This is a genomic window from Rhodococcus sp. CH91, from assembly GCF_022554085.1.
In the GTDB taxonomy this organism is placed as follows: Bacteria; Actinomycetota; Actinomycetes; order Mycobacteriales; family Mycobacteriaceae; genus Rhodococcus.
Genome location: NZ_JAKFYR010000002.1, coordinates 172,578 through 287,920, shown reverse-complemented (window position 1 = coordinate 287,920; position 115,343 = coordinate 172,578). Strand labels below are relative to the sequence as shown.

Genomic DNA, 115,343 nt, shown 5'->3' with positions numbered 1-115,343 from the left:
GACCACGATCGGCACGTCCGCCGCCTGGGCGTGGTTGATCGCCTCCACCGTCTGCGGCATCACACCGTCGTCGGCGGCGACCACGAGGATCGCGATGTCCGTCGACTTGGCACCACGCGCACGCATGGCGGTGAACGCCTCGTGACCCGGGGTGTCGATGAAGGTGATCAGGCGATCTTCACCGTTGAGGTGCGTCATCACCTGGTACGCACCGATGTGCTGGGTGATACCACCGGCCTCGCCCTCGCCGACGTTCGCCTTGCGGATCGTGTCGAGCAGGCGGGTCTTGCCGTGGTCGACGTGACCCATGACGGTGACGACCGGCGGGCGCTGCTGGAGGTCTTCCTCCGTGCCCTCGTCCTCGCCGTACTGGATGTCGAACGACTCGAGCAGCTCACGGTCCTCGTCCTCGGGCGAGACGACCTGGACGACGTAGTTCATCTCCGAGCCGAGCAGCTCGAGGATGTCGTCGTTCACCGACTGAGTGGCCGTGACCATCTCACCGAGGTTGAACAGCGCCTGGACCAGGGCCGACGGGTTGGCGTCGATCTTCTCGGCGAAGTCCGACAGCGACGCGCCGCGAGCGAGACGGATGGTCTCGCCGTTGCCACGCGGCAACCGCACGCCGCCGACCGACGGCGCCTGCATCGAATCGTATTCCTGCCGCTTCTGCCGCTTCGACTTGCGGCCACGACGGGGAGCACCACCGGGACGACCGAAGGCACCGGCCGCGCCACCGCGACCGCGGCCACCGCCGCCACCACCGGGGCGTCCCCGGAAACCACCGGGAGCGCCTGCACCTGCAGGTGCGCCGCCACCGCCACCGGCGCCGGCACCGCCGCGGTAGCCACCGCCACCGCCGCCGGGACGACCGCCGGGAGCACCGCCGGGGCGACCGGGGCGACCGGATGCGGCCGGACGCGCTGCGCGCTGCGGCATCGCGCCGGGGTTCGGACGCGGGGGCATCGAGCCCGGGGACGGGCGGGGGCCGCCCTGTCCGGGAGCGGGACGCGGACCACCGGCACCCGGAGTCGGCCGCGGACCGGCCTGTCCGGGAGCGGGACGCGGACCACCGGGACCTGCAGCGGGACGTCCCTGTCCGGGCGTGGGCCGGGGGCCGGCCTGGCCGGGAGCGGGACGCGGGCCGCCGGGGCCGGGACGCGGAGCGCCCGGACGCGGGGCAGGACGCTCGGCCGGAGCCGAGGAGTACGGGTTGTTACCGACGCGCGGGGTCTTCGGGCCCGGACGCGGCCCTGCAGGCTTGGGGCCGGGCTTGGCCGCAGGGGCCTGCGGAGCCGGGGCGGGAGCCTGAGCAGCCGGAGCCTGCGGAGCCGCCTCGGCAGCGGGAGCCTGCGGCGCCGGGGCCGCGGGCTTCTCGGGTGCCGGAGCCGGCTTGGGAGCGGCCGGCTTCGGCGCGCCCGGCTTCGGGCGTGCAGCATCGGCCGCGGGCGCCGGGCTCGCGGGGGTGGGCCGGGGACCCGGCCGGGGAGCACCGGGCTTCGGTGCGGGGGTGGGTGCAGCCTTCGCGGCTGCTCCGTCGGCCTCGGCCTTACCGAACGATTCGCGCAGGCGACGCGCGACCGGCGGCTCGACTGTCGAGGACGCGGATTTGACGAACTCGCCCTGTTCCTTCAGGCGTGCGAGTAGTTCCTTGCTGGTGACACCGAGTTCTTTCGCCAACTCGTGTACGCGGGCCTTGCCTGCCACTGCTCTCCTCACTGATGAGGTCGAGCGGCCGACTGCCCGCACGACCTCGGGTTATCTCCGATGGACGTTCATCGCTGGTGCTTCACGGTGTGCTCATGAGTGTTCGTGCCTGTTCTTCTCAGAGTGCGATGTCACTGTTGGTGTTCCTCGTCGTCGCTCCCACAAACGTGACGTCCGGTCTCGCGACCGGCCCGGTACGTCCGTGATCACTGTTCCGTGGACCCGACCAGCTGATCCAGCGCCGTGGTGTCCGGTTGCCCGGCCACTCGAAGCGCCCTGCCGAATGCTCGGCGCCGAACCGCCAGGCTCAGGCATTCCGGAGTGGGATGCAACCACGCACCTCGTCCGGGAAGCCTGCGTCGGGGATCGGGAACCACGGCGAAACCGGATGGTTCCTGTTCGCTCGCCACGACCCTCAGCAGTTCGGCAGCCAGCACTCGCTGCCGACATCCGACGCAGGTGCGTACCGCAGAGGTACGTTCCCCGCCGTTCGAAGACAGGTCATGCTGAACCATCGACCACTGTACCGCTGTTTTGCCCGGAAACCTGCATCCCACTCCTACGAGCCTGTCGAGCCGCGACGGGAGTCCCCGTCCTCGGCCTGTGCGGCATCGCTGCGGATGTCGATCCGCCATCCCGTCAGCCGGGCCGCGAGCCGGGCGTTCTGCCCTTCCTTGCCGATGGCGAGGGAGAGCTGGAAGTCCGGCACGACCACTCGTGCGGCCCGCGCGTCGGCGTCCACGACCGTGACGGACACCACCTTCGACGGCGACAGTGCGTTGCCCACGAACTTCGCAGGGTCCTCGTCGTAGTCGATGATGTCGATCTTCTCTTCGCCGAGTTCACGCATCACGTTGCGCACGCGCTGCCCCATCGGGCCGATACACGCGCCCTTCGCGTTGAGACCCGGGACGGTGGAGTGCACGGCGATCTTCGAGCGGTGTCCCGCCTCGCGTGCGACCGCGACGATCTCCACCGACTCGTCGGCGATCTCCGGCACCTCGAGTGCGAACAGCTTCCGCACCAGATTGGGATGGGTCCGCGACAGCGTGATCTGCGGTCCGCGCTGTCCGCGGGAGACTCCGACGACGTAACACTTGATGCGGTCGCCGTGTTCGTAGGTCTCCCCCGGCACCTGCTCGGCCGGCGGGATCAGACCTTCGGCGTTGTTGGTCTCGCCGCCGATCTTCACCACGACCATGCCGCGTGCGTTGGCGCGCGAGTCGCGCTGGACGACACCGCTGACGATCTCGCCCTCGTGCGTCGCGAACTCGCCGAAGCGCTGCTCGTGCTCGGCGTCGCGGATGCGCTGCATGATGACCTGGCGTGCCGTGGTCGCAGCGATGCGCCCGAAATCCTCGGGGGTGTCGTCCCACTCGGCGATCAGGTTGCCGTCTGCGTCGCGTTCCTCGGCGAGCACCTGGATCGCACCGGTCTTGGTGTCGACGACGACCCGCGCGTGCGGCTGATGGCCGTCGACGTGCCGGTATGCCGTGAGCAGGGCCGTCTCGAGCGTTGCGATGAGTTCGTCGAACGGAATGTTCTTCTCGGCCTCGAGCATGCGCAGAGCGGCGATTTCGATATTCACTTGTCCACCTTCGTTTCGTTCCTGTCGTCATCGTCGTCGCTGCCGGCCTCGTCGGGCTCGTCCGCGAGTTCCCCGGCCGCGACCCGGCCGTCCGGAACACCACCCGCGAGCTCGAGTTCCCGCGCAGGCGGCGGGGAGAACTCCACTTCCACCACCGCTCGCTGCACCTCGGCGAGCGGCACCGAGCGCACCACCGGGCCCGAGCGATCCGGCAGTACCAGCCGGATCGTGTCGCCCACGAGTTCACCGATCCGTGCGACGAGCGTCTCGTCGGCCAGTTCCACCTTCGCCTTGCGCCCCTGCGCCCGTCGCCAGTGCCGGGCCTCCGTCAGCGGACGTCCGATACCGGGGCTGGTGACCTCGAGAACGTAGGGCGCCTCCCCGAAGTCCGGAGCGGCGTCGAAGGCCTCCGAGACGATCCGGCTCAGACGAGCCGCCTCGTCGAGACCGAGACCTGCATCGCTGTCGACGAGCAAGCGCACCGTACTGTGTTTTCCGGCGGCCGTGACCGCCACGTCCTCGAGGTCGTATCCCTCTCTGACGAGCAGATCGGAGACGAGCTCGACGATCCTCTCCGGGGGCGGCACAGGCATGGCGGGAAGGCTCCTCGTTCAGTTGTGGTCGCAGCGGACAGCGGGCCGGAACGGAAACGTACCGGCAGAGAACAAGCCTAACCCGCCTTTCGGGCTGCCGTGACCAGCCCGGCGTCCTTCCCCCGACGGTGGGGCTGGCACGATGGTCCGGTGCCGATGTCACTCGAGCGTCCCGCAGTATCCCGCCGAACCCTCCTGCGATGGTCCTCGATCGCGGTAGGCGGGCTCGGACTCGCGACCACCACGGCGTGCGGAGTCTCCGACGACGACGCCGACCGACCCGACCCGCTGGAGTCGCAGATCACACGCGCGCGGACCGATGCCGCGATCGCCACCACGCTGATCGCACGTGATCCGGGACTCGCCGGCGCCCTGGGGACGATCGCCTCGGAGCGCACGGCCCATGCCGACGCGCTCGAAGCCGAGGTGGCCCGCATGCAGGGGGCGACCACGAGTTTCACACCGTCGTCGACGACCACCGTCACCCCGACGGGTGACGCTGCCGGCCTCGAACAACTCCGTGAGCGACTGACCCGGTCACAGCGCGAGGCCGCGGATCTCGCACGCACCCTCTCGGGCTACCGTGCGGGCCTCCTCGCCTCGATCAGCGCCTCCTGCGCCGTGCAGACGGAGGTGCTGCTGCCGTGAGCTCACCCGAACTCGGCTCCGAACAGCAGGCCCTCGTCGAGGCCGTGCAGGCGGAACACGCCGCGATCTTCGGCTACGGCGTGGTCGCGGCCTTCGCCGATCCCGCTCGCGCGGAGGTTGTGGCGGAAGACACCGCAGCGCATCGGGCGCGACGTGATGCCACGGCCGAGGCGTTGCGCGCCGCGAGCGTCGATCCGCCGGTCGCGGCACCCGGCTACACGATTCCGTTCCCCGTGACCGACCCCGCGTCCGCCGCGCAGCTGGCCGAACAGATCGAGAGCGACACGGCCGTCGCGTGGCGCTCGGTGGTGGAACGGGCGCGCAGCGAATCCACGCGGACCGACGCCGTCGGCGCGCTCACCGAGGCCGCGGTGCGGGCGGCGCGCTGGCGTGCGAGCCGCGGCGTCGTACCGTCGGTGGCCTTCCCCGGTCAACCCTGACCGGACACACGGTGGTCAGACCGTGACCGCTCGGGTCGCCTCCCGGGGCGCCGGCAGAGCTTCCGCCGACTCGTCGGGAAGGTTCGCCTCGCGCACCTCGCGGTACTGGCGCAGGTGGGTGTACAGCTCGTCGCGCAGCGGGTTGCGGCGCCGCTGGACGATGGTGAACACCTGGTACGCCGCGACAGCGATGTTGGCTGCGAGCGACAGGGCCGACACGACGAACAGCGCGGTCGGGTTGTGCGACGAGTCGACGGCGAACGGCGACGAGGTCACGAACGTCGGGACCGCCATCGTGAACATCATCCACAGGGCGAGAGTGTGGGCACGGTGCTGCAGCCAGGCGCCCTTCTTGATGAAGAAGGCGGGGATTGTGCAGGAGATGAGCAGGGCCGCACCGGCATAGAAGGCGTGGTCACCGACGCAGTTGTAGACGTAGGCGAAGTTCCACAGGTCGTACGCGATGATCCAGAACCACATCATGTCGGGCCAGATCATGTCCTTGGACCGGTCGCGCGAGACGATGATGCCCGCCCAGCCGCAGATGGTGACCAGGTTGAGAATCCCGGCGATGCCGTTCATGTAGTTCCACGGGCCTCCGACCATGAAGACGCCGTCGTGCATGCCCTGCATGCCCGCCACCTCGAAGTCACGAACGACCGCCTCGCCGATGTTGATCGCGAGAATCAGCGCGGGGAACATCAGCATCCAGCGGTTCCTCGCCAGACGCGGGACGTACCGGATGAGCATGAAGCCCAGGCACCCGACGAGTGCCGAGTACACCTTCACCCAGTGGAACCAGGTGCCCGTGGACGATCCGGCTCCGGCCGTCGTCGGCCACACGAACAGGGTGAGGACGAGAGGCAGTGCCACGAAGAAGGCGAGCCCGGCCCACTTCCAGCGGCGTGTCACCTCGTTGAGGGCGATGAGGGCGACGAGGACGACGCACCACATCACCCAGGCATACCAAGGGATGGATTCGAACAAGAACATCGGAACTCCTCTGTCGCGGCCCGCGGGCATGCGTGCCGTCCTGTTCTCACGGTATAAATCCCAGCTCAGAGCGTCACTGGACATTCGAAGCGAGGTGTCAAGAGGAGCTCGGGCGGTACCGTGAGGCATGGCCGGCGACAGCGCCGATGCGCAGCGGCGTACGGGTGCACGCGCCGCCCTGGCGGCCGCGCTCGAGAAGCGGTTGCGGACCCAACCGCTGGACAAGGTGACGGTGACCGAGCTGACGCGGGACTGCGGACTGACCCGCCAGGCGTTCTACTACCACTTCCCCGACGTTCGGCACCTCGCGATCTGGGTGTTCGAGACCGAGGTCGCCGAGCAGGTCCTCGCGGTCGCATCCGAGGTGAGCTGGGCCGACGGCCTGGTCCGGCTGCTGTTGTACATGCGTGACAACCGCTCGGCGACCCTCGGGGTGCTCGACGGCCTGGGCAGATCCGGGCTCGAGCGCTTCCTGTTCAGGCAGATGCGGCCCGTCACCGAGGCCGTCGTGGACCAGGACGGCGGCGGACCGGCGCGCCCGCAGGACCGCGAGCTGGTGGTCGACTTCTACACCTCGGCGGTGCTCGCCGTGGTGCTGCGGTGGGTCGCGAACGGCATGGTCGAGCACCCCTACCGCGTGGTCGGCGATCTCGAGATCATGCTGCACGGCGCCGTGCGGGAGTCCGTCCGCCGGCTCGACGCACGTGCCGCGCCGCCGCGGCGAGGTCGGCGCGGGTGACGGGCACGACTCTCCCGGAACGACGACATCCCCGCCCCGCCGCGGGGGACGGGAGCGGGGACGTCGGGAGGGGACGCGACTCGGGTGCGGCTGTCACTCGACGACGAGCGCCAATGCGAAGCCGTCCCAGCCCTTGACGCCGACGGTCTGCAACGCCGTGGCGTCGAGGCGCGGCTCGGCCGCCAGCACGGCGATCAGTTCCCTCGAGGCGCGGGCGTTCGGGTCGTCCGCGTCCGGGTCGCTGATCGCACCGGCACGAACCACGTTGTCGACGACGATCACCGTCCCCGCACGCGACAATCGCAGCGCCTCACGTACGTAGTTGCTGTTGTTCTCCTTGTCGGCGTCGATGAACACCAGGTCGAAGGGTCCTTCGAGTGCCGGCAGAGTGTCGAGTGCCGTACCCACGCGGATGTCGACGCGGTCTCCGACGCCGGCACGGTCGAGATTGGCGCGGGCCACCTCGGCGTGCCGGGGCTCGTATTCGAGGGTCGTGACGTATCCCGACTCTCCCACCGCCCGCGCCAGCCAGATGGTGGAGTATCCGCCGAGCGTCCCGATCTCGAGCACCCGGCGGGCGCCTCGGATCCGGGCCAGCAGGTGAAGGAATTTGCCCTGGACCGGTGCCACGTCGATAGGGCGGAGCCCGGCCTCCGCGTTCGCCTCGAGTGCCGCCGACAGCGCAGGGTCGTCGCCGACGAGACGATCTGCGAGGTAGTCGTCGGTCGCGTTCCAGTTCTCGGTCATGCGGCTCATTGTGTCCCGGGGCGGGTCACTCCACCACTTCGTACGCGGCGCCCACCTCACGGGCGAGCAGGCGATCGGTCATCTCCTGCTTCAGCACGGTGAGCCGTGCGTTCTCGGCGTCGGTGCGGCCGGGCTTGGCTCCGAGCGCGATGAACTCGTCGGTGACGAGCCCGTCGTCGCGGATCTGCAGGGTCACACTGCGCTCGCGCCAGGTGAACTGCCAGACGTAGCGGGCGAGGGTGGCGCCGCGTTCGGTCGCGGCCAGTTCCGGATCGACGACATACCGCCCGTCGGTGACGGCACGCAGCACCATCTCCACGGCGTCGCGTCCGCCGGGACCGGGGAAAGCGGTGCGCACCCGAACTTCCCGGCGCTCGACGTCGCCGAGGATCGAGAAGGCGTGCCGCATCACGGTGAAGCCGTGAGCCACTCCCCCGGGAAACTCGGGACCGTGATATTTCATCAGGTCGGCGAAGGTGAATTCGATCGGTTGCCCCGACTCGTAGACGGTGAGCACGCGCGTCCTATCCTCTCGTGGCCCAGTGCAGGGCCGAGTACAGCAATTGGGTGGCACCGGGCATGAAGCCCGAACCGTGGTGGTAGACCGGATCCATCGTGGTCACCAGCAGGCGGCCGCGATGGTTGGTCTCGTCGACGAACAGGATCGAACCGTCCCGTTCTCCGTCGGGGGTGTGCAGATCCGCCAGACTCACTGCGCCGGGCGGGGGCTCGAGCACCCCGTGGTAGTGCCAGATCACCGAGCGGTCGGAGAAGAACCCCCAGGCCGGATGATCCGGTGCCTGCAGTCGCACCCGGTGGTCCTCACCGGTGCGCCACCACCAGAAGATGGTCGGCCGCGGCTGTTCGGGCACTCCCAGCCAGTCCTGGACGTGGTTCTCACCGAAGACGACGACCGTCGCGCCTCGTTCCAGGGCATCCTTCACCGCCGCTGCCCATCCGGACAACAGGTCCGGCCGCAACCGGTCGGCGACGACCACGACATCGGAGCCTGCGATGTCCTCGGGTACGCCGGTGCGGGCGTGCACCGCGCGCATCCGGTAGGGCGCGAGGGCGGGGTCGGCCAGTGTCGCCAGGTGACTGTGGCTGCCGCCGTGCAGGAAGGCGACCGCCGGCGCCGGGTTCGTTCGGGTCGCTCGGCTCATCGGCCCTCCAGCCAGTCGAGGATCTGCGTACGAAGATGCGCGGTGCCCCGGTGCTCACCGGCGAACTGCAGCAGGTCGTTGCCGCCGTGCACGAGGACCCGTCCCCGGCCGAGCCGGTACTCGTAGTCGATCGGCGCGTGGGTACGTCCGAGGGTGTGCACCACCTGTGCGCCGTCGGGCATGTCGAGATAGCATCCGCGGCCGTAGAAACCGGCCACGCCGATGCGTTCGAGTTCCTCGAAGGGCACCGGCTCCCGGCGACCGCTGTTGTACAGCAAGGCCTTCGGATCGATCCCGGCCCAGACCGGATGCTCGTTCACCCGGCTCAAGGCGAGATCCGAGGGGTTGCGGAATTCGAGCTTGCGCCACCGTGTGAGGCCGGTGAGAAAGATCCGCTGGACGTGACCGTTGATCAGAACTCTGCCGCCTCGTGCGACGAACGCGTCGAGCACGTCGCGGTTGTCGAACAGATATTCCTGATCGACGTCGCCGGTGAAGTAGATTCCGGTGACCTCGGGCCCACACGCGGACGGCAGGTCGTAGACGTCGATCTCACGGAAGCCGTCGACCAGCGCACCGTCGCGCGGCGCCATCACCGCTTTCAGGACGCTCATGCAATCCCCCTTCCGAAATCCGGAACCGTCAACCGCCGGAGTGCACTCGGTGTCGCGACGTCGGCGGTGACGATCGGCACGCCGTACATCTCACTGAGCAACTCGTCGCCGAGCAGCTCCCGGGTGGCACCGACCCGCTGGTCGTCAGCGGAGACCATGAGCATCGAACGCTCGGCGATGTGCAGGGCGTGATCGGGATGATGGGTCGTCATGACCACGGCCATCCCGTCGTCGGCCAGGCCGCGCAGAACCGTGAGCACACGTGCCTGGTTCCGCAGGTCGAGGGCGGAGGCCGGCTCGTCGAGCACGATCGTGTCGCAGCCGGACACCAGGGCCCGGGCGATGAGGACGAGCTGCCGTTCGCCCCCGCTCAGACCGCCGTAATCGCGAGTGGCCAGATGCAGGATGCCGACGCGGCCGAGTGCGTCCAGAGCGGCGTCACGGTCGGCATTCGTGGGGCTGCTGTAGATGCGCACCTTGCGGGCGCGTCCCATGAGCACGATGTCGAGCACGGTGAACGAGAACGCCACCGCATGACTCTGCGGCACGTATCCGATGGTGCCCGAGGACGTGACGGTCCCGGTGACCGGTGTGAGCAGGCCGGACAGGCACTTGAGCATCGTCGTCTTGCCGCGCGCGTTCGGCCCGAGCACAGCGAGAACCTCACCGGCGCACGCGGTGACCGTGACGTCCTCGAAGATCCACGGCCCCTTGGCCGAGTACCGGAACGAGATGGATTTCGCGTCAAGCATCGCTACCCCACAGTCGGGTTCGGTTGCGGATCAGCAGGGCGACGAAGAATGGCGCACCGATGATCGCGGTGAGGATGCCGATGGGGATCTCGGCGGTGCTGAGCACCCGCGACAGGGTGTCGATGGCGGTGAGATAGGCGGCGCCGAGCAACGCGCTGACGGGCAGCACCATCCGGTTGTCGGTGCCGATCATCATGCGTACCAGGTGCGGCACGACCAGGCCCACCCATCCGATGACACCCGAGACCGCCACCGCAGCGGCGGTGATCATCGCGACGCAGCCGAGCAGCAGCAGCCGCAGGCGTTGCGGGCGCAGACCGAGAGCGACGGCGTCCTCGTCTCCCATCGACAGGATGTTCAGGCGCCAGCGCAGCGCGAGTACCACGAGGGCGGGCAGAAGGATCGGCACCGCGGCGATCGCGAGTTTCCCGTAGCTGGCGGTGGCGAGAGATCCCATGAGCCAGAAGACGATCGACGGCAGTTCACTGTAGGGATCGGCGATATAGGTGATGAACGAGACCATCGCCTGGAACATCGCGCCCACGACGGTCCCGCCGAGGATGATCATGAGCAGTGGTGCTCCCGGGACGGCCCGCGCGATCGCGAGGACCAGAAGCAGAGCGATCACCCCGCCGACGAAAGCGCCTCCGACGAGGGTGATTCCGCCGAGCCCGACGAGCAGCACCAGCACGCCTCCGAAGGAGGCACCGGAGGACACTCCCAGGATCTGCGCGCTCGCGAGGGGGTTGCGGAAGACCCCCTGCATCACGGCGCCGGTGAGCGCCAGTCCGGCACCGATCAGGATGGACAGCAGCACGCGAGGCAGACGGACGTCGAGGACGACCGTGCTCTCCTGCTGCGTCCAGGTCTCGCGGAGCGGAAGGATCTGGCCTGCGAGCAGTCGGACGATCTCGTTCGGGGGAACGAAATAGCGTCCCACCGCGAGGGCGACGAGGGCGACCACCACGAGCAGCGCGGTGAAGCCCGCGATGATCAGCGGATTACGGCCCCACTTCACCGGCCGGGGCGCCGGGATCGGCGCCCCGGGGGCAGAGGGGGCTGCCGAGTCAACGTGCGAACTGGTCATAGCTCGCGGCGTCCCGGTTCAGGTCGAAGCGCAGCACCTGGTCGATCTCGTCCTCGGAGATCTCGTAGGCGAACAGGTCGTCGAAGGCCGCGCGGATGTCGTCGCGGAACTCACCGGTCTGCTCCTGCGGGTAGAGGATGCGGAACATCCACTCCCACATCAGGGGCGACTCGGCGCTCGGGACCTGCCAGCGGTAACCGCCGAGCGGGGTCTTGTAGACGCGGCCGTTCTGCACCGCGCTCACACCGGCGAGTCGCGGGTCGGCGTAGATGTCGGCCGGGGTGCTCTGGTCGAAGCCGCTGAGCATGATGACCTCGGGGTCCCAGGCGAGGATCTGCTCGGGGCTGACCTGGCCGGAATCCGAGACGAACCCTTCGGTGACGAGATCGGCCCCGACGAGGTCGAACTGGAAACCGTCGTATCCGGTGGCGCTCGTCGTGCTGTATGCGTCGCCGTTGCGCGAGAGGATCATCGCGCGCGGTCGCGGGGCGTCCTGTCCGGCGACCTTCTCGCGCATCTCCTCGATCTCGGCGCGCTGCCAGGCGACGAGTTCCTCACCACGCTCGGGCTTGCCTGCGATCTGCGCGAACAGCGTGATCCACGCTTCCAGGTCCTCCTGCGTGCCGTATTCGAGTCCGACCACGGGGAAACCGGCGGACTCGATGGGTTCGACGACGTCGGGACCACGATCGCCCCACTGGACGACGACGTCGGGGTCGAGTTCGAGCAGCGTCTCGACGTTGGGCACGAAGTCGCTTCCGGCCACGGTGGTCGACTCGGCCGACGCCGGGAACATGGTGGCGAACATGCCGCCCTGGTTCGCGACGAGTGTGGACTGGTTGATGCCGACGATGCGGTCGTAGCTCCGGTCGACCGCCGCGAAGATCGAGGGGGCGGGCATGACAGTGAAGGCCACCTTCTCGGCCGGACCGTCGAGGGTGATCGTCTCGCCTCGCTGGTCGACGATCGTGACGGCGTCACCCGCGGTCGATGCGCCGGCCTCCTGGGTGTCGCGACTCGAGCATCCGGCCGTGAAGGCGAGAGCACCGATGAGTCCCGCGGCGACCCACCGGGACGACGACGCCACGCCCCGCTGCCGCATCTCCCGCCGCACCGTCGATCTCATATCCACCATCCGTTTCTGTCGTGACAGACCACAAGAACGGAATGAGGTTAGCATTACCTATGCGCTGCCGGTATTGCCGCCTTCGCGCAGATGCAGCGGTGCCCCCGCACAGAGAGTGCGAGGGCACCGGCAGACAGGGGTCAGCGGGAGAGGATGCGCTGGACGACCTCCCCGATCGGCACCTCGTCGGCGACACCGGAGAAGCGGTCACGGACCTCGACCGTGCCGTCGGCGAATCCACGGCCGACCACGACGACCAGCGGCATGCCCAGCAGTTCGGAATCCTTGAACTTGACGCCGGGCGACGCCTTACGGTCGTCGAGCAGGACCTCCACCCCCGCGTTGGACAGTTCCTCGGCGAGATTCTCTGCCCCCTCACGCGCCTGCTCGTCCTTGTTCGCGATCACCAGGTGCACGTCGAACGGGGCGATCTCCGCCGGCCACCGCAGGCCCTTCTCGTCGTGCTGCTGCTCGGCGATCACCGCAACGAGGCGGGAGACCCCGACCCCGTAGGAGCCCATCGTGGGGCGCACCGGCTTGCCGTTCTCCCCGAGCACGTCCACGGCGAAGGCATCGGTGTACTTACGGCCGAGCTGGAAGACGTGGCCGATCTCGATACCGCGAGCCGAGACGAGCGGACCCGCCCCGTCCGGCGACGGATCGCCGTCGCGCACCTCGGCGGCCTCGATCGTTCCGTCCGGCGTGAAGTCGCGACCCGCGACCAGACCGAAGACGTGCTTGCCCTGCTCGTCGGCACCGGTGATCCAGCTGGTGCCGTCCACCACCCGCGGATCGACGAGATAACGGACACCGTTGGCGAGCAGCGACTTCGGACCGATGTACCCCTTGACGAGGAACGGGTTCGCCGCGAAATCCGCTTCGGTGAGCAGTTCGACCTCGGCAGGTTCGAGCGACGCCTCGAGGCGCTTGTCGTCGACCTCGCGATCGCCGGGGATACCGATGCCGAGCAGCTCCCACTCACCACCGGGGCGGCGGACCTTCACCATGACGTTCTTGAGGGTCTCGGCCGCGCTCACCTCACGACCGAGGATCGTCGAGGCCGCCGCGACGAGCGTGTCGATCGTCGGGGTGTCCGGGGTGTCGTGTACGACCGCCTCGGGCAGGCCCTCGATCGGCAGCGGTTCGGGAGCGAGGGTCTTCACCGCTTCGACGTTCGCCGCATAACCGGATTCGAGGCATCGCACGTAGGTGTCCTCACCTGCCGGCGAATCGGCGAGGAACTCTTCGGAGGCACTGCCCCCCATCGCGCCGGAGGTGGCCGAGACGATCACGTACTCGACCCCGAGGCGCGTGAAGATGCGTTCGTAGGCGTCACGGTGCGCCCGGTAGGACTCGGCGAGACCTTCGTCGGTGAGGTCGAAGCTGTACGAATCCTTCATCACGAACTCGCGGCCACGCAGGATGCCGGCGCGGGGACGTTCCTCGTCGCGGTATTTCGTCTGGATCTGGTACAGCGTGACGGGGAAGTCCTTGTACGAGTTGTATTCACCCTTGACGGTGAGCGCGAACATCTCCTCGTGGGTGGGCCCGAGAAGGTAATCGCCGCCCTTGCGGTCCTGCAGCCGGAACAGACTGTCGCCGTATTCCGTCCAGCGGTTGGTGGTCTCGTAGGCGTCGCGAGGCAGCAGCGCCGGCAGGACGATCTCCTGCGCACCGATGGAATTCATCTCCTCGCGCACGACCCGCTCGATCTGCCGCAGCACCCGCAGCCCCAGAGGCAACCACGAGTAGACGCCCGGCGCGATGCGTCGCACGTATCCGGCTCGGACGAGCAACTTGTGGCTGGCGACCTCGGCGTCGGCCGGGTCGTCGCGGAGGGTACGGAGGAACAGGTGCGACATGCGGGTGATCACGACCTTGCAGCCTACCGTGGCCGTCACCGGCGGTGACGGCGGCGCCCGGTGACCGGGTCGGTACGGTTACCGGTTGTGCTGGTACTTCTCCCCCCTTCCGAGACCAAGTCCGACGGCGGCGAGGGTGGTCCGCTGGATCTCGCCGACCTGTCGATGCCGCAACTGACGGAGACCCGGGAGATGCTCGTGCAGGCCCTCGTCGACCTCGCCGCCGATCCCGAGGAGTCGAGCCGCGCTCTCGGGCTCGGCGCGAAGGGCGCCGACGAGATCGAGCGCAACGCGAAGCTGTGGGTCTCCCCCACCCGCCCGGCGCTCGAACGGTATACCGGCGTCTTGTACGACGCTCTCGACGCCGCGGCCTTCACGAAGGCCCAGCGGGAGAAGGCGACTCGGCGACTCGGGGTCGGCTCGGCGTTGTTCGGCGCGGTCAGGGCGGGCGATCCGATTCCCGCCTATCGCCTGTCCGGCGGCTCGAAGCTGCCCGGCCTCGGCACGCTGAAGTCCGTGTGGCGAGCCGAGCTCACGGAGGCTCTCGTCACGGAAGCCGGCGGGGATCTCGTGGTGGACCTCCGCTCGGGGGTCTATCAGCAACTCGGTCCCGTGCCCGGAGCGATCACTGCCACCGTGCTCACCGAGCAGGCGGACGGCACCCGTAAGGTCGTCAGCCATTTCAACAAGCATCACAAGGGACTGCTCGCCCGGGCACTGGTGCTCACGCGGGCGGATCCGAGCGACATCGATTCCGTCGCCCGGGTCGCCTCGAAGGCGGGATTGCGGGTGGAGGTCACGTCCCCGACCGAGCTTGTGGTGCTGACCTGACCCCGCTCACGCGTCCTCGACCTCCAGTCGCATCGCCGCGACGATTCGCCGGGCGGTGTGCAGGACGGCACCGAGCCGCGCCGTCAGGAGCGTGTCGCTCGACGCGGTCGCGAGCTGCGCGAGATCGGTGAGGTTTCGACGGCACAGCCCCTCGGGGTCAACCTCGTGTCCCTCGCCCACCTCCTCGATCATCCCGGCGAGCGCGTCGAGCATCGAGGCCACCGTCGCTCGCGCCCGGTGCAACTCGGTGTCCGCACCGGGCCCGCGGGGCGGTGACGTGTCGTCGTCGAGGACCGGTCCCAGCGCGTGCGCCAGTTCCTCCACCGCGCTCGACACCGACGACAGGTCGTCGAGCGTCCGGTCCCACCGGCGTGCCCGCTCCCCGGCACGGGCGGCGGCGGGGCGGGGGTTCAACCGCGCACTCTCGTGTGCCCATCGTGATTCGTCGAAGGCGCGCCGGACGAGACTGTCGATGCCGCGGGCGCGCTGCACCCAGCCGTGGTGCCCGTCCGCTGTCCCTTCACGACATCCTGCCGCCATGTCGCGAAGCAGGTCGCGCAGCTCGGCGGTGAGCTCGGCGCCTTCCTTACCGGCGGTGTACACCGGAGGGAAGACCAGCGCTGTCACCGCGACACCGACCGCGGCACCGATCATCGTCTCCACGAGCCGTTCACCCAGCAGGACGGGACTGTCGGTGGTGCCCGTCGCTATCACCAGCAGCGCGGTGATGGCCACCCAGATTCCGCTCGAGCCGAACCGCCGCCAGCGTCCGACGACACAACCCACTGCGACCGCAACTCCGATGGCCGCGGTCGTCGACTCCACCAGACGCGTCACCACCACGGCGACCAGCAGTCCCGCGACGACCGCACCGAGTTGCACGACAGCCTGCTGCATCGAGCGGAGCACCGTGGCCTCGACGAGGAAGACCGCCACGTAGGGGGCGAGGAACGCCTGCTGGAAGTGGAATATCTCGGCCACGAGCAGCCACGCGACGACTGCGGCGAGGGTGCATCGCAGCACCTGCAGCGCGACGTACCGCTCGTGTCCGGCCTCCCGGACGGCCCGTACGATCCACGACCACGCGAACCTGATCCTCTCGCTCATTCCGACCTGCATGACGGTCGGGTACCCGGGATCGCACGCGGCAGCCGTGAGCACGCTCATCCGCCACGGCGACGGCATCGAACGGTCAGGAGGTCTGCGCGGCCTTCTCTGCTTCCTGCGCCTGGGCCACCTCTTCGGGCGTGAAGCGGATGAACAGGGCGGCGACGCCGGCGATCACCGCACAGACGGCACATCCGACCAGCGCGAGCATGTACCCCTCGCCCTGCGCGACGAGCTGGGCGTCGGTCATGTCGGCAACGGCTCCCGAACTCCCGCCGAGCGACATCGTCCGGGAGGTGGCCATCGCGCCGATCACTCCGAGACCGACCGGTCCGCCGAGGGTCTGCGCGACCTGTGCGATCGCCGACAGCGGTCCGATCTCGTGCTGACCCACACCGGAGATCGCACAGAGCGGCAGCGGCACCACGGCCAGGCCGACACCGAAGCCGACGACGAGAACCAGCGCGAACAGGGTCGGGAAGTACCGGACGCTGCCGTCCATCGTCGACCCGTACATCAGGCTCACCGTCATGATCGCCGATCCCGTGACCACCAGCCATCGGGGCTCGATCCGGGCGACCAGCTTGGACGAGACCGCGGCGGCACCGCCGAGACCGAAGGCGAACGGCACGAACGCCAGACCGGCGGCCAGCGGGCTGTAGCCGAGGATGTCCTGCACGAACAGGGCGACGAAGGCCGCGAGACTGAACATCACCGCGCCGGCGAAGAAGATCGCCACGAAGGTCGCGACTCGGTTCTTGTTCCGGAACAGCACGAACGGCAGGAGCGGATTCTCGGCGCGCCGTTCGACGAGCAGGAACAACCCGAGCAGCACGAATCCGGCGACGAGCGCACCGATCACCGGGGGGCTCGCCCATCCGAGTTCCGGGCCTTCGGTGAGACCGAAGACCACACCCGTGCACCCCAGCGTCGCGAGCACCGCGCCGGGCACATCGAGGGAGAGCCGTTCGGACGTGGTCTCACGCAACGCGATCGCGGCGAGAACGACGATGAGCACACCGATCGGCACGTTGATGAGGAAGATCCAGCGCCAGGACACCTGGGTGAGCGCACCGCCGAGGATGAGTCCTGCGATGGAGCCGACTCCGGTCATCGCGGCGAAGACCGCGATGGCACGGTTACGCGCAGGACCTGCGGCGAAGGTCGTCGCGACGAGCGCGAGCGCGGTCGGCGAAGCGATCGCCGCACCGACGCCCTGGAGTGCGCGCGCCCCGATGAGCATCTCTTCGTTGGTCGCCAGCCCGCACAGCAGGGACGCGAGAGTGAACAACCCCACTCCCGCCATGAACGTGCGCTTGCGACCGTAACTGTCGCCGAGCCGGCCGCCGAGCAGCATGAGGCCGCCGAACGCGAGGGCGTACGAGGTGAGAACCCAGTTGCGGCCGGCATCCGACAATCCCAGATCGGCCTGCAGCGGTGCGAGCGCGAGATTCGCGACCGTGCCGTCGAGCACGACCATCAGCTGGAGACCGCTCAGGACGAGCATGGCCAGAGCGACCGCGCGGGTGGTCGAGGGATTCGAGGTAGTTGCCACGTGACTCAACGTTACCCACCGTCCGGTTCGGATCCGGTCGCCGGATCGTCCCCGAAACCGGCCACCGGACCGATCACCACGATCGCGGGCGGGCGGACGTTCTCGTCCCGGACGCGCTGCGCCACGGTGGCCAGTTCGGCGCGCACCACCCGCTGGCTGCGCAGCGTGCCTTCCTGCACGACGACCACCGGCGTGCTCGCCGGGCGCCCTCCGGCGATCAGGGCGTCGGCGAATCGATCGATGCGCTCGACGGCCATGAGCAGGACAAGCGTGCCGCGGAGCTTGGCGAGCGCATCCCAGTCGGTGAGCGAGTCGGGATGGTCGGGCGCGACGTGTCCGCTGACGACGACGAATTCGTGCGTCACGCCACGGTGCGTGACCGGGATGCCGGCAGCGGAGGGCACCGAGATGGCGCTGGTGATGCCGGGAACCACCGTGACGGGGATTCCGGCCGCCGTGCACGCCTCGAGTTCCTCGTAGCCCCGCCCGAAGACGTAGGGATCACCGCCCTTGAGCCGGACGACGAACTTACCGGCCCGGGCACGGTCGACGAGGATGTCGTTGATGGCCTGCTGGGCCATGGCACGCCCGTACGGGAGCTTCGCGGCGTCGATCACCTCGACGTGATGGTCGAGTTCGGCGAGCAACTCCTGCGGAGCCAGGTGGTCGGCGACGACGACGTCCGCGCGGGCGAGGAGGCGTCGGCCCCGCACGGTGATCAGGTCGGGATCGCCCGGACCCCCACCGACGAGCGCGACGCCGACCGGCTTGGGCGCGGCGTCGTCGAATTCGGAGACCGCTGCGCCGGCGAGCGCGTCGCGGATGGAGGTGCGGACCGCGGCGGATCTGCGGTGGTCACCACCGGCGAGAACACCCACGGACAGGCCGTCGTAGCGTGCCGTCGCGGGGGTGACGGCGCTGCCGTGCCGTGCACTGTCCGCACGGACGCAGAAGATCCGGCTGCGTTCGGCCTCGGCCACGACGGCCTCGTTGGTGCCGGGCTCGTCCGTGCACGCCATCGCGTACCACGCGCCGTCGAGATCGCCCTCGCGATAGTCGCGCAGCTCGAGCGAGATGCGACCCTTCGCAGCCATGCTCTCGACCACGGGTGTCGCGGCGCGGGTGATCACGTGGACCCGTGCACCGGACGCGACGAGCAGACCGAGACGCCGCTGCGCGACGCTGCCTCCTCCGACGATCACGACCCGGCGTCCGTGGAGATCGAGTCCGACCAGATAACTGGTCTCGTCCTCTGCGGCAGCGGACACGGGCATCTCCCCATCTCTCGTGTCGAGGCGAATCCGCGTGCCGGATTCACGTTCGGGACACCTGTGGCCCGGGCAGTGCCCCGGGCCACAGGTGGGTGAACCGGATCAGACCGCAGCGGCCTCGGCAGGCACCTCGGGCGCGGTGCCTGCGACGGCATCGAGCTGGAGGGACTTCGTGCTGTGGTCCCAGACCTGGCGGAACAGGTCGGGATTGTCGGAGAGTTTCACGCCGAGCGACGGAACCATCTCGCGGAGCTTGGACTGCCAGCCTGTCCACTGCTGCGGGAAGCACCGCTCGAGGACGTCGAGCATGGCGGGCACGGCCGTCGAGGCACCCGGGGAGGCACCGAGCAGGCCGGCGATCGAGCCGTCCGCAGCATTGACCACGGCGGTACCGAATTCGAGGACACCGCCCGCACCCTTGCGGCGGATGACCTGCACGCGCTGACCGGCGACGATGAGTTCCCAATCCTCGAGGCGTGCCTCGGGAACGAACTCGGCGAGGGTGTCGATGCGATCGGCGGGCGACTGGGTGAGCTCACCGACGAGGTACTTCACCAGGCCGAGTTCGGTCACGCCCACGCCGAGCATCGACATCAGGTTGTCGGGCCGGACGGACTTCGGCAGGTCCATCACGCCGCCCTGCTTGAGGAACTTGGGGGACCATCCGGCGTACGGGCCGAACAACAGTCCCTGCTTGCCGCCGATGACGCGGGTGTCGAGGTGCGGCACCGACATGGGCGGCGCGCCGACGGCGGCCTTGCCGTAGACCTTCGCGCTGTGGCGGGCGATGACCTCGGGATTGGTACAGCGCAGGAAGGCACCGGACACCGGGAAACCACCGAAGCCCTTGATCTCCTTGATGCCCGACTTCTGCAGCAGGTGCAGGGCACCACCGCCGGCTCCGACGAAGACGAACTTCGCGTGGACCTTGCGGGACTCGCCGGTGCGGCGGTTGCGGACCTTGACGATCCAGCTGCCGTCGGACTGCTTGGACACGTCGGTGACCTCGTGTCCGAAGAAGACCGTGCCACCGGAGGCAGCGACGTGGTTGACGAGCTGCTTGGTGAGCGCACCGAAGTCCACATCGGTGCCGGTCTGCGTCCAGTTCAGCGCGACCGGATCGGAGAAGTCGCGGCCCTCGGCCATGAGCGGCAGACGCTCGGTGAACACATCCGGGTTCTCGGTGTACTCCATGCCCTCGAAGAGGGGGTGCCCGGCGAGCGCGTCGTAGCGGGCACGCAGGTACTTCACGTTCTCGGCGCCGTGCACGAAGCTGACGTGCGGGACGGGATTGATGAAGTTCCCGGGGTCGGACAGGATGCCGTTGTCGACGGCGTACGCCCAGAACTGCCGCGAGACCTGGAACTGCTCGTTGACGTTCACGGCCTTCGTGATGTCCACCGAGCCGCCCGGCTTGGCCGGCGTGTAGTTGAGCTCGCACAGCGCGGAGTGACCGGTGCCGGCGTTGTTCCACGGATCGCTGCTCTCGGCTGCGGCCGCGTCGAGTCGCTCGAATGCGGTGATCGACCAGTCGGGCTGCACCTGACGCAACAACGCACCGAGGGTCGCGCTCATGATGCCCGCGCCCACGAGCACTACGTCGGTTTTCGCTACTACGTTCTCTGACACCGTGAAATCGACTTCCTTGTCTGGTCCGCACGCGCCGCCGAAGTACCCGACGTACCGTTGCGTGAGATCCCCGCAACGCGGCGCGCGAATGCGACCGAAAGGTTACCCGCGCGTTGTCCGGCGTTTCATTTCACCTCATTGTGTACCCATGAACGGTGGTCGGCGAACACGCCTAGGGTGTGATAGTGACTACTTGGCGTCCTGACGTTCTCGGGGAGCACTACGAGCAGCTCGAACTCCCGCTGGGCACCGACCCCGACGGGGAGGGTGAGATCTCCGCGTTCCTGGTCCGATACCGGCCGGAATCCGATGAGCTTCCGGATCGCGCGGTCCTCTACGTCCACGGATTCACCGACTACTTCTTCCAGAAGCACGTCGCCGAGCACGCCGCAGCGCACGGCTACCGGTTCTACGCGCTGGACCTGCGCAAATGCGGCCGTTCGCGCGCCCCGGGACAGACCCCGCACTTCGTCACCGATCTGGCCTACTACGACACGGAACTGGAGGAAGCGCTGCGCGTGGTGCGCAGCGAGGTCGGCGGCGGCGTGCTCATGGCGGGGCACTCGACGGGCGGACTGGTGCTCCCGTTGTGGCTCTCCCGGCTCGGCCGCCGACCCGGTGGGGTCCCCGGAGCAGGGATTCTCGGTCTGGTCCTGAACAGTCCGTGGTTCGACCTGCAGGGCCCGTCCTATCTGCGGAACGTGGGCACGGCATTCGTCGACGTCGTCGGCAGGCTGCTGCCGAGGATGGTGATCCCGCTCCCGAAGGTCGGCGTCTACGGCCGCAGCCTCCAGCACGGGGGCTGGAGTTACAACCTCGACTGGAAACCGCTCGCCGGCTTTCCCGTCCGCTTCGGGTGGCTCCGCGCCATCCGGCGAGGGCATGCCGAACTGCACCGTGGACTCGACGTCGGAGTGCCGTCGCTGATCCTGCGCTCCGGCGCGTCGCGGTCCGCACCGCGATACGACCCGAGCATCGACACCGTGGACGCGGTGCTCGACGTCCGTCAGATCGCCCGGTGGGCGGGCTGTCTCGGCAACCGCACGGCTATCGTGCCGATCGACGGCGCCCGCCACGACGTCTTCCTGTCCACCCCCGGGCCGCTGACGACGGCATTCCGGGAATTGGACCTGTGGCTGGAATGGTTGGACCGAGCGGGCAGTGCGGACGAGTCCGTCACCGCTTCCGAATTCGAGCGACCCACGGGAGAACAGGCGTGACCCACTACGATCTCGCGATCATCGGCACCGGATCGGGTAACTCGATCCTCGACGAGCGTTACGACGGGATGCGCGTCGCCCTCCTGGAAGAGGGCACCTTCGGCGGCACCTGCCTCAACGTCGGCTGTATCCCCACGAAGATGTACGTCTACGCCGCGGAGGTCGCGCGCACGGTCAGGACCGCAGCGAAGTACGGCGTCGACGCGTCCGTCCAGGGTGTGCGGTGGAACGACATCGTCGACCGGGTGTTCGGCCGCATCGATCCCATCTCCGCCGGCGGCGAGCGCTACCGGCGCGAGGACTGCCCGAACGTCACGGTCTACGACGGGCACGCGCGTTTCGTCGGTGAGCGCCGCCTCGATACCGGAACCGGCGAGGTGATCACTGCCGATCAGGTCGTCGTGGCGGCCGGATCACGTCCGTCGATTCCGCAGGAGGTGATCGATTCCGGCGTGAGATATCACACGAGTGACGACGTGATGCGGTTGCCGAAGCTCCCGGAATCGATGGTGATCCTCGGCACCGGCTTCATCGCGATGGAGTTCGCCCACGTCTTCTCCGCGCTCGGAACCCGGGTCTCGGTGATCGCGCGCACCGACCGGCTGCTGCGGCACCTCGACGCCGATGTCTCCGAGCGTTTCACCGCGCTGGCGACGCAGAAGTGGGAGGTCCATCTCGCCAATCCGGCACGCGAGTTCCGTCCGGTCGGCGACGGCGTGGAGGTCGAGCTCGCCGACGGCAGCATCGTCAGTGGTGATGCCCTGCTCGTCGCGACCGGCCGCCGTCCCAACGGCGATCTGCTCGATGTGTCCGCAGCAGGCATCGAGCTCGACGCGCAGGGCCGCATCGCGGTCGACGAGTTCCAGCGGACCACCGCCCCCGGCGTGTTCGCCCTCGGCGACGTGTCCTCCCCCTACCAGCTCAAGCACGTCGCCAACCACGAAGCACGCGTCGTGCAGCACAATCTCCTGCAGGATGCGTGGAGCGGGGAGACCGCAGGGTTGCACCGCACCGACCATCGTTTCGTCCCGTCGGCCGTGTTCACCGATCCCCAGATCGCGAGTGTCGGTCTCACCGAGGCCGAGGCGCGCGCCGCGGGTCACGACATCTCGGTCAAGATCCAGGACTACGGGAACGTCGCGTACGGCTGGGCGATGGAGGACACCGAGGGCTTCTGCAAACTGATCGCCGACCGGTCCACCGGGCTGCTGCTCGGCGCGCACATCATCGGCGCGCAGGCGTCGACGGTCATCCAGCCGCTCATCCAGGCGATGTCGTTCGGCCTTCCCGCCCGGCAGATGGCCACCGGCCAGTACTGGATCCACCCCGCGCTGCCCGAACTCGTGGAGAACGCCCTCCTGGGTCTGTAGTTTCGTGCCGAGCCGCGTGGCCTGCCGTCGAGAGAAGGAACCGGCAGGCCACGCGTCTGTCACCAGCTGCCGGTACGCAGGGCGATCGCGGACGCGAAATCGGTGGCGGCCTCGACGGGAACGTTGTTCACGCCGTCGAGTTCGACCACCCGGAACTCCCCTGTCACGTACCGCATCGATGCGTCGGCTTCGGGCCGTCGCACCGAGCTGCCCACCACGATCGTCGTGGGGACCTCCGCCGGCCGGGCTTCGGCGTCCCGCACCGTGCCGGCGAGATCGGGCACCGCGGGATGGCCGCGATCGGCGACCACGAGGCTCGCGAAACGCCCGAACCTGCCCGCCGCGACAGCCCACGCGAGTTCGGCTCCCGCGCCGCTGCCCGCCAGATGGACCCAGGGCAGGGCGAGCCGGTCGAGCAAGGCGAACACGTCCTGCGTGGTCAGTCCGTCGATCTTCTCGACCACGACCGTTCTCAGGTCGGAGTTGTGCAGTCGCTCGCACACGGTGTCGTACACGTCCGCTCGCTCCCCTGCATCGGGGAGAAGAAGCACCGTGTAGCGACTCTCGGGGCCACCGATACGTACCTGCACGTCCCCGCCGGGCGTGGTCACCGTCCTCGATTCCATGCGCAAACGCTACATCGAGCAGCGGCAGAGTCCGGACCTCCCCGCAACTCCACGGCGGACCGACGTTCCGGCGGGGAGAGGCGGTCAGCGACGGATGTAGCCGAGTTCGGTGGCCGAGGCCACCGCAGCCGTGCGCGATTCCACTCCCAGCTTGGTGTAGATGCGCGCCAGATGCGATTTCACCGTGCCCTCGGTGAGGTGCAGTCGCTCTGCGATTCGGTGATTCGACAGTCCCTCCGCCACGAGCCCGAGCACCTCGACCTCGCGTCCGGTCAACGAGGTGCCGGGAGCACGGAGCCGATGGACGAGGCGATCGGCCACTGCGGGGGCGAGAGTCGTGCGGCCGGATGCCGCGGTGCGGATCGCGGCGGCCAACTCCTCCGGAGGCGCGTCCTTGAGCAGATAACCGGTGGCGCCGGCCTCGATCGCAGGGAGGGTGTCGGCGTCGGTGCCGTAGGTGGTGACGATCACGACGTGCGGAGCCCCGGGACGGGCGGTGATAGCGGCCGTCGCAGCCGCACCCGACATGCGTCCGCGCCCGAACTGCAGGTCCATCACCACCACGTCGATGTCGGATTCGGCCGCCCGGGCCACGGCGTCCTCGGCGGTCGCTGCTTCTGCGACCACCTCGATTCCTGGTTCCGTCTCGAGGACTGCGCGCAATCCCGCCCGGACCACCGGGTGGTCGTCGGCGAGCAGGACGCGGATCGGGTCGGTGCTCACGGATGCCTCCCTGCAGCCGGCTCGGAGGGAAGCGGAAGAGCCGCGGTGATCGAGGTTCCCTCACCGGCGGCGGACCGCACGGTGAACGTACCTCCCAGGTCGTGCACGCGGGCGCGCATCGCGGCCAGCCCGAAACCGCCGTTCTCGGGTTCCGGATCGGGCACCGAGTCCGGGTCGAAACCCACACCGTCGTCGACGATGTCCACCACCACACGGTCACCTCCGATGTCGAGGCAGACGTCGACGGCGGTGGCCCCGGCATGACGAGTGGTGTTCGCGAGGGCCGATTGGGCCACCCGCAACACTGCGACTTCGTACTCGGCCGGAAGGGCGACCGGGTCACCGCGCAGGTGGAAGCGGACGTCGACGTGGTGTCGGTCGGCCGTCGTCGCACACAGTCGCTCCAGCGCGCCGGCCAGTGTGGTGCCGTCCAGCGCCGGTGGCGCGAGCGCCGCCACGAATCGGCGTGCCTCTCCGAGATTGTCGACTGCGACCGAACGCGCGCGGGCGACGTAGCCGGCCGCGACCTCCACTCGCTCGGGCAGGGCCCGCTCGGCCGCGCGCAGCAGGAGCTGAATGCTCGAGAGCCCCTGCGCGAGCGTGTCGTGGATCTCGCGGGCGAGTCGTTCCCGTTCTTCGAGAACCCCGGCAGTGTGCTGGGCTTCCGCGAGGTCCGTACGGGTGGCCGTCAGTTCGTCGATGAGCATCCGGCGCTGCTCGCTCTCCCGGTACAGCGTCTGATAGCTCCACACCACCGCCACCGCCACCGCCGCACCCAGTGACGGCCCGATGGCGGTCGCGGGGGTGAAGGCGCCCTGGTGGATCGAGAAGCCGACAGCCGCCGCGACGGTCGTGAGCACGACCGCGACGAGTCCGCTGCGCCGGGGCAACAGGTGCAGCTGAACGAAATAGAGGGGGAACGCCAGCCAGACCGCCTCCGGAGAGAGCGTCAGGAGCACCAGCCAGACGATCCCCACCGCGGAGAGCCACAGGACTGCTCCGGCGTAGGACCGGCCGACTGCGGGAAGCACCGGGCCGAGACCGTATGTCGCAGCCGCCACCGCGGCAACGACGGCGATGAGGCCCGCTCGGGGTGCCGAATCTGCGAAAGCCCGGACGACGGCGATCGCGAGCAGCCCGACGACGAGTAGATGCAGGCACCACGCCAGGATCCGAACGGTGGGGGTCAACGTGTTCACTGTCGATCGAGCCTACGGGCGCGCGGCGGCCGGCACATCCACCGAAAGTTACAACCGGTCGTGTCTCCTTCGGCCTGTGAAGTGCTCTCTCCTGCCGGATGTCCGGCAGTTCCTGTCCGGGAACAGTGGAGAGCACACCGTTCCCTACGAGAAAGCAGCCCGCACCGTGTTCGTTGCCTGGAGAGACCTCAGGTTCGCCAAGGGGCGATTCGCCCTGATGGGGGCCGTCGTCGTGTTGATCACCCTGCTGGTCGGATTGTTGTCCGGTCTCACCGCCGGTCTCGGCCGCCAGAACACTTCCGCGATCACCGCCCTGCCCGCCGACCGTATCGCCTTCGAAGCGCCCGCGGACGGACAGGACCTGTCGTATGCCGAATCGGTCGTGACCGAGAGCCAGTGGCAACGAGTGGCGGCCACCGCGGGAGTGACCGCCGCAGAACCCGTGGGGATCTCCACCGCCAAGGCCACGGCCGGCGACGCGCGCCTCACGGTGTCCGCCTTCGGTGTGCGATCCGGCTCGGCCCTCGTCCCGGGCGGTGCACCGGAGAACGAGGACACCGCAGTGCTGACCGCCCCCGTCGCCGAGAGCCTCGGGGTGTCACCGGGCGACGTGATCACCCTGGCCGGGCGGGATCTCGTGGTCGGGACGGTGCACGGCGACGAATCGTTCGGTCACCTTCCCGTGATCTGGATCGACCTCGACACGTGGCAGACCACGGCGCCTCCGGCGGAGACCCACACCGAACCGGCCGCGACCTTCGTCGCGCTGCGCACCACCGCGGATTTCGACAGCACCGCCACCGACCGTCTCGCAGGGACGACGACCGTCCCGAAGGACTCGTCACTGTCCGCCATCGGCTCCTATGCCTCGGAGAACGGCTCGCTCCAGTTGATGCGCGGTTTCCTCTTCGCCATCTCCGCGCTCGTGATCGGCGCCTTCTTCACCGTGTGGACCGTGCAGCGCAGCGGCGACATCGCCGTTCTCGAAGCGCTGGGGGCCTCCACCGGCCGCTTGGTCCGCGACGCGCTCGGACAAGCCGTCGTCCTGCTCGTCGGTGGCACCGCGCTCGGCACGGCACTGGCCGCTGCTGCCGGAGCGGCCCTGGCCGGATCCGTCCCGTTCGCACTGACGCCGGCCGCTCTCGTGATACCGGCTGCAGTGATGATCACGTTGGGCTCGCTCGGCGCGGCCGTCGCCGTCCGCCGCATCACCTCCGTCGACCCCCTCACCGCCCTGGGAAGTGCCCGATGAGTCTGATCCTGACCGATGTTTCGCTCACCTATGCCGACGGCGACGACCGTGTTCTCGCCCTCGACCGGGTCACGCTCGAGGTGCCCGCGGGCACCGTCACCGCTGTGGTCGGTCCCTCCGGCTCCGGGAAGTCCAGCCTGCTCGCAGTGGCCGCCACCCTGATCACTCCCGATTCCGGGAGGGTCGTGATCGGCGGTGTCGACGCAACGAGCCTGTCCCGCGCCCGCTCTGCGGAACTGCGCCGGCGCACGATCGGGATCGTCTTCCAGCAGCCGAACCTCGTGCCCTCCCTCACCGCTGCCGAGCAGCTGCAGGCCATGGCATGGATCGACGGCCGTTCGACGCGCGAGGCGAGGTCACGTGCGATGTCCTTGCTCGACGCGGTAGGCATGGCCGGTCACGCCGACCGCCGGCCGCACGCCTTGTCCGGCGGCCAGCGACAGCGGGTCAACATCGCGCGTGCCCTGATGAACGAGCCGAACGTCCTGCTGGTCGACGAGCCGACCAGCGCCCTCGATCACGAGCGGGGCGCGGAGATCGTCGATCTGATCATGCGATTGTCCCGTGAACGGCGCACCGCCACAGTGCTCGTCACGCACGACCGCTCCTGTCTCGGCGCCGCCGACCGAGTCGCCGAGGTCCGCGACGGACGGCTCTCGATGCTGTCTCCCGAGGTCACGGAAGCGTGAGGATCTCGGCTCCGGTCTCGGTGACGACGATGGTGTGCTCGAACTGCGCCGTCCACTTGCGGTCCTTGGTCACGACGGTCCAGCCGTCGTCCCAGATCTCGTAGTCGGGGGTACCGAGATTGATCATCGGCTCGATGGTGAACACCATGCCGGGCTCGATGACGGTGTCGATGTCGGGCCGGTCGTAGTGCAGGATCACCAGGCCGTTGTGGAAGGTCTCGCCGATTCCGTGGCCCGTGAAGTCGCGCACGACGCCGTAGCCGAACCGGTTGGCGTAGGACTCGATCACCCGGCCGATGACGTTGAGCGCACGCCCCGGGCGGACGGCCTTGATGCCCCGCATCGTGGCTTCGTGGGTGCGCTCGACCAGCAGGCGGACCTCCTCGGAGACATCACCGGCGAGAAAAGTCGCGTTGGTGTCGCCGTGGACGCCGTCGATGTACGCGGTGACGTCGATGTTGACGATGTCGCCGTCCTCGATCACGGTCGAGTCCGGGATGCCGTGGCAGATGACCTCGTTGAGCGAGGTGCAGCACGACTTGGGGAATCCGCGGTAGCCCAGCGTGGAGGGATAGGCACCGTGATCGCACATGTACTCGTGCGCGATGCGATCGAGCTCGTCGGTGGTCACCCCCGGTGCGACGGCCTTACCCGCTTCCACGAGCGCCTGGGCGGCGATCTTCGAGGCGATCCGCATCTTCTCGATCGTCTCGGGTGTCTGCACCCACGGCTCGTTGCCTTCCTTCGCCGTGGGCTTCCACGCGTACTCCGGTCGTCCGATCGACGCGGGCACCTCCCGCACGGGAGTCGGAGTACCGGGGACGAGCGGAGCGCGGGTAGACATGACTTCCAGATTAGCTCCCGCGCCCCACTCCCCCTCTGTCCGCGTCCGCCGACGCGGCACGATCAGCCGACGGCACCGGCCTGACGCAACTTGAAACGCTGCACCTTGCCGCTCGGAGTCTTGGGCAGGTGGGGAACGAAGTGCACGGCACGCGGGTACGCGTGGGCCGCGTACTTCTTCTTCACGAGTTGCTGCAACTCCGCTTCGAGCGCATCGCCGCCGTCGACTCCCTCCTGCAGCACCACGAACGCCTCGAGGACCTCCCCGCGCAGCTCGTCGGGAAGCCCGACGACGGCGGCCTCCACCACGTCGGGATGCATCACGAGTACCGACTCGACATCGAACGGACCGATGCGGTAGCCGGCCATGATGATCACGTCGTCGTCGCGGGACGAGAAGAAGAAGAATCCGTTCTCGTCGACCTTCCCGGCGTCGCCCGTCAGGTACCACCGGCCGTCGTCGCTGAAGCGCTCGGCGGTCTTCTCGGGGGCGTCGACGTAGCCGGTGAACCACACCAGAGGACTCGCGTGTACGTCGATGGCGACCCGCCCGACCTCGCCGGCCTCGGCGGGTTCGTCGCTGTCGTCACGCAGCACCGCGCAGGTCCACCCGGGAAGCGGCTTGCCCATCGAGCGCGGCGGGGTGGCTTCGCGCAATTCGTCGGCCCAGGCGTCGACGACGAACATGCCGTGCTCGGTCTGCCCGTACTGGTCGCGGACGACCACCCCGAGAGTCTCCTGCGACCAGGCGAGCACATCCGGTGTGAGCGGCTCACCGGCCGAGGACGCACGGCGCAACCGGACCTGCGGGTGCGGGGCGGTGTCGGCCTTGAGGCTGCGGTAGACGGTCGGCGCGGCCGCGAAGTTGGTGACACCGAAGGTGTCGAGGACCTGCCAGGTGAGCGCGGGTGAGAACCCGGCGTGCAGGAGCAGACTGCGCCGTCCGGCGGCGAGCGGGCCGAGCAGTGCGTAGTAGAGCCCGTACGCCCATCCGGGATCGGCGGCGTTCCAGAAGACGTCGTCCTCGCGGACGTCGAGACCGAACTCGAGGTAGGCGTGGAACGATGCCAGAGCCTTGACCGGGACGGGCACGCCCTTGGGGGTGCCCGTCGTGCCGGAGGTGAACAACTGGACCAGCCGTCCCTGCGCGCCCACTGCGACCGCCTCGGCGCGCGGGTCGTCGGCGGAGTGCGCGGCGAGCAGGTCGCCGAAGTCGCGGGCCGGCCGGCCGGAGACGTCCGCCGCGCCGGCCCCCGCCACGACGACCTGCCAGGGCACGTCGGCCGGAATGTCGGCTCCTGCCGCGAGCTTGCCGGCCTGGTCGCGGTCGGCGACGACGACCTTCGCGGCGCTGGCCTCGAGCCGGAACGCGATCGCCGGGGGCGCGAAGGCGGTGAACAACGGCACGTGCACGGCGCCGCGACGCCAGATGCCGAGTACCGCGACGACCAGATCCGCGGACTTGCCCATGAGGGTCGCCACGTGATCACCGGGTTCGACCCCGAGTTCGGCCAGGGCGGCAGCGAAGCGGGACGACCGTTCCCGGAGTTCCCCGTAGGTGAGGTCGGTGGCGGTGAGATCGCCGTCCACGACCGTGAACGCCACGGCGTCCGCCGGGTGATCGTCGCACAGCAGTCGGGCCGCGCAGGCATCCGCCGTGTCGTAACGCTCGAGCAGTGTCCGCACGCGGCTCGCGGTGTCGCTCATGATCCGTCCTCTCGTCCGTACTCCTCGGGTGCAGCGGTGATCTGTGGTGCACCCGTCCGATGTCTATGATTCGAGTCACATCGTGTCCCCGATACCCCCGGAAAGGGGTGACGTTCGTGTCGTTTGCTTCCTCGGCACTCCTGCGTCCCCGTGACGGCGACGCCTTGCGCGGAGAACTCCGCCGCACCGCGGCCCATGCGCAGCTGCCGGTGGTCTTCGCCGGTGAGGTCCACGGCGGGTCCCTGCAACTGAGCGAGTTCTTCGGCAACCGCACCAACAGCCTGGTCGGTGTCGTGGTGCCCCCGCGCGCCGGACTCGGCGGCCGCGTCCTCCACGAAGCCCGAGCGGTGACGGTGTCGGATTACGGTCGCTCGTCGTCCATCACCCATCATTTCGACCGGCCCGTGCTGTACGAGGGTTTGCGCTCGATCCTCGCCGTGCCCGTGCTCGTGGCGGGGACGGCACGCGCCGTCCTCTACGGCGCCGCGCGCGAGTGCGCACCGATCGGCGACCGGGCGGTGACGGCATTCGCGCAGGCGGCATCCCGTCTCGCGCAGGAGATCGCGGTACGCGACGAAGTGGATCGCCGTCTCGCGATGCTCGCTCGGTCGTCCGACGACCGCGATCCGGTCGCGACGGCTCAGGTCCGGGAGGTGCACGCCGATCTGCGGGTGCTCGCCCAGGACGTCTCCGATCCGGCGCTGCAGGAGAAACTCCGCTCGTTGTCCGATCGGCTCGCCGGGGCGCTCGACGGGGAGCGGCCGCAGACGGAGATCGTGCTGTCCCCGAGGGAGACGGATGTCCTGTCCCACGTGGCGCTGGGATGCAGCAACGCGGAGATCGCCCAGCGCCTGTCGGTGGGCGCGGAGACGGTCAAGAGTTATCTTCGCAGCGCGATGAGCAAGCTCGACGTCCATTCCCGTCACGAGGCCGTGGTGGTCGCGAGGAAGGCCGGACTGCTTCCCTGACCAGGGATGTCAGCGGGAGCAGTCCGAGGACCGCACACGCGAGCATCGCGACGGCCATGGGAACCGCGGTGTCCTCGCCCCATGCCCCGACCAGTGGAGCGACCAGGGCCGCCAGAAGGAATTGGAGGGCGCCGAGGAGCGCGGATCCGGTGCCGGCGGCATGCCGGACCTGGCCCAGCGCGAGAGTCGCGGCGTTCGCCAGGACGAGCCCCAGGCTCGCGACACCGAACCACAGCGCCACCATCGTCACCACCCGCGTGGACCCGGTGAGTGCGTCGACGCTGAGCACGGCGGACCAGAAGACGAGCAGGCCCAGGCCGGCGACCAGGAGACGATGTGGGGTCGTGCGCGCGAGCAGTCGCTGGTTGACGACGTTGCCGAGCGTGATCCCCACAGCGTTGAAAGCGAACAGCAGGGTGAACCACCCCGTGGACAACCCGTGGATCTCTTGCAGGACGAAGGGCGACGCGGAGATGTACGCGAACAGCACACCGAAGGCGAAGGTGTGCGCGAGGAGATAGCCGAGATATTTCCGGTCGCGCACCACGCCACCGGCGTCGCGCAGCATGCCCGAAACGCCGCTGGCCGAACGTCGTTCCTCCGGCAGGCTCTCCGGTAGGAAGAAGACGATCGCTGCGAGCATGACGAGACTCAGCACGGCCAGGAACCAGAACACCGCGCGCCAGCCGACGGACAGGATGATCGCGCCACCGGCGAGCGGGGCCGCGATGGGCGCGATAGCGCTGACGAGTACCAGCAGGCCGAACAGTTTCGCGGCTGCGGGGCCCTCCGCCCGGTCGGAGACCACCGCTCGTCCCACGACGATGCCGGCCGCACCCGCGAAACCCTGAGCACACCTCGCCGCGGCGAGCAGTTCGACCGTCGGCGCCAGCGCGCAGGCGACGCTCGCTGCGGCACACACGGTCGTGCCGACGAGCATCGACGAGCGGCGACCGAACCGGTCGGACAGCGGTCCGATGACGAGGTTGCCGAGAGCCATGCCGATCAGAAAGGCCGTGAGGGTGAACTGCACCGCCGAGGCGGTCGTGCCGAATTCCGTACCGATCCCGGGGAACCCGGGCAGATACATGTCGACGGCCAAGGGAGCCAGCGCCGCGAGCAGAGCGAGCGAGACCACAGCCGTGGCCGGTAGCGCCCGTGTGGTCGTGCCGGACGGATCGTTCATCGCACCTCGATCGATACTTTCGAATTTATATATGAATCCATATATACATCATGGCCTAGCATCGATGCGTGCCCGAACCGCCGAAGATCACAGACGCCGAAGTCGACCGCCTGGCCGACAGCGTCCGCACGCTGGTGTGGAAACTGCAGCGTGTCGGCGAACGCGAATCCGGTCTCGTGGGCATACCGCAGTCCGAGATCGAGGTGCTGCGGGTGCTCTCGGATCATCCCGGCGCCACGGTGTCCGACCTCGCGCGGCTGCTCGGGCTGCAGAGCAGCAACGTCAGCGCCACCGTGCGCAGCCTCGTCCAGCGCGACCTGGTCACACGGACGACCAATCCCGCCGACGGCCGGTCGCATCACCTGCACCGCACACCACTTGCCGAACACAACGGCAACCTCATCCGCCAGATGTGGATCAGCCGCATGCGCCAGGTGCTCGCCGCGATGGAACCGTCCGACGCCGCGGAACTGACCGCGATCGCTCCCCTGCTCGAACAGTTGGCCCTTCTCGCCGAGAACCAGGAGAAGAATCCCTGATCTCCCGGCGATGACTGCCGGGAGATCTACGTACCGTCGTTGTATTCGGGTGGCAGAGCGGCGAACATGTCGCGTGTGACCGCGACGGCGTTGTCCGAGCTGCCACCACGGACGACGAGCGTCGCGAACGCGAGGTCGCCGCGATAGCCGACGAACCACGAGTGCGACCCGCCCTCGACCTCGGCTTCACCGGTCTTGCCGTACACGTCCCCCTGATCGCGGATGCGATCGGCGGTACCGCTGGTGATCACCAAGCGCATCATCTCGCGCAGACCCTCCACCATCTCCGGCGTCACCGGCGGCGGCGAGCCCTTCACCACGGTCTCGCGGCCCGCGATGAGATAGGGCACCGGCGTGCGGCCCGCGGCGACCGTCGCGGCCATCAGGGCCATCCCGAAGGGGCTGACCACGACCTTGCCCTGGCCGAAACCGTCCTCGGTGCGTTCGACGAGATCGTCCGCCGGCGGGACCGACCCGGTGAACGACGGCATCCCCACCACCTCGTAGTCGACCCCGATCCCGAACTGCGACGCGGCGACCGTGAGCGAATCCGGGGCCATCTCCGAGGCGAGCTGGGCGAACGAGGTGTTGCAGGAACGAGCGAACGCCGTGGCCAGGGGGACGGTCCCGAGTGCGAACTCGTTGTAGTTGGGCACGCTGCGCTCCCCGATCGTGATGCGTCCGGGACACGGAACCATCGTGTGCGGAGTCGCGCGCCCTTCCGCGATCGCCGCGCCCGAGGTGACGATCTTGAAGGTCGAGCCGGGCGGATACTGGCCTGCCAGCGCAACCGGCCCATCCCGGTCCGCGGCCTTGTTCTGGGCGACGGCCAGCACGGCTCCCGTGGAGGCCTCGATCACGACCGTCATCGCCTGTTCGCTCCGCGCGTCGACGGCGGCCTGCGCCGCGAGCTGGATCGGGCGGTCGAGGCTGATCGAGAACGACGGGACCGGCTGGGGCGGCGTCTCGGTGAGCACTCCGGTATCCACGCCGTACTGGTTCACCACCACGACGCTCCACCCGGCGGTCCCGTCGACCTCGTCGATGACCGTCTTCTTGACCTGACCCACCAGATCCGGTGCGAAGCTGCGGTCCGTCGCGACGAGATCGGCCTGTTCCGTCACCACCACCCCGTCGATCCCGGCGAGACGATCCGCGACGAGTTCGTAGTCGTCCTCACGCAGACGCAACACCGCTCGCGGTCCGGTCGCGGCCGTCACGGATTCGGCGATCGCCTGCGCGGTCAGCGACGAGTCGAACCGTGACAGGGTCGACGCGAGTTCGCGTGCCGCCGTGGCCACGTCGCCACCGGCCGAGGCGTCGAACGCGATGCCGTAGATCGTGCCGGGTACCAGGATGTCGCTGCCCGCGTGCTCGTTGACGCGGGCCCGCGGCGCCGGACGGCTGCGCAACTGCATCGTCTGCCGTTCGCCGAGCTGGGGGTGCAGAGCGGACTTGGCCCACCGCACGAGCCAGTCGTCACCGCTGCGTCCCATGTTCAGCTCGCCCGTGTACTGCCACACCCGGTCCTTCGGCAGGTGCCACTCGTAGCTGTACCCCACCGTCGCGGAGTCGCCGCTGATCCGCGTGGATGTCGTGAGGGCGGTGAGCGATTCGGCCTGCAGCCCGTCCACGACCTCCTGCATCGCCACTGCCGCGTCGCCGGGACGGTCCGTTCGTGCGGCGGCCGCCTCCACATCCTGCGAGGCGAACAGTTCGAGGAACGCCCGAGCGGCGGCTTCGGGCCCCGCCGGGCGCGGTGTGCACGCGACCGCCAGACCGAGAGTCACGGCGACCGCCACCAACACCGCCACGATCCGGAGGGTGCGCGTACGCACGGGCGCCGGTGTCGAACTTCGAGGTCTCATCGCCCGTCATCGTAGGCAGAATCCGGCGAATTCTCAGTCCAGGAGCACCGTCGAGAAGGTCGCGACCTGACGGAATCCCGCGCGGGCGTACGCGCCACGCGCGCGGGCGTTGAAACTGTTGACGTAGAGACTCGGCAACCTGCCCGAGCGTGCGACCGCGACCGCGACGGCGGCAGTGCCGATCGTGCCGATGCCCGACCCGCGGCGCGAGGGATCCACCCACACACCCTGGATCTGTCCCACCGTCGACGACTGCGAACCGACCTCCGCCTTGAAGACGACCTGTCCGTCCTCGAATCGGGCCCACGCACGACGGGCCGCGATCAGGCTCGCGACGCGACGCCGGTAACCCGCGCCGCCGTCACCCGTCCTCGGGTCGATCCCGACCTCTTCGATGAACATGGACACGGCAGCCGGAAGATAGATGTCGAGCTCCTCGGGCCGTACGAGGCGCACGAGCGGATCCGGTTCGACGAGCGGTTCGCGGTCGAGGACGAGCAGAGGCTGCTCCGCTCGCACCTCACGCGGAGGACCCCACGTCGACTCGAGGCGCTCCCACATCGGCAGCGCGTACTCGGCGCGACCGACGATCGACGAGCACAAGCGCGGGCCTCGACTCGCCCGTTCGGCGAATGCCTGAATGTCCTCGGAGCTTCCGAGCAACGGGATGAGGTTGGCCCCGGAGAAGCACAGCGACGTCTCCGGCCCACCCCGGCTCCACATCTCGCCACCGACGGCGCGGCCGTCGATCCCGTACTCCTCCACCCGGCCGGCCACCATGCAGGAGGCCACCGGATCCCGGGCGAGCACCCGCAGCACCGCGGCGGTGTCACGTCCACCCAACGACCGGACACCCAGAAGCTTGAGCACTAGCTCACCACCCGTCGACAAGCCGATACGAGATCAGGGTGCCATGCCGTGCGCCTGCGTGGAAACCGGGCACCGGAAAGCACCGTCCTGCGCGTCCGACCGGCCCACGATCTCAGCCGACCGAGACTACGGGACCACCGCCCGCGGCGTCACCTTCCATCTCCTCCGCGATGCGCATCGCCTCCTCGATGAGGGTCTCCACGATCTGCGCTTCGGGCACGGTCTTGATGACCTTGCCCTTGACGAAGATCTGGCCCTTACCGTTCCCGGAGGCCACACCGAGGTCCGCCTCACGTGCCTCGCCGGGACCGTTGACGACGCATCCCATCACCGCGACCCGCAGCGGCACCTCCATGCCCTCGAGCCCGGCCGTGACCTCGTTCGCGAGCGAGTAGACGTCCACCTGGGCGCGTCCGCACGACGGGCAGGAGACGATCTCGAGCTTGCGGGGCCGCAGGTTCAGCGACTGCAGGATCTGCGTGCCGACCTTGATCTCCTCCGCAGGCGGCGCCGAGAGCGAGACACGGATCGTGTCGCCGATACCTTCGCTCAGCAGGGCACCGAACGCCACGGCCGACTTGATGGTGCCCTGGAAGGCGGGACCGGCCTCGGTGACACCGAGATGCAGCGGATAGTCGCACCGGGCGGCGAGCTGCCGGTAGGCCTCCACCATGACCACCGGATCGTTGTGCTTGACCGAGATCTTGATATCGCCGAAGCCGTGTTCCTCGAACAGGCTCGCCTCCCACAGCGCCGATTCGACGAGCGCTTCCGGGGTGGCCTTGCCGTACTTGGCGAGCAGCCGGGGATCGAGCGAACCGGCGTTGACACCGATCCGGATGGGGATCCCTGCGTCGCCGGCCGCCTTGGCGACCTCCTTGACGCGACCGTCGAACTCCTTGATGTTGCCCGGGTTGACGCGCACCGCGGCACACCCGGCGTCGATCGCCGCGAAGATGTAGCGGGGCTGGAAGTGGATGTCGGCGATCACCGGGATCTTGCTCTTCTTCGCGATGATCGGAAGCGCGTCGGCGTCCTCCTGGCGGGGACATGCCACGCGGACGATGTCGCATCCGGAGGCCGTCAGCTCCGCGATCTGCTGAAGGGTCGCATTGACGTCGTGGGTCTTCGTGGTGGTCATCGACTGCACCGAGACCGGGTGATCGCTACCGACACCGACACCGCCGACCATGAGCTGGCGGGTCTTGCGGCGGGGCGCGAGGACCGCAGGAACTTCGGGCATGCCCAATCCGACGGGGCTGGTCACAGTTCGCCTTCTTTCGTAGCTATCCGGCAAGTCTACCGGCGCAGGTCAGAACAGCTGGATGGGGTTGATGATGTCCGCGGTGAGGGTGAGCACCATGAACGCGCCACCGATGACCACCGCCACGTAGGTCAGCGGCAGCAGTTTCATGTAGTCCACGGGCGGGCCCATCGGCAGCCCACGCAGGCTGCGCACCCAGTTGCGGACCCGTTCGTAGACGGCGACGGCCATGTGCCCACCGTCGAGCGGAAGCAGCGGGAGGAGATTGAACGCACCGAGGAAGAAGTTCAGCTGTGCGAGCAGCAGCACGAACGACTCCCAGATGCCGCGCTCGGCGAACTGACCACCGATGACGCTGGCCCCGACGATGCTGACCGGGGTGTCGACCGAACGCTCGCCGCCGGTGACCGCCGTCCACAGGTCGGCGACCTTGCTCGGCAGGCTCACGAGGGCCTCGGCGGTGCGCACCGCGAGATATCCGGTGAACTCGAAGGTCGCGGGAATCGCCGTCAGCGGCGTGTACTCGATGATGCCCGGCTCTCCGCCGACACCGATCGCCCCGACCGTGCGGGAGACGGGTTCGGCATCGGCCGAGTCGCTCTCGTACACCCAGCGCTGCACCTGCTCGATGGTGACGGGCAGCGTGAGGGTCGCGTCCCCGCGTTCGACGGTGAACGGCACCGTGCCCGACAGGGCTTGCGTGGTCCGCACCAGATCCGCGAAGGTCTCGACGGGTTGTCCGTCCACCGCGACGATCACGTCGCCCGGCTCGATACCGGCCTGCTCCGCAGGCCCCGGCCCCGTGCAGTCGGCGGGAGCGTAGTCGGGCGGGCCCGCTTGCGTCGGTGCCGCGCAGCCGACGGTGCCCACCACCGCGCGGTTGTCGGTGTTGGGCAGGCCGGCGCTCGCAGCGAGCCCGTAGATCAGGACGATGCCGAGCAGGAAGTTCATCGCGATGCCGCCGGACATCACGACCAGGCGCTTCCACGTCTTCTGCTTGTACATCGCGCGGTCGACCTCGTCGGGCGCGAGTTCGTCCAGGGCCGTCATACCCGCGATGTCGCAGAATCCTCCGGCCGGGATCGCCTTGAGTCCGTATTCCGTCTCGCCGCGACGGAAGGCGAACACGCGCGGGCCGAAACCGATGTAGTAGCGGCGGACCTTCATGCCCAGCTTCTGCGCCGTCCACATGTGGCCGGCCTCGTGCAAGGCGATCGAGATGGCGATGCCGAGGGCGAACACCACCACGCCCAGTGCGAACATCATGAGTGGCCGATCCTCCTATACGAGTGTGCGCGCCCGGTCGCGGGCCCAGCCGTCGGCGGCGAGCACGTCGTCCACGGTACTGGGTTCGGCGGACCACTCGTGCGCGTCGTTCAGCACCGCCTCGACGGTCTGCACGATCCGCGGGAACGAGAGGGTTCCGGCGAGGAACGCCTCCGCAGCGATCTCGTTGGCGGCGTTGTAGACCGCCGTGAGGCAGCCACCTCCGAGACCGGCCTGCCGGGCGAGCCGCACGGCCGGGAACACCTCGTCGTCGAGCGGTTCGAACTCCCAGGTCGACGCGGTGGAGAAGTCGAGTGCGGGCGCGGCATGCGGGACTCGGTGCGGCCAGCCGAGGGCAAGGGCGATCGGCAGCTTCATCGACGGGGGCGACGCCTGGGCCAGCGTCGAACCGTCGACGAAGGTCACCATCGAGTGGACGATCGACTGCGGGTGCACCGTCACGTCGATCCGCTCGTACCCGACTCCGAAGAGCAGATGTGTCTCGATGAGTTCGAGGCCCTTGTTGACGAGGGTCGCGGAATTCAGGGTGTTCATCGGCCCCATGGACCAGGTGGGATGTGCGCCGGCCTGTTCCGGGGTCACCGATTCGAGGCGGTCCGCGGTCCAGCCGCGGAACGGCCCGCCCGAGGCGGTGAGCACCAGCCGGGCCACCTCGTCACCGCTACCGCCGCGCAGGCACTGCGCGAGCGCGGAATGCTCGGAGTCGACGGGGACGATCTGCCCCGGTGCCGCCGCCGCGGTCACCAGCGATCCGCCCGCGACGAGCGATTCCTTGTTCGCCAGCGCGAGCCTGGCGCCGGTACCGAGGGCCGCCAGTGTCGGTTCGAGCCCGAGGGAACCGACGAGCGCGTTGAGCACGACGTCGGCCTCCACCTCGCGAACGAGATCGGTGACAGCCTGCGGACCGCTGCGGACCGGCAGCTCGAGACGTGCGGCGGCGGCCGGATCGGCGACCGCTACCTCGCGTACGCCGGTCGCGCGGATCTGCTCGGCCAGCAGGTCCGTCTTGCCGCCGCCCGCGGCCAGCCCGACGACCTCGAAGTCGTCCGGATTGGCGGCGATCACGTCGAGCGCCTGGGTACCGATGGAACCGGTGCTGCCGAGCAGTAACACACGGGTACGGGAGGAGGATCGTCTGTCGGCCACGGGAGCATTGTTCCTGACGGACCTGAAGAGTTCCTGAACCGCCCGGTCGCCCGGCTTCCGGAGAGGACTCACGCACGCCCCCGCTTCGTACGACAGGGGGTCGTATGTCACGATGAACACTACAAGCAGCGTCTGGTGAGCAGGAGGAAACGGTGGCCGGTACCGAGTTGCAGTCCACTCATAACGATCTGGCGGCGGAAGTGCCGTCGGCCGAGTGGGGTTGGAGCGGGGAAGCTCCCAAGTTCTTCCGAGTCATGGCCTTCGTCGCCGCGGCGTTCCTGCTGCTGATGCTCATCGGCAATCATGAGGGCCATGTCGAGAGCGTGTACCTGATCGGCTTCGCCGCGGTGCTGGTGTTCATCGTCGTGCGCGATGCCCTGCGTCGCCGCCGAGCGCGCTAGGACCACCTACGTTCGAAGCCCGTCCGGGCATGTCCGGACGGGCTTCGTCGTGTCTTCGGTGCCTGTCAGGCTTCCGCGGCGAGCTGCCCGCAGGCGGCGGCGATCTCCTGACCCCGCGTGTCGCGCACCGTGCACGACACACCCTGGGCCTGCACACGCCGGACGAATTCGCGTTCCACGTCCTTGGGGCTGGCATCCCACTCGCTGCCCGGTGTCGGGTTGAGCGGGATGAGGTTCACGTGCACGAGCGAGCCGAGCGCCTTGTGCAGCTTCTTCCCGAGCATGTCCGCGCGCCACGGCTGGTCGTTGACGTCGCGGATCAGGGCGTACTCGATGGACACGCGACGACCGGTCTTGTCGGCGTAGTACCGCGCAGCGTCGAGGACTTCCTTCACCGACCAGCGGTTGTTGACCGGTACGAGGGTGTCGCGCAGTTCGTCGTCGGGTGTGTGGAGGGACACCGCCAGGGTGACGCTCAGGCCCTCGTCGGCGAGTTTCCGGATGGCGGGCGCGAGGCCGACGGTCGAGACGGTCACCGAGCGCTGCGACAGACCCAGCCCCTCGGGAGCGGGCGAGGTGATGCGCCGCACCGCCGCGACCACACGCTTGTAGTTGGCCAGTGGCTCGCCCATGCCCATGAACACGACGTTCGACAGGCGGCCGGGCCCGCCGGCGACATCGCCGTCCCGAAGGGCCGCCGCGGCCGCACGGACCTGGTCGACGATCTCGGCGGTGGTCAGGTTACGGTCGAGACCGCCCTGGCCGGTCGCGCAGAACGGGCATGCCATACCGCAGCCGGCCTGGCTGGAGATGCACAGGGTGGCGCGGTCCGGATACCGCATGAGCACACTTTCGAGCAGGGTGCCGTCGTGGGCGCGCCACAGCGTCTTCCGGGTCTCTCCCCCGTCGCACGCGATGTGCTTGACCGCGGTGAGCAGAGGCGGGAACAGCGCCTCCCCGACCTTGTCGCGAACCGAGGCCGGCAGGTCGGTCATCTTCGCCGGATCCGCTTCGAGCCGTCCGTAGTACTGGCGGGCGAGCTGGTCGGCGCGGAAGGCGGGCAGCCCCAGCTCACGCACCGCGTCCCGACGCTGATCGGAGTCGAGGTCGGCGAGGTGCCGCGGAGGCATACCGCGCTTGGGCGCGTCGAAGACGAGGGGCAGGGAAGAAGCCATAATCACCCATTCTCCCATGACCGGGGACCGACCGGTCCGGACACCGCTGTGATGCTCACCCCCTCGCGACGGCCGGGATGCGGGAATATGGAGGGCATGGCCCGTCTCGTCGCTCCCGAAGTGGCACGGTCGTGGTTGCTGGTGCCCGGCCGCTCCCCCGACCTCTTCGACGCCGCCGCGCGGTCCCAGGCCGATGCGATCGTCCTCGATCTCGAGGACGCCGTGCCGGGCGCAGCCAAGCCCACCGCACGCGAGGACATCGTCGCGTGGCTCCGCAGCGGCGGGGAGGCGTGGGTGCGCATCAACGACGCCACGACTCCGTTCTGGTCCGACGATCTCGCCGCGCTCGCGGGGTTGCCCGGCCTGCGCGGTGTCATGCTCGCGAAGGCCGAGAGCGGTCATCAGGTCGAGGCCACCGCGAGAGGGTTACCCGAGGGCACCCGCATCCTCGTGTTGATCGAATCCGCGACGGGGCTCGAGGCCGCTCCCGAGATCGCCCGAGCGGAAGGCACCTTCCGGCTGGTCTTCGGCAGCGGCGACTTCCGGCGCGACACCGGGATGAACGACACACCGCTGGCGATGGGATACGCACGGTCGCGGCTGGTGATCACGAGCCGGGCCGCCCGCCTTCCCGGGCCGATCGACGGCCCCACCCTCAGTGACGACCCGGACGTGCTGAAGTTCGAAGCCGATCTCACCCGCTCGATGGGGATGACCGGCAAATTGTGCATGACTGCGGAACGCGCATCCTACGCGAATGTGGCGTTGAGCCCCGACAGCACGGATGTGGAGTGGGCCGAGGGTGTGATCGTCAGACTCGGCGAGGACGGCCGGAACGTCCGCGACGGCAGTGATCTGCCGAACCTCGCGAAGGCGAAGAAGATCACCGAGCTCGCGAGGATGTTCGGTATCGGACGATCGCACTAGCCCGGCCGGAATCGCCACCCCGGTTCGCCGCCGGCTCAGCCGCCCCGGTTCGCCGCCGGCTCAGCCGCCCCGGTTCGCCGCCGGCTCAGCCGCCCCGGTTCGCCGCCGGCTCAGCGGAATTCGAATCCCCTCGGCTTGCGGCGCACGTGCAGGCGGTAGCGGACCGTCAGTGTCGTGCCCGGAGTCTCCCTGATCGCTCGTGCCGCAGTCTCGGGTGCGAACTCGATCCCGAGTACACCTTCCAGTGTCCCGCGATCGGGGAACTCCCACAGCGTGTCGATCCTGCGCAGCTCGAAACCCTGTGCCTCGAAGAACGCTTCGACCGCTGCGGGATCGTAGTGCGGGAGGTCCGCCCGCATCCATCTTCCGTAGGGGTGAGCGGTGGCGTCGAGATCGACGACGGCGAGCACACCGCCGGGACGCAGCACGCGCATCGCCTCGAGGATGCCTGCTCCGCAGCCCGGTCCGAAGAAGTAGGCGGTGCGGGCATGGACGAGATCCGCGGAGGCATCGGGAATCGGCATCCCCGATGCGGAACCTCGGAGGACCGTCACCGACGGCAGATCGCGCACCCGGCTCCGCGCCGCGGCGACCAGCGGTGGGTGCGGTTCGACGCCGGTCACGGTGTGGGCGTCGACGGCGAACATCGGCAGGTGGAATCCGGCCCCGCAGCCGACGTCCACGACATCGCGCCCCGCCCAGTCCACGGTCTCCCGCAGTGCGGCGTGAACGGCGCCGTGGACGTCCTGCGCGCGGTTCTCCTGTTCGTAGATCTCCGGCCAGTGCCAGATGTTGGGGCTGGCGATCACCCCGTTCCCGGTCTCCCGGCCGACTGTTCGCCCCATCGATGACCGCACCGTCGGCGCTAGACGAAGGCGGTCAGGATGAGCCAGGTGACGAAGGCGGACGGCAGGATCGAGTCGAGCCGGTCCATGATTCCCCCGTGACCGGGCAGCAAAGTGCCCATGTCCTTGATCCCGAGGTCGCGTTTGACCTGTGATTCGATCAGGTCGCCTGCGGTCGCGGTCGTCACGAGGACCGCCCCGAGGAGAACGCCGACCCACCACGGAGCGCCGAGCAGCAGGGTGACCGTGAGCACTCCGGCGACGATGCAGGCCACGAGTGAACCGGCGAAGCCCTCCCAGGACTTCTTCGGGCTGATCGCGGGCACCATCGGATGCCGGCCGAACAGCACACCGGCCGCATAGCCGCCGATGTCCGAAGCGACCGTCACGATCATCAGGCAGAACACGCGCTGCGCGCCCTGGTCCTCGAGGACCATGAGGGTCGCGAAGGACGCGAGCAGCGGCAGCCAGCCTGCGACGAAGACTGCCACGGCGGTGTCGCGCAGGTAATTGCGTGGCTGGGCGGTGAGTCCGTGGTCGAACAGGCGCCACAGCATCGTCACCACGACCGTGCCCGCGAACGCGCCGAGCACACCGGTCGTTCCGTAGGGCCAGCCGAGCCAGATCATCGCCTGGCCACCGGCGATCAGCGGCACCCGAGGGACGAGCACGTCCGCTTCCCGGAGTCGCTTCGTGACCTCCCAGGTCGCGATGCCGATCGCAGCGGCGACCACGGCGAGCCATGCGGTCGGCGCGAACAACAGGATGCCGATGACGAGCGCACCCAGGCCGCCGCCCACCGCGATGGCGGCCGGAAGGTCCCGTCCGGCCCGCGACGGCTTCTTCACCGGCGCGGCGCCGGCTGCCGGTGTGCCGTTCGCCGGTACTGCAGATACAGCACCGGCCGTCGAGGCCGGGTCTGCAGGGGTGGCACCGGGTGCGGTTCCGGTACCGAGTGGAAGCTGCGGGCCGGAGGACCCGTCGGCTCTACCCACCGTCAGACCTCCATCAGTTCGGCTTCCTTGTGCTTGATCAGCTCGTCGATCTGACCGACGTACTTCGCGGTCGTCTTGTCGAGTTCCTTCTCGGCGCGGTTCACGTCGTCCTCGCCGGCCTCGCCGTCCTTCTGGATACGGCCGAGTTCCTCCATCGCCTTGCGACGGACGTTGCGGACCGCCACCTTGGCGTCTTCACCCTTGGCCTTGGCCTGCTTGACGAGTTCGCGGCGACGTTCCTCGGTGAGCTGCGGGACGGAGATGCGGATGATGTTGCCGTCGTTGCTCGGGTTGACACCGAGATCGGAATTGCGGATCGCGGTCTCGATCGCATTGAGCTGCGAAGCCTCGTAGGGCTTCACGATGACCATGCGGGCCTCGGGAACGTTGATGCTGGCGATCTGCGTGATCGGGGTGGGCGCGCCGTAGTAGTCGACCACGATCCGGTTGAACATACCCGGGTTCGCGCGACCCGTCCGGATACCGCCCAGATCGTCCCGGGCCACCGTGACGGCCTTCTCCATCTTCTCTTCGGCTTCGAAGAGGGCTTCATCGATCACGGCAATTCCTCCATGTTCCGTTGTCCGTTCATGACCGTACGAGTGTTCCGATCTTCTCACCGGCGATGGCACGAGCGATATTGCCCTTGGTCAGCAGATTGAAGACCATGATGGGCATGGAGTTGTCCATGCACAGGCTGAAGGCGGTCGCGTCGGCGACCTTGAGGCCCTGTTCGATGACTTCGCGATGCGTGATCTCCTCGAACAGGACGGCATCGGGATTGATCCGCGGGTCGTCGGAGTAGACACCGTCCACGGCCTTCGCCATGAGGACGACCTCCGCGCCGATCTCGAGGGCGCGCTGCGCCGCGGTGGTGTCGGTGGAGAAGTAGGGCATGCCCATGCCGGCACCGAAGATCACCACCCGCCCCTTCTCGAGATGACGACGCGCACGCAGGGGCAGATAGGGTTCGGCGACCTGCCCCATGGTGATCGCGGTCTGCACGCGGGTGTCGATTCCTTGCTTCTCCAGGAAGTCCTGCAGCGCAAGCGAGTTCATGACGGTGCCGAGCATGCCCATGTAGTCCGAGCGGGCGCGTTCGAGGCCGCGCTGCTGCAGTTCGGCGCCCCGGAAGAAGTTGCCTCCACCGATCACGACCGCGACTTCGGCGCCACCGCGCACGACCTCGGCGATCTGCTCGGCCACGGTCGTCACCACGTCCGGGTCGAGTCCGACCTTGCCTCCGCCGAACATCTCGCCGCCGAGCTTGAGCAGTACCCGGCGGAATCCGGGCCGATCGTGGGCGTGGTCGGACATGACTCTCCTCTGGTTGCGCATGAATCGGCCCTTATCATCCTGCCTCATCCGCCCGTGGGATCCGAGACCGGGCAGATCGACACGCCACGCCTGTCACCGTGCGGACACGGTCGCCTCCGGGCCGCGAGGCAGGGTGGCCCGACACACCTCGACCCCGCCGGTGGACAACCGACGGGGTCGAGGAGTGGAAGAACTAGCTGGCGCCGACCTCGAAACGCACGAAGCGGACGACGTTCGCTCCGGCCTCGTCGAGGATGGCCTTGACGGTCTTCTTCGAGTCCGTCACCGACGGCTGCTCGAGAAGGACGACGTCCTTGAAGTAACCGTTGACCCGGCCTTCGACGATCTTCGGCAGAGCCTGCTCCGGCTTGCCCTCGGCCTTGGCGGTCTCCTCGGCGATACGACGCTCGTTGGCGACGATGTCCTCGGGCACCTCGTCGCGGGTGACGTACTTGGCCTTCAGAGCAGCGATCTGCATCGCGGCAGCGCGAGCGGCCTCGGCAGCGGCGTCGCCCTCACCGGTGTACTCGACGAGCACACCGACCGACGGCGGCAGGTCGGAAGCACGCTTGTGCAGGTAGACGGCGGTCTGACCGTCGAAAGCCGCGACGCGACGCAGCTCGAGCTTCTCGCCGATCTTCGCGGACAGTTCCTGCACGAGGGCATCGACGGTCTTGCCGTCGACCTCGACGGCCTTGAGCGCGTCGACGTCGGCCGGACGAGCCTGGGCGGCAGCGGTGACGACCTTGTCGGCCAGAGCCTTGAACTCGTCGTTCTTCGCGACGAAGTCGGTCTCGGAGTTCAGCTCGACCAGCACGCCGTCCTTGGCCACGACGAGGCCCTCGGCGGTGGAGCGCTCGGCACGCTTGCCCACATCCTTGGCACCCTTGATGCGCAGCTGCTCGACAGCCTTGTCGAAGTCGCCGTCGTTGTCGGCGAGCGCGTTCTTGCAGTCCAGCATTCCGGAGCCGGTGAGCTCACGGAGACGCTTGACGTCGGCGGCGGTGTAGTTCGCCATGGAAGCGAGCCTCCTGTGTCGGTGGTGGAAAAGTCTCGGGGCGCAGCCCGGCACCCGGATGGGCTCGGGCTGCGATGCGACGGCCCCGACCATGATCTTTCGATCGAGCGGTCGGGGCCGGGCAACGAATCAGGCCTCGGGGGCTGCGTCTGCAGCGGGGGCCGCGTCCGCTGCGGGCGCCTCGGCGTCTGCGGCGGGGGTGGCCTGCGCGAGCAGTTCCTGCTCCCACTCGGCGAGCGGCTCGGCACCGGCCTCGGGCTTGGCCTCGGCGTCGCTGCTCTTGCCGGCGCGGGCCTGCAGGCCCTCGGCAACCGCGGAAGCGACGACCTTGGTCAGCAGCGCCGCGGAGCGGATCGCGTCGTCGTTACCCGGGATCGGGTAGTCGACGAGGTCCGGATCGCAGTTGGTGTCGAGGATCGCGATGACCGGGATGTTCAGCTTGCGGGCCTCACCGACGGCGATGTGCTCCTTGTTGGTGTCGACGACCCAGATCGCCGACGGAACCTTCGCCATGTCGCGGATGCCGCCGAGGGTGCGCTCCAGCTTGTTCTTCTCACGCGTGAGCATGAGGATTTCCTTCTTGGTGCGTCCCTCGAAGCCGCCGGTCTGCTCCATCGACTCGAGCTCCTTCAGGCGCTGCAGGCGCTTGTGGACGGTCGAGAAGTTGGTGAGCATGCCGCCGAGCCAGCGCTGGTTCACGTAGGGCATGCCCACGCGGGTGGCCTCTTCGGCGATGGATTCCTGAGCCTGCTTCTTGGTACCGACGAACAGCACGGTTCCACCGTGGGCGACGGTCTCCTTGACGAACTCGTACGCCTTGTCGATGTACGTCAGGGTCTGCTGCAGGTCGATGATGTAGATGCCGTTGCGGTCGGTGAAGATGAACCGCTTCATCTTCGGGTTCCAGCGACGGGTCTGGTGGCCGAAGTGGGCGCCGCTGTCGAGCAGCTGCCGCATAGTCACAACAGGCATGCCTGTTTCTCTCTTTCGTGTCGGTTTCCGCGGTAGATCTTGCGACCTCCGCCCTGGCGTCCACATGCCCGTCGAACCCTTGCGGGACCGGCGACGGTCATTTCGGCGCGACCCGGAGAAGAGGGTCGGTACCGATGCGCGGACGCGCGAAGTCGATCTGCGTATACAGACCGCCCGACAAGTGTACGCGGCCCCGGCTCGGATACCCAACCGGGAGGCACGGGGCCTGTGGAGAGAGCCGGGCTGTCCACAGATCACGAAATATCTCTGGCGTCTCCCGCCCGGAATTCGCCAGGCTGACGGCATGTTCCTCGACGCGCCCGGCCGCACGGTCCGCATCGTCGCGATCACTGCGCTCGCAGTGCTGGTCGGCCTACCGGGCACAGGCTCGGCCACCACGGGGCGGTTCGTCTGGCCGCTCGATCCCCGCCCGGTCGTGACCCGGCATTTCGATCCGCCCGAGCATGACTGGCTCCCCGGGCACCGGGGTGTCGATCTGGAAGCACGATCCGGTCGGACGGTCGCAGCGGCAGGGGACGGCATCGTCGTGTTCGCCGGCCTGGTGGCCGGGAAACCCGTGGTGTCCATCGATCACCCGGGTGGTCTGCGCACCACCTACGAGCCCGTCGACGCGACGGTCACGGCGGGTCGCCGGGTGGCGAGAGGCGAGCCGATCGGCACGGTCGTCGCCGGCCACGAGGGATGCGCCGCACCAGCCTGCCTGCACTGGGGTCTGCGCCGCGACCGCGACGATTACCTCGATCCCCTCCCGCTCGTGCAACGACCGGTGATCCGGTTGCACCCGGTGTGACGCGCCGCGTCGGTACCGCGCCTGACGCGCCGTGTCGGTACCGCGCCTGACGCGCCGCGTCAGTACACCGCGTGACGCCCCGACAGGGCGGGGAAGTCGTCGGCGACCATCGCTGCCAGGTCGACGAAGGCCGCGCGGGTCGCGGGCCGGAGCCGTTCGAGGTCGATCTCGGCACCCTCGGCGAGATGCTCGTCGAAGGGCACCACCTTCACCGCGCGACAGCGCGCGAGGAAATGCCCGATCAGGGCATCCATGTCGACGTTCGCCGAACCCGGACGCGGCGAGCTGATGACGACGACCGTGCGCTCGACGAGGTCTCCGTAGCCGTGCGCCTGCAACCAATCCAGGGTCGCGGCGGCACTGCGCGCGGCATCGACCGCCGGCGAAGCGACGAGCACCAGCGTGTTCGCCGAGGCGAGCACTCCACTCATGACCGAGTGCATGATCCCGGTCCCGCAGTCGGTGAGGATGATGTTGTAGAAGACCTGGAGGACGTCGACGATCCGCAGGTAGTCGTCCTCGCTGAACGCCTCCGAAGCCGCCGGATCCCGCTCGCTCGCCAGCACCTCGAGCCGGCTGGGAGCCTGCGAGGTGTGGATCCGGACATCCGAATAACGTTGTATGCGTGGAATATCGGCGAGCAGATCCCGCACCGTCGAATCCGTCTGCCGGGGCACACGCTGCGCGAGGGTCCCGAAATCGGGATTCGCGTCGACGGCGATCACGCAGTCGCCCCGCAACGACGCGAAGGTCGATCCCAGGCCGATCGTGGTGGTGGTCTTCCCCACCCCGCCTTTCAACGACAGCACAGCGATTCGGTAGTCGCCCGGAACCGGCTGGCGGATACGGGCGATGAGGTCCTCGTGCCGCTCGGAGCCCCCGGCGTCGAACCGACCTCCCGTGAGCCGGTGGACGCTCTCCCGCCAGCGCCCGGCCGAACGGCGGGATCGCCGGACGAGTGTTCCGGACTCGAGATCGACGCTCGACGGTCCCTGGTCGAGTCGCTGCAGCACGTGAGGAATCCCGTCGTGCAGCGCGTCCTCCGGAACGGATCCGGGATCGCGGTCGCCCGGTTCGAGCACGGGGTCCGGCTGCACCGGCTCGGGCTCGGGGCTGCTCTCGGGTTCCGGTTCCGGAGCAGAAGAGGCATCGGGTTCCTCGCCCGCGGCGGTCCGGGGAGGAAACGCCATCGTCAGCGGCACGGAGACGACGAGCGAGGCCGCGTCGTCCTCGGGCGGTAGGGAGTTCGCGGGGTTCCCGGTCTCGCGGGCTCCGCGGCGGACGCCCCGCCGGGCAGGTTCGGGCCCGGGATCCGGCCCGTCCTGCAACCAGGCGGGCAGGGCTGGGCCGGGCTCGTTGCGTCTCATCTGTTCCCCCGAAGTCGATGATGTTGCCGGCGCACGCTATCAAACCGGCATTCCGGCGACCACGCCTCGACTCGGGCCGTGATCAGGCGCGCGGATGAGCCTGTTCGTGCGCGGCACGCAGTCGGGCCACCGACACATGGGTGTAGAGCTGGGTGGTGGCCAGACTCGAATGGCCCAGCACCTCCTGGACCACCCGCAGGTCCGCTCCCCCTTCGAGCAGGTGCGTGGCAGCGCTGTGACGCAGACCGTGCGGAGCGATGTCCGGTGCACCGGGAACCGACGAGACGGCCTCGTGTACCACCGAGCGGACCTGTCGCTGGTCGATGCGACCGCCGCGCTTCCCGAGGACCAGCGCTGCTCCCGACGACGAACGCGCGAGGTGGGGACGTCCGTGACTCAGCCACGCGTCGAGCGCCTCGGCCGCAGGGCCTCCGTAGGGAACGATTCGCTCCCTGTCACCTTTGCCGAGGACCCTGAGCACGCGTCGGTCCGTATCCACGTCGTCGACGTCTGCTGCACACAGCTCCCCCACCCGGATTCCGGTCGCGTACAGCAGTTCGACGATCACACGATCGCGGAGGGCGACAGGATCGAGTTCGCGCGCACCGGATTTCGCAGCCTCCATGATCTCCAGCGCCTGGTCGTCGCGCAGTACCGCGGGTAGTGACCGGTGCGGCTGTGGAGCGACGAGCCGCGTCGCGGGATCGGCGTCGAGGCGCCCGGTACGGACGAGCCAGGCCGTGAAGACCCGAACCGACGACGTCCGCCGGGCGAGCGTCGTTCGAGCCGCGCCCGCCTGCACCATCCCGGCCAGCCATGCACGCACGAGATCGAGGTCGAGATCGGCGATACGCGCGTCGGGGCGCTGAACCGCGAGGTGCTGCAGCAGGGAGCGGATGTCGGTGGAATACGCCCGGATCGTATGTTCCGAGCGGTTGCCCTCGAGTCGCAGGTGGTCGACGAAGTCGCCGAGATGTACGGCCAGGGGCGCGGGGAGACCGTCCGATCCGTCGTGTCGCATGGTCCTACCGTGCGCTGCCGGTGCCTCGAGCGCAACGAACCCCGCCGATTAAAGTGCTTTCGTGAACAAAATGATTCCGGTGCCGATGCTCTTCGCACTGGCTCTGCTGTCGGCGACAGCGCCTCTCGCCACCGACATGTACCTACCCGGACTGCCGATCATGGCGGAGAGCCTGGGCAGCACGACCGTGGGCGTCCAGCTCACCCTCACGACCTTCATGGCCGGGCTCGGGCTCGGCCAACTCCTGGTGGGCCCGCTGTCCGACAGCTGGGGCAGGCGCAAGCTGATCCTCGCCGGCACCGTCGTGCTCGCGATCAGCAGCGCGATCTGCGCGATGGCACCCACCGTGGAGGTGCTGATCGCGGCACGCCTGATCCAGGGGTTCAGCGGCGGCACCGGGATCGTTCTCGCCCGCGCGGTCATCGCCGACAAGGCGAAGGGCAACCAGGCGGCAAAGCTGTTCAGCCTCATGATGATCATCGGTGGAGTCGCGCCCGTGGCCGCGCCGCTGCTCGGCGGCGTATTGCTCGGCCCGATCGGGTGGCGTGGGATCTTCTGGGTACTCACCGGACTGGCAATCGTGATGGCGCTCGGAGCCCTCCTGTTCGTCCCCGAGACCCTGCCGCCCGAGAAGCGACACGGGGGCGGCCTGAAGATCATGGCCGGAAATTTCGGTTACGTGCTGAGCAAGCGACGGTTCGTCGGCTACGCGGCTGCGATGGCCCTGGGCTTCGGCGGCATGTTCTCGTACATCTCGGCGTCCCCCTTCGTCACGCAGGACGTTCTCGGGCTGAGTCCCGGCCAGTTCTCGATGGTGTTCGCCGTCAACTCCGTCGGACTCGTCCTGAGCAACGCGATCAATGCCCGCCTCATCGGGCGGTTCGAGGTACGAAAACTGCTGCTCGTCGGTGTGACCACCATGTTCACCGCGGGCACCCTGCTCCTGCTCGCCATGATCGTGGTCGGCTACAACGCCGCGGTGATCCTGCCGCTGCTGTTCGTCGCGGTCAGCGCCGTCGGCATGACGATGGGCAATGCCACCGCCCTCGCCCAGGCGCAGGTCCCGAAGGCGGCCGGCACCGGATCTGCCGTGATCGGCGCGTCCCAGTTCGGCCTCGCCGCGGTGGTCTCCCCGCTGGTGGGACTCGGGGGCGAAGGCACCGGCATCCCGATGGCCGTCTCCATCGTGGTCTGCTCGGGACTCGCGCTCACCGCGATCACGGTGCTCGCGCGCGAGTCCACCAGCTGACGAGGCAGCGGCACCAGCCGATCGGTGCTGCTGCCGATCAGCTGGTCTCCGCCGCCGCCAGTTCGCTCTTCCACACGCGGAAGCCCTCTTCCGTGCGCCCACGACGCCAGTACCCCGAGATCGACGCGCGCGAGGACGGCACCGCCCGCTCCTTCCGCAGGTACGGGCGAATGTGCTTCATGACCGTCTCGGCCTCCCCGTGCACGAAGACCTCCACGTCTCCGCCCGGCCACGGCATGGCCTCGACCGCCTTCACGAGCGGGGCATTGCCTTCACTCCGATCGGCCCCGGCATCTCCGGCAGCCACCCCGCGATGGAGCCAGGTGATCGTGACGCCCTCCGGTCCCGACAGGGCGAGCTCGTCGGACGGACCGGCGACCTCCACGAACACCGCGCCCCGCGCATGCCCGGGAAGTCCTTCCAGTGCCACCGCGATCGCCGGGAGCGCCGTTTCGTCCCCCGCGAGCAGGTGGAAATCCGCGGACGGATCCGGGCTGTAGCCCCCACCCGGTCCGTGCACGACGACCTGTGTGCCCGGCTGCACCGATCGTGCCCACGGCCCCGCGACCCCTTCGTCGCCGTGGACGACGAAGTCGATCCAGATCTCCCTGGCCTCCGGATCCACACGGCGCACGGTGTAGGTGCGCAGCAGCGTCTCGTCCCCCACCGGCAGTTCGAGCTTGACGTAACTGTCGGTCTCCGGACGTGCCGGGAACTCGTCGAAGCCCTGCCCGCCCAACACCACACGGACGAAGTGCTCGCCGACGACCTCGGTGCGCAGCACCGTGAGAATGGTCGAAGTGCGGGATCTGGCTGCCACGGGACCTCCTGTAAGGGTTACCTATCTCGAGCCACGCTACCCCGTGTCCGGGGACAATGGTGTGGTCACCTTCTCCGACGATCTAGGCTCGATAGCCATGAGCACCACCGCGGCGGAGATCGCCGATTGGATGACCGACATCATCGACACCGAACGACGGGTCGCCCAGACCGACATGGTCGACGCCATCGAGGCCAAGTTCGGTTCCGACTGGATCTACGTCAACGACAACGGTCACCCGTCGATCGACCGCGCCGTCCTCCGCGAGTTCCGCAAGTCCCGCCGCGAGGAAGTCAAGTGGGACCGCGAGGCCCGCGCCTGGTACGTCGAGGCGTCCTCCCCCGAGGAGGCCGCCGACTGACCGGCCGCTGCCGGAGCAACATGCCCGGCCGGTGAGACGGACCCGAGAAACGGCCATCGCGGTTCGGAGGCGACGTGGCAGAACCCGAGGACTCCCCGGAGGAACAGACCCTCCCCCTCCGTGAGCTGACGACGATCTGCCTGCTGGCCGCCGTGGCCGGAGCCCTCATCGGGTTCGTGGGCGGGGCGTTCCGCTGGTGTCTCGAACGGGCCGACGACCTGCGCCTGCACCTGCTGGACTGGTCACACGCGCTCCCCGGCCCGGACTGGCTGGTGCCCGCCGGGGTCACTGCCGTCTGCGCCGCGGTGGCGGCGGTCGTCGTCCGGCACGTCCCCCTGGTGTCGGGCAGTGGCATCCAGCACGTCGAGGCCGTCGCCCGCAAGCAGGCCGACCCTCCCCGGTTCGTGATAGTCCCGGCCACTTTCGTCGGCGGAATACTCGCCATCGGCTCGGGACTCGTGCTGGGCCGAGAAGGGCCGATCGTGCACATGGGTGCCGCGGTCGGTGCGGAGACCGGACGCCGCGCCCGCATGGGCATCGAGGACATCCGCCTGCTCCAGTCCTCGGTCGCAGGCGCAGGACTGGCCGTGGCCTTCGGAGCGCCTCTCGGCGGAGCCCTGTTCGTCCTGGAGGAAGTGACCCACACTCTCCGCCTGCGCATCGTCGTTCCCGCGCTGCTCGCGGTGGCGACCGGGGTGGGATGCTCGCGTCTGATCGTCGGCGACCTTCCCGACTTCGCTGTCGGCGACCTCCACTCGCCTTCCCTGGCCCTGCTTCCCGTCTTCGTGGTGTTCGGGCTGCTCACCGGCCTCCTGGGCGCCGCCTACAACCGGATGATCATGTCGTCGCTGCAGGTGGTGGGTGCGATCCGATCGCTCACACCGATTGCGAAGGCCGCCGTCATCGGTGGCGTCCTGGGGCTCGCGGGCAGTGTCGCACCGTGGATCGCCGGCGGTGGTGACGACCTGGTCGAGCGCGCGGTGACAGGAGGGGCCTTCGCACTTCCCGTTGTGGCGGGGTATTTCCTGGTGCGCTTCGTCGCGGGTCCGGTGTCGTACGCGGCAGGCACCCCGGGCGGACTGTTCGCGCCGATGCTCGCCCTCGGCGCGCTGTGGGGCGTGCTGTATGCCGAGATCTGCGCAGCAGTGGTGCCCGGGGTCGATTCCTCCCTCGCCGTGCCGATGGCTCTCGTGGGGATGGCGGCGCTGTTCGGTGCCTCGGTCCGGGCTCCCCTCACCGGCATCGTGCTCGTGATGGAGATGACGGCCGTCACCAGCGTCGCAGTTCCGATGCTGGCGGCGACAGCCTGCTCGGTCGTGGTGGCTCAGCGTCTCGGGAGCCGTCCGATCTACGACAGCCTGCGCATACGCATGCTCGGATCCTCCGTCTCCGGGCCCCGGCCGGAGGAGACGTGAGAGGCCGCGGCGGTCACGCACGCCGCCAGCCTTCGTCGGTGGGCAGCACGAGCCCTTCGAGCTCGAGCAGCGGCAGTGCCGCTCGCACACGGTCGACCGGCACTCCCGCAGATTCGGCCACGGCTGCCGGCTCGCACACTCCGGAAGCCGGAAGGGCTTCGTAGACCGCCGTCATGTCCCCCGAGAGTCCGTCCAGATCCCGCCGGAACAGAGCATCGCGGTCGTCCTCGCAGCCGAGCAGGGGTCCGCATTCCTCGAGCACGTCGCGTGCGGTGCCCACGAGCCGGGCCTCACCCTCCCGGATCATGCGATGACACCCCTGCGACGCGGCCGACGTCACCGGACCGGGCACGGCACCGACGGGCCGGCTCAGCCGACGCGCCCACGCTGCGGTGTTCCTGGCGCCGCTGCGCCAACCGGCCTCGACGACCACGATCCCCGCGCTGAGCGCCGCGATCACACGATTGCGGGCGAGGAATCGGTACCGGGCCGGAGTCGTTCCCGGAGGATATTCGCTGATCACGAGGCCTGTTTCGGCGATGCGCTGCAGCAACCGGGCATGTGCGGCCGGATATGCCCGATCGACCCCGCACGCGAGCACGGCGACGGTGGCGCCACCGACGCCCAGCACGGCCCGGTGAGCCGCGGCATCCACCCCGAAGGCCGCTCCCGAGATCACCGTCCACCCGTCGGAGGCGAGATCGCTCGCGATCTCGGTCGTGACGTGTTCGCCGTAACCGCTCGCGGCCCGTGTTCCCACGATCCCCACGGATCGTTCGGTGAGCTCGTCGAGGCGGCGCTCACCCCAGACCCACAAGGCGATCGGCGGGCCGTCGGTGTCGGTCGCCGTGCCGAGAGTGTCGAAGGCGAGGAGCTGCCAGGCGGGCCATTCGTCGTCGTCCGGCGTCACCAGGCGACCGCCGGCGCGCGCCACCCTCGCGAGATCGGACGCAGCGGTATCGAGGTGGGCACGCGCCGCGAGACGCGACGCGAGTTCGCCGCCGTACCTGCCCGCGCGGACGGATTCCGCCACATCGAGCACCCCGCGTTCGGCGATCGCTGCGGACAGCGACCGTGACGCGCCCTGTGCGAGCGTGGACAGATACGCCCATGCCAGGCGACGGTCGTCCGGCTCGCTCATGCGCTCTCCCTGTCCCGGAAACCGAGTGCGGTGGCGACATGCACCTCCGACGGCGAGACCGCGCCGTCGAGATCACATATCGTCCACGCGACCCGCAGTCCCCGATCCGCACCCCTGGCCGTGACCGCGCCTTTGCGCAGAGCTCGCTCGAGCGGCCGCAACGCCGCCGGCGGGAGCCGGAACTTCTGGCGCAGAGCAGGGCCGGGGACCTCCGCGTTCGTCGACCATCCGTAGGCCGCCCACCGCTCGGCGGCCGAGGCCCGTGCCGCCGCGACACGCGCACGAACGTCGCCGGTGCACTCCCCCGCGTCGCCCATCAGGGCACTGGTCGATACCGTCTGCAGCCGGACCCGCAGGTCGACGCGGTCGAGCAACGGTCCGGACAGTCTGCCGAGATAGCGTCGACGCGCCGCCGGCGCACAGATGCAGTCGGCGTCACGCGGAGGCGCGCACGGGCACGGATTCGCGGCGAGTATCAGCTGGAAACGTGCGGGATAGCGCGCCACCCCGTCACGTCGCGCGACGCGCACCTCCCCGTCCTCGAGTGGGGTACGCAGCGCTTCGAGAGTCTTCGTCGGCATCTCGGCCACTTCCTCCACCAACACCACGTCACATCTTTGACAAAACGTCAATGACCTGGGGAAACGGTGAAGTGGGTGTGGAAAACCAGTTGAGAATGCAACAAATGCTATTGTTAATATATGCATATATGCGTATATTTATACATATACAATTAAATAAGGAGAACCAAGCAGTGCCAAATCGAACTATTTACGTCCGCAAGGATGATCTCGAAGCGTTCAACGCCGTCCGTGACGACTTACCGGACATTATTTCAAGGGCAATCCGCCAAGAGGTGGAGGCTAGAAAAAATAACCTTCAGTACGACCGCGAGCTGTTTGATATAGCTGCCCAAACGGTCAAGGACGATACGCCTCAACAGATGACTTATTTTGAGTTCCTGGACATCTTCACCGACGCGTGGCTTGTAGCCGAACAGAAGACTGGCATCTACCCCGCCAAAGAGTTCCGTGTAGCAGTAGGAAATCACATGGATTCAGAAGTTGTGCGGCGTGGAGGCGAGTCATGATCCGTGAGATTAAGTTTCGAGGGCTATCAAGAGTAAGAGGCACGAGGAATAAAACGGAGATGGTCTATGGACAGCTTGATATGAAGCCTAACAAGGATGCGCGGATTATCTGGTACGGCACAGTTCGAACGGGTAGAAAGGTGCGGCGTTCTATCTTCGTCGACTACAGAACCGTCGGGCAATTTACGGGTTTATCAGATGCTCACAACAATGAGTTATACGAAGGTGACATCTGCTGGAACCCGCACGATGAGACTTGGGGTGAAGTAATTTGGGATGAGGGTGGTTGGTGCTATCAGTGGGAGAATGTTATTGAGTCCTTACACGACTGCTGCGACTTCGTTGAGGTAAGAGGCAACGTCCACGAGCATCCGGAACTTCTCAATCAAGGCTAGGCCGCGTCCTTCGACGCCTCCTGCATCCTCTTGTAGACCGAGAAGTAACCTATAGCAAATGACTGCATGTCTCGCAGTGCTTCAAGCATCGGCCGAAGATTATCAGCAGCCTTCTCCCAGTCCGGCGCTAGCTGATCGGGATCTGTTCCATTAAAACTCTTCAGCACGGCGTGCATCGTCTCATGCAGGTTGTACGCCTGTTCAAGCAAGTCTTTATCCGCCAAACGAGGCAGTGCCATCATGAACTTGATAGCTGCAACGTTGGTGTGCGATACAACACTTTTCCTGCCTTCAAAGAGTTGTGCCGTAGTTACTTCTGAGGGCTTTTTCTTGAACGTATGAATAAGGTCTTCCATTGCACCGACCTCTGACGCAACTGTAACGATCGAATGAAGTATTTCTTGTACCGCCTGATACTCTGCCTCGGTCTTAAGCCGCTCTAGTTCAGCATCCGTAGTTCTTGTCGCATGAGCCATCTGTTCCGCGTGGCGCTTCTCTGCGTTCTCAACCTCTTGGTCAGCCCGCGCTTCTGCTGCCCGCGCTTGCTTGTTCGCTCGGTGCGTCTGCCACACCGAAACGCTCGCCAGAAACGCTGCGGCAGCCGCACTAGCCCACGCCCCTAGCGCAGACCACTCTGAGCCCGTCCAACCGCTCCAGTTGCTGATGCTGGTGATCAGAGCTCTCACAAGAAAGAACAGGGAAAAGATCAACGTAGGGACCAGCAGCACCCTGCTAATCCAACTCAGTGTCTTGTATCCCCGCGACGGCCAGTTCTTGCCGTTCTCCCCTGTGCTCACCAGCGGATCTTATCCACGTGTGACATCGGGCACCCCCACCGGGATCTTGATAGCCGTAGCATCCCCGCAGTGCCGCGCCACCAAGATCGTCAGGACAAGTCGGCCACTCCCCCGGAGTTTGATCTGGCGGACTACGTGCGGCGGTCGACGGAGGCGTCGGCTGTACCTGGAAAGGTGGTTCATCCGCACACGCTCGACAGGGTAGTTCGGCTGATTAAGAGGCGGGTCTGAGCAAAGGATGAACTTTGCTCCGCGAGCTGATATACTCCGAAATCCGTTGTCCTAGGGTGTCATTCGCAAGTCTCCGACTCGTCGAGAAAGAGGATGCCGCGGTGTGCCCGGCTCACTGCTCCCGGTTTCGCCATACCGGTGCCCCCGCCGATCAGTGAACTCACCGTGGCCGTGTGGTGCGGCGCGACGAAGGGCGGCTCGGTCACGAGCGGCCGATCCGCCGACAACGCGCCCGCCACCGAATGGATCGCCGTCACCTCGAGGGCGTGCGCTTCGCTCAGTTCCGGGAGGATTCCCGGAAGGCGTTGCGCGAGCATCGTCTTCCCGACTCCCGGCGGACCGGTCAGCATGAGGTGGTGGGCACCGGCCGCGGCCACCTCGAGTGCGCGGCGCGCTTCGTGCTGGCCCACCACTTCGCTGAGATCGCTACGGACCGGGCGCGGCGGGGAGCGGTGTCCGTCCGGGCGATCCAGCGGACCGTCGCCCTGCAACCAGCGCACCAGATCTGCCAGATTGTCGGCGCCGTGGACATCGATGTCCTCCACGAGGGCCGCTTCGCTCATCGCGGCGGTCGGTACCACGACCTTCTGCCAGCCGTGGTTCTTGGCCGCGAGTACCGCCGGGAGCACTCCCCGCACCGGACGCAGCCTGCCGTCGAGGGCGAGTTCGCCGAGCAGGATCGTCTTCTCGAGCAGGTCCAGTGGCACGACGTTCGCAGCGTTGAGCACGGCACACGCCAGTCCCGCATCGTAGACACTTCCGACCTTGGGGAGCGTGGCCGGCGACAACGCCAGCACTACCTTCGAATCGGGCCATCTGGCACCGGAATTCGCCACCGCAGCCCGTACGCGGTCGCGCGATTCCTGCAAGGCGGTATCCGGCAGTCCCACCATTTTCACACCCGGAAGACCCCCGCCGATGTCCGCTTCGATCTCGACCACCTGGCCGTCTATCCCGGAGACCGCTACCGACCACGCTCGCCCGAGTGCCATCAGAGCACCTGCCTGCGGTGGGTGATCTCGGGCGCGCGACCGCGTGTGAGCAGCACGGTCACCACGTCGACGCGGATGCGCGACCAGCGCCGGGACTGCTCCGACAGCCACAATCCGGCCAGACGGCGGATACGCTCGGCTTTCAGCGGCGTCACCGCCTCGGCCGGTGTTCCGTAGCCGGTTCCGGTGCGTGTCTTGACCTCGACGAAGACGACGGCCGCGCCGTCCTGCGCGACGATATCGAGCTCGCCGTAGCGGCTGCGCCAGTTCCGCTCGAGTACCACCATTCCCGACGATTCGAGAAACTCTGCGGCGAGATCCTCTCCTCGTGCGCCGATATCCCGGTTGTGTCCCATCTGCCCCCTCATCCCCTGCATGCCCTCACCGTGCCAGCCGAAGGACCCGAGAATCGGCGCCTTCCACGCGAAACGGAGATCCTGTGGATGAAGGAGGCAGGTGTGGACAACCCGGTGCGGTATCGCGAAACGCGTTGGCGGACCCCGGGCCGGTGTTAGATTCTCATCTGAACATCTGAGCAGTAGAGCGTGCCGATCACGTGCTGGAGGCACCGTGAGACAACGACGCACCATAACCGGAACTGCAGCAGGATTCGCCGCAGCAGCGACACTCTCGGCGTGTGGAACCCCCTCGTCGGCGGTGGACACCGAGGGCGATCTCGTCCTTGCCGACGGCTACGCCCCAGGGGGCTACAACCCGATCGCCGGCTACGGTCTCGCCGGCGAATCGATCATGTACGACGGCCTGGTTCAGCTCACAGGCGGTGACGGCATGCCGGGTTTCGAGCCTGCGCTCGCCTCCGCGCTGCCGGTGCCGAACGAGGACGCCACCGCCTGGACGGCGTCGCTACGTGAGGGGGTCGCCTTCAGCGACGGTTCCGCCCTCGACGCCGAGGATGTCGTCGCCACCTACCGCGCGATTCTCGATCCGGCATCCGCCTCGGAGGTCCGATCGTCCTTCGAGATGATCGACACCGTTGCAGCAGTGGATGATTCGACAGTTCGATTCACTCTCCGCTATCCGTACGCTCCGTTCGCGACGAAGATGCTGATCGGAATCGTCCCCTCCGAGTCGGTGGCCGCAGCGCAGCCCGCCACCGAGTCGACGCTGAACACGGCGCCGGTGGGAACCGGGCCCTACGTCCTGCGCGAACTCCGCCCGGACCGAGCGGTTTTCGAGGCGAACGACAATTACTGGGCGGGCGCACCCGAACTGAAGACCGTGACCTACATCCATGTGCCCGACGACAACACGCGCGCACAGCGCACGGCGGCCGGCGAAGTGGACGGCGCGAACCTCCCGCCCCTGCTCGCACAGCGGATCGCCGGCCAGGACACCACGCTGACCGCGCACACCTCGGCCGACTGGCGCGGAGTGTCCTTGCCGACCGGCGATCCCGTCACCGGAGACAAAGCGATCCGTGTGGCACTGAACCTCGCCGCGAACCGCCCCACCATGATCGACCACGTGCTCGGTGGGCACGGGCGACCGGCGTCGACACCGATTCCCGATGTCTACGGAGCGGCATACGACCCCGACGCGACATTCCCGTACGACCCCCAGCGCGCCGAGGAACTGCTCGACGACGCGGGTTGGGAGCGAGGCGCCGACGGCATCAGGGAAAAGGACGGCAACCGAGCGGAATTCACCCTCATGTACAACTCGGAGGACACCCTCCGCCGCGACCTTGCCCAGGCATTCGCCTCGGACGCCTTGGCCGTGGGCGTCGAGATCGATCTCGAGGCACTGTCCTGGGATCGGATCGATCCTCGGATCAACACGGACGCAACTCTTCTCGGTGGCGGAAGCGAACCCTACGATCCGGACACCCAGGCGTACACCACGCTCAGTTCGCAGTACGTCGAGCCCGGAGTGGGCAGCATCTACGACAATGCGAGCGACTATTCGAATCCCGCTGTGGACGAGGCCCTCGACCGGGCCCGCCGCGAACTCGACCCGGACACCCGCAACAGCCTCTACCGCGACATGCAGGCCGCCTATGTCGCCGATCCGGGATACGTCTTCCTCGCCTTCCTCGACCACACGTACATATCCCGCGATTCGGAGTGGGCGACCTCCGAGCCGATCCTCGAACCGCATTCTCACGGGGTGACCTGGGGCCCCTGGTGGTCGCTCGACACCTGGACACGCGAGCCATGACGAATCTCGCTGTCCGGAACGAGACATCGCCCCCACGACGTGCCGGGCGTGGCGCAGCGCGGCGCCGCGCGATCGTCCGGATGGTCGGCCGTCGCCTCCTGTTCTTCGTCCCGGTGCTGGCCGTGGTATCCGCTGCAGTGTTCGCCGCGGCCGCCGCGTCGCCGTTCGACCCGCTGGTCGGCTATCTCGGCACCCGCTACGTCACCACGAGCGAAACCGACAAGGCACTCATCGCCGAGGAACTCGGTTTCGACAGGCCCTGGTACTCCGCCTACGGGGACTGGCTGAGCGCCGTCTCGTCCGGCGACCTCGGCATGTCCCGCACGTTCGACCAGCCCGTCGCGCAGGTCGTCTCCGAAAGGCTGCCGTGGACCCTGCTGCTGACGGCGGTCGGGCTCACGGCAGCGATCGTTCTGTCCCTGGCGATCGGCACGTGGTCCGGCATGCACAGGGGTGGAAGGATCGACCGGATCGTCTCGGCGATCTGCGTCGTCGTGCAGTCCCTGCCCCCTTTCGTCCTCGCCCTGGGAACGGTCGCCGTCCTGGCAGTCGCCACGGGCTGGTTCCCCGTCGCGGGCCTCACCGATGCGGGCGCCGATCCGACGGTGGGTCAGGTACTGCGGCATCTCGCACTGCCCGCGGGTGTCCTGGCCCTGTCCCAGATGCCGTGGCTTCTGCTCGCCGTCCGCGAATCCGTGTCGAGCGCCCGCGGTGAGGACTTCGTCGCCGGTGCCGTCGCGCGAGGAATCCCTCCCTCGCTCGTCACCCGCCGGCACATCCTCCCCACCTCGCTCGCCCCGTTCGTGACGATCATCGGGGTCCGGCTGCCCGAGATCCTCGTGGGGGCGGTTCTCGTGGAAGAAGTCTTCTCCTGGCCGGGGCTGGCAAGCGCGGTCGTGGAATCCGCACGAAACCTGGACATGTCGCTGCTCGCAGTACTCACCGTGGGCACCGTCCTCCTGGTGATGGCGGGCAGCCTGCTCGCCGACGTCGTGTACGCGGGCCTCGACCCACGGGTGAGCACCGATGGTTGACCGGCGATTGCTCGCCGCATCGGCGGTCCTGGCCGTCCTCGTCGTCTACGCGGTGGCAGCACCCTGGATCGCCGGGGTGGACGACCGCGTCACGGATTTCGCGGTGGCACGGTCCGCTCCGTCGCCGGCCCATCCGTTCGGTACCGACGCCTCGGGACGGGACCTGTTCGTACGCATCGCCAAGGCCATCCGGACCTCACTGCTCATCGCCGTGGCGTGCGCGGCGCTGGCGACGGTTCTGGGGGTCCTCATCGGAGCCGTCTCGGGCTTCGCCGGAGGGTGGACGGATCGCGCGATGATGCGTGTCACCGACGCCGTCAACGCGCTCCCGCATCTTCTCCTCGGCATCGTCATCGTGGCGATGTTCCGCGGCAGTGCCGTCGCGATCGTGCTGTCGATCGCCCTGACCCACTGGACCCAGGTCGCACGCATCATCCGCTCGGAGATCCTCGGTCTGCGCGCTCGCCCCTATGTGGACGCGGCGATCCTGGCGGGTGCGTCCCGCCGGCACGTGATCATCCGGCATCTCGTTCCCGCCACCGCACCTCAGGCGCTGATCGCCGTCGTGTTGCTGCTCCCCCACGCGGTGTGGCACGAGTCGACCCTGTCGTTCCTCGGCTTCGGGTTGCCGCCGCACGCCCCGAGTCTGGGCACCCTGCTCGCCGAAGCACGCAGTTCCCTTCTCCTCGGGGGCTGGTGGACCCTGGTGTTCCCCGCCGGTCTCCTCGTCGTCACGACGCTCGCGGTGGCGGCGGCGGGTTCTGTGCTGCGGGGGCGGGTCAGCCCGGTACGGACGGTGGCACGGCTGTGAACGGCCTGCAGATCGAGCACCTCACGGTCCGCATCCCGGTCTCCCCGCACGAGATCGTGCACGCCGCGACCGACGTCTCGCTGACCGTGCCGGCGGGCACCGTCACCGCGCTCGTCGGCGAGTCGGGATGCGGCAAGTCGATCCTGGCCGCGGCGGTGATGAACATGCTTCCCGCCCATGCCCGCTCGCACGGCTCCATCACCGTCACCACCGGCGGCTCCGCCGTCCGGATACTTCCTCCCCACGATCACCGGGCGAATGTTCGCGGGCGCCTGACAGCGCTCGTCCCCCAATCACCGGTCACCTCCTTGACCCCCGTCCGCACCGCGCGGTCCCAGCTCCAGGAAACCCTCGACGTGCTGCACTCTCCGAAGACCTGCGACGAACTCGCCGAACGCGTGGGTCTGAACCCCGCCGATCTCGACCGGTATCCGCACGAGCTGTCCGGGGGAATGGCGCAGCGAGTGGTGGTCGCCGCCGCTGTCGCGGCCGACCCCGTGGTCGTCGTGGCGGACGAACCCACCTCACAACTCGATCGGGCCCTCGCCGACCACATCCTGGCGGTCCTGCGCGCACTCGCCGACGAGGGCGCCGCCGTACTGCTCATCACCCACGATCTCGGTGCGCTGCTCCGCACCGGAATCGCCGACACGATCGCCGTGTCGTACGCCTCCCGGATCATGGAAGTAGGTCCTGCCGACGACGTTCTCGACGACCCCTGGCACGACTACACAGCCGATCTTCTTGCTGCACTGCCCTCTCGTGGACTGCGGTCGATGCCCGGGTCACCCCCGAGCTTGACGAACCTCCCCGACGACTGCGTGTACCACCTGCGCAAACCGTCCACCACCTTCTCCGGCGGTCCCACACATCTCGTGACGCTCGGCTCCCGGACCGTCCGCACCCGGCGGGACAGGAGAGAGCTGTGAGTCTGTGCGCCGAGAACATCACCGTCGGGTACGGGCGCGAGGCCGACATCCTGCGCGGCGTCTCCCTGACGGTCGGAGAGAAGCAGATCATCGGGCTCTCGGGGCCCTCCGGGAGCGGGAAGACCACCTTCGCGCGCATCCTCACGACGCTCGACCGCCCAAGATCGGGCACCGTGACCGTCGACGGCCACCGGGTGACCAAGACGCGTTTCGGTGCTCCCGCCGCGATACGCGGAAAAGTCGCCATGCTCTTCCAGTCGCCGCGAACAGCGACCGATCCCCGGCTCACCCTGGGCGCCGTCGTCAGCCAGCCGTGGGAGATCGCGGGGATCCCGCACACGACCGGGGAGGTGGCCGAACTCGCCGCCACGGTGGGTCTGACCCCCGACCTGCTCTCCCGGCGCCCCTACGATGTCAGCGAAGGTCAGCTGCAGCGAGCATGCCTCGCCCGCGCCCTGGCACAGCGTCCCCGCTATCTCGTCTGCGACGAGGCCACATCGATGTTCGACGCGGCGACCACAGCGGCCCTGATCGCGATGATCCGGTCCCACGTCGAGCTGCACGCGATGGGAGTGCTGTTCATCAGTCACGATCGTGAACTTCTCGACGTGTGCTGCGCGACCGTGCGCGAGCTGTCCTCGCTCTCGCCGCCGGGTGACCGGCGCCGGCCCCCGCGGTGACGCGGTTCACCCCAGCTTGTCGGGCAACCGCAGCTCGGGTTTGTCCAGCTCCTCGATGTTGACGTCCTTGAAGGTGATGACCCGGACGTGTTTGACGAAACGCGCCGGCCGGTACATATCCCACACCCAGGCGTCGGACATCCGTACTTCGAAGTACACCTCGCCGTTGGCGTTGTGCGGCAGCAGTTCGACCGCATTCGCCAGGTAGAACCGGCGTTCGGTCTCCACGACGTACGCGAACTGACCGACGATGTCCCGGTACTCCCTGTACAGCGAGAGCTCCATCTCGGTTTCGTACTTCTCGAGATCCTCGGCACTCATCGGTCTCGGTGTCCTCCCAATCTGGTGTGTCCTGCAATCATCCCGCATCGGCCTCGTCGGTGAACAATCGACGCCCTCCGTCGTCGGTGAACAATCGACGCCCTCCGTCGTCGGTGAACAATCGACGCCCTCCGTCGTCGGCGAACAATCTCCGCCGGACGCCGGGAACTCCGCACACCGAGCGCACGTTGGCCCACGAACGCCGATGATGCGGCGATGCGCCGTGCTCCGCCAGCGCCGCCATGTGCGTCGGGGTGCTGTAACCCTTGTGTACTGCGAAACCGTACTCCGGTATCTCCCGGTCGAGTTCGACCATCATGCGATCGCGTGTGACCTTCGCCAGCACACTGGCCGCGGCGATGCACGCGGCTGCGGCATCGCCCCCGATCACCGGCAGGGACGGCGCCGGCAGACCGGGCACCCGGAATCCGTCGGTGAGCACGTAGCCCGGCGGGGTCGACAATCCTGCGACAGCGCGGCGCATCCCCTCGATGTTCGCGACGTGGATGCCGATCGCGTCGACCTCCGGAGCCGGAATCACCACCACACTCCACGCCACGGCGCGTCGCACGATCACCGAATACAGTTCCTCGCGCGTGCGTTCGGTGAGCTTCTTGGAGTCGTCGAGGCGATCGAGCGAGGCGTGGGGTCTGGCCCCGAGCATGCACGCGGCGACGACGAGCGGGCCGGCGCACGCTCCCCGACCGGCTTCGTCGACACCCGCGACCGGACCGAGACCGCATCGCACGAGCGCCGATTCCATCGTCCGCAGTCCCGAGGATCGCCGGATCACAGGTCGCGGGGGCCACGCAGTCACGAGGGGAGGATCTCCGGGGAGTCGATCGTGCCCCACCGGCCGGGAGGCAGCACGATGAAGCGGGCTTTTCCGATGATGTTCTCGACCGGGATGGTGCCCTGGTTCTCGTCGCCCACGTGATAGCGGGAGTCGGCGGAGTTGCTCCGGTTGTCCCCCATGACCCAGACGTGGCCTTCGGGAACCGTGATCGGTCCGAAGCACCGTCCGGAGGGCACCTCCGTATCGCAGGTGAGGACGCCGGGCGTGAACGGATAGTCCATGGTCACGTACGGCTCGTCGAGCGGAACACCGTCGACGAGGACACGTCCCTGGTCGTCGCAGCATTCGACGGTCTGTCCGCCCACCGCGATCACGCGCTTGACGAGATCGTTCTCGTCGGGAGGGACGACCCCGACGAGCGAGCCGAGTTCCTGCAGTCCACGCAGGACGACATTGTCCGAGCGGGTCGAGGTGTACCCCTCCGACCACGAATCCGGCCCCTCGAAGACGACGACGTCGCCCGGACGGGGATCGGTGAAGAGATATCCGACCTTCTCCACGACGATACGATCGCCGGTGCAACCCGGGCAGCCGTGCAGCGTCGGCTCCATCGACTCGGACGGGATGAGATAGACGCGCGCGACGAAGGTCTGCAGCAGAAAACTCAGAGCGAGGGCGACGACGAGCAGAATCGGCAGTTCGCGCCAGAAGGACTTCTGCTTCTTCTCCTTCGCCGCCGTACCACTGATCGCGGGGTCCTCGCGCCGGTGATGTGCGCCGTCGGCCCGGTCGCTCCGAGCCTGTCCTCGACGATCACCACGGTTCGTATCCGGGTCCGTCGGTTCGTGCGGGGAATCTGCCACCTCGACAGACTAGCGTCTGCCTCGAGGCGGACTGCCGAGGACGAGCACCCACCCGCTCCGGATGCCGGGAGATCCCCACGAAAGCGACGACCCGGCCCGGACACAGGTCCGGGCCGGGTCGTACGACGCTGGGGTCAGCAGCCGAAGATCAGCGCTTCTCCTTGATCTTGGCAGCCTTGCCGCGCAGCTCACGCAGGTAGTAGAGCTTCGCGCGACGGACGTCGCCACGGGTCAGCACGTCGATCTTCGCAAGGTTGGGGCTGTGCACCGGGAAGGTACGCTCCACGCCCACGCCGAAGGAAACCTTGCGGACGGTGAAGGTCTCGCGGATGCCGCCGCCCTGACGCCGGATCACGACGCCCTTGAAGACCTGCACGCGCTCCTTGCTGCCCTCGATGACCTTGACGTGCACATCGAGAGTGTCGCCGGGACGGAAGTCCGGGATATCGTCGCGCAGCGACTTGGCGTCCAGAAAGTCCAGGGTGTTCATCGGTTGTTCATCCTCTTGTTCGCTCGAGCAGAGGAACCTGGCGGCGACCGCCGTGTGGCGGGCTCGACCGGTTCGTGCCCAGGTCAGGTAGGCGTGCCCGAACGGGGCAACCCGTCCATTGTGCCAGACGGAGCGCCGATCGAAGAAATCGGCGGCGGGGCCGGGCGCACCCGCCGGTCCAATTCGGCTTCGGCCGCGGTCCGCGAATGCTCCACGCTGCCCCGCACGGTCTCGAGATCCGGCGATCCCGCGATCAGGTCCTGCACGAAGATCTTGGCGCGGATCACCGGACGGCGCAGGCGGCGCTCCCGCGCGACAGCCCGCCTCATCCGCCGCGGCCGCTCTGCATACCGCCAGCGCGCCCAGGGCGCCCCGGGCCGGGAGAGCCTGATCGCGCCCACCCACAGCAGAGGGACGACGAACAACCCCACGAGCCCGGTCCAGATCTTGCCTTTCGCGAGGACGATGGCGGCGAGGACGAGATTCACGAGCACCGCCACGACGAGTCCTGCACGCTGCACCCGATCTCCGGCGTCGTCGAAGTTCTCCGTGTCACCGAGTTCGAAAGGGCGGAGCCCGAGCAACCACATCCCCGTCACCGCGATCGCGACGAAGACGGCGTCGACCGACACCCTCCCCTGTTCCTCCCAGTACACGTCGTTCAGATAGAAGATCAACGCGAACTCGTCGAGGGTCAGCGCGGCACCGATACCGAACAGTGTCGCCAGGACGGTGGCACCGATACGGTTCCCGTCCTCGGAGATCGCGATCAATCCCCCACCGGCGATCACCATCATGACCACGCCGAACACCACATGGTGCACGTGCTGCCCGCCGGGAGTGATGTTCCCGGGCCACCACCGGACCTGCGCACGGATCAACCGCACGCTGATCCGGATGAAAGCGAACGCGAGCACGAAGCCGATCAGGAAGAACAGCATCGGCAGGTGCCCTTGGTCGACGATCTCGCGGCGGAACCAGCTCAGCATCGCCGCATCACCCTGCCACCGTGGAGTTCATGCTCACAGCATCGCAGGCACAGGCGCGAGATCCGGTGCACTTCGCGCCGGCCGGGCCGGGGTCCCCGGCCGCGGCCGGGGACCTCCGCTAGTTGTTGCCGAACCCGGCGCGGCGCAGAGCGTCGGCCATCGATCCCGACGCGGCCGGGCCGGAACGCCGGTCGCTTCCGCGGCCCTGTTGTGCACGGTCGCCTCCGCGGCCCTGTTGGGCACGGCCGCCCTGGCCGTTCCGGTCCCGCCCGCCGGCGGCCTTGTTCCCCGGACGACGTCCGTTCCCGCGCGAAGGGCCACCGGACCTGTCGGCGTCCGCGGCGGGCAGCTCGTCGTCGAGTCGCAGCGTCAGGCCGATGCGCTGGCGGGCGACATCCACCTCGAGGACCTTCACCTTGACGACCTCACCGGAACGGACGACGTCGTGCGGGTCCTTCACGAAGCTGCGCGACATGGCGGAGACGTGCACGAGGCCGTCCTGATGCACTCCCACGTCGACGAACGCGCCGAAGGCCGCCACATTGGTCACCACGCCCTCGAGCACCATGCCCGGCTTCAGGTCCGCGACCTTCTCGACCCCCGCGGCGAAGGTCGCAGTCCGGAACTCGGGACGCGGGTCGCGGCCGGGCTTCTCGAGCTCGGAGATGATGTCCGTCACCGTCGGAACACCGAACCGGTCGTCGGCGAACTCGTCCGGTCGCAGCTTCCGCAGGGTCGCGGTGTTGCCGAGAAGGTCGCGCACACTGCTGCCGGTGCGGTCGACGATCCGGCGCACCACCGGATACGCCTCGGGGTGCACGGCGGAGGCGTCGAGCGGGTCGTCACCGTTGGGGATGCGCAGGAAGCCCGCGCACTGTTCGAACGCCTTCGGGCCCAGACGCGACACGTCCTTCAGCGCGGTGCGCGCCCGGAACGGACCGTGCTGGTCGCGGTGGGCGACGATGCTCTCTGCGAGCGAGCCGGTGATGCCGGAGACCCGGGACAGCAGCGGTACCGAGGCCGTGTTCACGTCGACACCGACGGCGTTCACCGCGTCCTCGACCACCGCGCCGAGCGAGCGCGCGAGCATCGTCTCCGAGACGTCGTGCTGGTACTGGCCGACACCGATCGACTTCGGGTCGATCTTGACGAGCTCGGCGAGGGGATCCTGTAGGCGGCGGGCGATGGAGACCGCGCCCCGGATGGACACGTCGAGGTCCGGAAGTTCCTTCGTCGCGTATTCCGACGCGGAGTAGACGGACGCGCCGGCCTCGGACACGACGATCTTCGTCAGGCCGGGAATTCGGGCCAGGGACACGAGTTCGGCAGCGAGGGCGTCGGTTTCACGCGAAGCCGTGCCGTTTCCGATCGCGATCAGCTCGACGCCGTGCCGCGCGACGAGCGCCGCGAGGACGGCGAGGGCCTCGTCCCGCTTGTTGTGCGGCTGGTGAGGGTAGATGGTGGTGTGGTCGACGACCTTGCCGGTGCCGTCGACGACCGCGACCTTCGTCCCCGTCCGGTAGCCCGGGTCGAGGCCCATCGTGGGCCGCGTTCCGGCCGGCGCCGCGAGCAGCAGATCCTTGAGGTTCGCGGCGAACACGTCGACCGCGTCCTTCTCCGCCGACTGCCGCAACCGCATCCTGATGTCGAGCGCGAGCGACATCTGCAGTTTGGTGCGCCACGCCCACCGCACGGTGTCGAGCAGCCATGTGTCCGCCGCGCGTCCCTGGTCGGCGATACCGAAGCGAGTCGCGATCCGCCCCTCGTAGTAGCTGCGCTCACCGGGGACGGGCTCGTCCGTCTCGGGGTCGAAGGACAGCGAGAGCACCTCCTCCTTCTCGCCGCGCAGGAGCGCGAGGATGCGGTGCGAGGGGAGGTCGGTGAACGGTTCCGAGAACTCGAAGTAGTCGGAGAACTTCGCGCCGTCGTTCGCCTTGCCGGCACGCACGGTGGAGGTCACCTTCCCGCGCGTCCACATGGCCTCGCGGAGCTCGCCGACGAGGTCCGCGTCCTCGGCGAACCGCTCGACGAGGATCGCCCGGGCGCCGTCGAGTTGCTCGGAGGTGAATCCTGTGGGATCCGTGGTGGGATCGCCGATCAGCGCGTCGGCGACGGGTTCGTGCCCGGCTTCCCGCGCGATCTGGGCCTTCGTGCGGCGCTTGGGCTTGAACGGGAGATAGATGTCCTCGAGGCGGGCTTTGGTCTCGGCGACCATGATCTGCCCGCGCAGTGCGTCGTCCAGCTTGCCCTGAGCCTCGATCGATTCGAGGATCGCGGCACGGCGCTCGTCGAGTTCGCGCAGATAGCGGAGGCGTTCCTCGAGGGTACGCAGTTGGGCGTCGTCGAGTCCGCCGGTCGCCTCCTTGCGGTAGCGCGCGACGAACGGCACGGTCGCGCCCCCGTCGAGCAGGGCCACCGCCGCAGCGACCTGATGTTCGCGGACGTCGAGTTCCTGGGCGATCCGCCGGTTCACGGTGTCGAGTTCGGTCGTCACGTCGAACGACCCTACAGTTGCCCTTCCACAGCTGCCCCTGTGGCCGCACGCGTCCCCCGGCGGTCCTCCCCCGTGCGCCGACGCTAGTGTCCACAGCACAATGGAACACAGGAGCCGAAGATGAAGTGCAGGCGCGGGCGCGCACGATCGGGCGCGATGATGCTGTTCGTGGCTGTTGCGCTGGTCGGATCCGGCTGCGATTCGATCCAGCCGCAGTCCGTCGCCCACGAGACGCTCGCACTCGGCTCCGCCGTGGACTCCGACCGCGACGACTCACCGGACATCCTCGTGGGGGCGGCCGGGTTCTCCGACCGCATCGATTCCGCCGTCGCACTCGCCGCCGACCGAAGAGCACGACTCACCGTCGCCGTGCTCGACCGTGAAACCGGGGCCCGGGTCCTCGGCGGCGCGGACGAGCCCTTCGAGACGGCCTCGACCGTGAAACTGTTCATCGCCGAGGAAGTGCTCCGGCAGCAGGCACTGCAGGAATCGGTCTCCGACGACGACCACGAGCTGATCCGCGCGATGCTGCGGTCCTCGGACGACAGCGCGGCGACCGTGTTGTGGGAGGCCTACGGCGGTCCCGAGATCGTCGAGGAGGTGGCGGAGCGCCACGCACTCACCGGCACCGCCGCGCCGGATCAGGAGTCGTGGTGGTGGAACACGACCACGACGGCGTCCGATCTGCTCACCTGGTACGACGATCTGCTCAGCAGCGGAGCGACCGAGCAGGCGGCCGCCCGGATCGTGGGACATCTGTCGGAGTACACCGACCGGGGTGTCGACGGCTACGACCAGCGCTTCGGGCTGCCCTCGGCGCTCGTGGACCCGGCCGATCTCGGGGTGAAGCAAGGATGGATGTGCTGCCCCGGCGAGGAGTGGCTGCACCTGTCCACCGGATTCTTCGGCGAGGACCACCGGTTCGTGGTGGTGATCGCCGCGCGGGAAGAAGTCACCTACGACGAATCGGACCCGCTGTACGGCACGGGATTCCTCCCGGACACTGCGCTCTACGACGCGACGACGGACAGTAGTGCGCAGCATGCGCGGGAGACCGTGACCATGGCCGCCGAGACGATTCTCGGCACCGATCACCAGCGCTGAGACGAGCGGACGCCCGGACCGTCAGGCGCCGGGCGGAAGCAGATCGGGGCGGCGCTCGCGCGTGCGTGCCAGCGACTGCTCGTGGCGCCACCGAGCGACCTTCGCGTGATCACCGGACAGCAGTACCGACGGCACCTCGAGCTCGCGCCAGACCGCCGGCCGCGTGTAACTCGGCCCTTCGAGGAGACCGTCGGAGAACGAATCCTCCTGATGCGACTGCTGATTGCCGAGGACTCCGGGAAGCAGCCTCACCACCGCCTCGACCATCACGAGCACGGCGACCTCACCCCCGATGAGGACGTAATCGCCGATGCTCACTTCTTCGACCCGCACCCGGCGCGCGGCATCGTCGAAAACACGCTGGTCGATACCCTCGTAGCGACCGCACGCGAAGACGATCCGTTTCTCCTGTGACCAGCGTTGCGCCGTGGCCTGATCGAATCGGCGCCCCGCGGGAGTCGGGACGACGAGCAGCACCTCCGGGTCGGCCTCGCCGTCCGGTCCTGCCAGGACGTCGTCGAGCGCCGGACCCCACACGGTGGGTTTCATGACCATGCCCGGCCCGCCGCCGTAGGGCGAGTCGTCGACGGCCTTGTGCACGTCGTGGGTCCAGTCGCGCAGGTTGTGCACTCCGACCGAGATCAATCCCTTGTCGATCGCCTTGCCGAGCAACGCGACACGCAGGGGTTCGAGATATTCGGGGAAGATGGTGACGACGTCGAGTCGCACGGACTACTGCTTCCCCTCGCTCGTCTTCTTCTTGGACGGAGGCTCACCGAAATCGGGGTCGAGCAGACCCTCGGGCGGGTCGATCTCGATGACACCCTCGCGGACGGACACCGTCGGCACGATCTCGGTGACGAACGGGACGAGCACCTCCGCACGATCCTGTCCGGTCGGCCGGATGGACAGCAGTTCACCGGCCGCGGTGTGCAGGACCTCCCGCACCGTGCCGACCTCGGTTCCCCCGTCCGGTCGTCCCGCGACGATCCGCACGGTGAGACCTTCGAGTTCGTGGTCGTAGAACTCGTCCGGGTCGTCGGACGGCGGCAGATCGGCACTGTCGACGACGAACAGCACCCCACGCAGCGCGTCGGCCGCATCGCGACCGTCGACGCCCTGCAGACGCAGCAGAAGCCGCCCGGAATGCTCCCGGGCGGCTTCCACCGTGTAGTCGTGCAGGTGCTGGTCGCGGGGCTTGCGGCCGCGCAGGACCGCGCCGACGGCGAAGCGCTCTTCGGGCTCGTCGGTGCGGACGTCGACGACCACTTCGCCTCTGATGCCGTGTGACTTGACCACACGGCCCACGACGAGCTCCACCCTCGCTCGCCTAACGGTCGGTGTCGACGACGTCGACACGGATACCCCGGCCACCGATACCGGTGACGAGGGTCCGCAGAGCGGTGGCGGTGCGTCCGCCCCGGCCGATCACCTTGCCGAGATCATCGGGGTTGACATGCACCTCGACGGTGCGTCCGCGGCGACCTGCGATCAGGTCGACACGGACGTCGTCGGGATGGGCGACGATTCCACGAACGAGATGCTCGACGGCATCGGCGACCACGGCGCTCATTACTCGGCGGCCTCGGTGGACTCGGCCTCCGCGGCCTCCTCCTTGGCAGCCTTCTTCTTCTTGGGCGTGACGGCCTCGGCGGCCGGCTCGTTCTCGGCCTGCGCGAGGGCGGCCTGGAACAGCTCGAGCTTGGAGGGCTTCGGCTCCGCCTTCTTCAGCGTGCCCTCGGCACCCGGCAGACCCTTGAACTTCTGCCAGTCGCCGGTGATCTTGAAGAGGTTGAGGACCGGCTCGGTCGGCTGCGCGCCGACACCCAGCCAGTACTGCGCACGCTCGGAGTCGATCTCGATCAGCGAAGGCTCTTCCTTCGGGTGGTACTTGCCGATGGTCTCGATGGCCCGGCCGTTACGGCGGGTGCGCGAGTCCGCGACGACGACGCGGTACTGCGGGTTGCGGATCTTGCCGAGACGGGTGAGCTTGATCTTGACAGCCACTGCTGTGTTCTCCTTCGGGGTGCGCCTGGGCGCGTGTCACGTGCAATTCGGACGACGCGCCCTTCTGGCACGCCCGGTTTTGCCTCTATCCTGTGACCGCCGCGCGGTACGTAACCGGATGCGACGACAGCGCACCATTCTGCCAGATGCGCGAGCCAGGACGAAACCGGCACCCGGTGGCTCGCGGCCGCCGGATGCCGGTCCGCGTCAGTTCTTGGGGAATTTCAGCTTCGACAGGTCGAAGCCCTCGAGACCCGGAGGAAGCTCGTCGAGCCCCTTCGGCATCTTCGACAGGTCGGGCATCCCGGCGGGCATACCTCCCGGCAGGCCGGGGAAACCGCCGGGCAGGCCGCCCCGGACCTTCGGCGGGGTGGGGCCGCGCCCACCCTTCTTCCCCTTCTTGCCCTTCTTGCGCTGGTTCTTGCGGGCTCCCGGGATACCCATCTGCCCGGCCATCGCGGTCATCATCTTCCGGGCCTCGAAGAAGCGGTCGACGAGCTGATTGACGTCGGAGACCTTCACACCGGAGCCGTTGGCGATACGCAGGCGCCGTGATCCGTTGATGATCTTCGGGTTGGCACGTTCCTCCGGTGTCATGCCCCGGATGATCGCCTGGATCCGGTCGAGCTGCTTCTCGTCGACGTTGGCCAGGGCGTCCTTCATCTGGCCGGCCCCGGGCAGCATGCCCAGGAGGTTGGCGATGGGGCCCATCTTCCGCACGGCCATCATCTGCTCGAGGAAGTCCTCGAGGGTCAGCTCGCCCGAACCGATCTTGCCGGCGGTGGCCTCGGCCTGCTGGGCGTCGAAGACCTGCTCGGCCTGCTCGATGAGGGTGAGCACGTCACCCATGCCGAGGATGCGGCTCGCCATACGTTCGGGGTGGAAGACGTCGAAGTCCTCGAGCTTCTCACCCGTGGACGCGAACATGATCGGCTGTCCGGTCAGTTCGCGGACGCTGAGCGCGGCACCACCGCGGGCGTCGCCGTCGAGCTTGGTGAGCACCACGCCGGTGAAACCCACGCCCTCGCGGAACGCTTCGGCGGTGCTCACGGCGTCCTGGCCGATCATGGCGTCGAGAACGAACAGCACCTCGTCGGGATTCACCGCGTCGCGGATGCCCGCGGCCTGCGCCATGAGTTCCTCGTCGATGCCGAGACGACCGGCGGTATCGACGATCACGACGTCGTACTGCTTGGTGCGGGCCTCGGCGATACCCTGTTCGGCCACCGCGATCGGGTCGGCGGCCGTGACACCGAGCGCGTTGTCGCCGCCACCGATGGAGGTACCGGGGTGCGGAGCGAACACCGCGACGCCGGCGCGCTCGCCCACCACTTGCAGCTGGGTGACGGCGCCGGGGCGCTGGAGGTCGCACGCCACCAGCAAGGGGGTGTGTCCCTGGCCCTTGAGCCATTTCGCGAGCTTGCCCGCGAGGGTCGTCTTACCCGCACCCTGCAGACCCGCGAGCATGACGACCGTCGGAGGCGTCTTCGCGAATCGCAGTCGCCGGGTCTCCCCACCGAGGATCCCGACGAGCTCCTCGTTGACGATCTTGACGACCTGCTGGGCCGGGTTCAGCGCACCGTGGACCTCGGCGCCCTTGGCCCGCTCCTTGATCTTCTTGATGAACTCGCGGACGACCGGCAATGCGACGTCGGCTTCGAGCAGGGCCAGCCGGATCTCGCGGCAGGTCGCGTCGATGTCGGCGTCGGACAGCCGGCCCTTGCCGCGCAGGTCCTTCAGGACCCCTGTCAACCTGTCGGAAAGGGATTCGAACACCGAATGCGCTCCTGAGCTCTGACGAAGATGCGGACAATGCTGCGAACCAGGGTAACCGCTCGTGTCGAGGCGCGACCGCGGGTGGCCCGCCCCCCGGCGACGGGTCACCCGCACGGTCACTTCGTGTCGGCAACCTCGGCCGGGCCGGGAGCGGGCAGGACCGCGAGAAGCTCCCCTTCGAGACGTTCCCGGGAGACGCGGGTGTGGGCGCCGGCAAGATCGACGCAGAACGAGTCGATCACCGTCGAACCCAGCGTGCTCACCCGCGCCCATCGCACGTCGGCTCCGACACGTTCGAAGACGTCGGCGAGTCGGCACAACAGTCCGATCCGGTCCTCCGATCGGATCTCGAGCACGACCTGACCCGGTTCGTTCGTCTCGAACCAGATGATCCGCGGCGGCGCGAGTGCCCCGCTGACGGGCACCGCTCGCGCTGTGCGTTCGGGAAGCCGGCTCTCGAGCGCGGCCCGGTCCTTCGCCTCCAGTGCCCCGAGCAGGTCGAGATCACCGGATTTCGCCCGCACGAGTTCCTGCCGTAGCAGGGCGGCTTCCGGAGGAGAACCGAACCGCGGAACCACGACGAACGTGTTGACGGTACTGCCGGCGTGGCTGGCGATCGACGCCGAGAGCACCCGCAGACCGTGCAGCGAGAGCACTCCCGCCTCGTCGGACAGCACTCCCCTCTCGTCGGGCGCGACGAAGGTCGCGGTGAAACTGCGGCCGTCCTCGCGCGCCTCGAGCGCGACGTGCAGGGCGCCCTCCTCGGCGAGGCGAACGAGCCCGGGGTCGATCGGATCCGGCGCGGGCAACTCGTCACCCGCCATCATCATCCGGCAACGACGCACGAGTTCCCGGATCAGAGCCGCCTTCCAGTCACCCCACACGCCGGGGCCCGTGGCCTGCGAGTCCGCCTCGGCGAGAGCGTGGAGCAGATCGAGCAGGACCGGATCGCCGCCGAGCGCATCGACCACCGACGCCACCGTCTCGGGATCCTCGAGATCCCGGCGGGTCGCGGTATGCGGCAGCAGCAGGTGGTGCCGCACCATTGCCGTGAGCAGGGCGAGATCCGACGGCCACAATCCCATCCGGCGCCCGATCTGCAGGGCGAGCTCGGCTCCGACCACGGAGTGGTCCCCGCCGCGGCCTTTGCCGATGTCGTGCAGCAGCGCTCCGAGCACGAGCAGGTCCGGGCGCGCGACCCGCGTGGTCAGTTCGCTCGCGTACACCGCCGTCTCGACCAGATGCCGGTCGACGGTCCAGGTGTGGACGGCGTCGCGTGGGGGGAGATCGCGTACCGCACCCCATTCGGGGAGCAGCCGTCCCCAGAGCCCGGTCCGATCCAGCGACTCGATGACGTCAACCGCCCGGCGGCCCGAGCCCAGGAGCACCAGAAAGTCGTCGAGCGCCTCGCGTGGCCAGGGCTCGCGCAGCTCGGGAGCGTGGTCGGCGAGCCGGGTGAGTGTCGCCGCCGAGACGGGCAACCCGCCCTGCGCGGCCGCAGCAGCGACCCGCGTGATCAAACCCGGGTCCCGGCGCGGATGGGCGTCGCGCGCGAGAGCCACCTCTCCCCCGTGTTCGACGACTCCCTCGTCGAGGGGACGTCGTACCGGCCCGCGACGCAATCGGGACAGGCCCTTGCGCGGTAGCGAATTCGCGGCCGTGCGCAGACCCACGTCCACGGAGTAGCTGACGGTACGGGCCGATTCGGTGAGCACCCGCGCGAGATCGAAACGGTCCCCGATCCGCAGCGCCGCGGCGATCTCGTCGGCGTCCTGGGCACGCAGCTGATCACGGGATCGGCCCGCGACGCGGTGCAGTTCGGTGCGGACATCGAGCAGTCTGCGGTGGGCGGCCGCGAGGCCGCCGCCGGGCACGTCCGGCCCCAGTCCCGGCATGCCGTCGGTGAGCTGCGCGACGGACAGGGCATTGAGCAACTGCACGTCCCGCAACCCGCCGCGACCGCTCTTGAGGTCGGGCTCGGCTCGGTGAGCGATCTGTCCGCTTCGCTCCCACCTCGCCTCGGTCATCTCGATGAGTTCGTCGAACCGGGAGCGGATCCCGGTACGCCACTGACGCCGCACACCGCCGATGAGCAGATTGCTCAGCTGGGCGTCGCCCGCGATGTGCCGGGCCTCGAGCATCCCCAGCGCAGCGGTGAGATCGGCCGAGAACACCTGGAGGGCCTGCGGAACGGTCCGGACGCTGTGGTCGAGTTTGATGTGCGCGTCCCACAGCGGATACCAGAGCTGATCGGCGACCTTCGACACCACGGCCGGGGCCATGTCGTCGTGGAGCAGGATGAGATCGAGGTCGGAGTACGGGAGCATCTCGCGGCGGCCGAGACCTCCGACGGCGACGATGGCGAAGCCACCCTCTCCCTTGATCCCGACCTCGGAACTCTTCGTCGTCAACCAGAATTCGTGCAGGTCCACGAGGGCATGGCGCAGGGCGACCGTGTCCAGCCGGCGGCTACGCGGCCCCCCGGAGAGCAGGGTGTCGCGGGCCACCGCCAGGTCGGCGGCGGCGCCCGGCGCAGGCGAGCGGCCCGAGGACCCGACCTCAGACTTTCGGTCCGAGTACACGGGAGGCCCCGATCCCGCTGCCCGGGCAGCGGAATCAGGGCCTCGAGTGCCGGACCCCTTGGGGTCAGAGTGCATCCGAACCTCGTTCTCCGGTGCGGACCCGGACCACGCCTTCCACGGGGGTCACCCACACCTTGCCGTCACCGATCTTCCCGGTGCGGGACGCCTCGACGATGGTCTCCACGACCTTGTCGACAGTGGCGTCGTCCACGACGACCTCGACGCGCACCTTCGGGACGAAATCGACGGAGTATTCCGCCCCGCGGTAAACCTCGGTGTGGCCCTTCTGCCGGCCGTAGCCCTGGACCTCGCTGACGGTCATTCCGAGCACACCCGCCTGCTCGAGACCTGCCTTGACGTCCTCGAGCGTGAACGGCTTGATGATCGCCGTGATCAGCTTCATATCCTCATCCTTCCCAGTGCCCGCTGGCCGCTGTCTTCACTGCTCACTGTCGTGGTCTTCTTATCACTTGAGAGCCGGCGCGAAGTCGTATGCGGATTCCGCATGCTCGGCTTCGTCGATACCGCGGGCCTCTTCCTCGTCGGTCACGCGCCAGCCCATCGGCTTGAGCGCGAAGGCGATCACTGCAGTGACGATGGCGGTGAACACCAGGGCGACGACTGCGATGACGATCTGAATGACGAGCTGCTTGTAGTCGCCACCGTAGAACAGTCCGGTCTCGGTGCCGAGGAAACCGATGGCGACGGTGCCCCACAGGCCCGACACGAGGTGGACACCGACGACGTCGAGCGAGTCGTCGTAACCGAACCGGTACTTCAGGCCCACCGCGAGGGCGGACAGGACACCGGCGATCACACCGAGCGCGATCGATCCGACCGGGCTCAGCGAACCGGCAGCGGGAGTGATGGCCACCAGGCCTGCGACCGCACCGGAAGCAGCACCGAGGCTGGTCGCCTTGCCGTCACGGAACCGCTCGGTGACGAGCCAGCCGAGGATGGCGGCAGCAGTGGCGGTGGTGGTGTTGACCCAGGCCAGGCCGGCGGTGCCGTCGGCGGCGAAGGCCGAGCCCGCGTTGAAGCCGAACCATCCGAACCACAGCAGGGCGGCGCCGAGCATGACGAAGGGCAGGTTGTGGGGGCGGAAGGCGGTGCGTCCGAAGCCGGCGCGCTTGCCGACGACGAGAGCCAGGACCAGGGCCGCGATACCGGCGTTGATGTGCACGACCGTGCCACCGGCGAAGTCGATCGGGTGAACCGCGGCGGTCAAGCCGCCCTCACCGTCGTCGACGGTTCCGAACAGTGCGGCCGCGATGCTGTCCTCGGAGCCCGACAGCAGTCCGCCACCCCACACCATGTGGGCGAGCGGGAAGTATGCGCAGGTCACCCAGATCGCGACGAACGCCATCCACGTACCGAACTTCACGCGCTCGGCGAGCGCACCGCTGATCAGCGCGGTGGTGATGATCGCGAAGGTCACCTGGAAGCCGATGTCGATGATCTGCGGGTAGTTGCCGAGTCCGGGGAGGAACTCGCCGTTCTCGTCGTAGATGGCACCCTGCAGGCCGAACTGTTCGAACGGGTTCGCGAAGATGCCGAGCACGTTCTGGGTCCCGTAGGACATGGACCAGCCCCACAGCACGTAGATGACACCGATGAGCGCCATCGCGCCGAAGGACATCATCATCATGTTCAGCACGGACTTGGACCGCGACATCCCACCGTAGAAGAACGCCAGGCCCGGGGTCATCAGCAGCACGAGGGACGCAGCCATCAGCATCCATGCCGCGTCGCCCGTGTTCACCACTTCCTCCACTTGCAACCTCCCTGTAGGCCGCGCCGAGCGGCGCGTTGTCGAGGGAAAGCTTGCTGCCCCGATGTTTCGGTGGAGGCGCTGCGCTGTTTCGTCGGCGTGAACGCAGGAAGCGACCTTGTTTCGTCCTTGTTTCACAGTGTTCGCAGCGGCGTCCTCACCGACGAAACCGGCCGCTGTCCGCAGGAGCGGACAGCGGCCGGAGGGCCCGGGACGGATCAGCCGAGCAGAGCGTCGACGAACGCCTCGGGTTCGAACGGGGCCAGATCGTCGGCACCCTCACCGAGGCCGACGAGCTTGACCGGGACGCCGAGCTCGTGCTGCACCTGGAAGACGATGCCGCCCTTCGCGGTGCCGTCGAGCTTGGTGAGCACCACGCCGGTGATGTCGACGACGTCGGCGAATACACGGGCCTGCATCAGACCGTTCTGTCCGATGGTCGCGTCGAGAACGAGCAGCACCTCGTCGACAGCGGCCTTCTTCTCCACGACGCGCTTGACCTTGCCGAGCTCGTCCATCAGACCGGTCTTGGTGTGCAGGCGGCCGGCGGTGTCGACGAGGACCGCGTCGACACCGTTCTCGATGCCCTTCGCCACGGCATCGAAGGCGACCGCGGCCGGGTCTGCGGCCTCCTTGCCCCGCACGACCTCGGCGCCGACCCGTTCGGCCCACGTCTGCAACTGGTCGGCGGCCGCGGCACGGAAGGTGTCGGCCGCGCCGAGCAGCACTCGCCGCCCGTCTGCGACGAGGACCCGGGCGAGCTTGCCGGTGGTGGTGGTCTTACCGGTTCCGTTGACACCGACGACGAGCAGCACCGCGGGGTGGTCCTCGTGCGGAAGTGCCCGGATGGAGCGGTCGAGTTCGGGCCGCAGCTCGTCGACGAGCACGCTGCGCAGGACGGCACGGGCATCGGCCTCACTGCGCACGTTGTGCGCGACCATCTCCTCGCGGAGGCGGTCGACGATCTTCGTCGTCGTGGCGGCGCCGAGGTCCGCGACGAGCAGGGTGTCCTCGATCTCCTCCCAGGAGTCCTCGTCGAGGTCGCCACCGCCGAGCAGACCGAGCAGGCTCTTGCCGACCGCGGACTGCGAGCGGGCCAGCCGGCCGCGCAGGCGGACGAGGCGTCCCGCGGTAGGCTCGATCTCCTCGATCGGCGGCGCCGGCGGGACGGCGGCCGGTCCGGCCGGTTCGACAGGGGCGGGCAGTACCTCCGGCTCGGCGACCGTCTTCGTCTCCGTCTCCGGCGCGGTCTCGGGTCGGGGTGCCGGCTCGGGCTCCGGAGCGACCTCGGGTTCGACCCGCTCGGGTGCCGGACGCGACGGTTCGGGGACGACCTCGGGCTCGACGGGTTCGGGTGCCGGACGCGTCGGTTCCGGCGCGACCTCCGGTTCGACCGGTTCGGGTTCTGCGGGCTTCGGCTTCGGCTCTGCCGGCTTCGGTTCCGCAGGGGCAGGCGCCGTCGGCGGGGCTTCGGTGACCTCCTCCGGCAGCGGCACGGTAGGTGGTGCGGGCGGCGCCGGTTTCGGTGCAGGTTTCGGCGCGGGCGCGGGCGCCGGCGGCGCGGCCGCCCCCTGCGAGAAGTTGAATCCGCTCTGCGCCTTGTAACCGCCGGAACGGTCCTTGGTCTCGGCGGAATCGATCTGCGGGGTCTCGGGCGCCTTCAGTGACACCTGCCGACGACGGTAGAGGGTCAGACCGACGACCAGCGCGACGAGAACGACCGCCAGCGCGGCGGCGATGACTATCCAGGCTCCGGTACTCACTCACCCATACTGTCAGGCGCGGAGCTCGTCTTCCGGTTCGGGGACCGATGTCGCGACCTCCCGGCCGCGCAGACGCTGCGAGATGACCCTGGTGATGCCGTCGCCCCGCATGCTCACGCCGTACAGCGCGTCGGCGACCTCCATCGTGGGTTTCTGATGCGTGATGACGATGAGTTGGGACTTCTCCCGGAGTTGCTCGAACAGGCCGATCAGACGCCGCAGATTGGTGTCGTCCAGCGCGGCCTCGACCTCGTCCATGACGTAGAAGGGTGACGGGCGCGCCCGGAAGATCGCGACGAGCATCGCCACCGCCGTCAGGGACTTCTCCCCGCCCGACAACAGCGACAGCCGCTTGACCTTCTTGCCGGGCGGGCGGGCCTCGACCTCGATCCCCGTCGTGAGCATGTCGCTGGGGTCGGTGAGCACGAGCCGGCCTTCACCGCCGGGGAACAGCTTCGCGAAGACCTGCTCGAACTCGCGCTCGACGTCGGCATACGCCTCCGTGAACACCTGCAGGATGCGCGCGTCGACCTCCTCGACCACGGCCAGCAGGTCCTTCCGGGCGTTCTTGACGTCCTCGAGCTGGGTGGACAGGAAGTTGTAGCGCTCTTCGAGGGCTGCGAACTCCTCAAGCGCGAGCGGGTTGACCCGCCCGAGCGTCGCGAGATCCTTCTCCGCACGCTTGGCCCGGCGCTCCTGTGTCGCCCGGTCGTAGGGCATGGGTTGCGGCGCGACGACCTGCTCGCCTCGTTCGCGGGCCTGTTCGTATTCGGCCATCTCCAACGGCGTCGGCGGCAGCGGCACGTCGGGGCCGTATTCGGCGACGAGATCGTCCGGGGCGATTCCGTGTTGTTCGAGGATGTTCTGCTCGAGCTGCTCGATACGGAGTACCGCCTGGGCGCGGGCGACCTCGTCGCGATGCACCGCGTCGGTGAGCTGATCGCGCTGCGCCGTCAGTTCACGTACGAGTTCGCGGGCCCGGTCGAGTTGTTCGGAGCATTCGGCGCGTCGGCGGTTCAGCTCGTCCCGTTGCGTGAGCGCCGCCGCCACCGCCACGTCGAGTTCGCCGGCGAGCCGTTGCCCTGCTTCGGCGACGGCCGCGGCGACGGCCGCGGCCTGTCGTCGCGCGACACGCGCGCGTTCGGCACGGGCGCGGGCCTCTCGCTCCGTCTGCGCCGCACGACGCAGCGAATCCGCTTTGCCACGAAGCGCTTCGGCGCGCTCCTCGGCCGTGCGGGCGGCAAGTCGCGCCTCGACCTCCACGGACCGCACCTCGGCGAGGGCCGCCGCGGCCATCTCCCGTTCGACCGCGGTGTGCTCGGTACCGGCTCCGTCTCCGGTCCCCGCCGAGTCGTCCTCCGCCAGGTGCAGCCGTTCCTCGAGTTCGACGAGCTTCTCGCGTGCCGCGTCGCGTTCCTTCTCCGCTTCGGCACGCTGGGCGGCGAGGCGGCCGGATTCGGCATGCGCGGTCCGTGCTGCCTGCCCGAGACGCCCGAGCTGCTCGTAGACAGCGGACATCGCGGCGTCGGATTCGTTGAGCGCGGCGAGGGTCTGTTCGACGTGTTCGGCGCGTTCGGCCTGCTCGGCGAGCGCACCCGCCAGGGCCGCGGCCAGTTCCTCCGATCGGCGCACGGCCTGCTCGAGACCGGCCCGTGAGGTGTCGATGGCCGCCTGGATCTCGAGGGTGCTCGGGGCACGATGGGAACCACCGATCAGCCAGCCGGCTCCGGCGAGATCTCCCCCGCGGGTCACGGCCCGCAGATCGGGCCGGGCGGCGCACACGTCGAGGGCGGTGAGCACGTCGTCGACCACCACCGTGCGGGCGAGCAACCCTTCGACGCCACCGCGCAGGTCGGCGGGGCACTCGACCACCGCACGCAGCCACCGCGCCCCGGCCGGCAGCTCGCCGGTGTCGCCGGGGCCGGCCGCGCCGGGAAGTACGAACGCCACCCGGCCCTGATCGGCCTCGGCGAGCGCCGCGACCGCCGAGGTCGCGGCGTCGGCCGACGCCGCTTCGAGGGCATCGGCCGCCGCGCCGAAGGCCGCGGCCACCGCGGCCTCGTATCCCGGGGACACGCGGAGCCGGTCGGCGAGCCGGCCGACGAGCCCCTCCCCGGGGCGCTTGTCGAGCAGCCATGCGGCACCGTCGGTGCGTTCGAGTCCCATCGACAGGGCCTCGATGCGCGCACCGAGCGACGCGACCTCCTTGCCCGCGGCCCGTTCGGCTTCCTGGAGCTCGGCGACCCGTTCGTCGGCGAGCCGCACTGCCTCGAGCGCACGCTCGTGCTGGGCGTCCGCGTCGACCTCGCCGGCGTCGAGGTCGTCGATCCGGGCCTGCGCGGTCTCGAACTCGGCCTGGGCTGCGACCCCGCGCAGCCTGGCCTCCTCGATGGCCACGGTCAAGCGGGCGATCTCCGCATCGATCGATTCGGCACGGGTGCGGACGGTGTCCACCTGACCTGCCAGTCGTGCCAGCCCCTCACGACGATCGGCGACGGCACGCACCGCGGCCAGGTGCGCGCGTTCGGCCGCGGTTGCGGCCTCCTCCTGGGCAGCGAGCTGTTCTCGTGCCGCCTCCAGGGCTCCGTGCGCGATCTCGACGGCCTCGATCAGTTCCGCCTCCTCGGCGGCGATCCGGTCGGCTCGTGCCTCCATCTCGTCCGGGTCCTGGCCGGAACGATCCTCCGGTTCGGCGTGCAGGTGGCGTGCGCGTTCCTGCGCGACCCGCACGGTCGCCGAGACACGTTCGGCGAGTGCGGACAGCCGGAACCAGGTCTGCGAGGCCGCTTCGGCGCCCGGGGTGAGCTGCGCGAGTGCGTGTTCGTGGCGGGCGAGTTCGGCGTTCGCGTCGTCGAATGCGGACAGCACGTGGTCGAGGCGCTCGCGGACCATCCGCTCCTGCTCGTCGTGTCCGGCGAATTCGGCCCGGCGGGTGACCAGGTCGTCGGCGGCCAGACGTAGCCGGGCGTCGCGCAGGTCCGCCTGGATGGTCTGGGCGCGTCGCGCGACCTCGGCTTGACGCCCGAGCGGTTTGAGCTGACGGCGCAGTTCCGCGGTGAGGTCGTTCAGACGGGCGAGATTGGCCTGCATCGAGTCGAGTTTCCGCAGCGCCTTCTCCTTGCGCTTGCGGTGCTTGAGCACACCCGCGGCCTCCTCGACGAAGGCGCGCCGGTCTTCCGGCCGCGATTCGAGAATCGCGGCCAGGCGTCCCTGCCCGACGATGACGTGCATCTCGCGGCCGATGCCGGAGTCCGACAGCAACTCCTGCACATCCATGAGACGGCACGCGCTGCCGTTGATCTCGTACTCGCCCGCCCCGTCGCGGAACATACGGCGGGTGACCGAGACCTCCGAGTACTCGATGGGCAGTGCGCCGTCGGAGTTGTCGATCGTGAGAGTCACCTCGGCACGACCGAGGGGCGGACGACCTGCGGTTCCGGCGAAGATGACGTCCTGCATCTTTCCGCCTCGCAGGGCTTTGGCGCCCTGCTCCCCCATCACCCAGGTGAGCGCGTCGACGACATTCGACTTGCCCGAGCCGTTGGGCCCGACCACACAGGTGATGCCGGGTTCGAAGCGGAGAGTCGTGGACGAGGCGAAGGACTTGAAACCCTTCAGCGTCAGACTCTTGAGATACACGGGGAACGACCTTACCGACGACTCAGCGCTCGACGAACCCGGTCAGGTCACCGCGAGCCTCGTCCCAGGATTCGACGACCAGACTCACCTCTCCCGGTGTGCCGTCCGAGCGCAACCACCCCAGGAGTTGTTCGAGCGCGGCTCGCGGACCTTCCGCGACGACGAGCACCCGGCCGTCCGGCTGGTTCGTCGCATGGCCCACGAGGCCCAGTTCCAGAGCACGGGCACGGGTGAACCAGCGGAAACCGACACCCTGGACGCGGCCGTGCACCCATGCCGTGAGCCGTTCGGGGTCCGCCGGGCCGGTCATGACTTCAGTCTTCCGCAGTGATGGTCAGGGACACCTCGGCACCGGCCTTCACCGTGCGCCCGACGGTGCACACCTTGTCGACGGACCGCTCGACGAGGGCGATCAACCGCAGCCGGGCGTCGGCGTCGAGTTCGGACAGATCGAGGATCAGCTCCTCCTCGAGGTGCGGGTAGACCTCGTTCTCCCGGTCGGCGGCACCGGAGACACGAATCGTGGCGTCGTAGTCGTCGCCGAGGCGCCGCGAGAGCGGGAAGTCCGAGCTCATCCCGGAGCAGGCGGCCAGCGCGATCTTGAGCAGCTCACCGGGGGTGAAGACACCCTCGACGTTCTCGGAGCCGATGAGCACCTCGGCACCGCGGGAGCTGCGACCGGTGTAGCGGCGGGTCCCGGTGCGCTCGACCCACAGTTCGGTGGCGGGACGGTCGGTTGTCTGGTCAGCCATGGGAGAAATCCTGCCATGCGCTGCCGACGGAGATGTCGGGCAGGCGGTCACGAAGCCCTGGTCCGCGGCCGGGGCTGGCATTTCGGGCAGCTGTACGACGAGCGGTTCATGAACTTCTCCCGGCGGATGGGAGCGCCGCATCGTCGGCATCCCTCGTTCTCGCGCCCGTAGACGTTCAACGAGCGCTCGAAGTAGCCGGACTCGCCGTTGACGTTGACGTAGAGGGCGTCGAAGGACGTGCCGCCCTGGCCGAGAGCCTGCACCATGACCTCGGCTGCTGCGTCGAGCACGGCCCGGAGTGTGGGACGGGACAGCGCGTCGGTCGGCCGATTACCGTGAATCCTTGCGCGCCACAACGCTTCGTCGGCATAGATGTTGCCGATGCCCGACACGACCGTCTGGTCCAGCAGAGCGCGCTTGATCTCCGTGTGTTTGCTGCGCAGCACGGCCACGACGGCATCCGGGTCGAATCGGGGATCCATCGGATCCCGGGCGATGTGCGCGACGGGCAGCGGCAGCCGATCGCCGTCCACTTCCATCAGTGGGGCGAGGGCCCATCCACCGAAGGTGCGCTGGTCGACGAAGCGCAGATCGGCACCGTTGTCGAGGACGGCGCGGATACGCAGATGCTTCTCGTCCGGGACGGTCGGGGGCTGAACGAGCATCTGCCCGCTCATTCCCAGGTGCACCACGAGGGCGAGATCGGCGGGCTCGAGCACGAGCCACAGGTACTTGCCCCGGCGTTCGGCGGAGGCGACCTTCTGCCCGGTCAAGTGCAGGGCGAGGTCGCGCGGGCCTGGTTCGTGCCGGCGGACGGCACGCGGATGGAGCACCTGGACCGAGTTCACGGTCGCGCCGACCACATGCGCGTCGAGCCCGCGACGGACCACCTCGACTTCGGGAAGTTCCGGCACGTGCGGTCAGTTGCTCCCGGACGAGGTTTCCGTGTCGGTGGTGCTCCCCGCGTCACCCGCGGACAGCGCGTTCCACGCGGTGGCCGCGGCCTTCTGCTCGGCTTCCTTCTTGGTCCGCCCGACACCGGTCCCGTAGGGATTGCCGCCGATGAGCGCGGTCGCCGTGAATTCCTTGTCGTGATCCGGGCCCGTGGCGGAGATCTCGTAGGCCGGAACCCCGAGACCGCGTTCGGCGGTCAGCTCCTGAAGACTCGTCTTCCAGTCCAGGCCCGCGCCGAGGCGAGGCCCCCTCTCGAGCAGGGCGGCGAACAGACGCAGAACCACCTCGCGCGCCACGTCGATGCCGTGCTGCAGATGCACCGCTCCGAGGAGCGATTCCATGCCGTCGGCGAGGATGCTGGCCTTGTCACGTCCGCCGGTGAGCTCTTCGCCCTTACCGAGCAGCAGGTGCGCTCCCAGGCCACCGTCGCCGAGGCCGCGCGCGACTTCCGCGAGCGCGTGCATGTTGACGACACTCGCGCGGATCTTGGCCAGTTCCCCTTCCGACTTGTCGGGATGGGAGAGATAGAGCTTCTCGGTGACCGCGAGCCCGAGGACCGCGTCGCCGAGGAATTCGAGACGTTCGTTGGTAGGCAACCCGCCGTTCTCGTAGGCATACGAGCGGTGGGTGAGCGCCAAGGACAGAAGTTCGGCGTCCAGAGGCACGCCGAGGGCGGCGAGGAGAGACTCGTGGCTCTCTTCGCCGCCCTCGGTAGCTGTTTCTGAGGACTTGCTCGTCACGTGAAATACCGTTTAGACGGGCGCGGTCACCTGACGGCCGTTGTAGGTGCCGCAGGACGGGCACGCCACGTGGGGCAGCTTCTTCTCTCCGCAACCCCGGTTCGGGCAGGTGACGAGCGTCGGCGCAGTGGTGTTCCACTGGCTGCGCCGCGACCGGGTGTTGGAACGCGACATTCTGCGCTTGGGGACGGCCACGTCTACTTCTCCTCGTTGTTCATGCTGTCGTTTTGACTGCTGGGTTCTTCGGAGCCTGCGCCGAACTTGGCTGCCAACCCAGCCCAGCGAGGATCCATTGTCTCATGACTGTGCCCGGATTCCGCAATCGCCAGGCGAATGCCGCATTCGGGACACAATCCCGCGCAGTCGTCGCTACACAACGGCTGCAGCGGAAGTTCCAGGCCCACCGCGTTCACGAGCACCGGTTCGAGATCGATGAGATCGTCCTCGATACGGTAGGCCTCGTCGTCCTCGGTGGTCTGATCCGTGACGCTGTTCGGATAGGCGAACAGCTCGGTGAGATACACGTCCACCGGCAAGGTGAACGACTCGAGGCACCGCGAGCACTCACCGACGGCCTCGGCACGAACTGTACCGGTGACCAGGACACCCTCGGACACCGACTCCATCCGGAGGTCGAGGTCGATCTCCGAGCCCTCCTCGATCGCGATCAGATCGAGACCGATACGCGACGGCGACGCCACGGTCCGCTCGACCGTGCGCATCGACCCCGGCCGCCGGCCCAAGGAGAGCGTGTCGAGCACCAGACCGGTTTCTCGTCCGGGACGAGACGCGCTGGAACTGCGGGTGGACACGGGAACTCACCTACTTCGAACGACGTCGGACACGACGCATGGTCGTGATTGGGCAACCGCTCCATAATACGCGATGCGTGATGGCAGCGGAAATCCCGGAACGGCACTTCCTGTGGAATCAGCGGCGGCGAGCGGCGCGGTGCTCCGCTTCGGCGAAGTCGGGGGCACCGGACAGGCGCAATTGCTGCCGGCCTCGGCCGACCGAGCGGAGCGTGGTGCCCAGCAGTTCCTCGAATTCCGCGAGTTTGCCGTCGATGTACTCGTCGCACTCGGTGCGCAGGCGGTCCGACTCGGCATGCGCGGAATCGATCACCCGCGCCGACTCGGCGTGCGCGGACTGCACCACCTCGGTCTGCGAGACCAGCCGTGCCTTCTCCGCCTCGCCCTCGGCGACGGAGCGCTCGTACGACGCCTGGCCGGACTCGATCAGACGATCGGCTTCGATCCGGGCGCGTCCGGTCACGCTCTCGTACTGCTTGTTCCCCTCGGCAACGAGATCGTCGGCCTCGGCCTGGGCGTCGCGCACGAGCTCGTCGGCGTGAGCCCGTGCTTCGCCGACCATCCGGTCCGCCTGCGCCTTCGCGTCCGCGAGCATCCGATCGGCATCCGCGCGCGCGTCCTCAAGCAGGGTGCGGGCTTCTTCGTCGGCGTCGCCGACGGTCTTGTCCGCCTGTGCCCGCGCGTCCGCGATGAGCTTGTCGCGGTGATCGAGGACGTCCTGTGCGTCGTCGAGTTCGGGCGGTAGCGCGTCGCGTACGTCGTCGAGCAGTTCGAGGACGTCGCCACGCGGAACCACGCAGCTCGCCGTCATCGGAACACTACGTGCCTCTTCGACGATTGCGACCAGCTCGTCGAGTGCCTCGAATACCCGGTACACGCCCAACCCCAATCACTCGCTCGGCGCGCTCGGTGCGATCGCGCCGGCATCCAGTCTGCCGCAGCGTGGCGTGCGGTTGCGTGCCCTGCGCACGGTGTGTCGGGATTCGTGAGCCCCCCGCGACCGCACGAGGGCGGCTGCAGGTGGGCCGGCGGCTACTTCGCGGCGGCCCGCTCGGCCAGACGCGCGAGCAAGCGGTCGTGCACAGCCGCCGGGAGCATGTCGGAGACGTCGCCGCCGTAGGCCGCGACCTCCTTGACGAGCGAACTCGACAGATAGCTGTAGACCGGGTTGGTGGCCACGAACAGCGTGTCGACGCCGGTGAGCTTGTGATTCATCTGCGCCATCTGCAGCTCGTAGTCGAAGTCGTTGGCACCGCGCAGACCCTTCACGATCGCGGAGATGCCCCGCTGACGTGCGTAGTCGACGAGAAGGCCCTGCCATGCGTCCACCGTGACGTTCGGCAGATGGGCGGTGGCCTCGGTGAGCATCTCGAGCCGTTCGTCGATCGTGAACATCCCCTGCTTGTTGGGATTGATCGTGACGGTGACGACTACTTCGTCGAACTGGGCCGAGACCCGGCCGATGACGTCGAGGTGCCCGTTGGTCACCGGGTCGAAGGATCCTGGACAGACCGCACGGCTCATGACCCAGCACCGTAGCAGGTGGCGATCTCCACTCTGGTCTCGCCGTATCTGCGTGCCCGTCCGACCTCGAATGCCTGCGGCCACACCGTCTCCGGGGACCTCGAGGAGCGTTCGACCACGACGATCGAGCCCTCTGCGACCCAGCCGCCGGACACCAGCGCGTCGAGCACACCGGTGACGGCGCTCTCGGTCACCGCATAGGGCGGATCGGCCAGCACGAGATCGTAGACGCGGTCGGGAGTGCCTCCGAGCACCGCGGCGACCGGCGCGGCACGCAACACCGCACCCGGCAGCCCGACCGTCGCGATGTTGTCACGGATCACCCCTGCGGCCTTTGCGTCCGACTCGACGAGCATCGCGTGTTCCGCACCCCGCGACAGTGCCTCGAGGCCGAGCGCCCCCGACCCCGCATAGAGGTCGAGGACGGCGGCACCGTCGAGGTCCATCCGTGCTTCGAGCGAACTGAACAGGGCTTCGCGCACCCGTTCGGATGTGGGACGGGTTCCGCGGGGCGGCACCTTCAGGCGCCGCCCCCCGGCCCGCCCGGCGACGATCCGGGTCACTCGGCGCTGTCCCCCGTGGAGACCTCGACGAGCAGGTCTCCGCCTTCGACCTGCTGCACCGGACCGATCGCGACACGGGTGATGCGTCCGCCGCGCGGCGCGGTGATCGCCGCCTCCATCTTCATCGCCTCGATCGTCGCGACGGTGTCGCCCGCCGAGACGGTGTCACCCTCCGACACGACCAGCGTGACCATGCCGGCGAACGGTGCGGCGACGTGACCGGGATGGTTGCGGTCGGCCTTCTCCGCAGCCGGGATCTCCGCTGCGACGGAGCGGTCGCGCACCGACACCGGGCGCAGTTGCCCGTTGAGGATGCACATGACGGTACGGAAACCCTTCTCGTCCGGATCGGAGATCGCTTCGAGTCCGATGAGCAGTTCGACGCCCTTGTCCAGACGCACCCGGTGTTCGTCACCGTGCCGCAGCCCGTAGAAGAACTGGTTGGCCGACAGTTCGGTGGTGTCGCCGTAGGTCTCGCGGTGCTGCTCGAACTCCTTCGCGGGACCCGGGAACAGCAGCCGGTTGAGCATCCGGCGCCGCTCCTCGGACGAGCCGCCGAGTGCCTTCTCCTCCTCCGGCGCGAGCGGGGTGACCGGCTTCGGCTCGGCGCGGCCCGCCAGGGCCTTGCTCCGGAACGGCTCGGGCCAGCCTCCGGCCGGCGTGCCGAGATCTCCGCGGAGGAAGCCGATCACCGAATCGGGGATGTCGAACTTGCCGGGATCTGCCGCGAAGTCGTCGACGGAGACACCGGCCCCGACGAGGTGCAGCGCGAGGTCACCGACCACCTTGCTCGAGGGGGTGACCTTGATCAGGCGGCCCAGGAGCCGGTCTGCGCCGGCATAGGCGGCCTCGACCTCCTCGAACCGGTCGCCCAATCCGAGTGCGATGGCCTGCTGACGCAGATTCGACAGCTGACCGCCGGGGATCTCGTGGGTGTACACGCGCCCGGTGGGTGCCGGCAGACCGGACTCGAACGGCTTGTAGACCTTGCGCAGCGCCTCCCAGTAGGGCTCGAGGTCGCACACGGCCTGCAGATCGAGGCCGGTGTCGAACTCGCTGTTCGCCGCCGCGGCGACGATCGCCGACAGCGCCGGCTGGCTCGTGGTGCCCGCGAGGGCCGCGGCCGCGCCGTCGACCGCGTCGGCGCCGGCGTGCCATGCGGCGAGATAGGTGGCGAGCTGCCCGCCCGGCGTGTCGTGGGTGTGCACGTGCACCGGCAGATCGAAGTTGCTGCGCAGCGCGGACACGAGCGTCGCGGCGGCCGGGGCGCGCAGCAGACCGGCCATGTCCTTGATGGCGAGGACGTGCGCACCGGCCTCGACGATCTCCTCCGCCAGGCGCAGGTAGTAGTCGAGCGTGTAGATCGTCTCGTTCGGATTCGACAGGTCGCCGGTGTAGGAGAGGGCGACCTCGGCGAGGGTGGTGCCGGTCTCGCGCACCGCGTCGATCGCCGGACGCATCTGGTCGACGTTGTTGAGCGCGTCGAAGATGCGGAAGATGTCGATGCCGGTGTCGGCGGCCTCCTGCACGAAGGCACGGGTCACGGCCTCCGGGTAGGGGGTGTAGCCGACGGTGTTGCGTCCGCGCAGCAGCATCTGCAGGTTGATGTTGGGGATCGCCTCGCGCAGCGCCGCGAGCCGCTCCCACGGATCCTCGTGCAGGAAGCGCAGCGCGACATCGTAGGTCGCGCCGCCCCACGCCTCGATCGAGAGCAGTTGCGGCGTCATGCGGGCCACGTGGCCGGCGACCGTCAGCAGATCCTTGCTGCGCACGCGGGTGGCGAGCAGCGACTGGTGGGCATCACGGAAGGTCGTGTCGGTGACCCCGATCGCCTTCTGTTCGCGCAGGGCCCGGGCGAATCCCTCGGGTCCGAGTTCGAGCAGACGCTGACGCGAACCGGCGGGCGGTTCGGTGCTCAGGTCGATCGCGGGCAGCTTGTCGTGCGGGTAGACCGTGGTGGGGCGCTCCCCGTGCGGCTTGTTGACCGTCACGTCCGCGAGATACCGCAGGATCTTGGTGCCGCGGTCGGCGGAGGAACGCATCGTCAGCAGGTGTGGCCGCGCCTCGATGAAGGAGGTGTTCACCGTGCCGGCGCGGAAGTCGTCGTCGTCGAGCACCGCCTGCAGGAACGGGATGTTGGTGGCGACGCCGCGGATACGGAACTCGGCGACCGCGCGGCGGGCACGTGCGACCGCCGTCTCGAAGGTGCGGCCGCGGCACGTGAGCTTGACCAGCATCGAGTCGAAGTGCGCGGAGATCTCGGCACCGACCGAGGTGCCGCCGTCGAGACGGATTCCGGCACCGCCCGGGGTGCGGTAGCCGGTGATGCGGCCGGTGTCCGGACGGAACCCGTTGGCCGGGTCCTCGGTGGTGATGCGGCACTGCAGCGCCGCACCGCGGATGGTGATGTTCTCCTGGGACAGACCGAGTTCGTCGAGCGACTCCCCGGCGGCGATGCGCAGTTGCGACTGCACGAGGTCGACGTCGGTGATCTCCTCGGTCACGGTGTGTTCGACCTGGATCCGCGGATTCATCTCGATGAAGACGTGGTTGCCGCGTTCGTCGACGAGGAACTCGACCGTTCCGGCGCACTGATAGCCGATCTCCTTCGCGAAGGCGACGGCGTCGGCGCAGATGCGATCGCGCAGCTCGGGGTCGAGGTTCGGCGCGGGCGCGAGCTCGATGACCTTCTGGTGCCGGCGCTGCACCGAGCAGTCGCGCTCGTAGAGATGGATGACGTTGCCGTGCTTGTCGGCGAGGATCTGGACCTCGATGTGGCGGGGGTTGACCACGGCCTGCTCGAGGAAGACGGTGGGATCACCGAAGGCCGCGTCGGCCTCACGGGAGGCCGCTTCGATCGCCTCACGGAGCTGATCGGGTGCGGCGACCCGGCGCATGCCGCGTCCGCCGCCACCGGCGACCGCCTTGACGAACACGGGAAAGGTCATCGACTCGGCTGCCGCGAGGAGTTCGTCGACATCGGCGGACGGCTGCGAGGACGCCAGCACAGGCAGTCCGGCCGCCTTCGCCGCGGCGATCGCGCGGGCCTTGTTCCCGGTCAGTTCGAGGATCTCCGCGGACGGACCGACGAAAGTGATTCCCGCTTCCGCGCACGCGGCAGCCAGATCCGGATTCTCCGAGAGGAATCCGTATCCCGGATAGATCGCGTCGGCACCGGCCGCCACTGCGGCCTCGACGAGCTTCTCCACCGACAGATAGGCGCGGACGGGATGCCCTTCCTCACCGATCTGGTACGCCTCGTCGGCCTTCAGCCGGTGCAGGGAGTTGCGGTCTTCGTACGGGAACACCGCGATCGTCCCGGCTCCCAGTTCGTAGGCGGCACGGAATGCGCGGATCGCGATCTCGCCACGATTGGCGACAAGCACTTTCGAGAACATTGGTCGACGGTACCGCGAGGTAACATTCGAAACTTCGCGCGCGTTCCACATCGTGGGACGCGGCGTCCGGATGCCTCAACTGGAACGATGCAGTGCCGCTCCCCCGTAACACCCTGTCCACATACCGGGCATCCCGGCGAAACCTCACACGGGATTCCCGGCAGTGGTGTGCAGAACGTAACTCAGGACTTGTCGAGATACGCGACGCGCTCGGCGTCGAGCGCGGCCCGCACCATGCTCGCGAGCCCCGGATGATGTTCGAGGCCGGGATCCTTCTCCGTCACCGTCCTGGAGAAGTCCCGCGCCGCCTCGATGACGTCGCCGTCGTCCACGAGGGAGAGCAACCGCAGTGTCGACACCGTGCCGGACTGTGCGACACCGAGGACGTCGCCCTCCCGGCGCAGTTGCAGGTCGAGCTGCGCGAGCTCGAACCCGTCGGTGGTGCCGGCGACGGCTTCGAGCCGCATCATCGTCGGCGTCCCGGGCTTCGCGTCGGTCACGAGCAGGCACAGACCCTGATGTCCACCGCGACCGACACGCCCTCGCAGCTGGTGGAGCTGGCTGACACCGAACCGGTCGGCGTCGACGATGACCATGACGGTCGCGTTCGGCACATCGACGCCGACCTCGACCACGGTCGTGCACACCAGGACGTCGATCTCCGCAGCATTGAAGGCCTGCATCACGGCGTCCTTCTCGTCGGCGGGCAACCGGCCGTGCAGCAATCCCACGCGCAGGTCGCCGAGCGGACCGGAGGTCAGGAAGTCGTACTGCTCGAGCACCGAGGTGGTCTCCGGCGGGGCCTGTTTCCCCTTTCCCGTTCCTGCCGGTTCGGGCGCGTTCGGGTCGAGGGCGGCGTCGTCGTCGGCGTCACCGTCGCCGATGCGCGAGCACACCACATAGGCCTGGCGTCCCTCGGCCACCTCTTCGCGGATCCGTTCCCACGCCCGGTCGACCCACGTGGGGTGCACCTTCGCCGGCACCACCCGGCTGACGATCGGCGACCGGCCACGCGGAAGTTCGCGCAGCGTGGAGACCTCGAGGTCTCCGAGCACCGTCATCGCGATGGTGCGCGGGATCGGCGTGGCGGTCATCACCAGCACGTGCGGCGACGCCCCGTCGCGCCCCCGCGACCTCAGCGCGTCGCGCTGTTCGACGCCGAACCGGTGCTGTTCGTCGATCACGACCAGGCCCAGATCGAAGAACTGCACCGTGTCCTCGATCAAAGCGTGAGTACCGATCACGATCCCGGCATCGCCCGTCACCGCCTCGTTGAGTGCCTGCCGCTTGCGGGCGACCCCCATCGAGCCGGTCAGCAGCGTCACGCGGGTCGCGAGTTCGTGGGCGCCGAGCTCCCCGGCCGCGGCCAGATCGCCGAGCATCTTCGTCAACGAGCGGGCGTGCTGTGCCGCGAGGACTTCGGTGGGCGCGAGCAGAGCGCACTGGCGCCCGGAGTCGATGACCTGCAGCATCGCGCGCAAGGCCACGATCGTCTTGCCCGAGCCGACCTCGCCCTGCAACAGCCGGTTCATCGGATGTTCGCGGGCCAGGTCCGCCGAGATCTCGTCGGCCACGGCGAGCTGCCCGGCCGTCAGGTCGAAGGGCAGCCGGCGATCGAACTCGTCGGCGATCCCGCCGTCGCGGTGCGGACAGGCCGGCGCCGAACGCGTCTCGGTATCGTGCCGGCGACCGGCGAGCACGAGCTGTACCGCGGCCGCCTCGTCGAAGCGCAGACGATCGCGTGCCCGGTCGATCTCCTGCTTGCTCTCGGGCAGGTGGATGGCCCGCAGGGCCTCGTCGAGTCCTACGAAACCGTGCTCCTCGCGCACCCATTCCGGCAGCGGATCCTCGACACGGTCGAGCTGGTCGAGGACCTGCCGCACGCACCGCATGACTGTCCACGACTCCACCTCGCGGGTGGCGCGGTACATGGGGATCAGAGCACGGTCGAACACCGACATGTCCACCCCCGAACCGTCCTGGGCCGTCCGGGCGAGCCCGGCGAGGGCGCCGGCCCCCCGCACCCGGGCAGGGGTCGCCGAGACCAGATCCTCCGCATCGCGGGGCTCGGGCAGCACGAGATAGCTCGGATGGGTCAGGCTCCACTTGTCGCGGAAGTACTTCACGGTGCCCGAGAACATCGCCCGTACGCCCGGCTTGATGTTGTGCTTGACCCGGTGCGGATTGAAGAACGTCACATCGATGCTGTGCCGGTCGGAGCGCAACCGGACCGCGAGGCGTTTCCCGGCGCGGGATTTCATCGGCACCTCCTGTGCCGATTCGACCCGCGCGATGATCGTGATGTGCTGGCCCTCCTCGGGTCGGCTCTCACCGAGTTCGGCACCCTGGGTGGCGTAACGATGCGGATAGTGCCGCAGCAGATCCTCGACGGTGACCATGCCGAACGCGTCGTGCACGGCGTCCGCCGTCCTGCGGCCGAGGACATGATCGAGCCGGTCCGCGAGTGTCGCCACTGCCGTCCCTTCCGCTTCTCGTGCGGTGGCCCTCGCGGCGCACCGGCTACTCGACGCCGAGCTGCAGCAGGTCGCTGCGCTGACCTCCCTGGTAGACCACCACGTCGATCTCCGGGTGGACACGATCGAGGTGCTCGGCCAGTTGCTCGACGAGGCCGACGGGGGCGTCCGCGCCGACCAGCATCGTCACGAGCTCACCGCCCGCGGCAAGAATCCTGTCCAGCAGCGACGCTCCCGCCGTCACCAGATCATGCTCGATCACTACGACATCATGTCCGGCGAGTCCAAGACTGTCGCCGGGTTCGCAGGTTCCGACCCAGGTCAGGGCCCGCTCGGTGGCGTATCTCAGCGATCCCCAGCGCACGCACGCCGCCGCCTCCGACATCGCGAAGGCGTCGTCCACGGTGGCCCGCATCGGGTCGTGCACGGCCAGCGACGCGAGTCCCTGCACCACCGAGGACGACGGCAGGAACATCACGTCCCGGTCCTCGCGTCGCGCCCGGGCACCGACCGCGACGACGTCCTGCGCGGAGAGCACTCCGTTCGGCAGCACGAGGACGTCCCGGCTCGGCAGCGCCCGGATCGCCGCGAGCACCTCGTCGGGAGCGGACATCTCCTCCGCTCTCAGCACCGTCGCCCCTTCCGCCTCGAAGAGTGCCGCAGCACCGTCACCGCCGACCACCGCGAGGACGGCCCGCGGCTGCGTGTCCACTACGTCACCGGCCGCGCCGCGGGGTGAGGCGGGAACGTCGGCGCACCCGCGGCGAACGGATTCGAGCGCGAAACACGTGATGTCGATGCGGCTCAGAGCACCCGCCTGCAGACCGGTTTCCACCGCTGCTCCGGGATCGCAGCAGTGCACGTGCACGGACCAGCATCCGGGCTCCCCGGCGACGATGGCGACGGAATCCCCGAGCGCGTCGAGGTCCGAACGCAACGCGTCGATGCGCGCCGTGTCGGAGTGCTCGACGAGGTACATCACCTCGTATTCCTGATGGTCGCGGTCGTGGTGGTCCTCGACGATCTCCGGCTCCACGACCGGCCGCGAGGAGCCGGCGAGCACCATCCGCCGGTCGGGACGCCGACCTGTGGTGACCTCGACCAGACAGTCCAGCAGCACGAGCAGACCGAGCCCCCCGGCATCGACCACCCCGGCCGCGGCCAGGACGTCGAGCTGGGTGGTGGTGCGCTGCAGTGCGTCGGCCGCGGCGTCCGCACTCGCGACGACGACGTCGCACACGGTGGCGTCGACCTCCAGCGCGGCCTGCGCTGCCCCCTCCGCGGCGGCTTCGAGAACGCTGACGATGGTGCCCTTCGCCGGCGCGCTCAGCGCTCCGGTCACGAGGGAGGCGGCGTTCGCGAGGGCGGAGGCGAGATCCCGGGCACCGACCGTGGTCAGGCCCGCGACCCCGTCGGCCACCCCGCGCAGGGCCTGCGCCAGGATGACCCCGGAGTTGCCGCGCGCCCCGGCGAACGCACCACGGGCCAGTCCTTCGGCGACGTCCGAGGCAGTGAGCGCACCGTCCACCGGTCCACCGATCCGCGCCGCGGCGGCCTGCAAGGTGATCAGCAGGTTGTTGCCGGTGTCCCCGTCGGGGACGGGGAAGACGTTGAGCGAATTGATCTCCGCCCGTCGCTGTTCGAGAGCTTCGACGCCGATGTCGACCCACCGGCGCAATGCCCGGCCGTCGACCGTGTCCTGGGCATCGAGCAACGATTCCACCCCCTTCCCTTCCTCGTCGCCGGCAACCTCGCGACTGCCGAGCCGACCCGGCCCGCCCGCCGGACGATCCGGTGTGCGACCCTGCCGGACAGGGTAGCCGCGGGCCGCTTCACCGTCCGGTTTGGCCATCTGCCCTCGAGTTCGCTAAGCTTGCCGGGTTGCCTCGCACGGGTGGCTCGTTCCCCGTGTTCGCAGGGTGAAACAACACAGACAGAAGATCTATCCACTAGACACAAGGAGTTCGCGACATGGCTGCCGTCTGCGACGTATGCGCCAAGGGCCCCGGCTTCGGGAAGTCGGTCTCGCACTCGCACCGGCGTACCAACCGTCGCTGGAACCCGAACATCCAGAGCGTGCGCGCTCAGGTTGCCCCGGGCAACACCCGCAAGATGAACGTGTGCACCTCCTGCCTCAAGGCGGGCAAGGTCGTTCGCGGCTGATTCCGGTCGAGCTGTTTCGAAGGCCCCCTGCGCGGACTGCGCAGGGGGCCTTCGTCGTTCGATCCGCGCCGCCGGTTATCGTGCCGTGGTGACCGAGAATCGAGTTTCCTTCCCCGCCGACGGCTCGCTGCACTCGCTCGTGAGTGTCGAGGACCGTGTCCTGCGGATCGCCGTCGCCACGTCCGAGCACGGCACGTCCCTGTCCCCCGCCGGAATGGAGCAGGGCATCGCAGCCCTGCGCGCAGCAGGCCCGGAGATCGGTGCAGTCCTGCTCGTGGGTGAGGGCGCGAACTTCTGCGCGGGCGGGAACGTTCTCGGCTTCGCGGCCGCGGAGGACCGCGGCGCCCACCTGCTCGAGATCGCGAACCTGTTCCACGACTTCGTCCGTGAACTCGAGCGGATCGCGGTGCCCGTCGTGGCCGCCGTCCACGGCTGGGCCGCGGGTGCCGGCATGAGCCTGGCGCTACTGGCGGACATCGCCCTCGCGGGTCCGGGTACGAAGATGCGCGCGGCGTATCCGTCGATCGGCTTCTCCCCCGACGGCGGGATGTCCTGGACGCTGCCGCGGATCGTCGGCCCCTCCCGCGCACGCGAGATCATCATGACCGACACGGTGATCGGCGCGGACGAGGCCGTGCGGCTGGGTCTGCTGAGCCGGCTCGTCGCCGACGGGGAGATCCAGAGCGAGGCGCTGCGCCTGGCCCGGACCCTCGCCCATGGGCCCACACAGTCCTATGCCGCGATCCGCACGCTCGTCGCGGGGTCCGCGGGTCGTTCGCTGTCCGAGCACCTCGACGTGGAAGCGGCCGCGATCTCCGCAGCTGCCACGACACCTACGGGAATCGAAGGGGTCGACGCCTTCGTCGCCAAGCGGCGCCCCGACTGGGACGCAGTCCGCTCCTGAGGACATGCATCGGGGCCGGACCGGTGGTCAGGGCAGTCGCCAGTCCACCGGTTCGCCGCCCTGTTCGACGAGCAGGGCGTTCGCGCGGCTGAACGGACGCGACCCGAAGAACCCGCGCGAGGCCGACAACGGCGAGGGATGCGCCGACTTGACGGTGGGAACGTCCCCGAGCATGGGTTCGAGGGTGGCCGCGTCGCGACCCCACAGGATCGCGACGAGCGGGGTGCCGCGCGCGACCAGCGCGCGGATCGCTTGCTCGGTGACGGCTTCCCATCCCTTGCCTCGGTGCGACGCGGGCTGGCCGGGCGCTACGGTCAGCACCCTGTTGAGCAGCAGGACGCCGTGCTCCGTCCACGGCGACAGGTCACCGTCGGACGGTTGCGGCAATCCCAGATCGTCTGTGTACTCGCGGTAGATGTTGGCCAGGCTGCGCGGAATCGGCCGGACGTCCGGCGCCACCGAGAAGCTCAGACCCACCGCGTGGCCGGGTGTCGGATAGGGGTCCTGCCCGACGATGAGCACCCGCACCGCGTCGAAGGGCTGCGTGAAGGCGCGCAGCACGTTCGGCCCGGAGGGCAGGTAGCTGCGTCCGGCGGCGAGTTCCTCGCGGAGGAAGCGTCCCATCGCGGTGATGTCCGCGGCCACGGGCTCGAGCGCTCGCGCCCAGCCCGGATCGACCAGTTCCTCCAGCGGCCGGCCGGTCCGGGGTTCGTCCGCGTCCCCGGCCGCAGTTCGTGTGTCGAGGGTGTCGGCCACTGGTACTCCTAATCGATGCGGCGGAGAGCGGTCCGGTAGTAGGCGGCGTTGGCCGCATACATCTCGGCGTTCGCGTCGAAGTTGTCCTCGGGGACCTCGTAGCCCTCCCGCACCTTCGCCGGGACACCCATCGCCATGCGGCGGGCCGGCAGTTCGAACCGCGGAGGGATCAGCGCACCGGCGGCGACCTGGGCGCCGGCACCGATGACGGAACCGTTGAGGACGAGGGAGCCCGATCCGATCAGGGCACCGTCGCCGATCGTGGCGCCCTCGATGTGCGCGTTGTGACCGACGACGCACCGGGCCCCGATGAGGGTGGCCTCGATCGCGGTGCAGTGGATGATCGTGCCGTCCTGGATGTTGGTCTTCTCCCCCACGGTGATCGTCCCGTAGTCCCCCCGCAGCACCGCGGACGGCCACACGGAGGCGCCGGCACCGAGGGTGACATTGCCGATCACGACCGCGTCGGGATGAACCCAGGCGTCGGGATGGATATCGGGGACACGCTCGCCGAGTGCGTAGACAGCCATGGCTCCAGAACCTATCTCGAGCGACTCCGCCGGCGCGCGGTGCCCGGCGAGAAGCTCTCCCAACCTCCCGGGCCGGTCCGCTGCTCTCCGTCGAGGCTCACCCCGCCGCCGTGGTCTGGATCTCCGCCGCTGCCCTGGGCCACCCTCCCGATCGGCCGCCACCCTTCCGGGAGCGGGATGTCGGCGGGAAAGCACGCGGCGAGTGCGTGATCCTCCCCGCCGGTGAGGACCCATTCCCAAGGGTCGGCGGTCAGTGCCGCGGCGGCATCCCGGAGCCGCGGACCGGGAGCGAGGGCACCGGAGTCCAGGTCCACGGACACGCCCGACGCGGCGCAGATGTGCCCGAGGTCGGCAACGAGCCCGTCGGAGATGTCGGTGCATGCGTGCGCTCCCGCTACGGCCGCGGCGGGACCTGCGCTGTAGGGCGGGACCGGCACCAGGTGCGACTCGATCAGTTCGGGAAAATCCCGGTTTCCGGCGAGCAACAGGGCCAGACCGGCGGCCGAACGACCCGTCGTCCCGGCGAGCGCGACGATGTCTCCGGGACGGGCGCCGGAGCGGAGCAGCGGGGCTCGTCCCTCGAGTTCGCCGAGCACGGTGACCGAGACGATCACCTGCCCTGCCTGCACGAGATCTCCCCCGACGACTCCCGCTCCGATCTCTTCCGCGGCCTCCCCGATCCCGGCGGAGATCTCGTCGAGGACGGCGACAGGGGTGCCGGGCGGGCATCCGAGACCCACGACGAAGGCGGTGGGCCGTGCCCCGACGGCAGCGACATCCGCCCCGTTCTGGCCGACGGCCTTGCGGCCGACCTGCCGCGGGGTCGACCAGTCGAGACGGAAATGACGTCCTTCGACGAGCATGTCGGTCGACACCGCGATACGCCCGTCGGTCGCGGCGACGACCGCGGCGTCGTGCCCGGGACCCACCAGCGTGGTGCCGGGTTGTCGCCGCCCTTTCACCGCCCGCTCGATGACGGGGAACTCCCCGATATCGGAAACGGTGGGTCCGGTCGGGTTCGTCACGGTGACGGTCGCCTCTTTCTGGGTCGGCGGCGGGAGAGAGCCGGCGAGCGCCCTGCTACGTTCGATCCACGCTACCGCCCCTGACCCCGAGCCCGGACGCTGGACACCATGAACGAGACCTCTGCTTCCGACCACGAACCCTCCGAGCACGATCCTGCCGACGAGGCGCCCGGTGACGGTCGCCGATCCGAGAAGACCCGGCGCAGTCCCGCGCTGATCGCGACGGCGATCGCGCTGCCTGTCGCGCTGCTGGTGGGCGTCGTCGTGGCGGCCGTAGTGGTGTCGCGGACGCCGGTGAACACCCCTGTCGGCCTCGGCCCGGTCCCGGCGCCCGAGGCCGAATCCGAGTCCTGCGCACAGCTGATCGAGGCACTGCCCGAGAAGGTCGGCGACTACGCGCGCGCCGAACTGGCCGATCCCGCGCCGGTGGGAGCTGCGGCATGGCAGTCGCCCGACGGCGAGGAGGTCGTCCTGCGGTGCGGTCTCGACCGGCCCGCCGAGTTCGACCAGGCCGCTGCCCTGCAGGTGATCGACGGCGTGCAGTGGTTCGAGGTGTCCGGAGCCGAGGAGGGCATCCCCGCGAGCACGTGGTTCGTCGTCGATCGTCCGGTCTACGTCGCGCTGACCGTCCCCGACGGATCCGGACCGACCCCGTTGCAGGACATCACGGCCGTGATCTCCTCGACCCTCCCGCAACAGGAGATCGATCCGGCACCTGTTCGCTGAATCGGCGAGACGAGTCGGCCCCGGTACCGCTGAGGTGGTGCCGGGGCCGACTCGTGAGGGGCGTGTGGATCAGGACGCGTGCATGGTGCCCGTGCGCTGGTAGCGGTCGTGGAACGAGAACGCCTCCCCGAGCAGGTGCGGGGTCTGCCCGGCTCCCGGCGCAGCCTCGGCTCGTTCGATGTAGTCGAGCAGTTCCGCGCGGTAGTCCGGATGCGCGCAGCGTTCCACCACGAGCCGGGAGCGGCGACGCGGCGACAGGCCGCGCAGGTCGGCGAGCCCCTGCTCGGTCACGAGGACCTGCACGTCGTGTTCCGTGTGGTCGACGTGCGGCACCATCGGAACGATCGACGAGATCGAGCCGTCGCGGGCGGTGGACGGGCTCAGGAACATCGACAGGTAGCCGTTGCGGGCGAAGTCCCCCGAACCACCGATGCCGTTCATGATGCGGGTGCCCATGACGTGCGTGGAGTTGACGTTGCCGTAGATGTCCGCCTCGAGCATGCCGTTCATGGCGATGACGCCGAGCCGGCGCACGATCTCGGGATGGTTGCTGATCTCCTGCGGCCGCAACAGGATGTGCCGGCGGTAGAAGTCGATGTTCTCGACGAAGTCGTTCAGTCCTGCCTCGGACAGGGCCAGCGCGGTCGCCGAGGCGAATCGGACGGTGCCGTTCTTGACGAGTTCGAGCATGCCGTCCTGGATGACCTCGGAGTAGCAGGTCAGGCCACGATACGGTCCGCGGTCGAGGCCCGCGAGCACCGCGTTGGCGACGTTGCCGATGCCCGATTGCAGCGGGAGCAGCGTGTCTGCGGGCAGGCGGCCGGCGGCGACCTCGTGGGCGAAGAAGTCGAGGACGTGATCGGCGATGGCGCTGCTGGTGGCATCGGGAGCGGTGAGCCCGGTGGCGCTGTCGGGCCGGTCGGTCTCGACGACAGCGACGACGCGTTCCGGGTCGATCCGGAAATAGGGACGTCCGATGCGGTCCTCGACGTCGACGAGGTCGATCGGTCGGCGGTGCGGCGGCAGCGCGGTGCCGTAGTAGACATCGTGGACGCCGTCCATCTCGGCGGGAATCCACGAGTTGACCTCGAGGATGACCTTCTCGGCGACGTCGAGCCAGGTCTTGTTGTTGCCGATGGACGTGGCGGGCACGAGTTCACCCGTCTCGGTGATACCGGAGATCTCCACGACCGCGACGTCAACGCGCCCGTAGTAGCCCTCCCAGACCTGCTGGGCGACGTGCGACAGGTGGATGTCGACGTAGTCCATGCGGCCTTCGTTGATCCGCCCGCGTGCGGTGGGTTCCGCCTGGTAGGGCATACGCAGCGCGATCCCGTCGACCTCGGCGAGCATGCGTTCGGTGTCCGCGGCGACCGACGCGCCGGTGAGGAGGTTGATCCGGAAGTCGCCGCCGGTCGCGCGCGTGCGCCGGATGTGTTCGGCGAGGGCCGGGGTCACGGCCTTCGGGGTGCCTGCGCTGGCGAATCCGCTGATGGCCACGGTGTCGCCGGGGCGGATCCACTGCACGGCCTTCTGCGCCGACACGATCTTGCTGCGGTATGCCTCATGACGTACCCGCGCCTCGGCCGGGGTCACGACGACCGACTCCACAGGCTGCGCCGCGGGGGATGAAGGGGCTGCGTACATGACGACGACCATAACGTCGGAGGAGATCCGCTCGTCACACTCGGGCCGGGTCGGCGATCGCCGTCACGAAGGGGGACACAGAGTGTCACGGATCGCACTCCAAGATCATTGTGGTCGGAAGTCGTTGTTTCACAACATTTTACACCACGATTTTCATTACCTTTCGTGGCACTGGGTGCCATGAAAGGTGACGGGAGGAAGCCTGCCCCTCGCTTCCCGGTATCCCCGTTCGCCGCCCCGTCGGTACCGCTCACCGCGGCCACCGGACCGCTCGCCGAACCCGGAACAGGAGGCGGTCGGGCACGATGAGCCCATGACCGACTCCAGCGACCTCTTGCGCGACGACGCCGAACACCTTCTCCGCGAACTCGCCGGCCCCGGTGCCCGCTTACGCGACGACCAGTGGGCCGCCATCGAAGCGCTCGTCGTCCACCGTCGCCGGGCACTCGTCGTCCAGCGCACCGGCTGGGGGAAATCCGCCGTCTACTTCATCTCCGCCAAATTGCTGCGCGGTCAGGGCCGGGGCCCGACGGTGATCGTGTCCCCTCTGCTCGCCCTGATGCGCAACCAGGTCGCGGCCGCCGAACGCGCCGGGGTGCACGCTGCGACCATCAACTCCGGCAACGTCACGGAATGGGAGGACATCCACCGGCGGATCGCCGCCGGCGAGATCGACGTGCTTCTCGTCAGCCCCGAACGCCTCAACAATCCCGACTTCCGCGACCAGGTGCTGCCCTCCCTCGCACGCGACGCCGGGCTGGTGGTCGTCGACGAGGCGCACTGCGTCTCGGACTGGGGTCACGACTTCCGGCCGGATTACCGGCGCATCCGCACGCTCGTGTCCGAACTCGGCGAGGACGTGCCGGTGCTGGCGACGACCGCCACCGCCAACGACCGGGTGGTGGCCGATATCGCCGCTCAGCTCGGGGTCGGCGGGAACGGGGATTCCTCCTCCGAGGGCACCCTGGTGCTGCGCGGAGGTCTCGACCGTCCCTCGCTCCACCTGTCCGTCGTGCGGATCGACGAGCCCGCGCGGCGCGCGGCGTGGCTCGCCCGGCATCTCGAGGAGCTGCCGGGCTCGGGCATCGTGTACGCGCTGACGGTCTCGGCGGCGCGCGATCTCGCCGCTCTGCTGTCCGACCGTGGCTACGCGGTGGCGGCCTACACGGGGCAGACCGAACCGGCCGAACGCGAACAGCTCGAAGCCGACCTCCTCGACAACAAGGTCAAGGCTCTCGTCGCCACCTCGGCGCTGGGCATGGGTTTCGACAAGCCCGACCTGGGCTTCGTCGTCCACCTCGGCGCACCCTCGTCCCCGATCTCCTACTACCAGCAGGTCGGCAGGGCGGGCCGCTCGACCGAACGCGCCGAAGTGGTTCTGCTCCCCGGCCCGGAGGACCGCCGGATCTGGGAATGGTTCGCCTCGGTCGCCTTCCCCGAGGAATCGCTTGTGCGCCGCGTGATCGCTGCGCTCGACACCGAACGGCCGGTGTCGACTCCGGCACTCGAACCTCAGGTCGACCTCAACCGCTCCCGCCTCGAGATGGTGCTCAAGGTGCTCGACGTGGACGGCGCCGTGAAGAGGGTGAAGGGCGGCTGGATCGCCACCGGCCGGCCGTGGACGTACGACGAGGAGCGCTACGGCCGGCTCGAGGAGGCCCGAGCCGCCGAGCAGGAGGCGATGCTCGAATACGAGCGCACCACCGAATGCCGCATGGTGTTCCTGCGCCGCCAGCTCGACGACCCGGAATTGGACGCTCGGGGGCCCGGCTGCGGCCGCTGTGACAACTGCACCGGCTCCCGGTGGCCGACGACGGTCGGCGACGAGGACGTCGCCCGGACCCGCGCCCGCCTCGAACGCCCCGGCATCGATCTGCCGCCACGCCGTCAGTGGCCCACCGGGATGCCCACCCTCGGAGTCCGGCTGTCGGGCCGCATCACGGACGGACCTCGCCCCGGTCGCGTGCTGGGCAGACTGTCGGATCTGGGGTGGGGCCCGCGGTTGCGGGAACTGCTCGACGGGCCGGACGGCGAGGCACCGAAAGCGGTGGTCGACGCGGCGATCGCGGTCCTGGCTGCCTGGGACTGGGACGAACGGCCGACCTCGGTCATGGCGCTGGATTCGGCTTCGCACCCCGTCCTCGTGTCGTCACTCGCGTCCCGATTGGCGCAAATCGGTCGTCTACGAGATCTAGGTGTACTTCGGCGACGAACGGGGAATACAGACCCGACGGCCGCGAACTCGGCATACCGGGTCGCCGCACTCGTCGATGCGTGGGAAGAGCCCGACCTGCACGGGCTCCGTGGTCCGATCCTCCTCGTCGACGCGGTGACCGACACCGGCTGGACGCTCACGATGGCGGCGAGAACCCTCGTCGCCGCGGGAGCCGACGCGGTGCTGCCGTTCGCCCTCGCGAGCCCGAAGTAATCGCTATGAGGAGGCGCGACGCTACATGTTTGTGACCGGCATCACAACATGCACTCGACCTGCACGGACCGCAGGGTTCCGATCCCGATTCCGGCCAATGGGGTGATCTCGACACCGGAAGTTGTTAGGTTGAAAGGACATATGAGGCCCGTCAAGGAAAGCAGTACCCCATCCCCCGACTCGGCTGATGTGAGGACCGCGGTCATCTCGCAGGAGGTGGCCGCCATTGCCGAGTCCGGTAACGAACCGGCTGTGATCGAATTTCGCCCTCCGCGTATCGACGACGGAAAGCGGATCTGGCAGATCGCACGCGATTCGCAGGTTCTCGACGTCAATTCCGGTTATGCATATGTGTTGTGGTGTCGCGATTTCGCCGACACATCGGTCGTCGCAACGGACGACGCCGATCGTCCCGTAGGGTTCGTCACCGGCTACCGCCGTCCCGATGCCCCTGCGACGCTGTTCGTCTGGCAGGTGGCCGTCGACGCTGATCAGCGTGGCCGCGGAGTAGCCGGCCGGATGCTCGACGCGCTGCTCGATCGCCTCGCACCACTCGGCGTGACCCGTCTCGAAACGACGGTGAGTCCCGACAACGAGGCATCGATCGCCATGTTCACCGCGCTCGCGCGCCGCCGCGGAACACATATCACCCGCACCGAGCTGTTCGCGCCCGACGATTTCCCTGATTCGCATCTGGCCGAGGATCTCTACACCATCGGTGAATGATCGCTGCGCCCGTGCGCGCAAAATCGCATAATTTTCGAAACATCGCAGGAGGACCACGAAAAATGACCATCCTGGAGCACAAGCCCGAAACCGCCCAGAAGTCCGATACAGCGATTTTCTCGCATTTGGAATCCGAGGTGCGCAGTTACAGCCGCGGATGGCCCACGGTATTCGAGAAAGCGTCGGGATCCTGGCTGCGCAGCGAAGACGGGAAGGACTATCTCGACTTCTTCGCCGGCGCCGGAGCCCTGAACTACGGGCACAACAACCCGGTCCTCAAGTCCGCCCTCGTCGACTACATCATGGGCGACGGCATCACCCACGGCCTCGACATGCACACCGTCGCCAAGCGCAAGCTGCTCGAGACCTTCGAGTCACACGTGCTCGCCCCTCGCGGCCTGGACTACAAGGTCCAGTTCCCCGGCCCGACGGGCACGAACGCGGTCGAGGCGGCACTCAAGCTCGCCCGCAAGGTCACCGGCCGCGAATCGATCATCAACTTCACCAATGCTTTCCACGGCATGACCCTGGGCGCGCTGTCGGTGACGGGCAACTCGATGAAGCGCGCGGGTGCGGGTATCCCCCTCGTCCACGCCACCCCGATGCCGTTCGACAACTACTTCAACGGCGTCACGGAGGACTTCCAGTGGTTCTCCCGCGTCCTCGACGACGCGGGCAGCGGCCTCAACCGTCCCGCCGCGGTCATCGTCGAGACGGTGCAGGGCGAGGGCGGCGTGAACGTCGCTCGGCCGGAATGGCTTCGGGCACTGGCGGATCTGTGCCGCGAGCGCGACATCCTGCTCATCGTCGACGATGTGCAGATGGGCTGCGGCCGCACGGGACCGTTCTTCTCGTTCGAGATCGCCGGCATCACTCCCGACATCGTGACCCTGTCGAAGTCGATCGGTGGCTACGGCATGCCTCTCGCCCTCACCCTCTTCAAGCGCGAACTCGACGTGTGGGGACCGGGCGAGCACAACGGCACCTTCCGCGGCAACAACCCGGCATTCGTCACCGCCACCGCTGCGCTCGAGCACTACTGGGCCGACGACAAGCTCCAGCGTGACACCCTCCGCAAGGGCGAACGCATCCGTCAGACCTTCATGAACCTGTCGGACATGTTCGACGGTGTCTCCACCCGTGGTCGCGGCCTGGTGCAGGGTCTGGTCTTCGAGAACCCGGACGACGCCCAGAAGGTGTGCTCGCTGGCCTTCGGAGAGGGTCTGCTCGCGGAGACCTCGGGCCCGTCGGACGAGGTCGTCAAGCTGCTCCCGCCGCTGACCATCACCGACGACGAACTGGAATTCGGGCTCAACATCCTCGCGGAAGCGACCGCCAAGGTCCGTTCCTGAGCGGTGACCGTCCCCGCATCCCGAACCGAACTGCAGAAGAAGGACTTCCGACAACCATGATCGTTCGCACAACAGAAGAGATCACCGGAACCGAGCGCGACGTCGTCTCGGAGGACGGCCAGTGGCGCAGCAAGCGCATCGTGCTCGCCGGGGACAAGGTGGGCTTCTCGTTCCACGAGACGACCATCGAGCCCGGAACCGTCAACGAGTTCCACTACGCGAACCACGTGGAGGCGGTGTGGCTGGTCGAGGGCACGGGAAAGCTGCAGGATCTCGACAACGACGTGGAGTACGACCTCGCTCCCGGCTCGATGTACCTGCTCGACGGCCACGAGCGTCACCGCGTCCTTCCCGAGACGCGGATGCGCATGCTGTGCGTGTTCAATCCGCCGGTCACCGGCCGTGAGGTGCACGACGAGAACGGTGTCTACCCCCTCATCGAGGAACCTGCCTGATCCGGGCGTGGACACAGGTCGTGCGATTCCGGCGCGGGAACTTCCGGACTGACGCACGATGAACGATGTGACGATACGGGGCGGACGATGGGAGTCTGGAATATGACCTCCGAGCGTGCGCCCCGTATCGCTGTCGGCCCCGATCGCGATCCGCGTTTCGAGCGGGCGGTCGTGGCAGGCGGCGGGCTGCCGTGCGGGCTCGAGGAGACACCGGACGCACTCGTCTGGACGGCCGGCGTCGAATCCTTTCCCGACTTCCTTCCCGTCTCCGTGCGATGGGTACAGCTGCCCTCCGCCGGAGTCGAGTACTGGTTGTCCCAGGGCATCGTCAAGGCCCATCCCCACGTCACCTGGACCTCCGCGGCGGGCGCCTATTCGGCGGCCGTCGCCGAACACGCGCTCATGCTCCTCCTCGCCGGGGTGCGGGCGCTGCCCGCCCATCTGTCCGCCACCTCGTGGACACCCGAATCGCTTGCTCCTGCCATCGGCACACTCCGGGGCGCCACCGTCGGGATCGTCGGAGCGGGCGGTGTCGGACGGGCACTCATCCCGATGCTGGCCGCCTTGGGTGCCCACGCACTCGCGGTCACCCGCACCGGGCGTCCGGTTCCAGGCGCCGTCGAAACGTTCCCGGTCGAACGGATCGACGAGATCTGGTCCCTGGCCGATCATTTCGTGATCTCTGCAACCGCCACACGCGATGTCGAACGACTCGTCGGCGCCGGGGAACTCGCAGCGATGAAACCCACCGCGTGGATGATCAACGTCGCCCGTGGAGATCTCGTCGATACCGACGCGCTCGTAGCCGCACTGCGGTCCGGTGCCATCGCCGGCGCCGGTCTCGACGTCACCGACCCCCAGCCCCTTCCGGACGGGCATCCGCTGTGGTCACTGCCCAATGCGATGATCACTCCGCACGATTCGAACCCTCCCCCGCTCCGGGTCCCGGCCTATCTCGAGCATGTCACCGAGAACGTCACCCGGTTCGCGTCGGGCCTCGTACCGACGGCCGTGATCGATCCGAGTGCCGGTTACTAGGCGCCGCATTCACTCGCGTCGCTCGTCCTCCTTCTCCTCGCGCGCCGCCCATTCGAGCAGGGGGTCCAGCTCGAAGGCCGTCTCGTCGATCCCGGCATGCAGGTCGCCGAGCATCCGGAACCGTTCCGGCACGGTCCTGATCGTGAAATCCCTCGGGTCGAGGTCGTCCATCTCGTCCCACCGCACCGGGGCCGACACGGTCGCGGTGGGTACCCCGCGCACCGAGTAGGCGCCGGCGATGGTGTGATCCCGCGAGTTCTGGTTGTAGTCGACGAAGACCGCCGACGGGTCGCGCTCCTTGCGCCACCACGCCGTCGTCACCTCCCCCGGCGCACGTCGTTCCACCTCTCGGGCGAATGCCCATGCGGCCCTCCGGACGTCGTCGAAACCCCACCGCGGTTCGATCCGGACGTAGATGTGCACACCGTTCCCTCCCGAGGTCTTCGGCCAGCCCACGGCACCGAGTTCGTCGAGCACCTCGTGGGCGACCTTCGCCACGCGCCGCACCCGATCGAATCCGCAGTCCGGCATGGGGTCGAGATCGATACGCCATTCGTCCGGACGCTCCACGTCCGCGCGCCGCGAGTTCCAGGGGTGGAACTCGACAGTGGACATCTGCACCGCCCACACCACATCGGCGAGGTGCGTGACGCACAGTTCGTCGGCATCGCGGTCGTATCGCGGAAAGTGCACCCGCACGGTCTCGATCCACTGCGGAGCCCCCCCGCGGAAGACGCTTCTGATGCACCTTCGCACCCGAGAGACCGTCGGGGAAACGGTGCAGCATGCAGGGTCGTTCACGCAGTGACCGCACGATCCCCTCCCCCACCCCGAGGTAGTAGTTCGCGAGATCGAGCTTGGTCGCACCGATCTCGGGGAAGTACACGCGGTCGGGGTGCGAGATACGTACAACCCGGCCGTGCACGTCGAGTTCGACCGCATCCGAATCCGTGCCCATGCACACCACCTTCCCGGTCCGTCGGTCCGGTCCCATCGTCGCGCGTCGACGCCCTTTCCGTTCGGATTCCCCGATCGGACTGCATCAACCGGCGGTATGACGTCGGTCGTCCGCGCTAACGTCGACGGCGATGCTGCTGCACTCGGTTGTCGACACCTCCACTGCCGTCGCCGCCACCCGGTCACGACGAGCCAAGATCGATCTGTTGCGGGAACTGCTCGGCAGAGCGGAGTCCCACGAGGTCGAAACGGTGGTGTCGTGGTTGTCCGGAGAGATGACACAGGGGCGCCTCGGCGTCGGGTACCGCACCCTCGCCGCTCTGTCCCCGGCGCCCGCCGACGCGCCGGCACTGTCCGTCGACGACGTGTCGGCGACCCTCGACCGCCTCGCCGCCGTCTCCGGGCCCGGGTCGACGGGTCTTCGCCAGAGCCTGCTCACCGAACTGTTCACGCGCGCCACCGTGGACGAGCAGCGTTTCCTCGTCGCCCTCCTCAGTGGTGAGCTGCGGCAGGGAGCTCTCGAAGGGGTGATGACCGAGGCGGTCGCGGCGGCGGCGGACCTACCGGTCGAACCGGTCCGCCGCGCGGTGATGCTCTCGGGCCGGCTCGCACAGGCGGCGGCCGCGGCCTTCTCCGGCGGGGTCGCCGCACTCTCCGAGTTCGGTCTCGAGATCGGGCGGCCGATACGGCCGATGCTCGCCTCCCCCGCGGAGTCGCTCGGGACCGCACTCACGGAGTTCGACGGTGGGGTGAGCGTGGAATACAAGCTCGACGGTGCGCGCATCCAGGTGCACCGCCGCGACGACGACGTCCGGGTGTTCACCCGTACGCTCCGTGACGTCACCGCCTCGGTCCCCGAACTCGTGGATCTGGTGAGGGCACTGCCGTGCCGCAGCGTCGTGCTCGACGGCGAGACCCTCGCTCTCACCGACTCCGGCCGCCCGCGCCCCTTCCAGGAGACGATGAGCCGGTTCGGTGCCCGCTCCGAACGCGAGCTGCTGCTGCACCCCTACTTCTTCGACTGCCTGCATCTCGACGGCGAGGACCTGCTCGACGCACCGCTGTCCGTGCGCCTCGACCGTCTCGCACGCGTCGCCGGAGCACACCGCGTCCCGACTCTTCTCGATCCCGATGTCGACAGCGCCGAGGCACATCTCGGCGCCTCTCTCGGTGACGGTCACGAGGGTGTCATGGTGAAGTCCCTCACCTCGACCTACACCGCCGGGCGGCGGGGCCGGGCATGGCAGAAGGTCAAACCCGAACACACCCTGGACCTTGTGGTGATCGCCGCCGAATGGGGTTACGGGCGGCGCACCGGTTTTCTGTCCAATCTCCACCTCGGGGCCCGAGACCCGGACGGCGGCCCGCCGATCATGGTCGGGAAGACCTTCAAGGGGCTCACCGACGCGTTGCTGCGGTGGCAGACAGAGGAATTCCCGCGGTACGAAACCCACCGCGACGAGCACACCGTCCATCTGCGTCCCGCCGTCGTCGTCGAGATCGAGCTCGACGGCGTGCAGACCAGCACCCGCTATCCCGGCGGGGTGGCATTGCGCTTCGCGCGGGTCCTGCGCTACCGACCCGACAAATCCGCCCTCGATGCCGACACGATCGACGCGGTGCGAGCACTGCTGCCTGCGGCGCCGGTCCCCCGGAACGGCCTACCGTAGAAGGGGTGATCGACCTTCCACGCCGCCCCGACGACCTGCACTCGCTTCTGCACGGACGCCGGATCGCCGTCCTCACCGGAGCCGGCCTGTCGACGGATTCCGGGATCCCCGACTATCGCGGGCCGGATTCCCCACCGCGCAACCCGATGACCTTCCAGCAGTTCGTCGGCGATCCGGACTTCCGGCAGCGTTACTGGGCACGCAACCACGTCGGGTGGAGGCATATGGACGCCGCACGTCCCAATGCCGGTCATCGCGCTCTCGCCGCCCTGGAGCGGGCCGGGATGGTGCACGGCGTCATCACCCAGAACGTCGACCTGCTCCACACCAAGGCCGGCAGCCGGCGGGTGGTCGATCTGCACGGTACGTACGCGCAGGTCCGCTGCCTGTCGTGCGAGCGCCGGATCTCCAGATACACCCTGCACGAACGCCTGTGCGCGGCCAATCCGGAATTCGACGAGCGGGTACGGGCGACGACCGGTCTCGAAGTCGCTCCCGATGCCGACGCGGTGGTGGCCGACACCGAGGATTTCGTGGTGGTCGACTGCGACCGCTGCGGGGGCATGCTCAAGCCCGACATCGTGTATTTCGGGGAGATCGTGCCGCGTCCCCGTGTCGACCTCGCCTGTTCGCTCGTGGACGCCGCAGATGCCCTGCTGGTCGCCGGGAGTTCGCTGACGGTGCAGTCCGGGCTGCGTTTCGTGCGCCGCGCCGTGCAGCGGAACATCCCGGTCGCCGTCGTCAACCGCGGACCCACCCGCGGTGATGCGCCGGCCACCCTCAAGGTGGACGCGGGCACCTCGGAAACGCTGGTCGCGCTCGCCTCCGAGGCCATGTCCCCGGAGCGGAAGGTGGGCTAGATCCGCACCAGATCGTCGGCGTGCACCACGGGCCGCTGCAAGTCCGGCGGCAGCTGACGCGTCGAGAAGCCGATCATGAAATCGAGTTCGGACGCGTCGTAGGCCACCACGCCGCGAGCGACCGTGCGGCCGTCCGGCGACACGAGTCCCACGACGTCCCCGGCGTGGAATCCCCCACTGGTACCGGTGACTCCCGCCGCGAGAAGCGAACGTCGCCGCTCCACCACGGCCTGCACCGCACCCTCGTCCAGATACAGCGAACCGTGCACGTCCGCGGCGTGACGCACCCAGAACAGGCGGGCCGACAACCGCTGGGGGCGCGCAGCGAAGGCAGTGCCGACATCCGCAGCGCCGAGCGCACGGTCGGCCTGGGATGCGGCGGCGAGCAGTACCGGGACACCGGAGTCCGCTGCGAGGCGGGCGGCCGACAGTTTCGACGCCATGCCTCCGGTACCGAGCGCCCCGCCCGATCCGGCGACCACACCGTCGAGATCCTCGGGGCTGCAGACCTCGGGAATGAGCGTGGCTTTCCCCTTCCGGGGGTCGCCGTCGTACAGACCGTCGACATCGGACAGCAGCACGAGCGCCTCGGCACCGATCAGATGCGCGACAAGCGCTGCGAGACGGTCGTTGTCACCGAATCGCAATTCGACCGTCGCCACGGTGTCGTTCTCGTTGACCACCGGAACCGCGCCGAGCGAACGGAGCCGGTCCAGGGTGCGCTGCGCGTTGCGATGCTGGCTGCGGCGGCCGATGTCGTCGGCGGTGAGCAGCACCTGCCCCACGGTGCGGTCGTAACGCGCGAAGGAGGTTCCCCACGCGTGTGCGAGGGCGAGCTGACCGACGCTGGCCGCGGCCTGCTTCGTCGCGAGATCGCGCGGTCTGCTCGTCAGCCCCAGAGGCGCGAGGCCGGCGCCGACGGCACCGGACGAGACCACCACGACACTCGAGCCCGCGCGGATCCGTCCTTCGATGGCGTCGACGAGACGGTCGAGCCGGCTACGGTCGAGTCCGCCCACCAGGCTGGTGATCGCCGAGGACCCGATCTTGACCACTACACTGCGGGCGTGGGAGACGACCTCCCGGGTGTCGCTCATGTTCTCCTCGGTACGGATCGGGCGTGGGTGCGGCGGAAGCGCTGTGGGATCACTCGAATTCGTCGTCGGTGGCCAGTCCGCGGCGCACCTTCTTCGCATGGCGCCGCTCCGAGGCGCCGACGCGGTCCACCTGATCGAGGCGGGCGTCGGTGCCGCGTCCGGTGGGCACGACATCCACGCCGGCCTGGGTCTGCGGCTGCCAGTCGAAGCTGACGTCCCCGATGGTGACCGAGCAACCCGGTTCGGCGCCGAGCTTGACGAGCTTGTCCTCGACGCCGAGACGGGCGAGCCGGTCGGCGAGATAACCCACCGCTTCGTCGTTGTCGAAGGCCGTCTGGCGCACCCACCGCTCCGGACGAGTGCCCTGCACGACGAATCCACCCGGCACCTCGGGATCGGGCACCACGGTGAAGCTCTCCTCGTCGCGGGCGACAGGACGGATGACCGGACGGGTCGGTGCGGCCGGCGGATGTGCGGCACGGTATTCGTCGACCATCTTCGCGAGCGCGAAGGTCAGCGGGCGCAACCCCTCGCGGCTCACCGCCGAGATGGTGAACACGGGCCATCCGCGCGCTTCGAGTTCCGGCGTGACGAACTCGGCGAGTTCCTTCGCATCGGGTACGTCGGCCTTGTTCAGGATCACGATGCGGGGACGCTCGGCGAGATCGCCGAGGCCGTTGTCACCCGAGAGCGCCGGCTGATAGGCGGCGAGTTCGGCCTCGAGGGCGTCGATGTCGGAGATCGGGTCCCGTCCGGGTTCGAGCGTCGCGCAGTCGACGACATGCGCGAGCACCGCGCACCGCTCGAGATGGCGCAGGAAATCGAGTCCGAGACCGCGACCTTCGCTCGCCCCGGGGATCAGGCCCGGCACGTCGGCGACGGTGAAGGTCGTATCACCCGACTGCACCACGCCGAGATTCGGCACGAGGGTGGTGAACGGATAGTCGGCGATCTTCGGCTTCGCGGCGGAGAGCACCGAGACCAGCGACGACTTACCCGCGGACGGGAACCCCACG

At 68.5% G+C, this 115,343-nt stretch carries 109 protein-coding genes and 3 pseudogenes (2 of these 112 cut by a window edge); 34 read left to right on the top strand and 78 right to left on the bottom strand.

The features are described from left to right. The 4 genes from infB to rimP form a co-directional block, all read right to left on the bottom strand. Positions 1-1,707, bottom strand: the 5' portion of a protein-coding gene (gene infB / locus MOM01_RS04965) for a translation initiation factor IF-2 (protein WP_241384280.1). 1,185 nt of this gene lie to the left of the window's left edge; the window shows 1,707 of its 2,892 coding nt (coding positions 1-1,707); it begins with the start codon at positions 1,705-1,707; the stop codon falls past the left edge of the window. A 206-nt stretch (positions 1,708-1,913) separates the two neighbouring features. After that, complete coding sequence (locus tag MOM01_RS04960) at positions 1,914-2,222, bottom strand: YlxR family protein (RefSeq protein ID WP_241384279.1); 309 nt, start codon at positions 2,220-2,222, stop codon at positions 1,914-1,916. A 44-nt stretch (positions 2,223-2,266) separates the two neighbouring features. Next, positions 2,267-3,295, bottom strand: a complete 1,029-nt coding sequence (gene nusA, locus MOM01_RS04955; protein WP_241384278.1) for a transcription termination factor NusA — start codon at positions 3,293-3,295, stop codon at positions 2,267-2,269. Next, a complete protein-coding gene (gene rimP, locus MOM01_RS04950; protein ID WP_241384277.1) occupies positions 3,292-3,888 on the bottom strand; it encodes a ribosome maturation factor RimP in 597 nt (198 codons plus the stop codon). Before rimP ends, nusA begins: the two co-directional genes overlap by 4 nt. Before the next feature lie 150 nt (positions 3,889-4,038). On the opposite strand from rimP, the gene MOM01_RS04945 reads away from it, so the two are divergent. Beyond that, positions 4,039-4,536: a hypothetical protein gene (locus tag MOM01_RS04945; RefSeq protein WP_374112258.1), complete on the top strand. Its 498-nt coding sequence runs from the start codon at positions 4,039-4,041 to the stop codon at positions 4,534-4,536. Then, complete coding sequence (locus MOM01_RS04940) at positions 4,533-4,976, top strand: ferritin-like domain-containing protein (protein WP_241384276.1); 444 nt, start codon at positions 4,533-4,535, stop codon at positions 4,974-4,976. The genes MOM01_RS04945 and MOM01_RS04940 overlap by 4 nt, the downstream gene beginning before the upstream one ends. 15 nt (positions 4,977-4,991) lie before the next feature. Here the strand turns inward: MOM01_RS04940 and MOM01_RS04935 are convergent, their stop codons facing one another. Beyond that, entirely contained in the window at positions 4,992-5,969 is a 978-nt protein-coding gene (locus tag MOM01_RS04935) for a DUF5692 family protein (protein WP_241384275.1), read from the bottom strand. Positions 5,970-6,096: 127 nt separating this feature from the next. Between MOM01_RS04935 and MOM01_RS04930 the strand changes: the two genes are divergently transcribed. Continuing rightward, a complete protein-coding gene (locus MOM01_RS04930) occupies positions 6,097-6,708 on the top strand; it encodes a TetR-like C-terminal domain-containing protein (RefSeq protein WP_241384274.1) in 612 nt (203 codons plus the stop codon). A gap of 93 nt (positions 6,709-6,801) precedes the next feature. On the opposite strand, the gene MOM01_RS04925 is transcribed toward MOM01_RS04930, so the two are convergent. The 8 genes from MOM01_RS04925 to MOM01_RS04890 form a co-directional block, all read right to left on the bottom strand. After that, positions 6,802-7,455, bottom strand: a complete 654-nt coding sequence (locus tag MOM01_RS04925) for an O-methyltransferase (protein ID WP_241384273.1) — start codon at positions 7,453-7,455, stop codon at positions 6,802-6,804. 25 nt (positions 7,456-7,480) lie between these two features. After that, the gene (locus MOM01_RS04920) at positions 7,481-7,972 is read right to left on the bottom strand and encodes a hypothetical protein (protein ID WP_241384272.1); all 492 of its coding nucleotides are present in this window, start codon (positions 7,970-7,972) and stop codon (positions 7,481-7,483) included. Between the two features lie 7 nt (positions 7,973-7,979). Continuing rightward, a complete protein-coding gene (locus MOM01_RS04915; protein WP_241384271.1) occupies positions 7,980-8,618 on the bottom strand; it encodes a hypothetical protein in 639 nt (212 codons plus the stop codon). Continuing rightward, a complete protein-coding gene (locus tag MOM01_RS04910; protein WP_241384270.1) occupies positions 8,615-9,232 on the bottom strand; it encodes a hypothetical protein in 618 nt (205 codons plus the stop codon). Before MOM01_RS04910 ends, MOM01_RS04915 begins: the two co-directional genes overlap by 4 nt. Then, on the bottom strand, positions 9,229-9,984 hold the full coding sequence (locus MOM01_RS04905; RefSeq protein WP_059381205.1) for an ABC transporter ATP-binding protein: 756 nt from the start codon (positions 9,982-9,984) through the stop codon (positions 9,229-9,231). The genes MOM01_RS04910 and MOM01_RS04905 overlap by 4 nt, the downstream gene beginning before the upstream one ends. Then, positions 9,977-11,071: a FecCD family ABC transporter permease gene (locus MOM01_RS04900; protein WP_241384269.1), complete on the bottom strand. Its 1,095-nt coding sequence runs from the start codon at positions 11,069-11,071 to the stop codon at positions 9,977-9,979. Before MOM01_RS04900 ends, MOM01_RS04905 begins: the two co-directional genes overlap by 8 nt. Beyond that, positions 11,052-12,197 (bottom strand): ABC transporter substrate-binding protein, encoded by a 1,146-nt coding sequence (locus MOM01_RS04895; protein WP_241384268.1) that lies wholly within the window; start codon positions 12,195-12,197, stop codon positions 11,052-11,054. Before MOM01_RS04895 ends, MOM01_RS04900 begins: the two co-directional genes overlap by 20 nt. A 140-nt stretch (positions 12,198-12,337) precedes the next feature. Beyond that, positions 12,338-14,071, bottom strand: coding sequence for a proline--tRNA ligase (locus MOM01_RS04890; protein ID WP_241384267.1), 1,734 nt, complete (start codon positions 14,069-14,071; stop codon positions 12,338-12,340). A gap of 75 nt (positions 14,072-14,146) precedes the next feature. Here MOM01_RS04890 and yaaA point away from each other — a divergent pair, with 75 nt between their 5' ends. Continuing rightward, positions 14,147-14,890: a peroxide stress protein YaaA gene (gene yaaA, locus MOM01_RS04885; protein WP_241384266.1), complete on the top strand. Its 744-nt coding sequence runs from the start codon at positions 14,147-14,149 to the stop codon at positions 14,888-14,890. A gap of 6 nt (positions 14,891-14,896) precedes the next feature. On the opposite strand, the gene MOM01_RS04880 is transcribed toward yaaA, so the two are convergent. The 4 genes from MOM01_RS04880 to mqo form a co-directional block, all read right to left on the bottom strand. After that, the gene (locus MOM01_RS04880) at positions 14,897-15,997 is read right to left on the bottom strand and encodes an FUSC family protein (RefSeq protein ID WP_241384265.1); all 1,101 of its coding nucleotides are present in this window, start codon (positions 15,995-15,997) and stop codon (positions 14,897-14,899) included. An 85-nt stretch (positions 15,998-16,082) separates the two neighbouring features. Next, positions 16,083-17,504 carry an MFS transporter gene (locus MOM01_RS04875; protein ID WP_277609292.1) on the bottom strand — a complete coding sequence of 474 codons (1,422 nt, stop codon included), beginning with the start codon at positions 17,502-17,504 and terminating at the stop codon, positions 16,083-16,085. Between the two features lie 59 nt (positions 17,505-17,563). Next, positions 17,564-18,826 (bottom strand): uroporphyrinogen-III C-methyltransferase, encoded by a 1,263-nt coding sequence (gene cobA / locus MOM01_RS04870; protein WP_241384263.1) that lies wholly within the window; start codon positions 18,824-18,826, stop codon positions 17,564-17,566. 99 nt (positions 18,827-18,925) lie between these two features. Beyond that, positions 18,926-20,452: a malate dehydrogenase (quinone) gene (mqo, locus tag MOM01_RS04865; protein WP_308196962.1), complete on the bottom strand. Its 1,527-nt coding sequence runs from the start codon at positions 20,450-20,452 to the stop codon at positions 18,926-18,928. Positions 20,453-20,637: 185 nt separating this feature from the next. On the opposite strand from mqo, the gene MOM01_RS04860 reads away from it, so the two are divergent. Together MOM01_RS04860 and mtr are read left to right on the top strand one after the other, a co-directional pair. After that, entirely contained in the window at positions 20,638-21,672 is a 1,035-nt protein-coding gene (locus tag MOM01_RS04860; RefSeq protein WP_241384262.1) for an alpha/beta hydrolase, read from the top strand. Continuing rightward, the gene (gene mtr / locus MOM01_RS04855; RefSeq protein WP_241384261.1) at positions 21,669-23,042 is read left to right on the top strand and encodes a mycothione reductase; all 1,374 of its coding nucleotides are present in this window, start codon (positions 21,669-21,671) and stop codon (positions 23,040-23,042) included. Before MOM01_RS04860 ends, mtr begins: the two co-directional genes overlap by 4 nt. Positions 23,043-23,101: 59 nt before the next feature. On the opposite strand, the gene MOM01_RS04850 is transcribed toward mtr, so the two are convergent. From MOM01_RS04850 to MOM01_RS04840, 3 genes are all read right to left on the bottom strand, one after another. Next, a complete protein-coding gene (locus tag MOM01_RS04850; RefSeq protein ID WP_241384260.1) occupies positions 23,102-23,668 on the bottom strand; it encodes an alpha/beta fold hydrolase in 567 nt (188 codons plus the stop codon). A gap of 84 nt (positions 23,669-23,752) precedes the next feature. Further along, positions 23,753-24,391 carry a response regulator gene (locus MOM01_RS04845; RefSeq protein WP_241384259.1) on the bottom strand — a complete coding sequence of 213 codons (639 nt, stop codon included), beginning with the start codon at positions 24,389-24,391 and terminating at the stop codon, positions 23,753-23,755. Beyond that, a complete protein-coding gene (locus tag MOM01_RS04840; RefSeq protein WP_241384258.1) occupies positions 24,388-25,581 on the bottom strand; it encodes a sensor histidine kinase in 1,194 nt (397 codons plus the stop codon). The genes MOM01_RS04845 and MOM01_RS04840 overlap by 4 nt, the downstream gene beginning before the upstream one ends. Positions 25,582-25,666: 85 nt before the next feature. Here MOM01_RS04840 and MOM01_RS04835 point away from each other — a divergent pair, with 85 nt between their 5' ends. Continuing rightward, a complete protein-coding gene (locus MOM01_RS04835; RefSeq protein WP_241384257.1) occupies positions 25,667-26,842 on the top strand; it encodes an ABC transporter permease in 1,176 nt (391 codons plus the stop codon). Then, positions 26,839-27,531, top strand: a complete 693-nt coding sequence (locus MOM01_RS04830; RefSeq protein WP_241384256.1) for an ABC transporter ATP-binding protein — start codon at positions 26,839-26,841, stop codon at positions 27,529-27,531. The genes MOM01_RS04835 and MOM01_RS04830 overlap by 4 nt, the downstream gene beginning before the upstream one ends. Here MOM01_RS04830 and map read toward each other — a convergent pair. Then, on the bottom strand, positions 27,518-28,375 hold the full coding sequence (map, locus tag MOM01_RS04825; RefSeq protein WP_241384255.1) for a type I methionyl aminopeptidase: 858 nt from the start codon (positions 28,373-28,375) through the stop codon (positions 27,518-27,520). The two genes, MOM01_RS04830 and map, sit on opposite strands and share 14 nt — an antisense overlap. 62 nt (positions 28,376-28,437) lie before the next feature. After that, complete coding sequence (locus tag MOM01_RS04820) at positions 28,438-30,081, bottom strand: AMP-binding protein (RefSeq protein WP_277609225.1); 1,644 nt, start codon at positions 30,079-30,081, stop codon at positions 28,438-28,440. Positions 30,082-30,188: 107 nt separating this feature from the next. On the opposite strand from MOM01_RS04820, the gene MOM01_RS04815 reads away from it, so the two are divergent. Further along, on the top strand, positions 30,189-31,049 hold the full coding sequence (locus MOM01_RS04815; protein WP_241384254.1) for a helix-turn-helix transcriptional regulator: 861 nt from the start codon (positions 30,189-30,191) through the stop codon (positions 31,047-31,049). Here the strand turns inward: MOM01_RS04815 and MOM01_RS04810 are convergent. Further along, a complete protein-coding gene (locus MOM01_RS04810) occupies positions 30,955-32,235 on the bottom strand; it encodes a multidrug effflux MFS transporter (protein ID WP_241384253.1) in 1,281 nt (426 codons plus the stop codon). The two genes, MOM01_RS04815 and MOM01_RS04810, sit on opposite strands and share 95 nt — an antisense overlap. A 68-nt stretch (positions 32,236-32,303) precedes the next feature. Here MOM01_RS04810 and MOM01_RS04805 point away from each other — a divergent pair, with 68 nt between their 5' ends. Further along, a complete protein-coding gene (locus tag MOM01_RS04805; RefSeq protein ID WP_241384252.1) occupies positions 32,304-32,774 on the top strand; it encodes a MarR family winged helix-turn-helix transcriptional regulator in 471 nt (156 codons plus the stop codon). Positions 32,775-32,800: 26 nt separating this feature from the next. Here MOM01_RS04805 and MOM01_RS04800 read toward each other — a convergent pair whose 3' ends face one another. From MOM01_RS04800 to dxr, 5 genes are all read right to left on the bottom strand, one after another. Next, complete coding sequence (locus tag MOM01_RS04800) at positions 32,801-34,642, bottom strand: penicillin-binding transpeptidase domain-containing protein (RefSeq protein WP_241384251.1); 1,842 nt, start codon at positions 34,640-34,642, stop codon at positions 32,801-32,803. A gap of 33 nt (positions 34,643-34,675) precedes the next feature. Further along, positions 34,676-35,512, bottom strand: a complete 837-nt coding sequence (locus tag MOM01_RS04795; RefSeq protein WP_241384250.1) for a GNAT family N-acetyltransferase — start codon at positions 35,510-35,512, stop codon at positions 34,676-34,678. A 112-nt stretch (positions 35,513-35,624) separates the two neighbouring features. After that, entirely contained in the window at positions 35,625-36,779 is a 1,155-nt protein-coding gene (gene ispG / locus MOM01_RS04790) for a flavodoxin-dependent (E)-4-hydroxy-3-methylbut-2-enyl-diphosphate synthase (RefSeq protein ID WP_241384249.1), read from the bottom strand. Between the two features lie 45 nt (positions 36,780-36,824). After that, positions 36,825-38,042, bottom strand: a complete 1,218-nt coding sequence (locus tag MOM01_RS04785; RefSeq protein WP_241384248.1) for a M50 family metallopeptidase — start codon at positions 38,040-38,042, stop codon at positions 36,825-36,827. Positions 38,043-38,057: 15 nt separating this feature from the next. Beyond that, the gene (dxr, locus tag MOM01_RS04780) at positions 38,058-39,209 is read right to left on the bottom strand and encodes a 1-deoxy-D-xylulose-5-phosphate reductoisomerase (protein WP_241384247.1); all 1,152 of its coding nucleotides are present in this window, start codon (positions 39,207-39,209) and stop codon (positions 38,058-38,060) included. 152 nt (positions 39,210-39,361) lie between these two features. Between dxr and MOM01_RS04775 the strand changes: the two genes are divergently transcribed. After that, positions 39,362-39,610, top strand: coding sequence for a DUF2631 domain-containing protein (locus tag MOM01_RS04775; protein ID WP_241384246.1), 249 nt, complete (start codon positions 39,362-39,364; stop codon positions 39,608-39,610). Positions 39,611-39,675: 65 nt separating this feature from the next. On the opposite strand, the gene rlmN is transcribed toward MOM01_RS04775, so the two are convergent. Continuing rightward, positions 39,676-40,785 (bottom strand): 23S rRNA (adenine(2503)-C(2))-methyltransferase RlmN, encoded by a 1,110-nt coding sequence (gene rlmN / locus MOM01_RS04770; RefSeq protein WP_241384245.1) that lies wholly within the window; start codon positions 40,783-40,785, stop codon positions 39,676-39,678. An 87-nt stretch (positions 40,786-40,872) separates the two neighbouring features. Between rlmN and MOM01_RS04765 the strand changes: the two genes are divergently transcribed. Continuing rightward, positions 40,873-41,712, top strand: coding sequence for an HpcH/HpaI aldolase/citrate lyase family protein (locus MOM01_RS04765; protein ID WP_241384244.1), 840 nt, complete (start codon positions 40,873-40,875; stop codon positions 41,710-41,712). A gap of 110 nt (positions 41,713-41,822) precedes the next feature. Here the strand turns inward: MOM01_RS04765 and MOM01_RS04760 are convergent, their stop codons facing one another. The 6 genes from MOM01_RS04760 to rpsB all read right to left on the bottom strand — a co-directional run bounded on the left by MOM01_RS04760 (position 41,823) and on the right by rpsB (position 46,859). After that, the gene (locus MOM01_RS04760; protein WP_241384243.1) at positions 41,823-42,557 is read right to left on the bottom strand and encodes a class I SAM-dependent methyltransferase; all 735 of its coding nucleotides are present in this window, start codon (positions 42,555-42,557) and stop codon (positions 41,823-41,825) included. 20 nt (positions 42,558-42,577) lie between these two features. Beyond that, on the bottom strand, positions 42,578-43,552 hold the full coding sequence (locus tag MOM01_RS04755; protein WP_241384242.1) for a phosphatidate cytidylyltransferase: 975 nt from the start codon (positions 43,550-43,552) through the stop codon (positions 42,578-42,580). 2 nt (positions 43,553-43,554) lie between these two features. Next, the gene (gene frr, locus MOM01_RS04750; RefSeq protein WP_213931400.1) at positions 43,555-44,112 is read right to left on the bottom strand and encodes a ribosome recycling factor; all 558 of its coding nucleotides are present in this window, start codon (positions 44,110-44,112) and stop codon (positions 43,555-43,557) included. Between the two features lie 28 nt (positions 44,113-44,140). Continuing rightward, positions 44,141-44,869: a UMP kinase gene (gene pyrH, locus MOM01_RS04745; RefSeq protein ID WP_241384241.1), complete on the bottom strand. Its 729-nt coding sequence runs from the start codon at positions 44,867-44,869 to the stop codon at positions 44,141-44,143. 193 nt (positions 44,870-45,062) lie between these two features. Continuing rightward, positions 45,063-45,887, bottom strand: coding sequence for a translation elongation factor Ts (tsf, locus tag MOM01_RS04740; RefSeq protein ID WP_241384240.1), 825 nt, complete (start codon positions 45,885-45,887; stop codon positions 45,063-45,065). A gap of 129 nt (positions 45,888-46,016) precedes the next feature. After that, positions 46,017-46,859, bottom strand: coding sequence for a 30S ribosomal protein S2 (gene rpsB, locus MOM01_RS04735; RefSeq protein ID WP_060650992.1), 843 nt, complete (start codon positions 46,857-46,859; stop codon positions 46,017-46,019). Between the two features lie 304 nt (positions 46,860-47,163). Here rpsB and MOM01_RS04730 point away from each other — a divergent pair, with 304 nt between their 5' ends. Further along, positions 47,164-47,670, top strand: a complete 507-nt coding sequence (locus tag MOM01_RS04730) for a M23 family metallopeptidase (RefSeq protein ID WP_241384239.1) — start codon at positions 47,164-47,166, stop codon at positions 47,668-47,670. Between the two features lie 59 nt (positions 47,671-47,729). Here MOM01_RS04730 and MOM01_RS04725 read toward each other — a convergent pair whose 3' ends face one another. Both MOM01_RS04725 and MOM01_RS04720 read right to left on the bottom strand, forming a co-directional pair. Next, positions 47,730-49,037, bottom strand: a complete 1,308-nt coding sequence (locus tag MOM01_RS04725; protein ID WP_241384238.1) for a MinD/ParA family ATP-binding protein — start codon at positions 49,035-49,037, stop codon at positions 47,730-47,732. 82 nt (positions 49,038-49,119) lie between these two features. Then, entirely contained in the window at positions 49,120-50,058 is a 939-nt protein-coding gene (locus tag MOM01_RS04720; protein WP_241384237.1) for a tyrosine recombinase XerC, read from the bottom strand. 85 nt (positions 50,059-50,143) lie between these two features. Here MOM01_RS04720 and MOM01_RS04715 point away from each other — a divergent pair, with 85 nt between their 5' ends. Beyond that, the gene (locus MOM01_RS04715; RefSeq protein WP_241384627.1) at positions 50,144-51,307 is read left to right on the top strand and encodes a multidrug effflux MFS transporter; all 1,164 of its coding nucleotides are present in this window, start codon (positions 50,144-50,146) and stop codon (positions 51,305-51,307) included. A 37-nt stretch (positions 51,308-51,344) separates the two neighbouring features. On the opposite strand, the gene MOM01_RS04710 is transcribed toward MOM01_RS04715, so the two are convergent. Next, positions 51,345-52,127 (bottom strand): siderophore-interacting protein, encoded by a 783-nt coding sequence (locus MOM01_RS04710; protein WP_241384236.1) that lies wholly within the window; start codon positions 52,125-52,127, stop codon positions 51,345-51,347. 97 nt (positions 52,128-52,224) lie between these two features. Between MOM01_RS04710 and MOM01_RS04705 the strand changes: the two genes are divergently transcribed. Next, positions 52,225-52,488: a DUF6953 family protein gene (locus MOM01_RS04705; protein WP_241384235.1), complete on the top strand. Its 264-nt coding sequence runs from the start codon at positions 52,225-52,227 to the stop codon at positions 52,486-52,488. Between the two features lie 74 nt (positions 52,489-52,562). Further along, a complete protein-coding gene (locus MOM01_RS04700) occupies positions 52,563-53,903 on the top strand; it encodes a ClC family H(+)/Cl(-) exchange transporter (RefSeq protein WP_241384234.1) in 1,341 nt (446 codons plus the stop codon). Between the two features lie 13 nt (positions 53,904-53,916). Here MOM01_RS04700 and dprA read toward each other — a convergent pair whose 3' ends face one another. Further along, positions 53,917-55,044, bottom strand: a complete 1,128-nt coding sequence (gene dprA, locus MOM01_RS04695; protein ID WP_241384233.1) for a DNA-processing protein DprA — start codon at positions 55,042-55,044, stop codon at positions 53,917-53,919. Continuing rightward, a pseudogene (locus MOM01_RS04690) lies at positions 55,041-55,652 on the bottom strand (ATP-binding protein); the annotation flags it as partial. The pseudogene MOM01_RS04690 and the gene dprA, both read right to left, overlap by 4 nt. A 146-nt stretch (positions 55,653-55,798) precedes the next feature. Between MOM01_RS04690 and MOM01_RS04685 the strand changes: the two are divergent. Both MOM01_RS04685 and MOM01_RS23385 read left to right on the top strand, forming a co-directional pair. Continuing rightward, a complete protein-coding gene (locus MOM01_RS04685) occupies positions 55,799-56,134 on the top strand; it encodes a hypothetical protein (RefSeq protein WP_241384232.1) in 336 nt (111 codons plus the stop codon). After that, positions 56,131-56,529: a YopX family protein gene (locus tag MOM01_RS23385; RefSeq protein WP_374112256.1), complete on the top strand. Its 399-nt coding sequence runs from the start codon at positions 56,131-56,133 to the stop codon at positions 56,527-56,529. The genes MOM01_RS04685 and MOM01_RS23385 overlap by 4 nt, the downstream gene beginning before the upstream one ends. On the opposite strand, the gene MOM01_RS04680 is transcribed toward MOM01_RS23385, so the two are convergent. The 3 genes and pseudogenes from MOM01_RS04680 to MOM01_RS04670 form a co-directional block, all read right to left on the bottom strand. Beyond that, the gene (locus MOM01_RS04680) at positions 56,526-57,326 is read right to left on the bottom strand and encodes a hypothetical protein (protein WP_241384231.1); all 801 of its coding nucleotides are present in this window, start codon (positions 57,324-57,326) and stop codon (positions 56,526-56,528) included. The two genes, MOM01_RS23385 and MOM01_RS04680, sit on opposite strands and share 4 nt — an antisense overlap. 308 nt (positions 57,327-57,634) lie before the next feature. Next, positions 57,635-58,549: pseudogene (locus MOM01_RS04675) on the bottom strand (YifB family Mg chelatase-like AAA ATPase); the annotation flags it as partial. After that, positions 58,549-58,905, bottom strand: a complete 357-nt coding sequence (locus MOM01_RS04670) for a YraN family protein (RefSeq protein WP_241384230.1) — start codon at positions 58,903-58,905, stop codon at positions 58,549-58,551. The pseudogene MOM01_RS04675 and the gene MOM01_RS04670, both read right to left, overlap by 1 nt. 214 nt (positions 58,906-59,119) lie before the next feature. Between MOM01_RS04670 and MOM01_RS04665 the strand changes: the two genes are divergently transcribed. Genes MOM01_RS04665 through MOM01_RS04645 form a run of 5 tightly spaced genes read left to right on the top strand, consistent with a single transcriptional unit; the run spans position 59,120 to position 64,181 of the window. After that, on the top strand, positions 59,120-60,727 hold the full coding sequence (locus tag MOM01_RS04665; protein WP_241384229.1) for an ABC transporter substrate-binding protein: 1,608 nt from the start codon (positions 59,120-59,122) through the stop codon (positions 60,725-60,727). Continuing rightward, positions 60,724-61,761 (top strand): ABC transporter permease, encoded by a 1,038-nt coding sequence (locus tag MOM01_RS04660; RefSeq protein WP_374112255.1) that lies wholly within the window; start codon positions 60,724-60,726, stop codon positions 61,759-61,761. The genes MOM01_RS04665 and MOM01_RS04660 overlap by 4 nt, the downstream gene beginning before the upstream one ends. After that, positions 61,754-62,572, top strand: a complete 819-nt coding sequence (locus MOM01_RS04655) for an ABC transporter permease (protein WP_241384228.1) — start codon at positions 61,754-61,756, stop codon at positions 62,570-62,572. Before MOM01_RS04660 ends, MOM01_RS04655 begins: the two co-directional genes overlap by 8 nt. After that, positions 62,569-63,501 carry an oligopeptide/dipeptide ABC transporter ATP-binding protein gene (locus MOM01_RS04650; RefSeq protein ID WP_241384227.1) on the top strand — a complete coding sequence of 311 codons (933 nt, stop codon included), beginning with the start codon at positions 62,569-62,571 and terminating at the stop codon, positions 63,499-63,501. Before MOM01_RS04655 ends, MOM01_RS04650 begins: the two co-directional genes overlap by 4 nt. Continuing rightward, a complete protein-coding gene (locus MOM01_RS04645) occupies positions 63,498-64,181 on the top strand; it encodes an ABC transporter ATP-binding protein (protein WP_241384226.1) in 684 nt (227 codons plus the stop codon). Before MOM01_RS04650 ends, MOM01_RS04645 begins: the two co-directional genes overlap by 4 nt. Before the next feature lie 6 nt (positions 64,182-64,187). On the opposite strand, the gene MOM01_RS04640 is transcribed toward MOM01_RS04645, so the two are convergent. From MOM01_RS04640 to MOM01_RS04615, 6 genes are all read right to left on the bottom strand, one after another. Then, positions 64,188-64,502 (bottom strand): DUF2469 domain-containing protein, encoded by a 315-nt coding sequence (locus MOM01_RS04640; protein ID WP_006550963.1) that lies wholly within the window; start codon positions 64,500-64,502, stop codon positions 64,188-64,190. Between the two features lie 37 nt (positions 64,503-64,539). Continuing rightward, complete coding sequence (locus MOM01_RS04635; RefSeq protein ID WP_241384225.1) at positions 64,540-65,319, bottom strand: ribonuclease HII; 780 nt, start codon at positions 65,317-65,319, stop codon at positions 64,540-64,542. Then, positions 65,316-66,047, bottom strand: a complete 732-nt coding sequence (gene lepB, locus MOM01_RS04630; protein WP_241384625.1) for a signal peptidase I — start codon at positions 66,045-66,047, stop codon at positions 65,316-65,318. The genes MOM01_RS04635 and lepB overlap by 4 nt, the downstream gene beginning before the upstream one ends. Positions 66,048-66,309: 262 nt before the next feature. Then, positions 66,310-66,651 carry a 50S ribosomal protein L19 gene (rplS, locus tag MOM01_RS04625; RefSeq protein WP_006550960.1) on the bottom strand — a complete coding sequence of 114 codons (342 nt, stop codon included), beginning with the start codon at positions 66,649-66,651 and terminating at the stop codon, positions 66,310-66,312. Positions 66,652-66,734: 83 nt separating this feature from the next. Then, positions 66,735-67,640: a hypothetical protein gene (locus tag MOM01_RS04620; RefSeq protein ID WP_241384224.1), complete on the bottom strand. Its 906-nt coding sequence runs from the start codon at positions 67,638-67,640 to the stop codon at positions 66,735-66,737. A gap of 118 nt (positions 67,641-67,758) precedes the next feature. Then, the gene (locus MOM01_RS04615) at positions 67,759-70,134 is read right to left on the bottom strand and encodes a Tex family protein (protein WP_241384223.1); all 2,376 of its coding nucleotides are present in this window, start codon (positions 70,132-70,134) and stop codon (positions 67,759-67,761) included. Positions 70,135-70,254: 120 nt separating this feature from the next. Here MOM01_RS04615 and MOM01_RS04610 point away from each other — a divergent pair, with 120 nt between their 5' ends. Beyond that, the gene (locus MOM01_RS04610) at positions 70,255-71,238 is read left to right on the top strand and encodes a class A beta-lactamase-related serine hydrolase (RefSeq protein ID WP_241384222.1); all 984 of its coding nucleotides are present in this window, start codon (positions 70,255-70,257) and stop codon (positions 71,236-71,238) included. Between the two features lie 21 nt (positions 71,239-71,259). Here the strand turns inward: MOM01_RS04610 and trmD are convergent, their stop codons facing one another. From trmD to MOM01_RS04500, 22 genes are all read right to left on the bottom strand, one after another. Further along, positions 71,260-71,967, bottom strand: coding sequence for a tRNA (guanosine(37)-N1)-methyltransferase TrmD (gene trmD / locus MOM01_RS04605; protein ID WP_241384221.1), 708 nt, complete (start codon positions 71,965-71,967; stop codon positions 71,260-71,262). Between the two features lie 3 nt (positions 71,968-71,970). Then, positions 71,971-72,558 carry a ribosome maturation factor RimM gene (gene rimM, locus MOM01_RS04600; protein WP_241384220.1) on the bottom strand — a complete coding sequence of 196 codons (588 nt, stop codon included), beginning with the start codon at positions 72,556-72,558 and terminating at the stop codon, positions 71,971-71,973. Between the two features lie 10 nt (positions 72,559-72,568). Beyond that, positions 72,569-72,811: an RNA-binding protein gene (locus MOM01_RS04595; protein ID WP_006550954.1), complete on the bottom strand. Its 243-nt coding sequence runs from the start codon at positions 72,809-72,811 to the stop codon at positions 72,569-72,571. Beyond that, positions 72,811-73,245, bottom strand: coding sequence for a 30S ribosomal protein S16 (rpsP, locus tag MOM01_RS04590; RefSeq protein ID WP_241384219.1), 435 nt, complete (start codon positions 73,243-73,245; stop codon positions 72,811-72,813). The genes MOM01_RS04595 and rpsP overlap by 1 nt, the downstream gene beginning before the upstream one ends. Before the next feature lie 207 nt (positions 73,246-73,452). Next, positions 73,453-75,021 carry a signal recognition particle protein gene (ffh, locus tag MOM01_RS04585; protein ID WP_241384218.1) on the bottom strand — a complete coding sequence of 523 codons (1,569 nt, stop codon included), beginning with the start codon at positions 75,019-75,021 and terminating at the stop codon, positions 73,453-73,455. A gap of 116 nt (positions 75,022-75,137) precedes the next feature. Then, positions 75,138-77,678, bottom strand: coding sequence for a [protein-PII] uridylyltransferase (locus MOM01_RS04580; RefSeq protein WP_241384217.1), 2,541 nt, complete (start codon positions 77,676-77,678; stop codon positions 75,138-75,140). Next, the gene (locus MOM01_RS04575) at positions 77,668-78,006 is read right to left on the bottom strand and encodes a P-II family nitrogen regulator (protein WP_241384216.1); all 339 of its coding nucleotides are present in this window, start codon (positions 78,004-78,006) and stop codon (positions 77,668-77,670) included. The genes MOM01_RS04580 and MOM01_RS04575 overlap by 11 nt, the downstream gene beginning before the upstream one ends. Before the next feature lie 63 nt (positions 78,007-78,069). Then, positions 78,070-79,377, bottom strand: coding sequence for an ammonium transporter (locus tag MOM01_RS04570; RefSeq protein ID WP_241384215.1), 1,308 nt, complete (start codon positions 79,375-79,377; stop codon positions 78,070-78,072). A gap of 215 nt (positions 79,378-79,592) precedes the next feature. Continuing rightward, positions 79,593-81,137 (bottom strand): signal recognition particle-docking protein FtsY, encoded by a 1,545-nt coding sequence (ftsY, locus tag MOM01_RS04565; protein ID WP_241384214.1) that lies wholly within the window; start codon positions 81,135-81,137, stop codon positions 79,593-79,595. A gap of 12 nt (positions 81,138-81,149) precedes the next feature. Continuing rightward, a complete protein-coding gene (gene smc, locus MOM01_RS04560; RefSeq protein WP_241384213.1) occupies positions 81,150-84,776 on the bottom strand; it encodes a chromosome segregation protein SMC in 3,627 nt (1,208 codons plus the stop codon). 22 nt (positions 84,777-84,798) lie between these two features. Next, positions 84,799-85,086, bottom strand: coding sequence for an acylphosphatase (locus MOM01_RS04555; protein ID WP_241384212.1), 288 nt, complete (start codon positions 85,084-85,086; stop codon positions 84,799-84,801). Positions 85,087-85,090: 4 nt separating this feature from the next. Continuing rightward, a complete protein-coding gene (locus MOM01_RS04550) occupies positions 85,091-85,528 on the bottom strand; it encodes an OsmC family protein (protein WP_241384211.1) in 438 nt (145 codons plus the stop codon). A gap of 47 nt (positions 85,529-85,575) precedes the next feature. Beyond that, positions 85,576-86,442, bottom strand: a complete 867-nt coding sequence (gene mutM, locus MOM01_RS04545; protein ID WP_241384210.1) for a bifunctional DNA-formamidopyrimidine glycosylase/DNA-(apurinic or apyrimidinic site) lyase — start codon at positions 86,440-86,442, stop codon at positions 85,576-85,578. Between the two features lie 6 nt (positions 86,443-86,448). Further along, positions 86,449-87,222, bottom strand: coding sequence for a ribonuclease III (gene rnc, locus MOM01_RS04540; protein WP_241384209.1), 774 nt, complete (start codon positions 87,220-87,222; stop codon positions 86,449-86,451). A gap of 12 nt (positions 87,223-87,234) precedes the next feature. Further along, entirely contained in the window at positions 87,235-87,417 is a 183-nt protein-coding gene (gene rpmF, locus MOM01_RS04535; protein ID WP_006551208.1) for a 50S ribosomal protein L32, read from the bottom strand. A 2-nt stretch (positions 87,418-87,419) separates the two neighbouring features. Next, on the bottom strand, positions 87,420-88,034 hold the full coding sequence (locus MOM01_RS04530; protein WP_241384208.1) for a YceD family protein: 615 nt from the start codon (positions 88,032-88,034) through the stop codon (positions 87,420-87,422). Between the two features lie 118 nt (positions 88,035-88,152). Then, positions 88,153-88,911 carry a DivIVA domain-containing protein gene (locus tag MOM01_RS04525; protein WP_241384207.1) on the bottom strand — a complete coding sequence of 253 codons (759 nt, stop codon included), beginning with the start codon at positions 88,909-88,911 and terminating at the stop codon, positions 88,153-88,155. A 155-nt stretch (positions 88,912-89,066) separates the two neighbouring features. After that, complete coding sequence (gene coaD / locus MOM01_RS04520; RefSeq protein WP_241384206.1) at positions 89,067-89,558, bottom strand: pantetheine-phosphate adenylyltransferase; 492 nt, start codon at positions 89,556-89,558, stop codon at positions 89,067-89,069. Beyond that, the gene (gene rsmD, locus MOM01_RS04515; RefSeq protein ID WP_241384205.1) at positions 89,555-90,121 is read right to left on the bottom strand and encodes a 16S rRNA (guanine(966)-N(2))-methyltransferase RsmD; all 567 of its coding nucleotides are present in this window, start codon (positions 90,119-90,121) and stop codon (positions 89,555-89,557) included. Before rsmD ends, coaD begins: the two co-directional genes overlap by 4 nt. Further along, positions 90,118-93,519 (bottom strand): pyruvate carboxylase, encoded by a 3,402-nt coding sequence (locus tag MOM01_RS04510; protein ID WP_241384204.1) that lies wholly within the window; start codon positions 93,517-93,519, stop codon positions 90,118-90,120. The genes rsmD and MOM01_RS04510 overlap by 4 nt, the downstream gene beginning before the upstream one ends. A gap of 182 nt (positions 93,520-93,701) precedes the next feature. After that, positions 93,702-95,993, bottom strand: coding sequence for an ATP-dependent DNA helicase RecG (gene recG / locus MOM01_RS04505; RefSeq protein WP_241384203.1), 2,292 nt, complete (start codon positions 95,991-95,993; stop codon positions 93,702-93,704). Between the two features lie 46 nt (positions 95,994-96,039). Then, positions 96,040-97,716: a DAK2 domain-containing protein gene (locus MOM01_RS04500; protein ID WP_241384624.1), complete on the bottom strand. Its 1,677-nt coding sequence runs from the start codon at positions 97,714-97,716 to the stop codon at positions 96,040-96,042. 248 nt (positions 97,717-97,964) lie between these two features. Here MOM01_RS04500 and rpmB point away from each other — a divergent pair, with 248 nt between their 5' ends. Continuing rightward, positions 97,965-98,156 carry a 50S ribosomal protein L28 gene (gene rpmB, locus MOM01_RS04495; RefSeq protein WP_006551201.1) on the top strand — a complete coding sequence of 64 codons (192 nt, stop codon included), beginning with the start codon at positions 97,965-97,967 and terminating at the stop codon, positions 98,154-98,156. A gap of 88 nt (positions 98,157-98,244) precedes the next feature. Beyond that, a complete protein-coding gene (locus MOM01_RS04490; RefSeq protein ID WP_241384202.1) occupies positions 98,245-99,060 on the top strand; it encodes an enoyl-CoA hydratase/isomerase family protein in 816 nt (271 codons plus the stop codon). 27 nt (positions 99,061-99,087) lie between these two features. Here MOM01_RS04490 and MOM01_RS04485 read toward each other — a convergent pair whose 3' ends face one another. The 3 genes from MOM01_RS04485 to MOM01_RS04475 are packed head-to-tail and all read right to left on the bottom strand — an operon-like array spanning position 99,088 to position 101,371. Next, positions 99,088-99,816 carry a uracil-DNA glycosylase gene (locus MOM01_RS04485; RefSeq protein WP_241384201.1) on the bottom strand — a complete coding sequence of 243 codons (729 nt, stop codon included), beginning with the start codon at positions 99,814-99,816 and terminating at the stop codon, positions 99,088-99,090. 8 nt (positions 99,817-99,824) lie between these two features. Beyond that, on the bottom strand, positions 99,825-100,346 hold the full coding sequence (locus tag MOM01_RS04480) for a gamma carbonic anhydrase family protein (RefSeq protein ID WP_241384200.1): 522 nt from the start codon (positions 100,344-100,346) through the stop codon (positions 99,825-99,827). 11 nt (positions 100,347-100,357) lie between these two features. After that, positions 100,358-101,371, bottom strand: a complete 1,014-nt coding sequence (locus tag MOM01_RS04475) for a thiamine-phosphate kinase (RefSeq protein ID WP_241384199.1) — start codon at positions 101,369-101,371, stop codon at positions 100,358-100,360. 108 nt (positions 101,372-101,479) lie between these two features. Between MOM01_RS04475 and MOM01_RS04470 the strand changes: the two genes are divergently transcribed. Then, positions 101,480-102,097 carry a DUF3515 domain-containing protein gene (locus MOM01_RS04470; protein ID WP_241384198.1) on the top strand — a complete coding sequence of 206 codons (618 nt, stop codon included), beginning with the start codon at positions 101,480-101,482 and terminating at the stop codon, positions 102,095-102,097. Positions 102,098-102,166: 69 nt separating this feature from the next. Here MOM01_RS04470 and MOM01_RS04465 read toward each other — a convergent pair whose 3' ends face one another. Further along, the gene (locus MOM01_RS04465) at positions 102,167-103,744 is read right to left on the bottom strand and encodes an acetyl-CoA hydrolase/transferase family protein (protein WP_277609222.1); all 1,578 of its coding nucleotides are present in this window, start codon (positions 103,742-103,744) and stop codon (positions 102,167-102,169) included. Positions 103,745-104,057: 313 nt separating this feature from the next. Here MOM01_RS04465 and MOM01_RS04460 point away from each other — a divergent pair, with 313 nt between their 5' ends. The 5 genes from MOM01_RS04460 to MOM01_RS04440 all read left to right on the top strand — a co-directional run bounded on the left by MOM01_RS04460 (position 104,058) and on the right by MOM01_RS04440 (position 109,743). After that, positions 104,058-106,172 (top strand): RecQ family ATP-dependent DNA helicase, encoded by a 2,115-nt coding sequence (locus tag MOM01_RS04460; RefSeq protein WP_241384197.1) that lies wholly within the window; start codon positions 104,058-104,060, stop codon positions 106,170-106,172. A gap of 294 nt (positions 106,173-106,466) precedes the next feature. Next, the gene (gene ectA, locus MOM01_RS04455) at positions 106,467-106,898 is read left to right on the top strand and encodes a diaminobutyrate acetyltransferase (RefSeq protein WP_374112269.1); all 432 of its coding nucleotides are present in this window, start codon (positions 106,467-106,469) and stop codon (positions 106,896-106,898) included. Positions 106,899-106,960: 62 nt separating this feature from the next. Further along, on the top strand, positions 106,961-108,250 hold the full coding sequence (ectB, locus tag MOM01_RS04450; RefSeq protein WP_241384196.1) for a diaminobutyrate--2-oxoglutarate transaminase: 1,290 nt from the start codon (positions 106,961-106,963) through the stop codon (positions 108,248-108,250). A 56-nt stretch (positions 108,251-108,306) separates the two neighbouring features. Next, positions 108,307-108,705, top strand: coding sequence for an ectoine synthase (locus MOM01_RS04445; protein WP_241384195.1), 399 nt, complete (start codon positions 108,307-108,309; stop codon positions 108,703-108,705). A 102-nt stretch (positions 108,706-108,807) separates the two neighbouring features. After that, positions 108,808-109,743 (top strand): D-isomer specific 2-hydroxyacid dehydrogenase family protein, encoded by a 936-nt coding sequence (locus MOM01_RS04440; RefSeq protein ID WP_241384621.1) that lies wholly within the window; start codon positions 108,808-108,810, stop codon positions 109,741-109,743. Between the two features lie 9 nt (positions 109,744-109,752). Here MOM01_RS04440 and ligD read toward each other — a convergent pair. Continuing rightward, positions 109,753-110,701: pseudogene (gene ligD, locus MOM01_RS04435) on the bottom strand (non-homologous end-joining DNA ligase). A gap of 130 nt (positions 110,702-110,831) precedes the next feature. On the opposite strand from ligD, the gene MOM01_RS04430 reads away from it, so the two are divergent. Next, positions 110,832-112,370 carry an ATP-dependent DNA ligase gene (locus MOM01_RS04430; protein WP_241384194.1) on the top strand — a complete coding sequence of 513 codons (1,539 nt, stop codon included), beginning with the start codon at positions 110,832-110,834 and terminating at the stop codon, positions 112,368-112,370. 5 nt (positions 112,371-112,375) lie between these two features. Beyond that, on the top strand, positions 112,376-113,230 hold the full coding sequence (locus tag MOM01_RS04425; RefSeq protein WP_241384193.1) for an NAD-dependent protein deacetylase: 855 nt from the start codon (positions 112,376-112,378) through the stop codon (positions 113,228-113,230). Here the strand turns inward: MOM01_RS04425 and proB are convergent. Together proB and obgE are read right to left on the bottom strand one after the other, a co-directional pair. Continuing rightward, positions 113,227-114,327: a glutamate 5-kinase gene (gene proB / locus MOM01_RS04420; protein WP_241384192.1), complete on the bottom strand. Its 1,101-nt coding sequence runs from the start codon at positions 114,325-114,327 to the stop codon at positions 113,227-113,229. The two genes, MOM01_RS04425 and proB, sit on opposite strands and share 4 nt — an antisense overlap. A 49-nt stretch (positions 114,328-114,376) precedes the next feature. Then, positions 114,377-115,343 carry the 3' portion of a GTPase ObgE gene (gene obgE, locus MOM01_RS04415; protein WP_241384191.1) on the bottom strand. 491 nt of this gene lie beyond the right edge of the window, so 967 of the gene's 1,458 nt are visible here — the last part of the coding sequence; its start codon lies off the right edge, out of view; its stop codon occupies positions 114,377-114,379.

What these genes read in the sequence shown, in the direction of transcription:
- MOM01_RS04960 (WP_241384279.1), bottom strand. Translation starts at nt 2,222, where the DNA reads ATGGTTCAGCATGACCTGTCTTCGAACGGCGGGGAACGTACCTCTGCG.
- rimP (WP_241384277.1), bottom strand. Translation starts at nt 3,888, where the DNA reads ATGCCTGTGCCGCCCCCGGAGAGGATCGTCGAGCTCGTCTCCGATCTG.
- MOM01_RS04935 (WP_241384275.1), bottom strand. Translation starts at nt 5,969, where the DNA reads ATGTTCTTGTTCGAATCCATCCCTTGGTATGCCTGGGTGATGTGGTGC.
- MOM01_RS04930 (WP_241384274.1), top strand. Translation starts at nt 6,097, where the DNA reads ATGGCCGGCGACAGCGCCGATGCGCAGCGGCGTACGGGTGCACGCGCC.
- MOM01_RS04925 (WP_241384273.1), bottom strand. Translation starts at nt 7,455, where the DNA reads ATGACCGAGAACTGGAACGCGACCGACGACTACCTCGCAGATCGTCTC.
- MOM01_RS04915 (WP_241384271.1), bottom strand. Translation starts at nt 8,618, where the DNA reads ATGAGCCGAGCGACCCGAACGAACCCGGCGCCGGCGGTCGCCTTCCTG.
- MOM01_RS04910 (WP_241384270.1), bottom strand. Translation starts at nt 9,232, where the DNA reads ATGAGCGTCCTGAAAGCGGTGATGGCGCCGCGCGACGGTGCGCTGGTC.
- MOM01_RS04905 (WP_059381205.1), bottom strand. Translation starts at nt 9,984, where the DNA reads ATGCTTGACGCGAAATCCATCTCGTTCCGGTACTCGGCCAAGGGGCCG.
- MOM01_RS04900 (WP_241384269.1), bottom strand. Translation starts at nt 11,071, where the DNA reads ATGACCAGTTCGCACGTTGACTCGGCAGCCCCCTCTGCCCCCGGGGCG.
- MOM01_RS04895 (WP_241384268.1), bottom strand. Translation starts at nt 12,197, where the DNA reads ATGAGATCGACGGTGCGGCGGGAGATGCGGCAGCGGGGCGTGGCGTCG.
- MOM01_RS04880 (WP_241384265.1), bottom strand. Translation starts at nt 15,997, where the DNA reads ATGAGCGAGAGGATCAGGTTCGCGTGGTCGTGGATCGTACGGGCCGTC.
- MOM01_RS04875 (WP_277609292.1), bottom strand. Translation starts at nt 17,504, where the DNA reads ATGCTCGTCCTGAGCGGTCTCCAGCTGATGGTCGTGCTCGACGGCACG.
- cobA (WP_241384263.1), bottom strand. Translation starts at nt 18,826, where the DNA reads ATGCCCGTGTCCGCTGCCGCAGAGGACGAGACCAGTTATCTGGTCGGA.
- MOM01_RS04850 (WP_241384260.1), bottom strand. Translation starts at nt 23,668, where the DNA reads ATGGAATCGAGGACGGTGACCACGCCCGGCGGGGACGTGCAGGTACGT.
- MOM01_RS04830 (WP_241384256.1), top strand. Translation starts at nt 26,839, where the DNA reads ATGAGTCTGATCCTGACCGATGTTTCGCTCACCTATGCCGACGGCGAC.
- map (WP_241384255.1), bottom strand. Translation starts at nt 28,375, where the DNA reads ATGTCTACCCGCGCTCCGCTCGTCCCCGGTACTCCGACTCCCGTGCGG.
- MOM01_RS04820 (WP_277609225.1), bottom strand. Translation starts at nt 30,081, where the DNA reads ATGAGCGACACCGCGAGCCGCGTGCGGACACTGCTCGAGCGTTACGAC.
- MOM01_RS04810 (WP_241384253.1), bottom strand. Translation starts at nt 32,235, where the DNA reads ATGAACGATCCGTCCGGCACGACCACACGGGCGCTACCGGCCACGGCT.
- MOM01_RS04800 (WP_241384251.1), bottom strand. Translation starts at nt 34,642, where the DNA reads ATGAGACCTCGAAGTTCGACACCGGCGCCCGTGCGTACGCGCACCCTC.
- MOM01_RS04785 (WP_241384248.1), bottom strand. Translation starts at nt 38,042, where the DNA reads ATGATGTTCGCACTGGGCGTGGTGGTGTTCGCCCTCGGCATCGCCATC.
- rlmN (WP_241384245.1), bottom strand. Translation starts at nt 40,785, where the DNA reads ATGGCTTCTTCCCTGCCCCTCGTCTTCGACGCGCCCAAGCGCGGTATG.
- MOM01_RS04765 (WP_241384244.1), top strand. Translation starts at nt 40,873, where the DNA reads ATGGAGGGCATGGCCCGTCTCGTCGCTCCCGAAGTGGCACGGTCGTGG.
- MOM01_RS04760 (WP_241384243.1), bottom strand. Translation starts at nt 42,557, where the DNA reads ATGGGGCGAACAGTCGGCCGGGAGACCGGGAACGGGGTGATCGCCAGC.
- pyrH (WP_241384241.1), bottom strand. Translation starts at nt 44,869, where the DNA reads ATGTCCGACCACGCCCACGATCGGCCCGGATTCCGCCGGGTACTGCTC.
- tsf (WP_241384240.1), bottom strand. Translation starts at nt 45,887, where the DNA reads ATGGCGAACTACACCGCCGCCGACGTCAAGCGTCTCCGTGAGCTCACC.
- rpsB (WP_060650992.1), bottom strand. Translation starts at nt 46,859, where the DNA reads ATGCCTGTTGTGACTATGCGGCAGCTGCTCGACAGCGGCGCCCACTTC.
- MOM01_RS04730 (WP_241384239.1), top strand. Translation starts at nt 47,164, where the DNA reads ATGTTCCTCGACGCGCCCGGCCGCACGGTCCGCATCGTCGCGATCACT.
- MOM01_RS04725 (WP_241384238.1), bottom strand. Translation starts at nt 49,037, where the DNA reads ATGAGACGCAACGAGCCCGGCCCAGCCCTGCCCGCCTGGTTGCAGGAC.
- MOM01_RS04720 (WP_241384237.1), bottom strand. Translation starts at nt 50,058, where the DNA reads ATGCGACACGACGGATCGGACGGTCTCCCCGCGCCCCTGGCCGTACAT.
- MOM01_RS04715 (WP_241384627.1), top strand. Translation starts at nt 50,144, where the DNA reads ATGCTCTTCGCACTGGCTCTGCTGTCGGCGACAGCGCCTCTCGCCACC.
- MOM01_RS04705 (WP_241384235.1), top strand. Translation starts at nt 52,225, where the DNA reads ATGAGCACCACCGCGGCGGAGATCGCCGATTGGATGACCGACATCATC.
- dprA (WP_241384233.1), bottom strand. Translation starts at nt 55,044, where the DNA reads ATGAGCGAGCCGGACGACCGTCGCCTGGCATGGGCGTATCTGTCCACG.
- MOM01_RS23385 (WP_374112256.1), top strand. Translation starts at nt 56,131, where the DNA reads ATGATCCGTGAGATTAAGTTTCGAGGGCTATCAAGAGTAAGAGGCACG.
- MOM01_RS04670 (WP_241384230.1), bottom strand. Translation starts at nt 58,905, where the DNA reads ATGGGACACAACCGGGATATCGGCGCACGAGGAGAGGATCTCGCCGCA.
- MOM01_RS04660 (WP_374112255.1), top strand. Translation starts at nt 60,724, where the DNA reads ATGACGAATCTCGCTGTCCGGAACGAGACATCGCCCCCACGACGTGCC.
- MOM01_RS04655 (WP_241384228.1), top strand. Translation starts at nt 61,754, where the DNA reads ATGGTTGACCGGCGATTGCTCGCCGCATCGGCGGTCCTGGCCGTCCTC.
- MOM01_RS04640 (WP_006550963.1), bottom strand. Translation starts at nt 64,502, where the DNA reads ATGAGTGCCGAGGATCTCGAGAAGTACGAAACCGAGATGGAGCTCTCG.
- rplS (WP_006550960.1), bottom strand. Translation starts at nt 66,651, where the DNA reads ATGAACACCCTGGACTTTCTGGACGCCAAGTCGCTGCGCGACGATATC.
- MOM01_RS04620 (WP_241384224.1), bottom strand. Translation starts at nt 67,640, where the DNA reads ATGCTGAGCTGGTTCCGCCGCGAGATCGTCGACCAAGGGCACCTGCCG.
- MOM01_RS04610 (WP_241384222.1), top strand. Translation starts at nt 70,255, where the DNA reads ATGAAGTGCAGGCGCGGGCGCGCACGATCGGGCGCGATGATGCTGTTC.
- MOM01_RS04595 (WP_006550954.1), bottom strand. Translation starts at nt 72,811, where the DNA reads ATGAGCGCCGTGGTCGCCGATGCCGTCGAGCATCTCGTTCGTGGAATC.
- MOM01_RS04580 (WP_241384217.1), bottom strand. Translation starts at nt 77,678, where the DNA reads ATGCACTCTGACCCCAAGGGGTCCGGCACTCGAGGCCCTGATTCCGCT.
- MOM01_RS04575 (WP_241384216.1), bottom strand. Translation starts at nt 78,006, where the DNA reads ATGAAGCTGATCACGGCGATCATCAAGCCGTTCACGCTCGAGGACGTC.
- MOM01_RS04555 (WP_241384212.1), bottom strand. Translation starts at nt 85,086, where the DNA reads ATGACCGGCCCGGCGGACCCCGAACGGCTCACGGCATGGGTGCACGGC.
- MOM01_RS04550 (WP_241384211.1), bottom strand. Translation starts at nt 85,528, where the DNA reads ATGGCTGACCAGACAACCGACCGTCCCGCCACCGAACTGTGGGTCGAG.
- coaD (WP_241384206.1), bottom strand. Translation starts at nt 89,558, where the DNA reads ATGAGCCGTGCGGTCTGTCCAGGATCCTTCGACCCGGTGACCAACGGG.
- MOM01_RS04510 (WP_241384204.1), bottom strand. Translation starts at nt 93,519, where the DNA reads ATGTTCTCGAAAGTGCTTGTCGCCAATCGTGGCGAGATCGCGATCCGC.
- rpmB (WP_006551201.1), top strand. Translation starts at nt 97,965, where the DNA reads ATGGCTGCCGTCTGCGACGTATGCGCCAAGGGCCCCGGCTTCGGGAAG.
- MOM01_RS04480 (WP_241384200.1), bottom strand. Translation starts at nt 100,346, where the DNA reads ATGGCTGTCTACGCACTCGGCGAGCGTGTCCCCGATATCCATCCCGAC.
- MOM01_RS04470 (WP_241384198.1), top strand. Translation starts at nt 101,480, where the DNA reads ATGAACGAGACCTCTGCTTCCGACCACGAACCCTCCGAGCACGATCCT.
- MOM01_RS04465 (WP_277609222.1), bottom strand. Translation starts at nt 103,744, where the DNA reads ATGTACGCAGCCCCTTCATCCCCCGCGGCGCAGCCTGTGGAGTCGGTC.
- MOM01_RS04460 (WP_241384197.1), top strand. Translation starts at nt 104,058, where the DNA reads ATGACCGACTCCAGCGACCTCTTGCGCGACGACGCCGAACACCTTCTC.
- ectB (WP_241384196.1), top strand. Translation starts at nt 106,961, where the DNA reads ATGACCATCCTGGAGCACAAGCCCGAAACCGCCCAGAAGTCCGATACA.
- MOM01_RS04445 (WP_241384195.1), top strand. Translation starts at nt 108,307, where the DNA reads ATGATCGTTCGCACAACAGAAGAGATCACCGGAACCGAGCGCGACGTC.
- MOM01_RS04440 (WP_241384621.1), top strand. Translation starts at nt 108,808, where the DNA reads ATGACCTCCGAGCGTGCGCCCCGTATCGCTGTCGGCCCCGATCGCGAT.
- MOM01_RS04430 (WP_241384194.1), top strand. Translation starts at nt 110,832, where the DNA reads ATGCTGCTGCACTCGGTTGTCGACACCTCCACTGCCGTCGCCGCCACC.
- proB (WP_241384192.1), bottom strand. Translation starts at nt 114,327, where the DNA reads ATGAGCGACACCCGGGAGGTCGTCTCCCACGCCCGCAGTGTAGTGGTC.